This window comes from Dehalococcoidales bacterium (genome assembly GCA_028716225.1).
Lineage (GTDB): Bacteria > Chloroflexota > Dehalococcoidia > Dehalococcoidales > UBA5760 > UBA5760.
Map to the genome: position 1 here is coordinate 1 of JAQUQE010000006.1, position 97,528 is coordinate 97,528.

A 97,528-nucleotide genomic window follows, 5' to 3' on the forward strand; every position below is an offset into this window, starting at 1 on the left:
GTAGCCTTTACAATGGACGTCTATAGCCATATAATAAGCGGGATGCAAGAGGATGCTATGGCGCTGTTGGACGAAGTGCTGCCCGCGGGGGTAAATAGAAAATCCGTCGCCAATTTGTCGCCAACTTTGCAGAAATTAGCTTCAAGCCCCTGTAGCTCAGGTGGATAGAGCAGCGGTTTCCTAAACCGCGTGTCGCGCGTTCGAGTCGCGCCAGGGGCGCCACTTTTTGAAGCTGAACTGATATCCGGAACACTTTATACCAGAGGAAAGCGCCCTTGAATGGCAGTTGTGTTGTAGCGATATTCCTCTCTCTCCGCACCAGGAAGTACCTCAAGCTTTACGGGCAATAACAAGATACGATAAAAGAGTTCCCGAAATTAGGAGGGTTCCTCATGAAGTGTGACTTGCTATCGGTCTTTATACGTTATAGGCTATGATTTATGACTGATAGTGGAGGTAGCGTCATGCGTGACAAGACAGAAATTGCAGCAGTTCAGATGGAGCCCAAGATAATGAGGAACCCGGAGAATCTCGAAGAAATAACGGCTAGAATGAGGGTGGCTGCCGGTAGCGGCGCTGAGTTGATTGTGTTTCCCGAGTGTGCCTTAACCGGCTACGTTTTTGCCAGCCGCAAGGAAGCTCTACCTTACTTGGAGACGGTTCCCGGCCCAAGCACAATGAAGCTGGAAGAGTGCTGCCGTGAACTAGGCGTGTACGCAGTTGTTGGTCTTTTGGAAACGAAGGGAAACAAATACTTTAATACTGCCGCTCTTATTGGACCGGAAGGGCTTATCGGGAGATACAGAAAGGTACATCTCCCATATCTGGGCATTGACCGATTTCTCGACCCCGGCGACGAGCCTTTTAAAGTGTATCAGACCGATATAGGCAATATCGGCATATTCATCTGCTACGACTGTAATTTTCCAGAAAGCGCCCGTGTTATGGCATTAATGGGTGCAGATATTCTGGTACTACCGACAAACTGGCCTGAGGGCCGGGAAAGAATTCCCCAATATGTCGTTCCCACTCGAGCTCTTGAGAATAGGGTGCATCTTGTGGCAGTAAACCGTATTGGTAGTGAGCGCGGTACCGGATTTATCGGCCAGAGTAAGATTATCAATTCCCGGGGAGACACACTAGCACAGGCCGGCAATAAAGCCGAGATCCTGTACGGTAAAGTCAGTCTGGCCGAATCAAGAGAAAAACGCGTTATTTTCAAGCCCGGTGAGTTTGAGGTGGACTACATTAAAGACAGGCGGCCGGAGTTTTATGACCGGATTACCAGGACTTAGAATATCCGTAATGTCACTTTCCACCGGAAAGTGCACCAGGCCAACTCATTGATGAGAGCGACCCGGTGCCGTTAGTAGAAATTGTTCATGTGTGTTTGTTAAAATGTGACGGTAAATATGGAGAGCAGGAGACTAGTTGTTCAAGAAGATTCACGTATTCAGAGTGAAACCTGAGCAGGAGCTGCTCACCGAGATAGTCCGTTACTGTAATGACCACGGCCTATACTCAGGCCTGGTTCTCGGTATTATCGGGTCAGTACAAAGAGCCCGCCTCAACTTCCTGATGGAGTTGCCCGGTCAATACGACAGCGTGGAATACACCGGTCCGTTAGAGATCGTCTGCGCCCAGGGTTCGATAGCCCTGAAAAATAATGAGCCCGTTATCCACATACATATATTGCTCTCCGGGAAAGACATCTGCCGGGGAGGACATCTTGCTGAGGCAGAGGTTTTCTCCACTGCAGAAGTAAGCATCGGGGAAATTGACTACAAACTCCAGCGGCAATATGACAATTATACCGGACTTAATGAGTTACTCCACTAAGAAGTAATCGGGTTCTTTGCCATTTTCTTTAGAATAAATAACCTGAGTCTAGCCAAAACTAGAGGGGTCGGGCCAGAAGTATCGGACCGGAGATCCCGCTCACGACCTTCATAGCAACGCTACCCAATACCCAGCGACTAAGTCCGGAGCGGGCGTGGGTCGACATCACGACCAGACTAAAGGGAATGGCGCCGGCATAGTCGACAATCTGTTCCGCAGGCTCGCCGGTAAGCACCCGGGACTGCACACTAAGGCCGACTTTTCTAAGCCGTTCTTCTACTCTAGCCAGGTACTTCTCAATCGCCTCCCGCGTCTCAGGTATGTTGCTGAAGTAATGGTCAGACATAACCGGAGACTCAACAACCCTGAGCAGGACTACTTCCACCATCTCAACGCCGCTCTGCTCCGCCAGCGCTTTGACATGGGGAAGTACCGCCTCAGCCAACTCCGAGCCATCCAGCGGTACCACTACCGTCTTCTTGGGCCACATATCATAGGTAACATCCCCGGGCCCCCGCGCCGGAACCAGCCAAACGGGCACCTTGGAGGCATGGAGCACCTTATCCGCCACACTGCCGATAGCCCAGCGTTTGAAACCGGAGCGGCCGTGAGTCGCCATCAGAATCAGGTCGATACTATTTTCATCGGCATAACGGAGGATTTCTTCAGCAGGGTAACCGGAGGCAAGCTCTCCCCGCACCTCTACCTCTTCCTTCACCGGCTTAACTGCCGACTTTTTCCATACCTCTTTTGCCTGACCTTTGATGACCTCTGCCTTATGCTCAATATAATCCCGATGCAGAGGGACCAACTCTCTTTCCTCCGGCTTACAAACGTGAAGCAGTACTACATCCAGACCCAGACTGCCAACGAGCCCTTTGACATAAGGTAAAACTACCTCGGAAAGCTCCGAGCCATCCAGCGTGACCAGCATCCTGCGGTACACTCTTACACCTCCGACTAGAGCCGTTGCTATGATATGATATGTTACCCATCAGGGTATGTCAATAAAGGATGGCCGCTAACTGCTCCTACACAAAGGTAAGCCCGAAGTGTTAGAATAGCATAAGGCAGGTCGGTACCCGGCCAGAGTCTGCTACCGGCAGCGGCTAAGACAACCTCTGAGTCAAATGCTACCAGCCAGGAACTATTCCAGGGAGAAAGATGGGCGATTACATCATAGAAGTAAAAAACCTGGCCAAAAAATTCGACGATCTGGTGGCGGTAGACCATATCAACTTCCAGGTAGCACAGGGAGAGCTATTCGGCTTCCTGGGTCCAAACGGAGCCGGCAAGACCACTACCATCAACATCCTGTGCACACTATCCAAACCAACCTCGGGGCAGGCTATCGTTAACGGCTTCGACGTGGTACGGCAGCAGAGTCAGGTGCGCCAGTCAATCGGTCTGGTCTTTCAGGATCCCAGTCTTGATGAGCGGCTCAGCGGACTACAGAACCTGCGCTTTCACGCCATGGTCTATAACGTACCTGCCTCAATCCGCGAGAAACGGATTGAAGAAGTGCTTAAGATCATGGAGCTCTGGGACAAGCGCCACCACGACGTACGCACCTACTCGGGAGGTATGAAGCGCCGCCTTGAACTGGCCAGGGGGCTACTCCATTACCCCAAGGTGCTGTTCCTTGATGAGCCCACCATAGGGCTTGACCCTCAGACACGTAACCGCCTCTGGGAATATATCCTGGAGCTAAAGCAGCGGGAAGGAACCACCATCTTCCTGACCACACACTACATGGACGAAGCGGATAAAGCGGATCGCATTGCCGTTATGGACTACGGGAAAATCGTGGCTATGGACACTCCCGAGGAGCTAAAGCGCAAGGTAGGCAGGGACGTCATCACCGTGAAAACGGACGACAACACGAAGGCCGCCGAAGAAATCGAGACCCGCTACCAGATTGAGGTGAGACAGGATAATGATGAACTGGTCTTTGCCGTAGAGCACGGCGAGAAGTTTCTGCCCAAATTTATTAGAGAATTCGGCACCAAGATACTAAGCGTCAGCCTGCGCCACCCGAGCCTGGACGATGTCTTCCTCAAGCTCACCGGCCGGGAAATTCGCGAGGAGGAAGTGAGTGACACATTCAAGGCTATGGTCCGCCAGCACGGCCGCCACATGCGGCACTAGAGGAAGCAATGAATAATCTACGGGGAATCTATACCATCTGGTACCGCGATATACTGCGCTTCTGGCACGATAGGATACGCCTGGTGGGAGCTATCTTTTTACCACTTCTCTTTCTCTTTGTCTTCGGCAGCGGTTTCGGCGGCATGATGGGCAACCTCGGCTCAGGGGTAAACTTTGCCCAGTTCATCTTCCCCGGCATCATCGGTATGACGGTAATGATGAGTTCCTTTATGGCCGGCGTTTCGGTAGTCTGGGACCGGGAGTTCGGCTTCTTAAAAGAGGTACTGGTGGCCCCGATTAACCGCGCCTCGGTAGCGATGGGGAAAACACTGGGCGCCGCCACGGTAGCGATGATACAGGGTTCAATTATTATGCTGTTTGCTCCGCTAATCGGGGTCGCACTCACTACGGCGACTGCAGCCGCCATGCTGCCCATGATGTTCCTGCTGGCAATTACCATGGGTGCCTTCGGCGTCCTGCTGGCAACCCGCATCAGGTCGATGGAGGCGTTTCAGGTAGTAACACAGATGCTGCTGTTTCCTATGATATTCCTCTCCGGGGTATTCGTACCGCTGGACAAAGCACCGGCCTGGCTGAGTGTCCTGACCAAGATTAACCCGGCCACCTACGGAATCACCGGTATCCGCCAGGTAGCCCTGGGGGAGACATCGGGAACCGCCTTCGGGGTCAACCTGTTCGGAAAGACGCTGTCTCTCTGGAATAATGTCGGCATACTGGCAGCCATCGGAGCCGTTATGATTCTGCTGGCGATGTGGTCTTTCCGCAATCAGGAATAATCCGCAGGACAGGAAAGGAAATAGACAGGTGCACAAAGATAGTACCGAATCCGATAGAAAGCACCTCTACCTACTTTCTACCGGTGATCCTATCATCTCCCTGGCTCCCTTTCCCTCCCCGCTGGAAGAATACCGCGCCGCCTTTATCGAGCGGGAGTACCCTTTCCTTAACTACTACACCTTTGAGAAAGGGGGCATAGGGAAACTGAGCCTCTCCAGAGGAGAGTTCTGGGATCTCGCCCGATCAGCAGCCTACTGCCTAAGCCGGCTGGGCATAGAAAAAGGCGACCGGGTGGTCCACTGCTTCTCTGCCAACAGCCTCCATGATCTTGCCTTCAGGCTGGCCGCAGTACTGGTGGGGAGCGTACCGGTTACCATCAACTGGCAGGCTGATGATAACGAACGCATCTGTTATAAAGCAAATGTAACCGGGGCAAAGCTGCTGGTATACGATCATGGTTTCAATAAACGGGTAGCAGAATTCAGGCCGGAACTACCCGGGGTATCCTTCCTGCCGACCACACAGATCGAGCGCTCCGAACCTGTCTCCGGCTGGAGCTCGCCAACACTCGACTACGAAGATGAACGGATAATCGTCTTTACATCAGGTACCACCGCCAGACCCAAGGGGGTCAGCCTGCCCCACCGGAGCTACCTAGCCAACCGGCTTACCTTCGAGAAGTGGCTCGGCATGTCGGAAGATACTGACCTGGACCTGCTGCTGGTCAACCCCTTACACCATGCCAACTCAACCGCTCTATCGGACTGGGGTATGCGCCGCCCCCGGGCCATCATACACCTAGTGGAACGCTACTCGACACAGTACTGGAGGATACTGACGGAAGCCGCCGAAAGGAAGCGGGGCATACTATTTGCCGCCCTGGTCTCCCGTCACATAGACTTCCTGGAGTCCCTGGTCAGTACAGCAAGGCTGCCGGTCGCGGAAGACAGACTAAAAGAGGCGCTAGCTCAAACCGATATTATGATCGGCTCGGCACCGGTGGGGCCGAAAACGGTAAAGCAGGTACTCAACTTCAGCGGATACCTGCCGCGTGTCCGCTTCGGTTCAACGGAGACCTGCCTCGAGGTAGTGGCGACCCCCATGACGCTAGCGCCGGAGGCGTTACTGGAGTCATTTGAGGCAGGCTGGTCACACCGGTACCGGGGTGAAGCAATCACCGGCTACTACATCGGGAGGGAACATTACCCCTTTACCAGGGTCAAGGTGGTGAAGTCTATCGATACGGAGGCGGAGGACTACATGCGGCAGTGTGAAACCGGCGAACCGGGCTATCTGATCACACAGGGAGCAAATACCATGAACGGATATGTAGCTGATGCTGAAGCCACGGAGTCCGTATTACGGGAAGGGTGGTATGTCGGCCTGAAAGATATCGCCTTTGCCTTAAGGAATAAAAGTGATGGTGAACCGGACTACTACTGGATGTCACGTGATTCCGAGCTGCTTATCCGTGGCGGCGTCAATTATGCCTATGACCAGGTAGCCGCCGAACTGAACCGATTTCTGACCGCTAACTTCCAGATGCCGGCCGGGGAATTCCAGCTGGCGGTAGTTGGGCTCAGGCTGGAGAGCGAGCATGAGGACAGCTGCTGCGTAACGATAGAACTGGGCGAAGAGGTAGTTCACCGCGAAGCAGAGCTGAAGGCTGACTTTCTCGAAAAGGCCTACCAGACGGTCAGCAAGGGCAGCCGCCCCGACTACCTGCGCTTCGCCCCGATCCCCCGTAACTTTAAGGGATCTATCCTCTATCCCCTCTTAAAGCAGGATTTCTTAAAATCAGTAAAACAGGACGCCGTTTTCCACCGCCGGTAATATCAAAGAACTTCAAATGCCAGACAGGCCGACATTGTAAAATTGATTTCCCCAGTTAATCTCTGCTTAAATAGAGGGTACAGAAGGAGGTAATAATGGAGGGTATCGCACTAAAGGCTGCCACCAGAGATATATCGGGTAAGAAGACCAGGTTCCTGCGCCGCGAGGGCATCACCCCGACCCACCTCTTTGGTCATAATCTTAAATCACTGGCTCTGCAGTGTAACACCAATGAACTCAAGCGAGTTATCGGTCAGGTCGGGACGACCACACTCTTTAACCTGGGCATTGACGGCGAAAAACGCACCAGAAAGGTACTCATTCGGGAGATCCAAACCGACCCGTTGGGTAGACAAATCCTGCATGTTGACTTCTATCAGATAAAAATGACGGAGAAGCTGAAGGTTGAGGTCCCCCTCGCTCTTAGTGGAGAAGCACCGGCGATGAAGATAAAGGGCCGCTCGCTGCAACATGCCCTTAACATCCTGAACATCGAGTGCCTTCCTGACAAGCTCCCCCACGAAATAGAGGTTGACCTAAGCCTCCTCACCGAATTGGGACAGAGCATCCACGTCAAAGACCTGAAACTGAGTGCGGATATCACCGTCAGCAACGACCCCGAACAGTTGATCGTCAAGGTCATTGAAACAGCAGCGGCGAGGGCAGAAGAAGGGGAAGAAGAGGAAGTTCCTGCGGCTGGAGAAACCACACCTCCGGAAGCAGGGCCGGAAGAGAACACGGCTGAGTAAGCTGGCAACTCCAAACGTCCCTCAAGATCGGCGGCTAACGCCCTTGATTGTGTTATGTTAATATGTTATGTTAAAGAGACCTATATTATAGAGACTTTAGAGCCTGATATGCGGGAGGTGTCATGAAAGAGGCTATCAGCAGTTTTCTTGCCTATCTCACCGTAGAGAAGGGCTTCTCCTCAAACACGATAGCTGCCTATAGAAATGACCTGGAGCAACTGGCCGAATTTGCCAGTGAGGAGGCGGCTAAGAGCAGTTCTCTGCCATCGTGGGCCAGCTTCGGCCGAGAGGGCATGCTCAGGTACCTGCTAAACCTCAAGGAGAGGAACTATGCCGCCACTACCATCGCCCGCAAGGTGGCCGCACTAAGGTCTTTCTTTAACTTCATGAAGGCGGAAGGCACCGTCAAAGACAACCCCTCACAGAACGTCGGTTCACCCAAGGTGGGACGGTCGCTACCCAAGCCTATCTCCATCAGCGAGGTCCACCGCCTGCTGGAACAACCGGCCAAACAATCCAGACCGGAAGCGAAAAGGGACATAGCAATACTGCAGCTACTTTATGCCAGCGGGATGAGGGTAAGCGAGCTGGTATCACTAGACCTGGATAACATTGATGTCGAGGAGGGTTCTGTGCGCTGTCTGGGCAAGGGGCACAAAGAGCGCATCATCCCTATCCACCAGCGGGCCGCCCAGGCGATTAAGGAATACGTAAAAGAGGCCCGCCCTAACCTGGTACATCGAGAGGAGACGGCCCTGTTTGTTAACGCCCGCGGCGAGAGGCTGACCAGACAGGGGCTCTGGCAGATACTCAAAGAATACGCCAGAGCAGCCGGACTGGCAAACATCACTCCTCATACCCTGAGGCACAGCTTTGCCACTCATATGCTGAGCGGGGGAGCTGACCTGAGGTCGGTCCAGGAACTTCTCGGTCATGCTAATATTTCAACAACACAGGTCTACACCCACCTGACTACCGAGCATATCCGCCGCACCTATGAAAAATCACATCCAAGGGCTAAATAGAGGGGGAGGTTATCGATGCCCAGTAAATCACGGCACAACCGGGGGAAGCATTCTTTTCAGAGTAAAAAAAATAAGGGCAAGCGAATTACCCCCGTTGCGGTAGCTCAAGAGCAGACAACCTCGCCAGCCGAGCCGACGGCTACCCCTACGCGGATAACGACACCTCGGCCGACTGCGCCCACCACAGCAACGACCAGCCACCCCCATATTACCGCCGAGCTACGCCGGATTGGTATCCTGGCCGGCATCATGCTGGCGGTTCTGGTGGTATTAGCTTTTACCCTACCCTAAAACCCTGCCACGGTAGGTATCGGCATGGACTTTACCCAAGCCAGAGCCAGACTAATCGCTCACCTCGGCAGTGAAATCAGTGACCGGCGGGTACTAGCGGCCATGGCCCGCGTTCCGCGGGAGCTTTTTGTACCCCCGGAGGAACGCCTCTCCGCCTACGGAGACATGCCGCTGCCAATCGGTCTGGATCAGACGATATCGCAGCCGCTGATCATTGCCGTGATGACGGAGGCCCTGGAACTTAAGGGTAAGGAAAAGGTGCTGGAAGTAGGCACCGGCAGCGGTTATCAGGCGGCCATTCTCGCCGAACTAGCTCATCTCGTAATTACTGTAGAGCGCCTCCCTTCGCTGGCAGAAACGGCCCGGAAGACCCTGAACAGTCTGGGCTACAAAAATATTGAGATCCACCTGGCCGAAGAGACCCTGGGTTACCAGGACAAGGCTCCCTATGACGCCATTATGGTCACCGCAGCCGCTCCCGAGATACCCGATGATCTTCTCTCACAGCTGAACGTCGGAGGGCGGATGGTAATCCCGGTAGGCTCGCGCTACATGCAGGAGCTCTATAAGATTACCCGGCGGAAGAAGGGTGACCTGGTTCAAAACCTGGGCGGTTGTCGATTCGTACCCCTCATCGGCAAGAACGCCTGGGAGAAAGAATAACCCGGTAGCTCAAGCTTCATTCCGACCGGAAAGATTATAATGGTATAATGCCATTCAAGGTACAAAGAAGATAGGGGGAAGGCATGGAAACTCAGGAAGCAATAAGGTCCCGCAGAAGCATCCGTAGCTACCAGGTTACCGAGGTGGATGACAAGACTCTGGAGTTTGTTCTGGAAGCAGCCCGCCAGGCCCCATCCTGGGACAATACTCAGTGCTGGCAGTTTATTGTAGTGAGGGATACTGACAGCCGGAACAAGCTGGCCGATATGCTGCCCCGGAACAACTCCGCCGCCAGAGGCATCAGAGAAGCACCAGTGGTAATCGTAGCCTGCGCCGAGCTGGGTAAAGCCGGCTATTTGGGCGGAAGGCTGTCTTCCGATAAGGATGACTGGTATATGTTTGACGTGGCACTGGCAATGCAGAACCTGGTACTGACGGCCCAATCACTCGGGCTGGGTACGGTTTATATCGGCTGGTTTGATGAAGAAAAGGCAACCAGATTCCTTGGCATCCCCGAGGGCTATTCTATAGTGGCGATGACCCCGCTGGGTTACCCCGCCCAGCATCCCAGGCCAAGACCGAGGAAAAAGCTTACCGAGATCGTCTCCTACGAAAAATTCGGCCACAGATAATAGGGTATGGTTCCGGGCAAGCTATGGTGCCCCGGGACTAATCCTGAAACCACCCTGAACCAATTAGGAGGGCGCAATATGTATCAATTAGGTCTAGCTACTCCCTACTGGCTGATAGTTTTGATGTGGGTGGGTAGAATTGTGGTGTTAGTCGCCATCTGCTCCCTGCTCGCCTGGCTCGGTATCAGGGCCCTGGATGCCCTGACCCCCGAGATCAAGGAGCGTGAACACATCGGAGAAAGCCCGCTGGCCACCGGGTTGTTCATCGCCGGCTTCTTTATCCTGGTCGGACTGGTTATCCACGGCGCGGCTACCGCATACACCGCTGTCGGTATTTCCCCGCTGGGTTTTATCTTCGACTTCAGGACCTGGGGGTTGGTCGCCATCAGCTTCGCCATCAGCCTGCTAATCGGACTGGCGCTGCTACGTATTGTGGATAAACTGACCCCAAAGATACCATTTCTGAACATCACTAAAAACCCGAACGCAGTGGGCATCTACGTCTTCGGCTACCTCATATTCTTCGGACTGATACTCCACGCCGCTCTGACAACACCACTATGAAAAAGACCGGGATTGCTATCATTGCGGCATCGCTACTACTGGTCGGGTTAGCCACCTCGCAACAGGTGTGGGCAATGCCCTCGGCCGACTTCAACGAGACGAGCGGCGATGTCTTTGACGAATGGGGGATATACCGGACCAGGGCCTTCGGTAAAGACGGCTTCTACCAGCTGTCGGAGACTACCTTCCGCCCTGTGATAGCCTTTGAGAGCCTGGGCAAGGAATTAGACCGGGCCTACCGTCTGGGCGAGCATATGGCCGCCGAGTACCCGGACCGGATAGAGCGGGCAGAAGCGATATTTCATTTCGTCCGCGACCAGGTAGTTTATACTCCGGATATCGACCAGTTCCAATACGATGAGTTCGCCCAGAACGCCGACGAGCTCGCCATTACCATCGACCAGTACGGGGTTGCTTACGGCGACTGCGAGGACAGTGCCGTGCTGCTGGCTGTGATGTACCGTGGCGCCGGCCTACGCTCGGCAATAGCCCTCGGCGAGGGGCATACCGCCGCCCTGGTCTATCTGCCCGATTATAAAAAGGCAACCGCGGTTTTCGAACTGGACGGCGAAGTGGGGTGGCTCTGGGCAGAAGCGACCGGAAAGAACAACCCGCTGGGCTGGGTGCCCAAGGAATTCACCGGCACCGGCTTAGCCGCCTACGAAATAGGCGAGGAGGAAGTTTACTCGCAGGAACCGACCGTACCGTCAACCGCAGTCGCTCCTATGACTGAGCCTGAACCTTCCTCATTCCGCCCTCCCCTCTTCCTCATCGTCTTAGGGATTCTCTTGCTGGCCTCACTGCTCCGGCGGAGAAGGCAGCGGGGCCGCTAGCGAAGTTAAGGCATATAATGCCGGCAAAATGGCTTTGTATCACTAAGCGTACGTCCCGTACGCAGACCTATGACACTGTTTTTCGCCAGCAGTCTACTCCGTAATCGAGCCAACCTTAAAAACACTGCGACAATCTCTTGATATTCAACAGGTGAGTATAAGTAACGTTATCGGTTGTCGAGGTATGACCAAAGGTGCCGCAACCGAGAGTAAAGGAAGGGGTCAGTCCGGAACCTATACCGACACACCCGTATGACGCAGGCACGTTTACCAAAAGACGGCTGGCATCGATCTCTTGCCCGAACTTCTTCATCAATTCACGGTTCTGCGTGTATATCACGGCCGTATGACCAAGCCCCTGATTCTCCAGTATCCGTTTGCACAGCTGCAGACCAGCTTCTTCATCCTCAACGGTAAATAGAGAAAGAATAGGAGCCAGCTTTTCATGAGCATAGGGACCTTTAAGCTCATCGGTTCTGACCGGCACGACAATCAAACGGATATCCTTATCCTTGCCAATCCCGGCCCGGTCAGCTATGTACTGGGCAGATTTGCCGACCAACTCTCTTTTCAGGGTTCCGGTATCAACATCAAAAGTCACCGGCGTGAAGCGGGTCTTTTCGTCTGCCGTTAATACGGCCGCACCATTTGCCTCCAGGTGATGAATAAATTCATCCCGAACTTTGGCAACCACCACCAGATTGTTCTCGGAACCGCATATTACGCCGTTATCGAATGATTTACTCTTAATGACATTTTGAGCAGATTTAGCGACATCGGCATCGGCACAAATCAACACCGGAGCGTTACCTGAGCCGACTCCTATCGCCGGGGTGCCGGAGCTATAGGCAGCTTTGACCATGCTGGAGCCGCCGGTAGCGAGAATCATAGAAACACCGGGGTGATTCATAAACATGACAGTTTTTTGCCGGCTGCTCCTTTTTAAGACAGGCTGTACCAGATCCACGGGTGCACCGTGCTTTTCCAGAACGCCACGAATGATATCGCAGGTCTTCTTACCTACACCCAGCGCATCACGATGACAGCTTAAGATAAGTGAATTTCGTCCTTTTAGACAAATCAATGTTTTGAAAACAATTGTCGATACGGGATTGGTTACCGGAATCAGACCGAAGACAACCCCTACCGGACAGGCAATATCATGAACCCGGGCCTCTTTATCACTGAGATAGCCGGCGGCAGGACGACCCGATATCGCCTGACATACATCCAGGCTGGCAAAACGGATCTTGGTAACTTTGTCAGCGACAATACCCATTTTGGTCTCAGCGACTGTATCCGTGGCTAATTGCTCGGCATTGTCAGCGACAGCCCGTGCAATTTCACCTAGTAAAGCATCCACCCTGTCCTGCGTCCACGAAGCAAACTGCTTCAGTGCCTTGGTGGCACGAGCCACGATCTCGTTAGTGTCCTGGTCTACGTCTCCTGCGAAAATGTAGCCCGCCACTTTATCATTGGCTACCCTGAGTTTCTCAATCAGGTTCTGGCCCATAGTAGTGGCTATGGTTAAAGCTATTCTGGGGTATTGCCTACATATCTCATCATAGCTCTGTTTAGAGAAATAACGGGCTTTGACATCGGTATGGGCATAGGCAGTAGCCTCGCGCGGCTTATTATCAATCAGACTGAACTCGCCCACGAAAACGATGGGCTCCAAGAAGCCTATCACGCTGTCGGTATCTGTCTCGGTATTCCTTACTTCAAGACGAACCGTACCCTCGTCAATGATGTAACAACCTTCGCCCTTGTCTCCCTGATGCATAATGCAGGTATTCTTGGGAAATTGCACCGGCTCGAGATACTTTTCCAAGACGCCGCCAAGCTCATCGGCCTTAAGTATGTTCAGAAATGACATTATTAATATACTCCCTAAGTATTTATTACACGCCTGTTCGAGTGATACTTTTTCTCATAGTGAGGCAGTTCCCGGCTGCGCTGTCAAAGCTATAGCTAACCTCATCCATCAGCTTCTTCATAAAATATATCCCCAGACCGCCAATCCTCCTTTTATCAAGGTCAGCCTCTAAATCCGGCGGCGGGATCGTATCCGGGTCGAAGGGTTTTCCATTATCATTCACACTGACAACCAGACTATCTCCAATCAACTCCATTTCCAGCCTGATAAGGCCGGTTTTCTGCCCGTAGGCATACTTTATTACATTGGTGCAGGCTTCGTCCACCGCAAGCTGAACTCTATAGACACTGGCGGGATCAGCAGCAAACCTTTCCAGTACTTCGTCGACAAAATTTGCAATGACAGGCAGGTTCTCCAACTTACTGTCAATCTCAAGCTCAAATCGTGCTTTTTTCATCTTAAGGCCCTTTATATTTATGCTGTTCTTTGAGCCTCTATTTTTCTTGCTTGTAGCTGTTGATAGCTTCCTCCGCCTTATCAAACATCTTGAAGAGCTGGGTAAATCCTGATATTTCAAATATCTCCTTGACGTAGGGCTGGAGGCCTGTCAATATGATATCCCCCTGCTGCTCCCTGGCCTTCTTTAATGACCCGAGTAATACTCTTAATCCGGAACTGCTGATGTAATCCAGCTGGCCGAGGTCAACCACCAGACGCACCTTTTCTGCAGCAACCAACGAGTCCAATTTTCGCTCAATATCACTGGCCGCATACGCATCAAGCCGACCGCCCAAAGCGATTACATTTACCCCCCCGGCAGTTCTTTCTGAAACCTCCATTATCAATGTCCCCCTTACATATAGATTACTCTGCTGATGTGCCTGATTATATTCTTTTCGCCACCGTCCAATCAATACTCCGGCCGTCTTTCCGTCGGCTCAGCCGATTTACAGCGCCTTTAATACCACTAAAGTTAAGTCGTCAAACTGGGGCTGACCAATCGAAAAGTCGACAACCTCACTCTTTACCTTATCGACCAGACTGCTGGCAGATAAATTGCTGTTCTCTACAACCAAATTGATTAACCTTTCCTGTCCGAACTGTTCCTCTTTTGCGTCGATGGCCTCCGTTACGCCATCGGTATAGAAGACCACGGTATCGTTACTGCCCAAGTCCAGCTGTATTTCTTCCAAATTGATATCATCAAGAACGCCTAAAGCTATTCCTTTGGCTCCGAGGAGGATAACGCCACCGGTATTACCCCTGAACAACAAAGGGGGATTATGGCCGGCATTGACATAGGTGATTCGCCTCTGTTTCAAGTCCAGTAAAGCGTAGAAGAGGGTAACAAACATTCCGGATTTAGCGTCATGGTAAATCAACTTATTAGCTATCCGTATAGCTTCGGAGGCTGTGGACACACCCATTGCATTAGCACGGACGCACATGCGGGATAGGGCCATAAACAAAGCCGCCGGAAACCCTTTCCCGGAGACATCAGCAATTACCAACCCCCACTTATCCCGGTCGATGGGTATAAAATCATAGAAATCGCCCCCTACCTCCAGTGCAGGCAGGCTGAATGCTCCCAGTTCAAATCCGTCTAAGCGGGGCGTAGATTCCGGCAAAAAACCCTGCTGTATCCGGCGGGCTGTCTCTATTTCAAACTCTTTACGCTCTAAATCACGGCGGTATTTTTCTTTTTCCGCCGCAGTACGCCTCTCTATGACCAGATTGTGTATAATAAGGGCGAAGATAGCTACTCCCGCCGCATTAGCCCCGGTCATCGGCACAATCACTTCCTGGACTACTGCCAGAGCCTGATCATACGGCCTGGCCAGCAACAGGGTTAGACCCATATGAAACAACTCCATCCCGGCAGCAAATATTATCGCCTGCCAAACCCTGGGAAACTCCTTTTTACGCAGCAGGTAAATCACGCCACCCAGCAAGCCGGCAATAATGGTGGCCAGGGAACAGGGAAGCGCGACAAACCCACCCAGGAAGTAACGGTGTAATCCTCCGATCAGACCTGCCCCCAGCCCGACCAGCGGTCCACAGAACAACCCCGCAACTATCGGCCCCAGGTCTCTAATGTTGGCAATAGCGCCCGAGGGAAGGGTTATGCCGCCATAGGTACCGAATATGGACAGGCCGCCGAATAGTAGAATAGCGATTACCTGGCTTCTAATGTTGAATTGCTTATTCAGTATGTCGCTAAAGAACCTGGTGCGGGTTACGATATAGGCAAAAACAACTACTACACTCGCAGTCTTAACCAGGTCTATTAATATATCGGAAACCGAAATGCTCATGTCTGACCCTGTTAATACGGAAGTTATTGATAATGAAAAGCCAGCCAATTTTGTTAGTAAGAACTTAATATCTTAGCCTTACACGCTTGGCCAACGCTGGATTCAGCAGAGGCAAAAAACCGGCTCAGTGCAAAGGCCCCCAAAACAAAAGACAGGGCAGAGAGGGCGGAAAGACCCCCCTGCCCCGTTATCACAAAGCACGTTTGCCGCTCCCTACTTCACCACTACGGTCAGGCTGAAGGTCTGGGCTGCCTTGGTGCCACCCTCCCAGGGCTGGCTGTACTCCATGGACAGGCTGCTGGTACCCGCCTTGAGCGCCTTGAAGGTCCATACCTCCTCACCGCCGGCGCCGACCATCCCGGTGTCTTCGGGAGCATTATAGGTGCCACCCTGCGACTGCAATACGGACGGGTCACCAACGGACTTAAGCTCCCACTGGAAACCGGTGGTGGCATTGGACTCCAGGGTTACCGTCAGCGTACCTCCGGCAGCGATTTCAACCTGTTTCCCCGAAGACGACTCGTCGACAGATACCGCACCGGGAGCGGATGAACCGGCCGGGGAACATCCGGACAGGACCAGCGACGCCATCGCCGCCACAGCAATGAGCACCATAAACCTTTTTCCCATTGTTAGCTATTCTCCTTTACAACGCTTTTATCGAAAATACTGCATCTTTCTTAATCTACTGCAACAGTCCGGTGAAGTTCAGGGTAAAGACTATCGTACCGCCGGCATACAACTGCTGATTCGGCGAGGGTGTGATATCTTCCAGTATCCCGGGACCACCGGACCTGTAGTTCAGGGTATAGCTGCCCGCCGGACAGTTGTCGAAGGTATAGGGCACCGAGCCGTGGGAATCGACGTAAGGCCCGTTCAGAGTGTAGCTGACACTGCCTGCCCAGTCTTCACCGTTAACAGTGGCATTGACTATCACGGTACCCCTGGCCTCGGAGTGGAAGTTCAGGGTGTAGGTTATCGTCTCCCCGGCAGCAAGGTTCTGAGTGGGCTGCGGTGAGATGCTGACCAGGGTCGCCCCGATGGGACCGCCGTCATGGTAGGTGAGAGTGTAGCTACCCGCAGGTAAGCCATCAAAGCTATCCGGCATTGAGGTACTGGAGTCCGTAACCGGTCCGCCGATGCCGTATCTTATTGTCCCTGAACCCACTGCGGTCTGCCAGGTCTTGCCATCAAGGAGAGCATTGACCTCGATGGTACCGCTGGCCTCGGAATGGAAGTTCAGGGTGAAGGTTATGGTATGACCGGACGATACCGTCTGGGTAGGTGAGGGAGAGATATCGGACAGGGTCGCTCCGGAAGGACCGCCCGAACGATAGGAAATGGTATAGGTACCATCGGGCAGGTTGGTCAGCGTCTGCGGCACCGAAGTATCGGCATCCGAGTACGGCCCGCTGATGTTATAGCGGACAGCCCCGCTCCACGACTCACCGTCAAGGGTCGCCTTGATCTTTATTGTGCTAGCTGCCTGCGAGACGAAGTTCATAGTGAAGGTGGTCGTACTATCAGCCGAGGTAGTCTGGGTCGGCTGCGGGGTGATACTGATCAGGGTTGCCTCGGAAGGACCGCCGTGGTTGTAGACCAGGGTATAGGTCCCCGCCGGCAGGTTGTTAAAGGTCTCGGATACCGAGTTATTCGAGTCGGAAACCGGTCCGTTCAGGGTGTAGTCTACATTCCCCGTCCAGCTCGAGCCGTCAAGGGTCGCCTTGACCTTGATGGTACTGGTGCTTTCGGAGTGGAAGTTGAGGGTGAAGGTGGTGGTATGTCCCGCAACCACGGACTGGGTCGGCTGCGGGGTGATGCTGGACAGGGTCGCTCCGGAAGGACCGCCTGCATTGTAGCCTACCGTATAGCTGCCGGCAGCGATATTGCTGAAAGTCTGGGCCACCGAGGACCCGGAATATCCCTGGGGCCCGGTGATGGTATAGTTGACCTTTCCCGCCCAGGAGGCACCGTCAAGAGTAGCATTTACCACCAGCGTCGTGACGGCCTCGGTCTCAAAATTGAGGGTGAAGGTTACCGTACCGCCATCGGACAGCGTCTGCACCGAGACCGGCGTAACATCGGAGAAGGTCGCCCCGGACGGACCACCCGAGCTGTAGCCCAGAGTATAGCTCCCAACAGGTGCGTTGCTGAACGTCTGGGTCGCCGAGGACCCGGAATAGGTCTGCGGGCCGCTTAAGGTATAGTTGACTCCCCCCGTCCAGGTGGCACCGTCAAGAGTAGCATTGACCACTATCGTGCCAACACCGGGCTCCGGCGGCGTCGGCGAAGCCCCCGGCGTCTGGAAGGCCCAGGCCTCCGTCCATGCCGAGGTCCGGCCGCCCTTGCTGGCATTTACCTTCCAGTAGTAGGTCTGGCCTTCGGCCAGCTTTCCGCTGGCTACGGTGTAGCTGGGACCGGCCAGATTCGATTCATCGATAATCAAGTCCTGGAAGTTGCCGTGCTGCGATACCTGGAGTCGATAGGTAGCATCGGAATAATTACAGTTCCAGGCCAGTATCGGCGTCAGTGATGAGACCGTACTACCGTTAGTCGGCGTCTCCAGGGTAACCGTTAACGCAACCCCCTCGCTGCAGCCGGAAAGGCCGAGCAGCCCCACCAGCAACACCAGCAAAAAGGCGGCGTACTTCCTGTACTTTTTAAACATTCTCACTTCTCCCTCCCGCAGCCATTTTCTCTCTCCTACGCTTATCCGCAACCAACTCAAAAGAAAATGGACCAGTTTATTTTGACATTTATTATATCACGGACTGTCAATGCTATTTCCGGAGAAAGCCTCCGGGAGCTCCCTGATATTTTACAACAGGGAGGCTAAACATTTTCTAAACATCTTCGCTGGCAGCACCCGAAACGAGGGACTGTTGATACGGTAAGGTCGATGCAGTATAATGGTGAATTGACAGTCAGACAGTAAAACCCCGGTTCATAAGGAGACGAGATGGAAATCAGGAAGACCTACCAGAGCGTAAACCCCGAGTTGCTCTATGATGAGATAAGGGACTTCGCCCTTAAGCAGGGGGTAGTATTATCGGAGACCAAACTGGAAACATACCCTATCGCCGGTGACTCATCGTCATTCATCTCCCGGGGTAACCTGGCCTTCAAGACGTCGAACAAAGCCGATGAGAAAGGAAGGGAGTGTCTCAGGGTCCATATCGTGGGCTCAGCCAAGGGCGAGACCAGAGTAATAATAAATGTCGACGAGGAGCTTTTCCCGCTGGAAAAACTCTCCACTCTACAGAAAGACCTTGATTTTGTTTTCACTTCATATGAAGTGACCCACCCTGATTCCTGAGTAGTGCGGAATAAACGGGGCTGCGGCAGGATAGAGCAAACTGAAGGAGAACCGTGAACCAGATGAAGCAGTATACGCCAGGAAATATTCGTAACCTTTCCCTGCTGTCCCATTGCGGCGCCGGCAAGACGTCGCTGTCAGAGGCAATTTTGTTCACGATCGGCATCACTAACCGACTGGGTAAGGTTGATGATGGGACGACTACGTCAGACTATGACCCGGATGAGGTGAAACGTAAGATAAGCCTTAACCTGACCCTGCTCCCCTGCGAGTGGCAGGCTGCCAAGATCAACCTCATCGATACCCCCGGTTACACCGATTTTGTCGGCGAGGTCAAAGCAGCCGTCCGGGTCAGCGAGGGAGCGGTAATCGTGGTCTGTGCCGCCTCCGGCGTCGAGGTCGGTACAGAACAGGTCTGGGGCTATAGCGAGGAAGCCGGCTTAACCCGGCTGATCTTCGTTAATAAGATGGACCGGGAGAACGCTGACTTCTACCAGACTGTGGAACAGATTCAGGCAAAGTTCGGCGCCAGGTGTGTCCCGATACGCTTGCCGATAGGCGCCCAGAGTGATTTTCAGGGAACGGTCGATCTGCTGACAATGAAAGCCTACCTCGGTTCTAAAGGGGAGGAGGGAGAGATACCCTCCTCGGTAAAGGCGCAAGCGGCCTCCTTCCGTGAGAAACTAATCGAGGCCGTAGCCGAAGTCGACGACCGTCTTATTGAGAAGTACCTCGGCGGTGAAGAGCTCAGCCTGGAAGAGCTAACCGATAGCCTGTGCAAGGCGACCAGGACCGGGCAGGTTGTACCCATTCTGGTCGGCTCCGCTCTACAAAACATTGGTACTGCCCCCCTGCTCGACGCCATATATCACTATCTGCCCTCACCCGAAGAGCGGGAAGTAGCTATCGTCGATGAATCCGGTGCCGAGGTGGAGAAGATTAAGCCCGGTCAGGATGCCCCGCTGGCTGCCCTGGTGTTTAAGACCAGCGCCGACCCCTACGTGGGTAAGCTTACCTACTTCCGGGTCTATCACGGCGCCATCGACAGCAACTCCCAGGTATGGAACGTAAAACGTGGCGAGATAGAGCGCATCGGCCAGTTGTTTATCCTAAGAGGCAAGAGCCAGGAGGCGGTACCTCGGATCGGTGCCGGAGACATCGGCGGGGTAGCCAAATTGAGTATCACCGGTACCGGTGATACCCTGGGCAGCCGGGACAAGCCACTAAGAATCGCTCATGTGCCCTTCCCGAAACCTATCTTCAGCGAGGCGGTACACCCCAAAACCAAGGCCGATGTCGATAAGCTGGGGACAGCCCTCGCCAGGCTTACCGAAGAAGACCCCACTCTACGCGTAAGCAGGGATAACGACACCAACGAGACTATCCTCTCCGGCCTCGGGGAGACGCAGCTGGCCGTAGCTGCTGATAGGATGCTGCGTAAATTCGGGGTCGGCGTGGAGATGGCGACACCAAAGGTTCCTTATAAGGAGACCATTACGGTAACGGCTAAAGCCGAGTACAAACACAAAAAACAGACCGGTGGACACGGACAGTACGGACATGTTCTGCTCGAGCTGGAGCCCCTGCCCCGCGGCAGCGGTTGTGAGTTTGTCGACAGAGTAGTCGGCGGTACTATCCCCAAAAACTACATCCCCTCGGTAGAGAAAGGGGTCCACGAAGCGATAATGGAAGGCGGGCTAGCCCGTTATCCGGTGGTGGACGTAAGAACGATACTATATGACGGCAGCTTTCACCCGGTTGACTCCTCAGACATATGCTTCAAAATTGCCGGAGCGCAAGCACTGAAGAAGGGCCTGACCCAGGGACAACCCATTCTCCTCGAACCGATAGTAAACGTCAAGGTGAGGGTACCTGAGGAATTCACCGGCGACATTATCAGCGACCTTAACGGCAAACGGGCACGGGTGCTGGGTATGAACCCGGAGGCAGGAACGAATACTATTGAGGCTCAGGCACCACTGGCCGAGATTCTGCGCTATGCCATAGACCTGAAGTCGATAACTCAGGGCCGGGGCAGCTACACTGTGGAGTTCAGCCACTACGAAGAGGCACCGGCTCAGATTACCCAGAGGATAGTTGCTGCGAGGCAAGCAGAGAAGAGCTAGGAATACCTCCCGCCTGTTGCCCGCTTAAGAGGGTGCCTTAATCCCCGGCGGGACACCATCAAAACACCATCAAATTTACAGGAGGCCACCACCTCTATCTGGCAAGCTTCCTCACGTGCTTGATGTACCTGAGACAACCGGCATCAGTACCCACTATCGCCTCCGCAGCACGCATAGTATTAATCATCGCGACATCCCTGGGGTCAATCAGGGCCATATCCAGTCCCGCCTCAAGAAGCATCGCTAGGAAAGCCTGGTTAATCAAGCTGCGATGAGGTAAGCCGAAGGAGATATTGGACAGCCCTACCGAGGTCTTTACCCCCCGGCTTCCGTAGCGCTTCTTGATTTCCCGGACACTCTCAATCACAATACGCCCCTGCTCCTGATTGCTGCCGATAGTCATCACTATCGAGTCAATATACAAACGGGAGGGATCCACACCGGCATCATCCAGAGTGGAGAGCATTATGTCTACTTCATCGAGACGCTCCTCAACCGTCCTGGGCATGCCAACCTTTCCTCCCATAGGCAGTCCGATAATGTCACCGTCAAAACGCTTAACGATATCAATGAAGGCCCGCCCTCTGGGATCATTATTAATGGAGTTGATCAGAGGGCGTTCCTGGCAAAGCGCTAACCCGGATGCCATTGCCTCGGCACTGGGGCTGTCAATAGATAGGCGTACTTTACCCACCTCATCATGGATCAGCCCGATGACCCATTTCATATCATCAATCTCATGCTCCATACTGGTAGCAGTATTAACATCAAGAATATCCGCGCCTGCCTCTACCTGCTCCCGGGCAAGACGCCTGATGACAGCTCCGTCCTTAGATTCAAGCGCTGCCTTAACCGCCTTCCGTGTCGAGTTAATCAATTCTCCGACGACTAGTATTTCAGTCACCCCCTTTCCATACCCTCAAAGCCAGCCTGCCATACTGCCGGCACAATCTGTCTGCCCGCTTATTAAGCCAAACCGGTTAGTGCCTTTATCTTATTCAGCCCGTCGACAGCGCTTTCCGCATAAGCATCGGCCCCTATCCGCCTCGCCCATTGCTCGCTACAGGGTGCCCCGCCGACAATAGTCTTGACCTTATCCCGAATACCGGCCTTTTTCAGCTCTTCCTCAAGCACCATCTGTTTTTGCATGGTAGTGGTCAGCAGCGCGCTGCTACCAACTACATCGGCCCCCACCTCCCGGGCTTTCTGAACAAAGTCGGCGATGGGCACATCCCTACCCATATCATATACCTCAAAGCCATTGGCCAATAAGAAGGAAACCACTATCGATTTCCCGATGTCATGGATATCCCCTTCTACCGTTCCGATGACTACCTTCTTGGCTACCTTAACCTCCGTCGCCGGTAGCGCCTCAACGCATATTGCCGAAGCCGCCTTCATCGCCTCAGCCGCCAGCATCAACTCAGGCAGGAACAACTGCCCCCGGTCAAAGAGATCACCGACCTCAGTTATCCCGGGGACAAATCCCTCCGTTAGCACATCGTTGGGATTCATCCCGGCCGCCAGTGCCTTACGGGCAATTTCCTCAGCCCTGTCCTTATCGTAGTCAATAATTGACTGCTTTGCCTCCGCCAACAATGCCTCGTTCACCATGGTTTCACACTCCTCAGGCTGCTCTCTGCATCTCCCTGCTAATACTCTCCACCGGGGCAAGAGACAATACCACCATCCGGTCGATACCAGCCAGGTCCGGGAATACCTCTATCCTGGCGGAGGGGAAAAGGCGGCGTAGCAGAGCGGTCACTGCCCCGCCCTGTTCCTGTCCTATCTCCAGAAGCAGGAAGCCCCCGGGACGGAGCCTATCACCTATCTTACTACACAACCGGCCTATCTTTTCCAACCCATCCCGGCCTCCGTCGAGCGCCAGCAACGGCTCGAAATCCGCCAACCCCAGCCGGTAGGCCTCCCGTTGCGGAACATAGGGAAGATTAGCCACGACAAGGTCGACGGGCCCGGGTAAAGGATCAAGCATATCACCGGCCAGAAGACGTATTCTATCCGCTACCCCATGGCTCTGGCAATTAAGCCGGGCCACCCTGAGAGCAGGAGCCGATATATCAGTAGCATATATTCTGACTTCGGGCAGGCTCAGCGCAAGCACGACGGCGATAGCGCCACAACCGGTGCCGATTTCAGCCACGCTCATAACCGGACATCGGCGCGCAATCTCGAGAGCCGTATCTACCAGCAACTCGGTTTCCGGGCGGGGAATCAAGACACTGCTATCAACAGAGAAGCTCAACCCGTAAAACTCGCGGCGCCCCGTAATATAGGCGGTAGGCTCACCGCCAAGACGGCGCTCAACCAGTCGCCAGAAACCGGCTGCCTCACGGGGAGCCAATCTACGCTCCGGCTCCTGATATAACTGAACCCGGTCTATTCTTAAAGCATGCCTCAACAGCAACTCGGATTCTAAGCGGGCATCCTCGACGTTGCCAATGGCAAAGGCTTTTCGGGCACGAGTGAGAGCCTCTTTTACCGTCATATCACCTACTCTTCCAACAGCTTCGCCTGATCATCGGCAGCCAAGGTATCGACAAGTTTGTCCAGATCTCCTTCCATAATCCGGGGTAGATTACGGAGGGTTAAACCGATACGATGGTCGGAAACACGATCTTGAGGGAAGTTATAGGTCCTTATCTTTTCTGCCCGGCCGCCGGTGCCTACCTGGGAGCGGCGCTGCTCGGTTATCTCATCTTCCTGCTTCTGCTGCTCGATATCCAGCAGGCGGGCACGAAGTACCGCCATTGCCCTATTTCTGTTCTGCAGCTGCGAACGCTCGTCCTGACAGATGATCACCATACCGGACTGCAGGTGGGTAAGGCGTACGGCAGTAGACACCTTATTCACATTCTGACCACCGGCTCCCCCGCTGCGGTAGAAGTCAACCTTCAGATCATTGGGATTGATTGATACCTCTACCTCGCTCGCCTCGGGCAGTACCGCCACGGTAACTGTCGAGGTATGAATTCGCCCTGACGATTCGGTGACAGGCACCCGCTGCACCCGATGCACCCCCCGCTCGAATTTAAGCCGGCTGAAAGCACCGACGCCCTTTACCTCGAATATGATTTCCTTGAAGCCACCCCGTCCACTCTCACTACTATTAATAATGTCTATCGTCCATCCCTTAGATTGAGCATACCGGCTGTACATACGGAAAAGATCAGCAACAAACAGGGCGGCTTCATCACCACCAGCCCCCGCCCGAATTTCCATAATAACATTCTTTTCACCACTGACATCCCGGGGGACAAGGGCCGTCTTCAGCCCGGCCAGGATACGCTCCAGGTTCGCTTCAAGGCTCCCTATCTCCTGCTTGACCAGAGCCTTCATCTCCTCATCAAGTTCGCCATTCAGCATTGCCCTGGTCTCCGCCAGGGAACCGGCAGTTGCCTTATAATCCCGATACTTAGCCACCAGTTCCTCAAAACCAGCCCTCTCCTGGGCCAGCGTCTGCAACCGCTTTACATTAGAGGCTATTTGCGGCTCAGCCATCTGCTCGGTCAACTCCTGGTAACGATGCTCTATCTGCTCCAAACGCTCCAGCATAATTCGAATTACCTCGTCCAATATTATAGCACAGCCCCGGTTAGCGCTTTAAACAGGTAAGAAAGCCAGCCCGGTCTCGATTGACGGGTGCCGGCCGCTGTTGTATGATGCAGAAAATTAGAGACAGGGCGAAACCATCGGCACAAATCTGATGTCTTATGTTCATGAGTAAAGCGTCTCGCTACCCACTGATAGAAGAAGTAGACCTGAAATCATCAATGCCTGATACCTTCGATCTCTTCAGGAATGAGCAGTTCAGCTTCTTTCTGGACAGCGGGATGGATCCGCATAAGCTGGGGCGCTATTCCTTTATCGGCTCAAACCCTTTTCTAGTAATCAGAAGCCGTGGTACTGAGACTACGCTCCGCCGGGGAACCGAAAAGAGCAGACTGGGCGGCAGTCCCTTAGACACACTGAGTAATCTACTGGAAGTCTATCGGCTGGACTCCGGCCCCTCGCCGGTACCATTCATCGGCGGCGCCGTCGGCTACTTAAGCTATGACCTCTGTCACTTTATTGAGCGGCTACCCGAGACCGCCGTCGATGACCTCAAGCTACCCGAGTGTTACTTCGGCTTCTACGACCTGATCCTGTCATTTGATAACCTGCGGAGTAAGGCTTATATCATCTCAACCGGCTTTCCTGAACTAATAGAGGAAAAAAGAAGAAAAAGAGCCGTCGAACGCCTCAGTGAAGTAAAGGCCAAGCTGGCTAAGGCACCGGGCCCCGGACAAGAGCCGCCTCCGATAACTACACCCCCATCTACCGAGACGGTGAAACTCAAGGGCGGATTCACTCATTCTGAATACATCAAGGCGGTTGAGAAAGCCCGGCAGTATATCATCGCCGGTGATATCTTCGAGGTAAACCTCTCCCAGCGCTTCGAGGCCGAACTCCGCGTTGCCCCGTATGAGTTATACAAACGGCTACGGCGGATAAACCCGGCACCCTTTGCCTGTTATCTCGGCTTCAATGAGATCACCGTGGTAAGCGCCTCTCCGGAGAGGTTTCTTCGCCTGAGAGGAGACCGGGCAGAGACACGTCCCATCAAAGGCACCCGCCCGAGAGGAAAGACCCCCGAGGAAGACAAGGCGTTAGCCATAGAGCTTCTCAACAGCACAAAAGAGCGAGCCGAGAACATTATGATTGTCGACTTAGAGAGAAACGACCTGGGCCGCGTATGCCGTTTCGGCACCGTCAAGGTGACCGAACTGGTGATACTGGAGATGTTCCCTACCGTATTTCACCTTACTTCCACCGTGGAAGGCAGGCTCAGGGAGGGCAAGAACGGCATCGACCTGATTAAAGCTACCTTCCCCGGCGGTTCCATAACAGGAGCCCCCAAGATACGCTCAATGGAGATTATCGACGAACTGGAACCGACCAGAAGAGGCCCCTATACCGGTAATATCGGCTATCTAAGCTTTAACGGCGACCTTGACCTCAATATAGTTATTCGCACCTTTCTGGTCAAAGGCAGTAAATCCTACTTCCAGGTGGGCGGCGCCATTGTCTATGACTCGGACCCCGAGGCCGAGTACCAGGAAACGCTGGATAAGGCAAGCGCACTGATTGACGCCTTAAACAAGACCACAACTGAGGGAACTGAAGACGGATACGGTTATAGTAATCGATAACTACGATTCATTTGTTTATAATCTCGCCCAGTACCTGGGGGAACTGGGATGGGAACCGCTGGTCTACCGGAATGACCGGGTAACCCTGGAACAAATCGAGAGCCTTGGCCCCTCCCACATTATCATCTCCCCAGGACCCGGTACCCCGCTCGATGCGGGAGTCTCCAACGATGTTATACGCCGCTTCGCCGGCGCCATTCCCATCCTCGGTGTCTGCCTGGGCCACCAGTGTATCGGGTATGCCTATGGTGCCCGGGTCGTCCGTGCCCCTATTCCCACACACGGGAAGCGTTCCCTGATCTACCACGACGGCAGGACGATATACCGGGGCCTGCCCAGGCCATTCGAGGCAGGCCGTTACCACTCCCTGGTAATAAAGGAGTCTACACTCCCTGCGGCGCTGGAACTGACCGCAATGACCGGCGACGGAGTAGTAATGGGAATCCGCCATAAAGAATACGTCGTTGAAGGAGTACAGTTTCACCCGGAGTCAATAATGACCGATGTCGGCCACGATATACTAAAGAACTTTCTCAGCTTTTCACAGCCGAGTTGGACCAGGGAGCAGACCGGTGAGTAATGTCGTCTACCTGAATGGTGCTCTGATACCCCGCAGCCGGGCTAAGGTATCCGCTCTGGACTACGGTTTTCTCTACGGACTCGGCCTCTTCGAGACCATGCGCGCCTACGAAGGACAGGTGTTTCGTCTGGAAAGCCACTTAAGCCGTCTGAGCCGTTCCGCCGAATTACTGGGGATACCGGTCATAATATCAGAGTTGAGAGATGCGATAAGAGAAACTCTCGAGGCTAACCGTCTCCGCAATGCCCGCATCCGCGTCACTATCTCCGCCGGCGAGGGGAAAATGCCCCCCAATCCCAAGACATGCCGGAAGCCCACGGTGCTGGTGCTGGCGGAACGCTATCAGCCCTACCCCCAGGAGGTCTACCGGAGAGGCTTCCGGGCAGTTATCTCATCTATCCGCCGCAACAGCCAGTCCCCTCTGTCCGGACTGAAATCATCCAGTTACATGGAGAGCCTCCTCGCCAGACAGCAAGCCGGAGAAAGGGGGGGTGACGAAGCCATCTGTCTCAATGAAAAGGGATTTCTTGCCGAGGCCAGCATGAGCAACATCTTTCTGGTAAGCGAGGGTATACTGAGAACGCCGGGGGAAGAAAGTGGCATTCTGCCCGGAATTACCCGGAGCGTGATCATAGAGCTGGCCCTTAAGCTGGGTATCAATGTGCTTGAAGAGGACATCAGACCGATTGAGCTTTTCCAGGCCCAGGAAGCCTTCCTGACCAACTCACTGATCGAGGTAATGCCCCTTACCGAGATAGAAGGTAAGCCCGTTGCCTCGGGGAGACCGGGGGCTCTCAGCGAGAGGCTGCTTACGGAATACCGGGAGCAGGTTCTCAACGGTTGAATTTGATCTAGCTATAAAAATGGTGCACCCGGTGCTTTTATCTCTACCGTTACTGTGCTTTAATCTATGGTGTGGAAAGGCAAGGGGGCAATATCGACTCCGCTGCTAACAGCAGAGACTTTCGTCCGCCTGACTGTGTCAGGATCACCATCTTCGGCTTTGCCACGACGGCCCTCTGGAGCAGCCTGCACATTATCATCCTGCCACTCAGGATAATGGAATTCGTCCCCGAATCACAAAAGGCGACCTGGCTCGGGCTGCTTACTTTTACCGGCCTGCTCCTGGCAATAGCCGTCCAACCGATAGCCGGAATGGCCAGTGACCACTCCGGGTCCGGGTGGGGACGGAGGCGGCCTTTCATCCTTGCCGGCGGTATACTGACGCTGTCGTTCCTGCCCGGAATAGGCCTCGCCGGCAGCTTAGCCGCCCTCTTTGCCATCTATTACCTGATGCAGGTTAGTGCCAATACCGCACTGGGCCCGTATCAAGCCTTTATTCCCGACCTGGTGCCGGCAGATAGAAGAGGGCTTGCTTCAGGAGTAAAAAACCTGATCGATGTAGTGGGTGGGTTCACCTTCGTCTGGTTGGTAGGCCAGCTAATGGACCGCTACTCTCCCGGACCGGGCAGCCAGTGGCTATGGTTTAGCCTGGGCGCACTGGCCGCCGTCTTCCTGGGTACCATGGTCTTTACCATCATGAAGGTCAAGGAGCCGCCCGGAGCCGGCGGCCCCAGGTTACCTTTCCTGACCACACTGACGAGAAGTTTCCGGATCGATACCAGAGCAAACCCCGACTATATCCGTTTCCTGCTGGCCCGCCTCTTGTTTGTTATCCCCCTGACCACCTTCCAGGTGTTCGGTTTATATTTTTTCCGTGATGTCGCCGGTGTTCCTAATCCTGCTGCGGTAATGGGTAACTTTATCCTGGTCTCCGGTGGTTGTATGCTGGCAACAACCTACCTCGCCGGCCGTCTCTCGGACAGGTTGGGAAGGAGGCCGGTCGCCCTTATATCGGGAATCATCGGTACGGTAGGGATCGGGCTCCTGTTCTTCTTTCACAGCTACCACCTGATGCTGCTTGCCTCCGTCCTGATGGGGATTGGCTTCGGCGGCCTGATGAGCAGCAACTGGGCTCTGGCAGTAGACCTGGTACCCAAGGAGAAAGCCGGGCAATACATCGGCCTGACTAACCTGGCTACTGCCGGCGGCTCGGCACTGGCCCGCCTCAACGGACCGATGATCGACTTCTTTAACATCCGCAGCCCCGGCTCGGGCTACTCGGCCATGCTGCTAGCCGCAGTCCTATCTCTTATTGCCAGCTCAACCCTGTTATGGGGGATTAAGAAAAGATAGGGGTGGTATCCATCCCTGAGCACCGGCAAAGGCTATCGCTCCGTAGGCCAGTGTCCTCCCCGCCAAGCAGGCCAGGTAGAATTTCCACAGGGGAAAGCGCAGGGCACCAGCCGCTATCCCAAAGAGATCAAAGGGAAAGACGGGCACCAGGTTAAAGCCGAAGATAACCCAAAAGCCCCACTTCTTTATCCACCTCTGTACCCGTTCGTAGGCCTTTCTCTTGTCCAGCTTCAGAATTGCCCGACCGCTATACCCTGCCATGTAGCTGGTCAGCTCACCAACGGCAGCACCGCTACCACCGGCCAGTCCGATAAGGGCCGGATGAAGACAAGGAATGGTACCGAGACCGAAATAGATCCAGAAGCTGGGGATAGGGACCAGAACAGTGGCGTTCCAGAGCATACTGCCCAAGAAAATACCGGGGTAGCTTAAAGCACCGAGTTCGGTAATGCTGTCTCGATACCGGATGATGACAACCGTAATGAAAACCACCGTGGCGATACCCAGAATGGGAAGGACTTTCCCTCTCATCAATGCTCCCAGCCAGTCCCTCTTCTCACCGGGCTGCCTATCACGGCTAAACATACTGCGCATTTGGTCTCTATATTAGCATATTCGAGAGGGTAGAACGTAAAAATGGAATAGTCGCATCAAAGAAAATAACATGAACTTCATGCGCCATACCGAATCAGGCCACTAAATAGTTTGCAGCGACGTGTAGCCAGGGTATTCTCACGGAATATGGCCCCTTCACTCCCGTTTTCCAAATCTAAACATTTCCTAAATACCGGTAAAACGGCTTGTAATACGTCCGGGATGTATTATAATAGTGACTGAAGGCCGGTGTGCTTGTCCCATCGATAATGACAGATATAAGGAGGGCTACATATTATGAATAGGACATGGAAGTCAAAGACGGCGAGCATCTTGATGATAATAGGAGGTTTCCTGGGCGTTATCTTCGGCATCATAGTGGCGGCTATCAGTATCCCCGTCGGGGCAGTGACCGCCGAGATGCTCCCTGTATTCGGGATATTCCTGGAAGGTATCGGCCCGGGGTTAATCGCTCTAGGTATAGTAGCCATAGTAGCCGGTATAGTCACGCGGAGAAGAAGCAATTGGGGGCTTGCGCTAGCAGGGGCAATCTGTGCCATGTTTCCCATTCTACCCCTGGGAATAGTCGCTATTATATTTGTCGCTATGGGCAAGAAGGAGTACGCCTAGATTCAAATCACGAACTGTGCTCCTAAGGATATCACCCCGGCAATCTGTTTTTCCCAGCATATAATAGAGGTATCCACTACAAACACCGCTCAAAGGTATTTAGGGAATACCTGAGTGATATCTATTGGCGGTTATAGCAAGGTATTCAGAACATTAGGACAATACCATTATGCATCGTTGCTCTAGTTGTGGCTTGCGCTCAGGTTGAAATGAAAGACAAAGACAGCGACAAAACTAAAAGACAGTTGATACAGGAACTTGAGGCTATGCGCCGGCGCATAGCCGGATTAGAGGCATCAGCGGCTGAGAGCCAGTTCATGGAAAGAGACCGGGCTGGGGAGGTAAAGAAGCTGTTCGTGCAAGGGCCGGTAGTTGTCTTCCGGTGGCGGGCCGAAGAAGGCTGGCCGGTCGAGTATGTTTCTTCGAACCTCGAGAGTCAATTCGGCTACAGGCCGGCTGATTTTACCGACGGCGGGATATCATACCGCGACATAATCCATCCGGAGGACATACCGCATATATTAGAGGAATTGGAGCGATGCGATGAAAATAGCAAAGAATATCTCAGGCAGGAATACCGCATCAGAAGCAAGGACGGCGGTTACAGATGGGTCTATGATTATACTCTGTTAATAAGGGGCAGTACCGGAACAGCGACACACTATCTCGGCTATATTACAGACATCACCGAGAGCAAGCAGGCGGGAGAGGCAGTTCGGGAATCCGAAGCCAAATACCGGTTCCTCACCGAGAACATGACCGACATAGTCTTTACTATCGACCTGAATATGAAGACCACATATGTGAGCCCATCCGTGGAAAGAATCCTGGGCTTTACTCCCGAAGAGAGGATGAGACAGCAACCGCAAGACCAACTCACCCCGACATCGTATAAATTAGTCGCGGAGACACTGCAACGAGAATTGGAAAGAGAAAGGGCTACCGGGATAGTTGCCGATAAACTATTTACTCTTGAGCTGGAATACTATCACAAAAACGGCTCGGTAATAATCACGGAGGTAACCGCCCATGCCATTCGAGATGAGCAGGGTAAGCCGATCGGCGTCTACGGGCTGTGCCGCGATATCACCGAGCGGAAGAAGGCAGGGGAACAACTACGGGAGAGTGAGGGAAAATACCGTCTACTCGCTAACAATGCGGCGGATGTTATTTGGACCATGGATATCGATAACCCCACCCAGCTGATCTATATCAGCCCTTCCGTAAAGCAACTGCTAGGTTACAGTATTGAAGAAGCTAAGAGCAAGAAGATGGAGGAGATTTTTACCGATACCTCGTTTAAGCGTGCCATGCTGGTTTATGCGGAAGAAATGGCCAAAAAAGACGATTTTACAACAGGAGGAGCAGTAGGATCGAAAACGATCGAGTTTGAGTTGAAGCGTGCTGACGGATCTACAGTCCCTGTGGATATTAATTACAGCCTAATACGAGGCCCCGACGATCAACCCGTTCAGATGTTGGCGGTAGCCCGTGATATTACCGAGCGTAAGAGGATGGAGGAGGAGTTGGAGCAGGAGCGTGCGCTGTTTGTCAGCGGCCCCACCATCGTCTTCCGATGGCTTGCCGCCGATGGCTGGCCTATCGATTACGTCTCTCCCAACGTATACGATCTGCTGGGCTATACCGCCAAAGAGCTGATGGATGGTAAGCACCTATTCGGGGATATGTTACATCTCGATGACGTTCGTCGAATAGCCGAAGCAAACGAAAAGGCCGAACAGCGGAAGGGGCAGAGGATATTGATGGGTGAGTACCGCATCCTGACCAAGAATGGTGAAATCAAGTGGGTGCATGAGCACACGATGCTGGTCAAGGATGACCAAGGAGCGGTCAAGTACCATCACGGCTACGTTACCGACATCACCGAACAGAAAAAGACAGAGGCAGAGAAGCGGGAGATGGAGAGGAAGGCACAGGTGACCAGCCGTCTAGCATCGGTGGGCGAGATGGTCTCCGGCATCGCCCACGAGATAAACAACCCACTAACCAGCGTGGTCGGCTTCTCCGAGCTGCTGATGGAAAAAGACCTGCCCGAAGACTTGAGGAAGGACGTGGAGATTATCCACGGTGGTTCACAGCGGGCCGCCGACATCGTGAAGAGGCTGCTTACCTTCGCCCGCCAGCACAAGCCGGAGCGGACCTGTACCGGAATCAACGAGATCCTCGAAAGCACCCTGGCCCTGCGTAAGTACGCCCTGGAGACCTCCAACATCGAGGTGATTACTCTGCTCGATACCGAACTACCCTGGACAGTGGCCGATGCCGGACAGCTCCAGCAGGTGTTCCTCAACATCATCGTCAACGCCGAGACGGCGATGAAGAAGGCCCACGGCAGGGGCAGGCTTACCATCAGGACGGAGCAGGCCGGCGATAGGATACGGATATCGTTTGCCGATGACGGGCCCGGCATAGCCGGGGAGAACCTGGAGAGGATATTCGACCCCTTCTTCACCACCAGGGAGGTGGGTGAAGGAACCGGCCTGGGCTTGAGCCTGGCCCACGGCATCGTCGTCGAGCATAATGGCGCGCTGTATGCCGAGAGCGAGGAGGGCAAGGGGGCCACCTTCTTCGTCGAGCTGCCCGTAGTGATGGAGGAGGAGAAGAAGATAGAGCGGGTCGAGGAGGTCGAGACAGCCGGGAAGACCGTCGGGGGCCGGATACTGGTGGTGGATGATGAGCCGGCCATAATGGCGTTCCTGAAGAAATTACTCGGCGGCGAGGGTTATGATGTGGCGACGGCAGGCAGCGGCAGAGAAGCCCTTGAGATGACTAAGGAGCAGAGGTACAACCTTATCATCTGTGATATTAAGATGCCCGGCTTAAGCGGCGCCGAGCTGTACGACGAGCTGGGGGGAATAGCCCCTTCCCTGCAGAAGAGGGTCATCTTTATCACCGGAGACGTGATTGGCCCTGCCACCAATAAGTTCCTCAAAGCGACCGGAGTCCCTCACATAAACAAGCCCTTTGATATCGCCGAGCTGAAGAAAGAGATAAACCGGGTGATTGTTAGTGCCGGGTGAAACGGGGGCGTTCCGGCGATAACAAAGACCAACCGACATTGCCCCCCGGCCACAACCTCTGCTATACTTTGAACAGCATGCCCCCATCGTCTAGAGGCCTAGGACATCGGCCTTTCAAGCCGGTAACAGGGATTCGAATTCCCTTGGGGGCACCAGCGAATCACCTCAATCGGACGGAATACTCCCTCAACTATCCCATCGGAGATTGTAGCGCGATTTCCACTACCTCACCATCACCAAGGTAATAAATGCGGTTAATTTCAGAGCGGCTGTCCGGGCTAATCCGGGTCAGCTCTTCCGTTACCGCCACAGAGTCTATCGACCGGTTACCTTCTTCGATAAGCACCAGCCACTTGTGCCTTGCCCCAACCGTCCTGAGCTGCTCATTAGCCTGTGAAACCAAGTGCTTGAACTTCTCTATTCCAGCGGTACCATGCTCCGGAGCCGGGTAGCCGATCTGACCGAGACTAATAGTAAGAATGCTACCATCATAGCCAGTCTTCTTCAGCCGGCAGCGGAAGCTCTCCGGTAAGGAGAAGGATAATTTATTGGTTATCTGAGTGGTCAGGTCTCGCTGCTCTTCAAGTCGTAAAGTCGGGGCTTTATCATAGATAACGGAAGCCAGCCGCCTGCGAAATTCGTGTGCCTTATTCCACTGTATTTTGTCATTCTTCCCGGGAAAGCAGTAGTCATCCGGAATCTCTACCTCAAGGTTAAAGGTACCCGTCAGCTTACCGGCCAGGCTGTCCTCCAGTTCCCCCCAGACTACCCTGATGATATCTCCCGTCTCCTCCGAATTTTCTCCGCTAAGCCTTTTTACCACCAGGGCAATTTCATCACCTGTCCTGGCATCACAGCAGACCCAGTCCCAGCCGGGCTGTTCTCCCGGTTGCGGGTAGATAACAGCGGCTCTGTCCTTAATATGGACTCCGTACTTCGAGTTGTGATGGTCAAGAATATCCTGCACCTGATTTCTTTCCCGGTCATCCATTTTTGCCCTCCCCGATTTTAGCGGAACTCACCAATAACTATAACACAAACCGCCGGTATTCCAACCACCAAAATAAGACTGCTCAAAGCGGAAAAATGATTCTCAAGCTAACCTTTGGGGATACTTTGCGTTATAAATAATAACTTATAACTAACAGGGAGAAGAGGGGGTTATGATGGGGACAAGAGTAATAGATTACAGCGAAAAAATAGCGGATGGTATAGAACCCATGGTACAATCGCTAAGGTATGCCTTTGGTGTGGATAGGCGTGACAATACTCCCTTTAGTACCACTGCTCGTCCTGAGAAATCAACCGCTGCTCCGGCTAAGATTAAGCCGAGACCATCCGGTCTGTTTGGTTATGTCGACCTGGATTGAGAGTATGTAATAGCACCAGATCAGACCATCTGCCATGATCCGGGTCACAACAGCAACCCCGGAGCCAAACCGACATCAAACAGGCTTGTCCCCGAGCCCTACTTCCAGGATAGAGAGGAACCAGCGTCCTTCACGCAGCACTCTTCTTGAGCGGAGTATCTTGAGCCGCTTTCGAAACAGGGGGCCATCGATCACCAGGGTATGATACTCCCCGGCTTCACCGCAGGGGGTCACCTCTTTGGTATCATTAAGTACCTCCAGGTGGTCAAGGAAGTCCCGGTCTACTGTCTGCCCCAGCCACTCCCGGCCAAACAGCTCAGCCTTAGCGGCAACTACGACGGCGGTAAAGCCCAGGCCGATCAATTCCTCAAGCAGCTTGCCTTGCTCTTCCCCCCAGAGGGGGAGGTGAGGGGTAATCGCCACATCAGCGCAGACCCGCTCAATCCACCGGCGGTGCTCATCGAGGTCGATATCGCCGAAGACGCCGCCGCTAACCCCCTTATCCTTCAAGGATAGCAGCACCCTCTTAAACTCGGCCTCGTAGTTTTCCCGTTTCGCCTGCTGCTGGATGAGGGGAATGCCGATCGCCTGAGACTGCGCTTCGAGAACCCGTGGGGACAAGCCATGGCTGTAGGAACGCTTGCCACCTTCACTAACCATGTTAAGCAGACAGCGAACCTTATGTCCCCCTGCTATCGCCCGGTAGCAGGCCAGGCAGCAGTCCTTGCCACCGCTCCAGGAAGTAAAGACCGTCTCCATATCAACTCCGTCCGGGCCTAATAGACCAGTAAAATCACCTCAACAGCATAGCATACCAGCATCCAGAAAGCCGCCGCCACCCCCACCAGCTTTACCGCCCCACCGATGGTGCCGGGAACCAGCGGATTATCCATCCTGCCCAGCTGGTACTGACCTACCTTATCCAGTTGCACTCCGAGGGCACCGGCGGCAGCCGCCATCGGCCAGCCGGCATTAGGGCTTTCCGTCCGGCCATGGTCGGCAAGCGCCACCTGCCACACCCGACGGCCACCCCGTCCGGAGAAGAAGGCAGCCAGGACGATCAGCAGCGCCGTCAGCCGGGCCGGTATGTAGTTCAGTCCGTCGTCCAGCCGGCTGGGAAACTTACCCAGGTACTCGTACTCGCCGTGATATCCGATCATACTGTCCAGGGTATTCACGCAGCGGTAGGCAAGCGCCCCGGGGACACCGAAGAGGAGAAAGAAAAAGAGCGGCGCCACAAAGCTGTCACAGGCGCTCTCGGCGGTCGACTCCACCGCCGCCGAAACCAGAAGCGGCTTTGAGAGGGTGGTAGTATCACGACTGACCAGGGCCCGCAGCCCGGAGCGCGCCTCATCCAGTTTCCCATTCTCGAGGAGACCCTTGATGCCAAGTGTCACCCGGCACAGCTCCCTCAGGGAAAAGGTAGACTTAAGAAGCAGCGCTCCAACAATAACATAGGCGACCGGGCTGGTATTTCCCAGGAAGGAAAGCAGAAAATAGGCAGGTACGGCAAAGGCCGCTACCGTGAGCAGGGTTACGCCGCACCCACAGGCAAACCGGACCCGAGAGGAGCAAGCGGAGACCCGTCCGACCAGACAGGAAATAAGCCTGCCCATCCACACCACCGGGTGTATTAGGCGCGGCGGTTCCCCCACCGCAAAATCGATAACTAAAGAGATCGCCAGTACCAGCAGAGCCGCCATTACCGACTAATCCTTTCCCCTTTCTATTCTATTACGTAAGTCCGGCGCTCCGGCCGCCGCCCGCCCGGGGTAGAACCACCGGGGCACCACCGGCGGGGTGGGGATAGACACAGTCCTCAGCGCCGTAGACTTCCTTAATATTGCGGGGATTAATGACCTCATCCGGTGTCCCCTGGGCGTGGAGCCGGCCCTCCTTCATCAGGATGAGGCGATCACAATACTGCGCGGCAAGGTTCAGATCGTGAAGGACGATGACCACCGTCAGTCTGTACTCCCGGCAGAGGCCCTTAATCAAGTCCAGGATTGCAACCTGATGGCTGATATCCAGGCTCGCCGTCGGCTCATCGAGGAGGACCGACTTCGGCTCCTGGGCCAGGACACGGGCAATCACGACACGCTGGATCTCCCCGCCGGAGAGCTCGTTTATCCTGCGCTGGGCAAAGGCCTGTGTCCCGGTCATCTCCATCGCCCGCCAGGCAACCTCCATATCCCGGATGCCCTCATGCTGAAGAAAGCCGAGATGGGGATTCCTCCCCATCAGCACTATCTCAAAGGCGGTAAAGGTACCGGGCAGGATTGCTATCTGGGGCACCACGCCGAGCAGGCAGGCCAGCTCCCCGCGGGATATTTCCTGAACGTCTCTACCCCCCACCAGTACCCGCCCCGACACCGGCGAAATAACCCGGCTGAGCGCCCGGACAACAGTCGACTTTCCCGAGCCGTTCGGTCCGATAAGCCCAACCATCTCCCCGGGCACCACCCGAAAGGCCAGGTCTCTCACCACCACATTCCGGCCGTAGGCCAGGGTCAGATTATCCAATTCCAGTTCTATCATCCCAGATATCCTTTAGAAAAAGACCGCCTTCCTCTTGCGCCTCAGGATATAGAGGAAGAAGGGAGCTCCGCAGATGGCGGTGATGACCCCCACCGGTATCTCCATCGGCGCCAGAGCAGTACGCGCCACCAGATCAGCCAGGATTAAAAAGACGGCCCCGCTCAGGAGGGACAGGGGCAGGAGAAACCGGTAATCAGGGCCCCAGATGAGGCGCACGGTATGGGGAATGATAATACCGACAAAGCCGATGGTGCCGACGAAGGAAACAGCGGCGGCCGTAATCAGGGTGGCCGCGGCAAGCAGAATACGTTTTACCTTCTCCACATCAACCCCCAGTTGCTGCGCCTGCTCTTCATCAAGCTGCATCACGTTAAGGGAACGGGCATAGAGCAGAATAACAACTACCCCGGTTATGACATAGGGGAGAACAAACCTTACCTCCGACCAGTCACTCAGTGAGAAACTGCCCATCAGCCAGAACACAATACCGTGCATCTTGTCACCGCTGGTGATGATCAGGTAGGAGACAATCGAAGAGCAAAGGGCACCCAGGGCAACCCCGGCCAGGATAAGAGTGGTGGTGGGGATGGTCTTGCCAACCCGGGCCAGATTATAGACAACAAACACCGTAACCAGCGCCCCGGCAAAAGCGAGCATGGGAATAACCCCGAACCCCATTCCCTGCCACTGGAAGGGAAGTGAGAAGCCGATGACGGCACCCAGTGCCGCTCCCTGTGTCACACCGATAAGGTAAGGGTCGGCCAGCGGGTTACGGAACAGCCCCTGATAGGTCGCCCCGGCGATGGAGAGGGCAGCGCCGACGATACCGGCCAGGACTACCCGGGGCAGGCGCATCGAGAGGATTATCGTCTCGGTAGTGCTCTGCCAGGTGGAGGCGATATCTATCCCCGGCAGCTGGTCAAGGAGAATACGGAAGGTAGTGGTAAAGGGAATTCTAACGCTGCCCAGGAGAGTGGCAAACACTATCACCCCCCCCAGCGCTGCCAGAAGCCCGATTATGGCATATATCCGGCGGCGGCGCCGGGGAAGCCCGGGCACAGGCCGTCCGGTAAGAGACGATCCCGTCCGATACGGAGCCACTTAAAAAACCTCCGCCGCCCGGGACTCCGGGCATACTTTCCTTAAATCAGACAGACCCGCCGATCCACTTCAGCCTCCGGCAAATAGTTCCGGGTGGATGAAGCGAGCAAACGCCTCCAGCGCATCGACTATGCGCGGCCCGGGACGGCCCTCCAGGTCGGTATCTATCTCATATATCCGTCCGTTACGGCGGGCGTCGGTATTCCCCAGCCTCGGCTCCGTGCTAATGAACTGAGCGGGCAGGGCCTCACCGTCCCCCATGCCGACGCCGGCAATCATCACTTCCGGGTTCGCCTCGATTACCGCCTCCAGACTGATATCGGCATAGCCGATAAGGTCGCGGGCGATGTTTATTCCGCCCGCCATTTGAATCAGCTCGTCGTGACGAGTCTCCAAGCCGGGCGTCATCAGGGGATCATGCCATGTAATGAAGAAGACCCGCGGCCTCTGCTCCGGGGAGAGCCCTTCCGTCTTTGCCGTCACCGCGGAAATCCGCCTCTTCATATCGTTAACCAGCCCGGCTGCCTCCTCTACCTTCCCGGTAACCTCACCGACCAGGATAATCGACTCCAGCACCTCATCAAGCGTAGCCGGGGCAAGCGCAAAAACAGTCAGCCCACTGTTTTCCAGCGCCGGAAGGACATCTGCTTCATGCATGCTGGTGGCCAGTATCAGATCGGGAGACAGGGCAACCACCCTCTCCAAATCAACGGTACTGAAACCGCCGATTACTGCCTTTTCCTTAGCCGATGCTGGGTAATCGCAGTACTCGGTTACCCCGACCACTCTATCGCCCAGACCCAGAGCAAACAGTATCTCGGTATTGCTGGGAGCAAGCGATACAATCCGCTGCGGAACGCCATCAAACTCGACCGTCCGGCCCAACTGGTCGGTCATTCCACCCGAGGACACCGTCTCCCCGGCGGTCGGAGTACAGGCGGACAGCAGACCGAGCAGGGCAAGGGAAACGGCAGCATAGCAAAATTTTTTCCTCACCGGCGACACCACTCCTATTTACAACTACTCTGCAAGAGAGGAATACTCATGACAAGAACTGCCTCAGAGCCTTCAATAATTAATGCTTTTCGTTGCTCTTTAGGGTATAATACTACCAAAAGTAAATACAAGTCCACTTTTCTATGGGAAAGTTTGCTTGAGTTGTTACAAGCCCGGAGCAAGAGTTTGACAAAGACGCCCGGTCTGCATAATGTGTTGAATTACCCCGAAGCAGGTAATAATTTGGAAGACATTCTCAAAGAGCTACGGTCGCGCTTGAAAGAGGCGGCAGAGAGAAATACGGCCCGGGGCATACTGCTCTCCGGAGGCCTGGATACCAGCATCCTGGCCCTGCTTTCCCCGGGGGCAATCGGGCTGAACGTAAGGCTCAACGGGTACGGAGAAGACCTGAAGTATGCCGAGATGCTGGCCGTTAAGCTCGGCCTGGAGCTCCACCCAAAGAGCATCAGCATCGATGAGGCCCTGGCGATGGTACCCGAGGTGATCAAGATTCTGGGTAGCTTCGACCCCGCCCTACCCAACGACCTGGCGGTATACCTGGGGCTACGGTTAGCCCGGGAGAAGGGCCTTAAAAGCGTCATCACCGGGGACGGGGCCGATGAGCTATTTGCCGGCTACGGCTATATGTTAGACTTAGACCTGAAAGAGTACCTGCCCCGGCTCGCCGAAAAGATGAGTTTCTCGTCCAGCCGCCTCGGCGCCCACCTGGGGGTCGAGGTAAAACAACCCTTCCTGGACAGGGACATCATCGACCTCGCCCTATCCATCAGTCCCGAACTAAAGATCAGGGAGCACCACGGCGTAAGGCATGGCAAATGGATCCTGCGAGAGGCCTTTGCGCCCTGGCTGCCCGGGGAAATCGTCTGGCAGGCCAAGCGTCCCATCGAGGTAGGCTCCGGCTTCAGTCGGCTGCATGAGATAATCGGTGCCGGGATCTCCGACGAGGAACTGGCGGAGGCAGAGGCAACCCTTTCCCTGAAGTTCTTGAGCCGGGACCACCTCTTCTACTACCGGACCTACCGCCAAGTGGTCGGCGAGATTCCGCCGCCTCAGCCGGGAGAAGCAGGCTGCCCGGGCTGCGGTACGGGGATAGCACCGCAGAGCTGCCACTGCCGGGTCTGCGGTTGGAGCAGGGGACTATAAAGCGATGAAGACGAAGGAGCGCCTGGCCAGGGGATATATCCAGGTCTATACCGGGGAGGGCAAGGGGAAGACCACCGCCGCCCTCGGGCTGGCCTTAAGGGCAGCAGGGCGGGGGATGCGGGTAGTCTTCATCCAGTTTCTCAAGGGAGAGACCTCGGGCGAACAGATCCTTGCCGCCGGATACCACCTCTTCGAAATCATCCGGCCGAACCAGGGCATCTGCCTCCGGCATGGTAACGAAGAACTCCGTCCGGTAACCGAGCAAACGCTCTCTCTCGCCGAAGAGAAGCTCACTAAAGGGAAGTACGATATCATCGTCCTGGACGAGATTTTCACGGCGGTGAACAGAGGGCTGATCACCACCGCCCGGGTCATCGACCTGCTGGATAAGAAGCCGGTTAACGTCGAGCTGGTGCTGACCGGGCGTAAGGCGCCCCCGGAGATAATCGAGCGGGCCGACCTGGTCACTAATATGACTGCAGTGAAGCACTATTTCAGTAAAGGGATCAGGGGGCGCAAGGGCATTGAGTACTGATTTCCACAAACAAGATTTAAGACTTAGATGAGAGCGTAAATGACGGAATCATTAACAGAGATAATCGGAAAGATAGGGGCGCCGGACCAAGCGGCAATGGCTGAGGCAAAAGCCAGGCAGAATACCCTGACCAAGCCCGCGGGCAGCCTGGGTCGGCTCGAGGACCTCTCCGTTCAACTGGCCGGCATTCAGGGCAGGCGCCTGCCCCGGATAAAGGAGAAGGCCATTATCGTCATGGCGGCCGACCACGGCGTGGTCGCAGAAGGGATAAGCGCCTATCCCCGGGAGGTAACCCCGCAGATGGTCTATAACTTCCTCGAGGGCGGGGCCGGGGTAAACGTCATCGCCCGCCAGGTGGGCGCCCGGCTGGTTATAGTGGACATCGGGATAGCCGCTACGCTCAAGCCCACCCCCCGGCTCCTGTCAAGGAAGATCGCCCCGGGCACCCGCAACATGGCAGCCGGCCCGGCGATGAACGATGATGAGGCGAAGCGGGCGATAGAGACCGGCATCGAGGTAACGCTGGCTGAGGTAAGCAAGGGGCTTGATATCATCGGCACCGGAGACATGGGCATCGGCAACACCACCTCAAGCAGCGCTATCTGCGCCGTTATGACGGGAAAGCCGGTAACCGAGGTAACCGGCAGAGGCACCGGCATTACCGATAAGCAGCTGGAGCATAAGGTAGCGGTAATAACCAGAGCAATCAAAGTAAATGAACCCGACCCGGCCAAACCGATTGAGGTACTGGCCAAAGTAGGCGGCCTTGAGATTGGCGGGATTACCGGGGTAATACTAGCCGCCGCCGCTCACCGCATCCCGGTAGTAATCGACGGCTTCATCTCGGGGGCGGCCGCCCTGATTGCCGCAGCGCTGGCACCGGGAGTGAAGGACTTCCTGATTGCCGCCCATGTCTCCGCCGAGCCGGGCCATCGACTGCTGCTCAAACACCTGGGACTTAAGCCACTGCTCGACCTCGGTATGCGCCTGGGCGAAGGCACCGGGGCTGCCCTGGGCATCTCCCTGGCCGAGACCTCAGCCAGGATCCTGGCTGAGATGGCCACCTTTATCGATGCCGGAGTATCGGGCAGGAGCGAGGCGGAGAATTGAGCTTTCTAGCCGCACTAAGGTTTCTTACCACACTCCGGGTCCCCCGACGCGACGGGGGCGGCCCCGAAGACCTGTCACACTCGGCAGCCTTTTTCCCCGTCGTAGGTATTATCATCGGGCTTATCCTGGCCGGAGCCTACTGGCTCCTCATCCGTATCCTGCCTCTGGGCATGGCCAGCGGGATACTCATCGTGGCCGGTGTGGTCTTAAGCGGCGGTCTTCACCTGGACGGCTTTGTTGATACCTGCGACGGTCTCGGCGGCCACAAGGATGCTGCCACGCGGTGGCAGGTGATGCACGACAGCCGCTCCGGCGCCTTCGGCATCATCGGGGTATTCTGCCTGCTGCTGGTAAAATACGGAGCGCTGAACAGCGTGCCGGATAACCTGATGATGGCCGCCCTCATGATTATGCCGGTGGTAAGCCGCTGGACAATGGTCTATGCCATCTTCGCCTATCCCTACGCCCAGCCCTCCGGACTGGGCAAGGTCATCAAGCAGGGACTGGGCCGGGGCCGGTTTGCCCTGGCTACGGCGGTAACCTTGGCAGCGGTAACCGGGCTGGCCGGCTGGGGGGGCATCCCACTTTTTTATCTGGCTGGCCCGCTGATAATGCTTGCGGTCTGGCTGATTACCCTGGCGATGGCAGCCTATCTCAAGGGCAAGTTCGACGGCCTCACCGGCGATACCTACGGGGCGATAAATGAGGTCGCCGAGGTCTCGACGCTTATTCTGGTCTGTCTGCTGGCCTGCAACCACTGGCCGGGGCTAAGCTGAAGGTCAAGATAGTGGAGGTATAGAATGAACAAAGGGTGTACCCTGATAGTCGGCGGCGCCCGCAGTGGCAAGAGCCGTTTCGCCCAGGATCTCGCCGAAAAGACGGGAAAAGCGGTGCTCTTTGTGGCTACCGCCGAGGCCAGTGATGAAGAGATGAGCCGCCGCATCGAGAAGCACCGCAAGTCCCGGCCGGCTTCCTGGCGGACTCTAGAGGCTACCGGCAATTTATCCGGCCGGATTAGCCGGGAAATCAGCGGGGAAGGGGTGGTGATTATCGACTGCATCACCCTGCTGGTGAACAACATCACCGGGAGCTACGGCAACCGGGGCAGCGAGGACCTTGTCGAGGAGAAGGTTACCGCTGAGATCAGGGAGCTAATCGAGTGTATCGACCAAACCGATGCCAGATTTATTATCGTTAGTAACGAGGTCGGTCTGGGGTTGGTACCGGCAAACAAGCTAGGCCGCCTCTACCGCGACATCCTGGGCCGGGCGAACCAGCTCCTTGCCCGGCGTGCCGATGAGGTCTACCTGATGGTCTGCGGGCTGCCGGTAGTGATAAAAACTCCTGCCCGAAGCTAATCACCTGCGCCGGCTATATACAAACCTCCGGCTATCAAGTTATAATTATAATACTCAGGGTAATATCATTCTGCCAGCTTGAAGGACGGAAGATTCAATGTACTGCACCTGGAACTGCTTTCAACGCCATCGTTTTAGAAGCGGGATGCTTCACCGATACCGGCATATCCGGTAAAGATACGGTTCCGTCTTCAACATCGCAGTCATCATCAGCCGCCGAGACAAGAGACCCTAATTCCATTCTCCATCACTGTTGAAGCGTGCATCACCATAATCCCCCTGATATCTGCCGTATTTCCAGTACCTTATTACGCGCGCCAGGCTGCCGATAATATTTTGTTAACGTACATAAAAGGATAGAGGAGAAATCAAGCAACCATATGGAATGCCGTCACGACATAAGAAATATCGCTATCATAGCCCATGTTGACCACGGCAAGACCACCCTGGTGGACGCTATGCTCAAACAGAGCAGGATATTCCGGGATAACCAGACAATAGGTGAGCTGATCATGGACAGCAATACCCTGGAACGGGAAAAAGGTATTACTATCATGTCCAAAAATACGGCCGTGGTCTACCGGGGCATCAAGATTAATATCATAGATACGCCGGGTCACGCCGATTTCAGTGGCGAGGTAGAGCGGGTCATCAGCATGGCCGACGGTTGTCTGCTTCTCGTGGATTCGGTGGACGGCCCGATGCCCCAGACCAGATTCGTCCTCCGTCACGCCCTCAAGTACGGCCTTAAGCCAATCGTGGTCATCAATAAGATAGACCGGAAGACCTCCCGGATAAAAGAGGTTCTCCGATTCACCCAGGACCTCTTTCTGGAACTGGCTACCAGCCCGGAGCAGCTTGATTTCCCGGTCCTGTACGCCAGCGCCAAGGAAGGAACCGCCGTGACCGAGCCCGGCCTGACGGGCAGGGACATCAGTCCTCTTTTCGATTGCATTTTGGAGAACGTGCCGCCGCCCCGGATCGAAAGCGGTCCCTTTCAAATGCTGGTCTCTAATCTGGACTATGACAGTCACAAAGGGAAAATAGCCATCGGCCGGGTCTGGCGCGGCAAGGTCTGTCCTCATGACCCGGTGGTCGGCATCGATGCCGACGGAAGCCTGAGCTACAGCGAGGTTAACCAGGTATTCACCTATTTTGGCTTGAAACGCCTGGAGGTAAGCGAAGCCTGCGCGGGCGATATTGTCGCGATAACCGGAGTCAGGGATGTCGTTATCGGAGACACCATTGCCAGCCGGGAGCGTCCGGAGGCCCTGCCCCGCATCGAGATCGGCGAGCCCACGGTAGAGATGACCTTCAGCATCAATACCTCACCGTTCGCCGGTCGTGAAGGCCGCTTCGTGACAACGCGCCAGCTCCGGGAACGACTTTACCGGGAACTGAGCACCAACCTGAGCCTGAGAGTCCAGGATACCGCTAACCCCGACAGCTTTCTGGTCAAAGGCAGGGGGGAGCTGCACCTTGCCATCCTGATCGAGACCATGCGCCGTGAAGGCTATGAGTTTGAAGTCTCTAAACCGGAGGCAATCACCAAGCTGGTCGACGGCCGGCTAATGGAACCCGTAGAAGCCCTGACTATTGACACTCGAGAGGGATACATCGGTATCCTGACCGAGATGCTCAGCGAGCGGCAGGCTCAAATGACAAATATGCATCATGACGGCGCAGGGAATGTACGCCTGGAGTTCCGGATACCGACCAAGGGGATAATAGGTTTCCGCAGCGGCTTTCTGACCGCTACCCGGGGGGAGGGCATCATGAACACGGTCTTTCTCGGCTACGAACCCTGGCACGGGGCGATAGTCTCCAGCCGCAACGGTGCCCTGGTGGCTGCCGAAGAAGGCACCGCGGTTACCTATGGAATCAATAATGCCCAGGGCAGGGGCATGACCTTCATCGACCCGGGCACCCCGGTATACCGGGGGATGATAATCGGGCTCAGTTCACGCCCCAAGGATATTCCAATCAATGTCTGCAAGGAGAAAAAGAAGACCAACGTCCGCTCATCGACCTCCGATATCGCCATAAAGCTGATCCCGCCCGTCAAGATGAGTTTGGAGCAGGCCATCGATTTCATCACCGGGGATGAGCTTGTGGAAATCACGCCGAAGAATATCAGAATGCGGAAGAGGCCGCAGCCGGTCCATCGCCGCGGTGAATTATCAAACACCGGGTAGGGCAGGAAGGTCCAAACGGGTTAGAGTTTTTCTCCAGGCAGTGATACGAATTACCGTAATCGGAATGACATGACAGTCCAACCATATTCAAACCCTAGGTCAGCGCTCGATACCATCCCGGGCGGTAACCCCTGCCTCACTGTAGTGCTTCACCTCTCTCATCTCGGTGACCAGATCGGCGGCGGCGATAAGCTCGGGGGGCGCATAGCGACCGGTGAAGACCACCTCTACCCCCTCCGGTCTGGAACGGATTACTTCCAGCATCTCGTCAAGCGATACCAGGTGAAAATAGTGGCTGGTAATAATCTCATCGAAGATGATGATGTCATATTGCCCGGAGCACATCACCCCCATGGCCAATGACAAGCCCTTCTGAGCCATCCGGACGTCCTCTTCCCGGGGCGGGTCCTGGACATGAATGAAGGTGTCCTTACCGTACTGCTCGATGGTGATAAAGGGCCGCAGCTTTTTCACCCCATCCAGCTCGCCGTAGTGCTGTCCCTTCATAAACTGCCCGATATACGTCTTTAAACCCCAGCCGGCCGCCCTCAGGGCAAGCCCCAGGGCAGCGGTAGTCTTCCCTTTACCGTTCCCGGTATAGACCTGAACATAACCTTTACCGAGAGAAGCCATTATCAGCCTTTTTCGATATTGATCAGCTCGTAGCCGATGTTTTCCTCTTCCAACCTCTTAACCAGGCGGGATATCTCATCCTCAACACAGAGGAGCAACGGCCTGAGCCCACTCTGGGCAGCCTCGACGGCTGCCTCGGCAGCACCGTAGAGAGAGAACCTGACACCAGCCTTTCTCAGGATGACCTGAGCCTCAATACCGAGCGTCCCGATGAAGACCCTATCCTTAAGCTCGCTATCCAGCAGCTTGAGGTCGACCTTCCGGGAGCCGCCCTTCTGAATACCGGGCATACTGAGGATGGTGACCCGGCCCGTCGCTACCGGTACTATCCCCTCGATGTCGGTAATGCCGGCATCCTCCCCCTGCTTGACATCGGCAACTACCCTGCCCCGGGCTCCCCGGCCGATGCGCCTGGTAGCGAAGAGCAGGCCGTCCTTCATCTCCAAGCCCACCGGCTGCCCACCGCTCAAATCACAGTCTGCCAGCGCCGCACACACCGAGCTGCCCATAATCGCACTGCGGGCAAAGGAACTATAGGCCCTGAGCTCACGGAGCACCTTTATTATCCAGTTGACACCCTCATTACTGACCCGATAGCGGGAACGCCCGTCGGAGGTAAGCAGTCCGTCAGCCAACATTCTTTTAACATAATCCGATACCGCCTGGGGAGTAATGTTAAGCTTCTTAGCGATATGTCTCTGCTGGATATTGGGCTGCATCGCCGCTATCTCCACCAGTATCTGAAACCGAGTCGCCAAGTTCTTGTTCTGCAGTACCTCTACCATAGCAGGGGCTCCGCTTCAGAGAGCCGGCCCACCATTTCATCAGCCAGCTTCTCGGCATCACTGCCGTATTCCTCGAGTAGGCTCTCCTTAACCCATATCGTAAACAGGTAGCGGATGCAGCGGGCGTCCTCCCGCTGTGAGAGGAGAAACTCCGAGTGCTCCCGGTTAACACAGATGCAGCCGCTATTCCGGTCGAACCAGCTCCGGGACTGGGCCTTCTCCTCGGGAGGAGAATATAGCCTTAGATTAAGGCTGTGGACTCCGGCCGGGCCACGCCGGGCGGTAAGCCGACCGGCTGAGTGAGTTGATTCCTCCTTATCACCGGCAGCCGCTGCCACCTTCCTGAGCCGCCGGGAACGGTAGGGCAAATCGGCCAGAAGTCCCCGCTCCCGGTAACGCAGGAACCTATCCACCAGCCGCCCTGTCTTACCCAACACCACCTCAAAGCGACGCTCCAGAGAGCTGGCGCTGATCCTATCTATCATCTCCCTCACTTCCGGTTCGATGCGATACAATTCGGCAACAAACGCCTGGTAGACCTGGTCCGGCACCACCGCCGTCTTGTCCGCAGTACGCTTCAGGTTATCGCAGCGAATATAACCCTCAAGGCGCTTATCGATCCAGGGCAGCGCCCTGAAATCTTCGAGATCAGTAAGCAGGCAGACACGCGTACCACCCCGACCGTAAAGGCTCACGGTAGCATCCGCCATATCCCAGGGCAGAACATGAAGGTCAACCGTCACCGAGCCGAACTTACCCAGCGACATCACAGTTGACATCGCCCTGATACCACGGTATCTCTTGGGCGGCACCGGCTCGAATTCGTGATTATCGGAGATGGACATCGCGTAGAAGCCCTGCATCAAATCGTTGGCAAACTCCCTCCCCAAGTACTCCTTCAAGCGTTCCTTGGTGAGCTTGTCGGCCACCTCAGGCAGAATATCCTCCAGGTAAACGACCGTACCGCGCCGGTAGTGGGTATGGCGAGAACAACGCTCGACAACCTCGGCCTTTCCTATCTTGAGCCAGGGACGCTTCAGCACCAGACAGCTCGAGGGCGTGCCGTCGGTATCTGTTGAGGCGATATGCAACTCCTCGGCTACCATAGAAAAGGCAAGGATACCGATACCTTTCTCCCCTTTAAGCGCCATCTGCACCTTCTCCGAGTTACCGATATGACCCAAAATATACTTCATCTTATCGCTGTTCATCCCGATGCCGTTATCGGCAACGACGATATTTTTTAGTCTCCTCACCGCTCCGTCGATATCCGAAGCGTACTGGAGGTGGATAGAGATATGCTTCTCATCGCCAGCAGCCTGCTGTACGGCATCGGCCGAGTTTTCCACGAACTGTTTTACCGCCTCCTGGTGGCTGCGGCAGACATTAGCCAGAACCTCGAAGACTCCGGGACCGGTTTGCAGCGTTACCCTGCTCAAGATACACCTCCTTAAACACCTTCTCCGGCGTGGCAGGTTTATCTGGCTAAATAATAATGCAGCGGAGAGAGAAAGGCAATAGTCTGTTCTCTACAAGACCACCTTCGTAAATGGAGAGGCCAAAAGAAGCCCCGGAAATAAGGGCACCGGGGCGGGTCTGAAAATGATGTCTGCCGCATCGGATCGGCATCCTGCTTATCCGGGTAGCATCTTCCTGGGGAACTCAGCCCCGACCGTAGTCATTAACCGGCCCAGCCCGCTACAGACCTGGTAGATATTGATCCTGAAATCAGGGCAGATGCTACAGAGCATATAGACCTCACGCTTACTCATACCGTAGTCCTCTCCCAGCCACAGCACCAGGTCCTTCAGCGCCTGTTTGATCGCCTCTTCAACCGGCCGGTAGCAGTAGACGGATATCAGAGACTCCGCAGTCTCCAGACGGACGTTATTCAGCTTCTTATTCTTGATAACATCGCACCTCAGGGTCACCTCGCCGGCCACCTCGTTAGCTATGCCGGTAACCTCGCCATCCCCCTGAGAAGCGTGCATATCGCCGAAGTACAGCAGCCCGCCCTTATTGAAGGACTGCAGGTACACCCTGGTCCCCTCCCTGACATCCCGGCAGTCCAGGTTTCCCCCACCGGCCAGGGCGGAACCGAAACTGGTGGCCAGGCTGGATAGAACCTCCCACTCCGGAGCAGTGGCAAAGGTGCCCAGGAACGGCTTGAGCTCCCAGGTGTAGCTGTGCCCTCCATAGCGCCAGGTCCCCCTGCCACCGTCATGCTCTATTAAACCGGTATACATCTCATCGCACTCTTCCCAGCCGGAGAGCCCGGTAAAGTGGTGCGCCCCCGGAATGGTGCAGGTTACTCCGTTAAGCAGGCTGTCGATCTTCTCTATGGTTACCACCAGGACATCCCCTGCTTCGACACCGCTAACGTACACCGGGCCGCAGAGCGGGTTCAGGCAGGCCGGCACCCTTTCCGAATAGGGCGCCATATCCCGGGGATATAACCGGCCCGGTTTATCCCTTAGAACGCCCCGGAAGCAGTCCTCGGTCTCGGCAACGAAAGACTCGCCAAGCTCCACTTTAAGGGCGGGCGGTGTGTTCCGGTCCAGGGTAAAGTGCTTGATTTCATCGAAGTTCCTGGCCCGGGGAATGCGTTTAAGTTTTGACATATCCCTTCCTCATCTAAGGCTATCTGGTCAGTTTCACGATCAGCGCCCGGTGCATATGCGGTATCGCCAGTATCTCCCGGTAGCACTCACCGGGGACAGGGTCATCCAGACAAAGCACCATCATCGCCCTGCCGCCACGGCGGATGCCCCGGCTCACCTGCATCTGGCTGATATTAACGTCAGCGTTGCCGACAACGGTGCCCATCGCCCCGATCATCCCGGGACGGTCTTCATGCTCGGTGAATAGCATATAGTCACCCGAGGGCTCTATCTCCAGCCAGTAGTCGTTCACCCGGGTCAGGTGAGTCCTGCCTCGTATTGATGAACCGGCAACCAGAGTGCTGCCCGATTTGGTCTCCACCTCCACCGTCACCATATTAGCGTAGTTCTCGCAAGTAGTGTCCTTTTCTTCACTAACCCGCAGCCCACGGCTGCTGGCAATAATATCAGCGTTAACCATATTAACACGCTCCTCGGTCACTGCCTCCAGGAGACCGGCCAGTACGGCCACTTTTATGGGCTGGGTGTCCTCTCTGGCGATATCCCCCTGGTAGCGGATGGTCAGCGATTTAAAGGAGCCTTCTATCAGCTGGACGGCAATCCTGCCGATTGTAATCCCTACCTGGAGATAGGGGCCGAGCACCGACATAGCCTCGCTGGAAATCACCGGCGCATTCACCGGTGAACGGGCCGGATGGCCGTTCAGAATTGCCGCTACCTGCTCAGCGATATCGGTACTGGCGCTCTCCTCCGCCTCAACAGCGGATGCCGCCAGGTGAGGAGTCGTAACTACCTTTTCACACTTCAAAAGGATGTTATCCCGGGCCGGTTCCTCACTGAAAACATCAACCGCCGCCCCGGCCAGACAACCGGATTCGAGTGCCTCGTAGAGCGCCTCTTCATCCACGATGCCGCCCCGGGCGCAGTTGATCACCATTGCACTGGGCTTCAGCAGTTTGAGCTGCTCACTGCCGATCAACCCTTTCGTCGCCGGGTTTAAGGGAACATGTAACGTGACGAAGTCCGCCGCTTTCAGCAGGGGCTCCATCTCGACCAGCTTCACCCCCAGCCGCTCAGCCCGGCTCTCCGCAACCATCGGGTCACAGGCAATAACGTTCATCTTAATTCCCCTGGCCATCTCAGCTACCTCAACGCCAACTCTACCCAGCCCGATAATGCCCAGAGTCTTATTACGAACCTCAACCCCCTTTAAGCTACGATCCCAGATGCCGGAATGGAGCATGCCGTGTGCACGGGGAATCTGGCGCGTCAGGGCAAGCAGCATCGCCATGGTATGCTCGGCGGTAGAGACGATATTCCCCTCCGGGGAGTTGACTACCAGTATGCCGCGGCGGGTTGCCGCCTCGACATCGATATTGTCCACTCCCACCCCGGCCCGGCCGATGACCTGCAGTCTGCAGGCAGCATCAATAATACCAGCGGTCACTCTGGTCTGACTGCGCACTATCAGCGCGTCATAGTCAGCGATAATCGATCGCAGTTCTTCGGCACCAAGCCCCGGCCGCTCGTCAACCTCAGAATGCTGACGCAGAATGCCGGTGCCAGCCGGCGCTATCGGGTCGGTAACCAGTACCCTCATCAGAACCCCCCTTTAAGCTTCTCAAAGGTCTCCGCCAGGGCCTCCGGAACCACCCGAACGTCGGATATCACGGGCATAAAGTTAACATCCCCCTGCCAGCGGGGCACGACGTGGGTATGAACATGACTATCGATACCGGCCCCGGCTACCTTGCCCATATTGATGCCGACGTTGAAACCATCGGGATGAAACTTCTCCCGCAACAACTCCAGGCACCGACAGACTAGGACGAAGTGTTCATTACGCTCTTCATCATTGAGCTCTTCCAGACCGCCCAGGTGCCGGTAGGGGGCTACCAGCAGGTGGCCGGGATTATAGGGATAGGTATTCATCATAACGAAGTTCTTGCTGCCGCGGTGGAGGACATAGTTTGCCACATCACAGTCCTGGGCCGGTTTTTCACACAAAATACAGCCCTTTGGTTTCGCCATCCTGATGTACTCCATACGCCATGGCGCCCAAATCTGCTCCATCCGTCTCTCCTCACCGCATAACTGATGCTATTTTAATCGACCAGACTTGAGCCGTCAAAGTCCCGCCGCCGACTCAGGACATAAGTCTCGACCACCGAGAGTAAGCTCCGGCCCGACAACTTAAGCGCCATCATTATATCACAATATCACACCGTCACCTGGACTATGCCGGAGGCACTAACACCGTGGTGGCAGCGAATTAGTGGATTACTTCCCTCTCTTTTAACTATAATTAGCCATGGGGAAGAAACGTTTTGACCAAACTCGATAGCATACTGCACCAGGTAAGCCGCCCGGCCCGCTACAGCGGGGGCGAGTGGAACAGTATCATCAAGGAATGGGATAAGACCGTCATCAGGGTCGCCCTCTCCTACCCGGACCTGTACGAAATAGGCATGTCTGCCCTAGCGCTGCCCATCCTCTACGAGCTTATCAACAGCCGGGCCGACGTCCTTGCGGAAAGAGTCTATGCTCCGTGGCCGGATATGGAGGCGGCAATGCGCAAGCAGGGCATCCCCCTCTTCAGCCTCGAGTCCAAGCGCCCGCTCAGAGATTTCGATATTATCGGCTTTTCCTTAGGCTACGAGCTGACCTATACCAATGTGCTGAATATGCTGCACCTAGCCGGAATACCGGTACTCGCCGCGGAGAGAGACAGCAGCTACCCGTTAGTAATCGCCGGCGGCTGCTGCGCCCTCAATCCGGAGCCGATGTCAGACTTCATTGATCTATTCGTAATCGGGGAAGGAGAAGAGGTGGTCCCGGAGATGCTTGACAGCCTGCGGGAGGGAAAATTGAACGGGGCCAGCAAAGAAAGCTTGCTGCGCCGGCTGGCCGCCATACCCGGCATCTATGTACCCGGGCTGTACCAGGTACAATACGATGTCAGCGGGCTGTTTAAAGAGATCTCCCCTACTACCGCCGAGGCCAGCCCCCGCGTCGAACGGCGGATAGTAGGCAAGCTTCCCCCGCCACCTACCCACCCGGTGGTCCCCTACCTTGAGGCGATCCATGACCGCGGCGCAATAGAGATACAGCGGGGCTGCAGCCGCGGCTGCCGCTTCTGCCAGGCAGGGATTTTCTACCGCCCGGTACGCGAACGCTCTCAGCAAGAGGTGATATGGGCACTGGGAGAGCTTATTTCTAATTGCGGATATAGCGAGGTCTCCTTGGTCTCGCTAAGCTCGAGTGACTACCCGCACATTGACGAGCTGGTAGAAAGACTCTTCCGCCGCTATCAGGCGGACAATCTTGTCCTGTCGCTACCCAGCCTGCGTATTGACAACTTCTCGGTAAGACTGCTCGACTCCCTGGCTGCCCATAAGAAGACGGGGCTCACCTTTGCTCCTGAAGCAGGCAGCGAGAGACTGCGCCAGACCATCAACAAGAATACCAGTGATGATACCATCCTGGAAACGGCCGCCGAAGCCTTTGCCCGCGGCTGGAGCGGCCTCAAGCTCTACTTTATGCTCGGCCTGCCCACCGAAACCACCACTGACATCGAAGCAATAATTAAGCTGGTGGAACGCATCAGCATTTTGGGTAGAACGGTAAAGGGGAGAAGACCCCAGATCAGAATCAGTCTGTCTACCTTCGTCCCCAAGCCCCACACGCCCTTCCAGTGGGTCGCCCAGGAAAGCGAACAGCAGCTATGCACCAAGCACGAATTGCTCAAACAGGGCCTGCGCCGTAAGGATGTCCACCTCTCATGGCAGGAACCTAAGGTCAGCTTGCTCGAGGCAGCACTTTCCCGGGGGGACCGCCGTCTGGGTAGTGTTATCTACCGCGCCTGGCAGAAGGGCTCGGTTTTTGACGGCTGGGGAGAACACTTCAAGTACCAGAACTGGCTTAGCGCCTTTGCCGAAGCCGGGCTTGAGCCTGCTTTCTATGCCCAACGGCAGCGCCCCCTGAATGAGCCCCTGCCCTGGTCACACATTGATGTCGGTGTCAGGGAAGCCTTCCTCAAGCAGGAATATCACTACGCCCTGGAAAGCAGGTTAACCACTGACTGCCGTTACCAGGAGTGTAATGCCTGTGGGCTGGAGCGCCGGCAAGACTCATGCCAGCAGAAGTACCGCAACGTCAGTCAAAAGAGGCGATAGCCGCCACGGTATCGTCTTCCCTCATCCGCATCAGGGTCACTCCCTGCGTACTCCTGCCCTGAATGGAAATGCCGCCCTTATCGGGGTCCTTCTCCCTGACCATAGTACGGGTGATAATGCCGTCAGCCGATATGATCATCAGCTGCTGCGAGCGGGAGACCAGCTTGGCATCAACAACCTGCCCGGTTTTTTCAACAACCTTAAAGGTCCTTACCCCGCTGCCGGCGCGGTGCTGCCGGGGGTAGTCCCCGATGGGGGTAAGCTTACCGAAGCCTCTGGTGGTGACTATCAGCAGATAAGCCTCAGTAAAAACGACACCCATACTGACAACACGGTCATCTCCCAGTAGACGGATGCCACGCACCCCCCCGCTGGTCCGGGAGCTGGCCCGGAGTTCGGAGGTGGGGAACCTGATTGACTGGCCCTTTCTGGTGACCAGAACGATATCATCCTGGGCACTGGCCAGATGTGCCGATACCAGCTCGTCTCCTTCTTCCAGATCCATAGCGATAAGCCCGCTGCTGCGCACCTGGGCAAACCTTTCCACTGCCGTCTTTTTCACTTCGCCACAACAGGTGGCCATCAGCAGGTAGTCGCCCCGTTTAAAATCAGTCACCGCCACCATCGCGGTCACCCTCTCTCTTTCAACAACGGGAAAGAGGTTCACCACCGCGGTCCCCTTGCCGGTACGGGAGCTGTCAGGAATCTCGTGGCACTTGAGACTGAAGACCTTACCCCGGTTGGTGAAGAAGAAGAGCCTGTCATGGGTATCCGCTACCACGAGCAGCCTGACGGCATCTTCCTCCCGGGTCGGGTGAGCCTGAACACCGTGTCCGCCACGGTGCTGCGCCCGGTAGGATTGAGCGGGCACCCTCTTGACAAACCCCCGTTTACTCAGGGTTACCACCATGCTCTGGTGAGGGATAAGGTCCTCTTCACTGAATTCGATGACCTCCTGCTCCTTAATCTCGGTGCGGCGCGGGTCGGCATATTTAGCCTTTAATTCACCCACATCATCCTTAACCAGCATCAGTATCCGCCTTGGATTAGCCAGTAGTTCTTCCAGGTAAGCGATATTCTTCAACACCTCAGCATACTCATCGAGTATCTTCTGCCGCTCCAGACTGGCCAGGCGGCGCAGCGGCATATCAAGAATAGCCTGTGCCTGCACCTGGGATAGGCCGAAGTTGGTGATAAGATTCTGGCGAGCCTCTTCAGCCGTCCCCGACTTCCGGATAGTGGCAATCACCGCATCGATATTATCCAGGGCAATCTTAAGCCCTTCCAGGATATGGGCCTTCGCCTTAGCCTCCTTCAGTTCAAACCGGGAGCGCCGGGTGATAACCTGACTGCGAAAGTCGATGTAGTATTGAAGCGCTTCCTTAAGGCTGAGTACCCGAGGCTGACCATCAACCAGTGCCAGCATGTTAATGAAGAAAGCCGACTGCATCGCGGTATGCTTGTAGAGGGCATTAAGTACCGGCTGCGGCTGGGTATCCCTTCTCAACTCAATAACCAGCCGCATGCCCTGACGGTCTGATTCATCACGGATTTCACTGATACCCTTGACCTTTTTATCCTTGACCAGTTGCGCTATCCTTTCCACCAGGGTAGCCTTATATATCTGGTAAGGGAGCTCGGTAACCACTATCTGGCGGTGCCCGGGCTCCTTAGCATCTTCCACCAGATGGGCCTTTGCCCGAACCATCACCTTACCGTGCCCGGTGGCATAGGCACTCTGAATACCGTCCCGCCCCAGTATGATGCCGGCGGTGGGGAAATCCGGCCCCTGGACAAACTGAATCAGTTCGTTAACCGTAGCCTCCGGGTTATCAATGAGGTAGGCAATGGCATCACAGACCTCACCCAGATTATGAGGCGGAATGTTAGTCGCCATCCCGACTGCAATACCCGAGCTACCGTTAAGCAGCAGGTTGGGCAGCCGCGCCGGCAGTACCACCGGCTCCTTGAGGCTGTTATCAAAGTTGGGCATAAAGTCCACGGTATCTTTATCAATGTCGACCAGCATCTGCTCGGAGATAGCAGCCAGACGCACCTCGGTATAACGCATCGCCGCCGGCGGGTCATTATCCACGCTACCAAAATTCCCCTGCCCATCAACAAGAGTGCTCCGCATCGAGAAGTCCTGCGCCATACGTACCATAGCATCGTAAACAGAGGAATCACCATGGGGATGATACTTACCCAGGACATCACCGACGACACGAGCGCTCTTCTTATAAGGACCGGAATGCTTTAGTCCCAGACCGTCCATAGCGTAGAGGATACGCCGGTGCACCGGCTTCAGCCCATCCCTCACGTCGGGTAAGGCACGGGAAACGATAACACTCATCGCATAGTCAAGATAGGCGCTCTTTATCTCTTCTTCTATGTTTATTGCCCTTACTTTACCTACTACCATACTCAGCAAAACCCCTTATTCTTCATTATCCTTATCATCAAGCTCGGGGGCACTCTCGGGCGGTAGTTCTATTCCCCCCATCGCGATTATACCGTAATAAGACTCTTCATCCGCCTCCTCAGAATCCAGCTCGTGCTTAACTCTCTCGCTGACATAAGGTCGAGGGCTCTTAAAACCTTTTAGCGGGAAGGAAGGACGATTGGCCTGAGAAGGGTCCTGATATGTCTCCCTGATGATGACGGTTACCCGATCCGCCGCCGCGCTGACGATGGCGGCAATATACCGGTTACCCCCTTCGAGCAGCCGGTTAAGCCTCTGCCCATCTTTGGACCTGACCTGCCCCAGGTACTCACCGCGACTGTTCTCCACCGCCAAACCGGCGCCGTCTATCTTCAGGTAGACCTTATCCCCGGCCACCATCTTCGCCAGAACCTGAGGCGGCCCCAGGCGGGAAAGGCTGACCACTCCGGCCTTGCCGGTTTCCTCAATAAAGTGATACGGCTCGACATAGGGACCATCATTCGGGGTGCCGTCGACCTCGTCCAAATTGGATAACCGGTTAAGGTTCTTCTGGGCAATGGTATTATAAGGATCAAGCTCAATAGCCCGGCTGTAGGCCTCCCGGGCGTGAGAAAACTCCCCCAGCTCCGTATAGGCCCTGCCCAGCCGATTATAAGCGCTGACATCACCGGGGAAACCCTCTATCAGGTTCCGGTTCGCCGTCACCGCCTCCCGCCACCGGCCCTGCATCGCCAGATCGATCGCCTGTTTACTATACTGCTGTCTTAGTCCGGCTGATTCTTCTCCCATACAATACCATCTCCGCAGCCATTACCGATTCTATCCGCTCCGGCCTAGTCCTGAACCTCCAGCTCAAACGCCCGGTGTAAGGCACACACTGCCTTTTTGACCTCAGCCTCATCGACAATACAGGTTATCCTTATCTCCGAAGTAGTAATCATATGAATATTAATGCCTTCCTCACTGAGCACCTGAAACATCTTCGCCGCGTAGCCCGGCGTATTCTGCATCCCGGTACCGACGATGCTTACCTTACCCAGGCTGGTCTTACTGATACACTGCTTGGCCTCAATCGATCCGGCTACGGGCTCTATAACACGCATTGCCTCCGCCAGATCACCCTTAGCAACGGTGAAGGTCAAATCGGTGATATTATCAATGCTGGCGTTCTGCACAATGGTATCAACGCTGATACCAGCCTCGGCTAACGGACGGAAGATAGACGAGGCGATACCCGGCCGATCCGAAACTCCGACAACAGTTATTTTCGCCACATCAAGATCGTGTGCGACTCCCCTCACCTTATTTCGAACTTCCATAGACGCTCCTCCATGAATTAATGTTCCCGGCTCTCGCGAGAAGCTGGAGGCCACCAGAATAGGGATACCGTATAGCTCCCCCAGCTCAACCGCCCTGGGATGCATGACCCTGCTTCCGTAGGTCGCCAACTCCAGCATTTCATCATAGCCAATCTCAGCCAGCGGACGGGCCTGGGGGACCAGCCGCGGGTCGGCAGTATAGACGCCGTCAACATCGGTGTATATCTGGCACCCTCCCGCCCCCAGACTGGCCGCCAGGGCTACCGCAGTGGTATCGGAGCCGCCCCTGCCCAGAGTAGTCACATCCATCTCATCGGTAACGCCCTGAAACCCGGCCACGATAACGATATTCCCCTTCTCCAGTTCGCTGACCACTCTCCGCGCCTCAATCTTAAGGATTCGCGCCCGGCTATAAACAGAGTCGGTTCTTATCCCGGCCTGAGCGCCGCTCAAGCTGATCGCCTGGTACCCAATCTCCTTCAAGGCCATCGCCAGCAGTGTGCTGGAAACAAGCTCACCGGTGGAGAGCAAGGTATCAAACTCCCTCACATCAGGACGGGTGGCAACCTGATAGGCCAGCTCGATGAGGTCATCAGTAGTATCTCCCATTGCCGAGACGACTACTACCACCTGGTTGCCCTCATCCCTGGTGGTAGCTATACGCCGGGCAACGTTCTTAATCCGCCCGGCATCGGCTACCGACGAACCACCATACTTCTGCACAACTAATGCCATCTGGTCTTTAACCTCTATCAAATTTATCCGGCCGGCTGATAGTTACGACACACCGGACTGAATACCTATTAACCTGCCCATAATATTATAACCGGGGTCAAGAAACAAGCCCGTTTTTGCTGCCTCAACCTCGGTAAGACGCCCGGCCCCGCCGGCACTCAACCCCATACCCCAGAGAATAAAGGGGACCGGCTCCGGGGTATGAGTGCGTAACTCGACAGGGGTGGGGTGGTCGGGCGTAACCAACACCCGGAGCGGTTCTCCCCGCCAGGAGCGTAGTTGAGCGGCCACCTCTGCGTCCACTCGCTGTATAGCGGCCACCTTATCATCAACTGAACCGGTATGACCAGCCTCATCCGGGGCCTCAATATGAACAACCACCAAGTCATATTGGTCAAGGGCGGCCAGGGCACCGGCCCCCTGAGCACCAAAATCGGTATCCATACCGTCGGTCACCCCGGCGATATCGAGTACTCCCATGCCCATCACCCGTGCCATCCCCTGAATAACGTCGACCCCCGATGTTACCGCGGCGCTTAAGCCGTAGACCTGCCGGAAAGCAGGAATATCGGGAACCCTGCGGCTGCCCCAGAAGAGCCATATCATACTGGCCGGAAGGCTGCCCCGAGACCTCCGCTTGACATTCACCGGGTGGTCACGGAGTATTGCCTCCGAACGCTGCATCAGATCCCGCAATAGCCAGCTCCCCGGACCTTTGGGCAGAAACTCTTTAATCAACCTGTCCGGGATATTGTGTGGCGGTGTACAGGAGGCCTCCAGGGTATCCTCCCGCCCCTTAACCCTGCAGATATGCCGGTAGCCAATTCCAGGATAGAAGTGAACACCCCCGCTACCGAGTTCTTCCTCCAGGGTAGCGATAAGCTCCCCGGCCTCGCTGCTGCTGATATGACCGGCGCTGTAGTCCCGCATCCTGCCGTCGTGTACCGCCACGAGATTACACCGGAAGACGACCTCGTCCTCATCGATAGTAACGCCCATATTCCTCGCCTCAATGGCGGCCCTGCCAATCCGGTACCGTCCCGGGTCATAGCCGAGCAGCGACATACAGGCACAGGCACTGTCAGGCTCCATCCCCGCCGGAACGGTACGGACAAGCCCCACGGTACCCTCCTGCGCCATCGCATCCAGATTTGGCGTATGCGCCAGCTCCAGAGAGGTCTTACCTCCCCGCTCCGCAAGCGGCCAGCCAGCCGCACCATCAATTATCAGAACGCAGTATTTCAAAATCGCCCCCGGTGAGGACACATTATATTCCAAAAGTCCGAGACAGCCCAAATCACACTCCGGCACTCTTCCGGAAAGGTTATTGTTGCCGAAACCGGTCGATTCTGTCTATAATACCAGTGCCGGGGTGTAGCGCAGATGGCAGCGCGCAGCGTTCGGGACGCTGAGGTCGGAGGTTCAAGTCCTCTCACCCCGACCATCACCCGAACCGGCTACCCCCTTTTTGGCTTTTCTTTTCCACTAAATAAGAACTGCCCCTCTGAAAGTCAGATGTTTCCAGGGCAGCTCCTACAGTTATTATACCGCAAAGTCAATACTGGGTACAGCTATGAATGCTGCTTTTTTCTCCGCTCAACTCATCGACGACATTCGGCAACTGCGTGGCGCCGCCATAAGCACGGGGGTAATGGAGTGGCGTAGAACTCTATCGGCTACACTACCGAGGGCCCAACGGGTGATCCCCGACCTTCCGTGTGTGCTCATGATAATCAGGTCCACCCCGTTTTTCTCGGCATAGCTCACTATCTCTTCGGCGGGCATTCCGTGGACCACGGCAGTCTTGACAATCAGGCCATCCTGCTTCATTTTCTCGGCCACCTTGGTCAGATAGTCCTTGCCATAGGCCTCTTCTTTCACCTCTCCCTGGTGGAGTTCTTCTTCCGTAAGACCGACGTGCCGGTAGTGCATTTCGCCTTTATGGTAGGGCTCGACGACATACAGCAAGACGACTTCGGGGTTTTGACACCCCTTAGCCACTGCCCTCAGGTGCCCCAGAGTGCACTCTGAGAATTCTGAACCATCCAACGGGGCTAGTATTTTTCTGTACATTTTCCCTCCTTGATATTCCTAATTTTAGTATGTTTAGAGCGTCACCGCCGACCTGCCCCCGGTAGTGATACTAATTCTTAGGTCATTGCCGCGCCGGAATAGTTTCAGGAGATATAACCAGCGGGACCTCAATCATATTTATAATGCCAATCAAACATAGATGTCAATACACAAGGCTAACCTGCCCTTTTTTGCGAGATTATTACTCTTATTAACCCCTGCATTATGTTTAGGGCAGGTACTTGCTGCCGATACTCAAGGTAATCGTCGCCAAACTTCTTAATGAGCGCCTCCTCCTCTTTCCTTTGTACGACTGTATAGAGAAGTATTACCACAACGTAGGCAACTATACACGCAATGGACAGCCTCCAGAGCATAAGCCCGAAACAAAGCATGAATACCGCTAGTGCCATCGGGTGTCTTATGTATCGGTATATCCCCGAGGTCACCATGCGGTCAATCTCTAGATGACGGCCTTTTTCTGGAGCTCCTCTTGCCCTCAGTGCAGTCAATGCGAATAAGTAGGTGGAGACGCTGACCAAAACAATACTAAGCCCGGCTATCTGCAGCACTCCCGTGTTAGCAAGCATTCTATGAAATACTCCACCGAAGATCACTTCGGAAACTGGGAGGAAACTAAAGAGTAATGTGCCGAAAAAGACGGACAGGCTCAGGTGACCGTAGAGTTCAGAAGCTTTTTCCCTCTCTCGGATTGTCATTACAATATTCCATACCGTCAGTGAACCAAAGACGATAAGCCCTGATAAGTCAGTCAGAATATCTCTATACCCCTCTTCCAGGGCAACCCCCTGCCCCCTGTATCTGTCTCAAGGAATGATATGTGCTACCCAAATTATAACAAAATAATAGCCTGCCCTTTTTCTAACTCAGCAAGTAGGGGCATATCTCTACAGTATCGTCGGGTTGCGTTGCCTTCGTATTTAGGTAGGGTAGAGTGTTGACAAAGTGTTACTCGCAAATTAAAATCTATCCCTAACAACGTCCAGAGTCGTGCGATTTCCCACCCGGAGGACATTCTTGGAAGAGAACTGTACAGTAAACAGAAAAAGAGACCTACGGAAATGGGAACTTATCGGTATTGCTGTTGTTGCGAGCCTGGGTGCGATGTTTCATTTTGTTTTCGAATGGTCTGGTGGACTACCGCCTGTCGGTGCCATTGCCCCCGTTAATGAGAGTGTATTTGAGCACCTTAAGATGACTTACTGGCCAGCCTTGTTTTATGCCGCGATTGAATATCGGCATATCAAAGAATACACAAAGAATTTCGTGGCTGCCAAAACCGCCAGTCTCTATATAATGCCACTGACTATCATTGCTGGTTTCTATGCATACACAACCATTACTGGTACCGAAAGCCTGATAGCTGACATCTCACTATTCATTGGGGCAGTAGCCCTCGGCCAATTCGCAAGCTACAAGATAATGATTAAAAAGCCCTTATCGTCAGCACTTTACAGAGCAGCTATGGTAGGCTTAATCTCACTGGGCATAATCTATGCGGTTTTCACTTTCTATCCGCCTCATTTACCTATGTTTATGGACTCGACAACCGGGACATATGGCATACATTAATAAATAGCAAATAAAGACCGAAGCAAACGGCAGTTCGTCTCTAAATTGACAGGCGTTAATTCCGGGAGTATACTCCACCCATATAGAATGTCGGGGCAGATTGGTACGTTGGCGCGGGCGTTTACCGCCGCCTTTAAGTAGGCACTCGGATTACGGACAGCCAGTGAAACCGCTCTCGAATGGTCGGTTTTATGCTTATATAAGGAGTAGGAGAACTTTGAGTAATATAACAACATCTTCTGAATATGCAGGTCAGAATACTTCTGGAACGGGTAAGTCCGCGATATTACCCCCTGAACTCAAAGGGTGGAACTGGGGTGCATTTTGGCTAACCTGGATTTGGGGAATAAGAAATAAGACTTGGATTGCTTTTCTCGCATTCATACCCTTCTTTGGTTTTGTCTGGGCATTTTTCCTAGGAGCAAAGGGCAACAAGTGGGCATGGCAAAATGAGAAATGGGAAACCATTGAAGAGTATAAGCAGTCACAGCACAGATGGGCAAAATGGGGCTTAATAATATTCATTATCTCTATATCCATATCTATAGGTGTAGGGGCTTGGGCCTTCTTCATGCCATACCTATGGCTTAGTTCATTCTAGTGCCAGGGCTTCTCAGTTAATGTCAGGCTGACTACGTAAAAGCTAGTTGCATTGGCAAACACAAATATCAAAGGTGATATGTTCTTAAATAAATAGGCATAATTTTCTTTGTGAGCTGTTGACAGGCTGGAGCACTGTAAGCCAGATTCTGAAAACTTGGTGCTACCTTGATTGGGTCATGTACCTACGGACTTCTCTTGTTAAGAAATCCGCTGAGGTCGGAGGTTCAAGTCCGTTCATCCCGACCATCACCCGAACCGGCTATCCCCTTCTTCACTTCCTCCCACAGGGCATCTTTTTCGGCAAGGGATAACTTGATCAGGTTAAGGCCGCGCTGGTGGCAGAGTTTCTCCATGCAAGCAAAGCGCCGGTAGAAACGCTCGTTCGTCTCCCTGAGTGCCGACTCCAGGTCAATCCCCAGCCGACGGGCAATATTAGCCAGTGTAAACACCAGGTCGCCGAACTCCGCCGCCTTCTCTCCCTGGCTGGCCGCCTGCCTGAACTCCCCGACCTCCTCGGCCAGCTTATCGATCACTCCGTCATCGCTCTCCCAGTCAAAGCCGACCCGCGCCACACGCCGCTGCACTGACTGAGCATAGCTTAGCGCCGGCATCCGTCTGGGTATACCGTCAAGCATAGAGACATCACTGTCCCTCTCCATCTTCTTGAGCATCTCCCAGTTGACCAGCACCTCATCGACACTTGCCGCCTCCGACGAACCAAAGACGTGGGGATGGCGATGAATCAGCTTAGCGTTTATCCTCCTGACAATATCACCAAGTTCAAAATCACCGGCTTCGGCAGAAATCTGAGCGTGGAGCACAATCTGCAGGAGCAGGTCACCCAGCTCCTCGCAAAGCTGCTCCGGATCCCCCCCATCCAGTGCCTCCAGCACTTCGTAAGACTCCTCAAGCAGGTGTTCCCGCAGCGAAGTATGGGTCTGCTTTCTATCCCAGGGACAGCCATCGGGAGCACGCAACCTGGCGACAATACTGACTAACGTCTCAAACCGGTCGAGATTCTGCGGCAAAGACAAAACTCTCTCCTTACAAATACATCCTTATGGAATCTACTTCACTAACCGTAACACCTGGGACAACCCTAACCGTGTCCATGCCCTAATTTAACGGTAGCCGCGCCCCCACCAACTCCCGCTGCCCCTTCAAAAACTCGGCGGCCGATATCGCCCGTCTCCCCTCCATCTGAACCCGGAGCACACCTAGAACCGCATCCCCGGTGCCGACGCCAAAGGCCGGCTCTCCACCCGCCTCGCCAGCCGACGGTAGTGCCACTACCAGCCCGGCGGCGACGTCGCTAACATCATATACCGGTGCCGCCTCAATAATCCTCATCCGCCGCCCTCTCCATCTAGTATAACACCCCGGCCAGGGGTGGAAGGCGCGCACCCGCCGCCAGATATCTACTGCGGACAGGCGCCAGTCAATCTCACCATCATTTTTTGAAATCGGACGGCAGTAGCTCGCTCCAACCGCATCCTGAGGCTGTGGGGAGAGCGTCCCCTTTACCCAAGACGGTAAAACGGAAAGGAGCAACTGAGCAGAAATCCTGGACAGCTTCGCCGTCAGCGAGCCGGTAGTGTCCCGCCCCGAAATGGGAATCTGCGCCCGGGCCAGTATCGGGCCGGTATCCACACCCTCATCCATCAGCATAATACTGACCCCGGTAAACTCTGCACCGGCCAGAATAGCCGATGCCACCGGCGACGCCCCCCTGAACCCTGGCAAAAGAGAGGGGTGCAAATTGATACAGCCCCAGTGCGGGATATCCAGTACCGACCGGGGCAGAATTTGACCGAAGGCTGCCACGACGATGATATCAGGCCGTAAGGAAGCCAGACCCGAGACCACCTCCATCTTCTGCAAGCTGTCCGGCTGTACCACCAGAAGATTCAAACGCTCGGCCGCTCTCTTCACCGGCGAAGGGGACAGGGCACGCCCCCTACCCGCCGGTCGGTCCGGCTGGGCATAGACAGCCGGGATACGATACCCATTTAGAACCAGGTACTCAAGGGGCAGTACGGCAAACTCCGGGCTACCCATAAATACAACCCGCAAACCTAAACCTCTCTAGCTGGACATAAATAACAGGGGAAATTTTTCACCGACCCGGATTTCTTCAAGCTATCAGGCAAATATCAAACAAAAAGGCAAGTCTGGAAGACCTTCTACAGGGGAAAGAGGAGCCAAAAACGCCCCAAAATTAGTCCCAGAAAACTTGCCATCCCGCTGAAAAGGTGTTCTCCAGCACACCCTGTTTCTGAAACTCCCTGTAGATACAAACCCACCGGTTAATACTGCTACCGAGTAAATATTATCACCAAAAGAAATTTTTCGCCAATCAGGATTTCTTCAAGCTATCAGGCAAATATCAAACAAAAAGGCAAGTCTGGAAGACCTTCTACAGGGGAAAGAGGAGCCAAAAACGCCCCAAAATTAGCGCTAAACATCTTGCTACTCCTTCAAGGGCACCTGCTATCATTAATACTGTCGTCCCAAATCCCATCCCCTAACCAACACGGGCTATACCAAACCAGTCTAATAAGGCTATAGAGTGCACAGTGCTAGGAACTAGAGGAAAGGGGTTCTATGGAAACAGACTCGGCTCAGAGAACCTGGGAGGCCGCCTTAGGCGAGTTACAGCTCCAGGTCAGCAAGCATAACTTCCAGACCTGGTTTGGGAAAACATCAGGTTTGAGCTGCGAAGGGAATCAATTTACCATCGGGGTACCCAATACCTTCGTCACTGAATACCTGGTCCGGAACCAGCGCTCCCTGATTGAGAAAACCCTGATCGGAATTACCCGCCGTAATATTACTGTTATCTTCAAGATAATCAGCCCGGACCAAAATACGGACCCTACCGGCGACGATACAAAAGAGCCACCGCCGACGGCAAACCCCGTCTCCACCATGTTCAACCCTAAATACACCCTTGACTCCTTTGTTGTCGGCGGCTCCAACCGGCTTGCGTATGCTGCCGCCCTGGGAGTAGCCGATAATCCCGGACATAGCTATAATCCCCTCTTCGTATGCGGAGGAGTCGGCCTTGGTAAGACCCATCTGCTACATGGCATCGGTCATCTCGTCCTAGCCAAGAACCTCCGGGTACACTACGCCAGCTGCGAGCAGTTCACCAACGAATTTATCAGCGCCATTCAGGAAAGACAGACCAAGGAGTTCCGCAATAAGTACAGAAATGCCGACGTCCTGATGATTGACGACATCCAGTTTATCAGCGGCAAGGAGCAGACCGAGGAGTGTTTCTTCCACACTTTCAACGAGCTGCATAATGCCAACCGCCAGATTATCGTTACCAGTGACCGACCGCCAAAATCACTACCGCGTCTGGCTGACAGGCTGCGATCACGTTTCGAGTGGGGACTTATTGTCGACATCCAGCCCCCTGATTTTGAAACACGTCTTGCCATCCTCCAAGCCAAGGCAAAGCAGAGGGGAGAAAGCATTGCTCCGGACACACTGGAACTCATTGCCCGCAAGATCCAGCAGAACATAAGGGAACTGGAAGGCAATCTCAACCGGGTTATTGCCTACGCCCAGCTTCTGAAAACCAAGGCTACTCCGGATCTGGCTGCCAAGGCACTGGAGAATATCGCTGATAAGGCACTATCCAGTGCTACAATAACTCCCGCCCTGCTGGTAGAAGCTGTGGCCAGCAGCTTCCAGCTTTCGCTTTCCGACCTAAAGGGATCAAAGAGGGATAAAGAGACTTCCCTAGCCAGACAGATTGCCATGTACCTTATACGCAACGAAACCAACTGCCCGCTGGCCCAGATCGGCAAAGAGCTGGGCGACCGAAACCCTTCCACCGTCAGCCACTCCTGTGAAAAAATTGCCGCCGAAATAAGCTTAAGCCCCTATCTTAAGCGCAAGGTCGCCGCCATCCGTGACCAGATCTTTTCCGGATAAAAGAACAGCGGACATCACCAATCCCTCCGGAAACCTCCTTTACTCCTCTCCCTTATGCCCTTAGGGTACACCGAGATATCAGAGATTTTGCAGAGAAATAGACTTTTTTTCGATAAGTCTGCAAAATCATTGAAAAGTCCTCGGAAGTCGACGCCCAGTCCGCCCTAAAATTAAAGTATCAAAAATTCAGTTGTGCCTATCTTCCTATAGTGACCTGTCGTAATCTCCTATTACTGTTATAATTAGAACTAACATCCAGAACTATGTTTGGGGTAAGATTATAAGAACTACAATGTTGATAACTTATGGTTGAGTGGCGTATATGTTTGATACCGCGGAGATAATGGTGAGAGCAGGGAAAGGTGGTAGCGGGGCAATAAGCTTCCGGCGTGAGAAGTTTGTGCCTTTTGGCGGGCCCGACGGGGGGGATGGCGGAGCTGGAGGGAGCGTACTTCTGGAGGCTTCCTCCAGCGTCAGCAATCTGCGCAGGTATAATCAGACCAGGTCCTATCGGGCAGGCGACGGTGGGGATGGCATGGGGAAGAAGATGCACGGAAAGAAGGGGGGAGACCTGATATTAACCGTTCCGCTGGGTACAGTGGTAGCGTACAGAGGGCAGGATGGCAACGCTGTTCCGGTTGCTGATCTGGAGCAGCCGGGGCAGCAGGTGGTGATTGCTCGGGGGGGGGAGGGGGGAATGGGTAACGTTCACTTCGCTTCCTCCACGAACCAGGCTCCGAGGATTGCTCAGGAGGGAGAAGCGGGGGAGGAAAAGGAGATATTGCTGGAACTGAGGCTTATTGCTGATGTCGGCATTATCGGTTATCCTAACTGCGGCAAGTCTACTCTGCTGGCGGCCTCGTCAGCGGCGAGGCCCAAAATAGCTGACTATCCCTTTACGACTCTGGAACCTGTCCTGGGGGTTGTCGAGGTCGGCGGGCGGCCCCTGGTGCTGGCGGAGATTCCGGGTCTAATTGAGGGCGCTCATCTCGGGCGTGGCCTGGGTCACGATTTCCTGCGTCATATTGCCCGTACCCGGGTGCTGATTCACCTGGTTGACGGTAGCTCTGCTGCTCCGGCGGAAGACGTGGCTCAGGTGAATGCAGAGCTCGGCCTGTTTGATGCGACTCTCGCCAGAAAGCCACAGCTGGTAGTGGTGAATAAGATTGATCAGCCCCAGGTTAGGTCGCGGATAGCCGATATTATCAGCAGCTTTGGTGTTGGAGGAACCTCGCCGCTCTTTATATCTGCCGTAACCGGCGAGGGGGTTGCTGAGCTTATGGCGGAGACGCTGAAGATACTGGATAGGGCTGAGGTTAATTCGGGGGTAGATGAGAAGGTCAGCGAGAAGGTTTTTCGCCCTCTGCCGCGGGGTTCTGATTCATGTGTACATAAAGACGGGGACACCTTTGTCATAACAGCCCCCAAGCTGGAGCGTATCATAGCCAGGAAGGGTACGGCTGAGGCTGAGGCCTACCGGTATGTCATAAGATATCTTGAGCGGCGGGGCATCAGCCGGGACTTAAGGAGAATGGGTATACGTCCCGGTGACAAGGTACGCTGTGGCAGCTTGGAGTGGGACTGGAGCTAGGGTGGAGAATCTACCGGATTCTGGATAGGGGTAAGTTCGATATGAAGATAGGGGTGTTGGGGGGTACTTTCGACCCGGTCCATAACGGGCATCTGGCGGTGGCCGGTGAGGTAGAGGTCAAGCTGGGGCTGGATGAGGTTCTCTTCGTACCGGCCGCTCAGCCTCAGCTCAGGACAGGCGGCCCGGTTTCGGCGGGAGAACACCGTATCCGGATGGTACGCCTGGCTATTAACGGTAAACCCTGCTACCGGTTATCTTTAGTGGAGATAGAGCGGGCCGGACCCTCTTATACTGTCGATACCATCGCTCAACTGAGAAGTCAGATCGAAGAGGGAGATGAACTGTTTTTCATTCTGGGTTGGGACAACCTTGCCGAACTGCCCCGGTGGCGGGAGCCGACCCGGCTGATCAGTATGTGCCGTCTGGTGGCGGTTCCCAGACCGGGCGGTCCACTGCCCGACCTCAATTCTCTGGAGGTTTTTATCCCCGGGCTGACCCGGAACGTTATTCTGCTCCAGTCGCCGCGTGTTGATATCAGTGCTTCGGAAGTAAGGCGACGGGTCGCTCAGGGGCTATCTATTCGCCATCTTGTGCCCGGACCGGTGGCGGATTATATCCGGGATCTAGGCTTATATGCTACTATAGACCGGGTCGGCTGACCTCAGACAGGAGGACAATATATGGGAGTATATCCTAATCTGGAGTTGGGGCTTGATACTGAAGGTGCCAGAAGGCTCAGGGATATTGCCGGTGAGGTAGGGGCCTTCCTAAAGGGGGAGTTTATCCTTACCTCGGGGAAGAAGAGCAGCTACTACTTTGATGGGAAGAAGCTGACCCTATCTCCGGAGGGGGCCTACCGTGTGGGCCGGGTAATATATGATATGCTGTCCGGCACTGGTATTGATGCTATCGGCGGTGTTGCCACCGGTGCTTACTCCATGGTAACCGCAGCTGCGGTAATAAGCTATCTGGAGGGGAAGCCGATACCGATTTTTGTCGTCCGGGAGGTGGCCAAGGAACACGGCACGATGAGAAAGGTTGAAGGACACCTTGAAGAGGGCTCCCGGGTGGCTATAGTTGAGGACGTCCTGACCACCGCAGGCTCGGTATGTAAGGCTATTGAGACGGTAGAAGAGGCTGGCTGTCGGGTGGTCAAGGTGGTTGCCCTGGTTGACCGGCAAGAGGGTGGCAGCGCCCGGCTGAGAGAGGCGGGGTATGATTTCGCCGCTATCTTAAAGATCGTCCACTAGATATCCAGGTTCTTGACGCTCTTGGCATGGGCCTGGATAAAGGCTTTGCGAGGTGGTACTTCTTCTCCCATCAGCACGTGGAATATGTGGTCGGCCCTGGCGGCGTCCTCCAGGTTGACACTGAGCAGGGTGCGTGAGGTGGGATTCATCGTAGTCTCCCACAGCTGCTCGGCGCTCATCTCTCCCAGGCCCTTGTATCTCTGCACCTCAACCTTTCTCGCCCCTTTTAGCTGGTTCATACTCTCTTCTTTTTCTGCCTCTGAGTAGACCCACTGCTCTTGCTTGCCGTTCTTGATACGGTACAGCGGTGGTTGAGCAATAAACAGGTGTTCGTGGTTGATCAGGTCTACCATGTGCCGGAAGAAGAAGGTGAGGAGCAGGGTGCGTATGTGAGAACCGTCGACGTCGGCGTCGGTCATCAGTATAATCCGGTGATAGCGGAGCTTGACGGGATCGAAGTCTTCATCCAGTCCCGCTCCCAGGGCCGTAATAATGGCACGGATTTCGGCGTGGGCCAGCATCTTGTCCGGGGGGGCCTTTTCCACATTGATGATTTTGCCGCGCAGGGGCAGGATTGCCTGAAAGCGGCGGTTCCGTCCCTGCTTGGCAGAGCCGCCGGCGGAGTCACCTTCCACCAGATATAGTTCACAGAGAGAGGGGTCCTTCTCGGAGCAGTCAGCCAGCTTTCCCGGCAGAATGCCGGTATCGAGGCTGCTCTTTCTGATAATCAGGTCACGGGCCTTGCGAGCGGCTTCTCGGGCTCTGGCGGCGGTGAGGCACTTGTCGATGATCTGCTGGGCATCTTGGGGGTGTTCCTCGAGATGGAGGGATAGCCCCTCGCTTACGGCGCTCTCCACGATGCTCTTAATCTCGGCGTTGCCCAGTTTACCCTTTGTCTGTCCTTCAAACTGCGGCTCGGAGAGCTTAACACTGATGACGGCGGTAAGCCCTTCCCTGACGTCTTCACCGGTCAGGTTGGGGTCGTCCTCCTTGATCATCTTGTTCTTACGGGCGTAGTCATTGAGCACCCGGGTCAGCGCCGAGCGGAATCCGGTCAGGTGGGTACCGCCGTCCGCCGTATTGACGCAGTTGGCAAAGCTGAAGATGGCCTCGGAAAAGCCGTCGTTATACTGAAGAGCTGCCTCGACCATAGTGCTGTCAATCGTTTTAGAGATATAGATGGGGGAACGGTGGCGGACCTCCCGGTTCCGGTTAAGGTGACGGACGAGGCTGTTGATACCGCCCTCAAAATAGAAGGTCTTTTCCCTGTCCTTTTCTTTATCGTACAGGCACAGCTCCAGCTCCTTATTGAGATAGGCTACCTCCCGCAGGCGCTCGCAGAGGGTGTCAAAATCGTAGTCGATAGGGCCGAATATCTCTTCATCGGCAAGGAAGGTAGTCGTGGTGCCGGTGTCATCGGCTTCTCCGACTACGGATACCTCTCCCTGGGGTATTCCCTGGCAGTAGCGCTGTTCGTAGAGCCGTCCGTCACGCCTGACATTGACCGTAAGCCAGGCGGAGAGAGCATTTACTACCGAGGCGCCTACCCCGTGTAGGCCGCCGGATACCTGATATATCTTACCGCCGAATTTTGCACCTGCGTGGAGGGTGGTCATTACCGTCTGCAGGGCGGATATATTGGTGGTAGGGTGGATATCTACCGGGATGCCGCGCCCGTTGTCTTCAACCTTAACCGATTTGTCTCGTTCCAGTGTGACTACTATTCTGGAGCAGAAGCCGGACATGGCTTCGTCAACGCTGTTGTAGACAATCTCGTAGACGACATGGTGCAGACCGCGCTGGTCTGTGCTGCCGATATACATACCGGGCCGTTTGCGTACCGCCTCCCGACCGCCCAGCACCTGGATATCTTTGGCGGTGTATCCTCTTTGCGGCTCGGTTGACTCTAGTCCTTGCTCGGTCACAGCCGGTCTGACCTCCGTTTAGCAGTGTGTAAAGGGGAGAGGGAAGGTTGAACATAAGTGCAGATGGCAGTAGTAAAAAGAGGCTACCCGACAGGAAGTAATTCTATGTGATATCAAGGTAACCATCTTGCTTAATTATAACACAAGTGAGCTTGCCAAGGGAAGCCTTTTCAGGGGCAAACAGCCGGGGCGCCAAGGCCGGATGTTTCCTCAATCCCCAGCATCAGGTTCATGTTCTGGATTGCCTGTCCGGCAGCCCCCTTGACCAGATTGTCGATGCTGCTGACGGTAATTAGTCTCCCTGTCCTGATGTCGATGGTGGGATGAATAAAGCAGTAGTTGCTTCCCCAGGTATGCTTGGTGTGCGGGGGCTCCTCGATCACTCTGACGAAGGGCTCGTCCCGGTAGAAGTCGCGGTAGAGCTTAAGCAGCGCCTGTTGCCCCTTCCGGTCAACCGAGATCTTACCCGGGGCCAGGGGGGCGTAGGCGGTGGTCAGTATTCCCCGGGTCATCGGTATCAGGTGAGGGACGAAGCTTACCTGTGGTGGCGATCCGGGAGCAAGCTGGCCAAGCTCCTGAGCAATCTCGGGCAGGTGGCGGTGTCCGTCCAGAGCGTAGGCGGCCACATCTTCGTTGGCTTCGGGGAAGTGGGTCTTTAAGCTTAAGCTCCGGCCAGCCCCCGAGATGCCGGACTTGCTGTCGATAATGACGTCCGGACCGATTATCCCGGACTTGACTGCCGGGGCCAGTGCCAGAATGGCTCCGGTGGGGTAACAGCCGGGGTTAGCCACCAGGGTGGCCGATCTAATCTGAGCGCGGTGTAGCTCGGGCAGTCCGTAGATGGCATGGGCCAGTAGCTCGGGCCGGGGGTGACCGACCCCGTACCAGCTAAGGTATGCGGAGGCGTCCTTTAGCCTGAAATCAGCGCTTATGTCAATCACTCTAACGCCGCGGTCGAGAAGCGGGATCACCTCTTTGGCGCTCTCCTGGTGCGGCATAGCGGAGAATGCCAGCTCAACCTGGCCCAGCTTTGCTTCAATGCTAAGATTGATGCCGGACAGGTGCGGAAAGGCCTTGCCCAGGAGCTGCCCTGCCAGAGAGCGCCCGGTGACCGAAGTAAGCTCCACCGCCGGGTGCTGAGATAGTAAGCGGGCCAGCTCGATGCCGGCGTAACCGGTAACATTGATAATGCCTACCTTGACCTTATTCACTGGGATTACCTCCTTCACAAAGACACTCCAGGGCCGCCAGTTGATTCCTGGTACCGATGACGATCAGGAGGTCTCCCTCCTCGATGGCTATCTCACCGGGTGGATTGGGCAGGAGCCGGCCCGTTTTCTTGCCTATTGCCAGGATAATTGCCCTGCTCTGCCGGCGGATTTCCTCTACCGTTTTGCCGACCAGTGGGGAGGTTTTGCCGGCGACGATGTTTTCCATATCCATCTCTCTGCCGCGGCCGTAGGTTACCGTGTCGATGAAGTCTACCACCCCCGGACGTATGGCAAGCATAGCCATACGCCGGGCGCCGATTTTATTCGGCGACACGGTATGGTTGGCCCCGGCCATCTTTAGCTTTATCTCCGCCTCTTCATTGCTGGCCCGGGCTTCAATAAACAGGTCAGGCTGCATTCCCCGGGCGGAGAGAGTGATATAGGTATTGTCGACATCGCTGTCTACAGCGGCCACCAGCCCCCTGGCCCGTTCGATGCCGGCCTCAATCAACACCTTGTCGCTGGTGGCATCACCGAGCAGGTAGAGATGGCCTGCTTCCTCCGCCTTGGTAATGATGTCCGGGCGGTTGTCAACCACGATAAACGGGATCCCCTCCTCACTAAAGGTGCGGGCGATATCCTCTCCGACCCTCCCGTAGCCGCAGAGAATAAAGTGGTCTTTCAGTTTGGCTATTCTAGCTTTCATTTGCCGCCCCCCCCAGGGTGGTACGAAACTTTCCTTCGACGATGTATTCGATAAAGGCGCCTAAGACAAAGGCTGCCCCGCTGACACCCCCGGCGATGAGCACTATGGTAAAAATCCGTCCGGTGGCGCTTAAGGGGTGGACCTCACCGTAGCCAACCGTGGCTATGGTGATTACCGTCATATAAACGGCTTCGCCGAACGACCATCCCTCGATGTACATATAGCCGATAGTACCGGCGGCTACAATGCAGATCAGGATAATCAGTCCCTGGCGCAGCCTTTTGAAAGGATTCACTTTTTAACTACCCGTAATCAAGCTCTATTGTAGCATATTATAGCCTCTTGGCGGTTGGCAAACCAGGCCCGGGGGTTGAATTTCCCAAACGGTGATTTGTCAGGGGAGGCGGAGGGGTGTTACCATTTCTGCGGTGATTTTAAAATGGTCTTTGATCTAGCGGGAGCGGCCTTGAAGGCCATCGGGGTGGTCAGAAGCAGACCCGGGGGGATGGCACAGCCAGGCCAATCGGGGGCTGTTGCTGAGGTTGTGATTGACCGGAGCCTGGCCGTGGCCCTGGATGGCATCGATGATTTTTCCCACATTATAGTCTTATACTGGATGCATCAGGCTGATCCCGACAGGCTGTCACTGAAGGTACATCCCCAGGGTAGGTGTGATTATCCCCTGGTGGGGCTTTTTGCGACGCGCTCGCCATACCGGCCCAACCCGGTGGGGATAGCCATGGTGAGACTGATTGAGCGACGTAAGAATATACTGGTGGTTGAGGGTCTTGACGCTATTAACGGCACTCCGGTGATCGATATCAAACCCTATCTCCCGCAGGGCGACTCTGTGGCCGATGCGGTGGTGCCCCCGTGGATAGGTGAATATTACCGGGTGAACCGGAAACTCAGGGAGATCTACCGTCGGCTTGTCGACTGCTACGGCCCGCAGCATTGGTGGCCCGCTGATGGGCCGTTTGAGATGATGGCCGGCGCCATCCTGACGCAGTCGGCAGCCTGGCGAAATGTGGAAAAGGCGATTGCCAACCTGAGGGCCGGGCGGCTGCTGTTACCGCAGGCGCTGCGCCGGCTGCCCACCCCCGAGCTTGCCGGTCTTATCCGACCCTGCGGTTACTATAATGCCAAGGCGCTAAAGCTCAAGTACCTGGCCCGATGGCTCGGGGAGGTCTGTGGCGATGACCTTGAGAAGCTCTTTGCAGTTGATACCGCTGCCCTTCGCCGGGAGCTGCTTTCCGTCCATGGTGTTGGAGAAGAGACCGCCGACTCCATCCTGCTCTATGCGGCAAAGAAGCCGGTTTTTGTTATCGATGCCTATACCCGCCGCATTATCGACCGTCTCGGGATGACCCCTCGAGCCAGGGGCTACGCCGCCTACCAGTCCCTTTTTATGGATAACCTGCCTGCTGATGGCGGGATGTTTCAGGAATACCATGCTCTCCTGGTCCGTCTGGCCAAGGAAGTCTGTCGCCGCCGCCCGCTCTGCCGGAGTTGCTGCTTAAGCGATATCTGTCCTTTTGATTGTACAGGCTGAGGGTAGTATACTTTCGGTTGATGGCAGGAGGTTCGATATGGATTGTCAGTACATGGTGGATAGACTGGTCGTCTGGGTGAAAGAGCAGGTGCTTGCCGCCGGATGCAAGGGGGTTGTCCTGGGGATGAGCGGCGGGCTTGATTCCTCGGTGGCGGCGGTGCTGTGCCGGCGTGCTTTTCCCGAGAACATGTTGGGGGTCATCATGCCGTGCTATAGCTGCGGGGAGGATGCCGAGCATGCCCTGGCCGTAGCCGGCCGGTTTTCTATCCCGACCAGGCTGGTTGCTCTGGATTCCGTCTTTGACACCCTGCTTGAGGTCTTAGCCGGTGACGATGTAGATCCGGCTCTTGGCAAGATGGCCAGGTCTAACCTTAAGGTCAGGCTAAGGATGCTGCCTCTCTATTACTTCGCCAACCGGCTTGGCTACGCCGTGGTCGGGTCGAGCAATCGCTGTGAGCTTGCCATCGGATACTTTACCAAGTACGGAGATGGTGGGGTGGATATTATGCCCCTGGGTGACCTGGTTAAGGAGCAGGTAAGGGAGCTGGCCAGTTTCCTGGGTATCCCGCAGCCGATTATTGATAAACCCCCCTCGGCCGGTCTGTGGCCGGGACAGACCGATGAATGCGAAATGGGTATTAGCTATCAGGCGCTCGACCGCTATCTAATTACCGGCGAGGCTCCGGAAGGGTTGAGGGAGAAGATTGAGACGAAGATAGCGGCTAATGCGCACAAGCGTCTGCCGCCGCCGATCGCTGTTTTTTAACGAAGGATGGCTTAAGGATGGGAACCGGCAAGGTTAAGATTGTCACTGATAGTACTGCTTCCCTGTCAGCGGAGGAGATTGCCCGTTACGATGTCCGCGTTGTGCCGCTTAAGGTTATCTTAGGGACGGAGGTCTTCAATGAGGGAGTGGACATTACCAATGAGGAATTCTATCGCCGTCTGTCCAGGGACGGTATTCTGCCGACCACTTCGCAGCCTTCGGTAGAGGATTTTACCCGCCTGTACCGCGAGCTTGCTGAAGCGGGACAACCTATCCTTTCTCTTCATATCTCCAGCCTGCTGAGTGGAACGGTCAATTCTGCCAGAGCGGCCAGGAAGAAACTGCCCCAGGCACAGATTGAGATAGTGGACTGCCTTACGGTAGCCTTACGTATGTTGATTGCTCCTGCCGTCAGGGCTGCGGAAGACGGGCAGAGCCTGCCTCAGCTCAAGACTTCTATTGAAAGACTAAATTCCTGCATGAATGCTTTCGGTGCGTTCGGCACGCTGGAGTACCTTGCCAGGGGTGGACGTATCGGGGCAGCCAAGGCTTTGCTCGGTACCCTGCTCCGGATTAAGCCGATCCTGGCTTTTGAGGGCGGTGAGCTCAAGGTGCTCTCCCGGGCGAGAACCAGTGCTAAGGCGATAGAGTATATCATAGAACTGATGAAGCTGCGGCAGGGAGGACGGACTCCGGACCATGTCGGTGTGGTCCATACGGCAAATATGGAATCGGCCCTGCTGCTTAAAAAGGAGGTCGAGGCGTGTTTCGACTGTGCCGACCTGGAGCTTCTTGAGCTGGGTCCGGTGTTGGCCAGTCACCTGGGGCCGGGGTTTTTCGGCATCGGCTTCTATCGCGATGATGAATGGTAGCCGGAGCGAGCTTGTCCTGAATGAGCGAAGAATGGCTGCTGCCGGGAACTGCTTGTTTTGACAGAATCCCTGTGTTATTATTGGTTTTGAGGCGAAAATGACCACGGAGAAAGAGAAGGCACTAGAGCTAGCCATCAACCAGATAGAAAAGCGGTATGGTAAAGGGTCGGTGATGAAGTTGGGGGGAATAATGGCAGCTGCTTCGGTAGAGGCTATCCCCAGCGGTTCGCTGGCACTGGACCTGGTATTGGGTGTCGGGGGTATTCCCAGAGGTCGTATCACGGAAATTTTCGGTCCCGAGTCGTCAGGAAAGACCACCCTGGCGCAGCATATCATTGCCGAAGCGCAAAAGCAGGGGGGTACGGCTGCCTATATTGATGTGGAGCATGCCCTGGATCCTACCTATGCCGCCGCTTGTGGTGTTAATGTTGATGACTTGCTCATCTCCCAGCCTGATACCGGAGAGGAAGCCCTGGAGATTACTGAGGCGTTGGTCCGAAGCGGGGCGGTGGACGCGATAGTGATTGACAGCGTAGCGGCCCTGGTCCCCAGGATTGAAATCGAAGGGGATATGGGAGATGCCCATGTCGGGTTGCAGGCCCGCTTGATGTCACAGGCCTTGAGGAAGCTTGCTGCCGCTATTGGTAGGGCTGGTACAGCGGTGGTCTTCATTAACCAGCTCCGGGAAAAGGTCGGAGTCATCTTCGGCAATCCTGAAGTGACACCGGGTGGCCGGGCGCTCAAATTCTACAGCTCAGTCAGGATAGACCTTAGGCGTGTTGAGACTATTATGGATGGGACCAAGGCGATTGGTAATCGTGTTAAGGCTAAGGTAGTCAAGAATAAGGTTGCTCCCCCCTTTAGAAGCGCCGAGTTTGATATTATGTTTAGTCGTGGTATCAGTCGGGAGGGTAATCTTATTGACGTTGGTGTAGAGTTGGGGCTAGTGAAAAAGGCGGGTTCTTTTTTCTCCTACGGTGATGTTCGTCTGGGGCAAGGCAAGGAGAATGCCAAGCAGTACCTGAACCAGCACCCTGAGCAAGCTCAAGAGATTGAGCAGCAGATTAGAGCCTCAGCCGTAAACACTTATACTGCGATTCCTGAAGGGTAAAGATGCTCCACCCGACGGGTTAGTAGCAATATAGAATAGAATATCGAGGTAAAATGAGGCTGAGGCTTATTAAAGCTTTGGCCTTATTTTTTGGCGGGGGTTGTTAGTAAGATGAGCAGGGTTACCGCTCTTCGCCTGGGGAAGGGACGGGGAAAGAGGGTAAACGTATATCTGGACGGAGCGTTTGCTTTTAGTCTTGGGGTTGAAGTGATGGCGAAAGAGGGGCTTAAGGTCGGCCAGGAGCTAACCCGGTCTCAGATTGAGGCGTTAGGTATCGTAGATGGCTCCCGGCGCTGTCTTGAAGCTGCGATGCGTTACCTTAGCTATCGCCCCCGCAGTGAATTTGAGCTTAGGGAGAGACTCACCCGGCGCGGTTTTGATAGTGATGGCATCGAGACGGTAATTACCCGCCTGAAGGAGCAGGGGCTGGTGGATGATACAGACTTTGCCCGGTTTTGGAAAGATAACCGACAGTCATTTAGCCCGCGCAGCCGCCGGTTGACCGGGCTTGAATTGAGGCGTAAAGGAGTTACCGAGGAGGTAATTGACCGGGTGGTTGGTGAAGTCAATGATGACGATAGCGCTTATCGCGCTGCCCTAAGCAGGGCGTATCGATTAACAGCGTCTGATTACCAGAGCTTTCGCCACCGCCTGGCCGAGTATCTCAGGCGGCGTGGCTTTGGCTATCGGGTGATAAATAACACTGTGGAGCAGTTGTGGCAGGAAATAAGGGACCAGCACTAAGGAGTCTTACCATGAATGCCGTTTCGGTATTGTGGCACTAGTTGGTGTGTTGTGGGTGGTCTTTTGTTATGTGCCGGGCTGTAACCAGAAAAGAGGTATGAAATGCTAACAAACGCAGGAGCAATAAACATCTTAACCGTTCTATTCAGTTTCATCATCGGGGCGGTAGCTGGGGCGGCCTTTGTTTTCTTCTTCAGGAGGTTCCGTCTGAGCCGAGAAATGCGTCTTGCCGAGAGGAAAGCGGCTAAGATACAGACTGATGCTGAACATAAGGCCAGGGACATGGTTAGCGAGGCTAAGGCGGAGGCGGCGAGACTAAAATCGACGGCTGAAGCGGAGTGTCGCGAGCGGCGCTCCGAACTGCAGCGTAATGAGAACCGTCTGGTGCAAAAGGAAGGGACGCTTGAGCGTAAATTGGAAGATCTTGAGCGCCGCTCGCGCGAGATGGCTAACAAGGAAGAGAAGATAGAGTCTATTCGTGAACAGCTTGAGGAGGCCAGAGGGAAGCAGTTGAAGCAGCTGGAGATTATATCAGGTATGTCTACCGATGAGGCGAAGAAGTCGCTGCTTGATTCTGTGGAGGTTGAGATTCGGGATGATACCTCACGGCGCCTCCGGGAGTGGGAGAGCGAACTTAGAGCGGATGAGAATAAAAAGGCCCAGGAGATTCTATCCCTGGCTATCCAGCGCTGTGCTTCTGACGTTGTCGCTGAGGCAACAGTGTCCATCGTCGCTATTCCCAGTGACGATATGAAGGGCCGGCTTATCGGGCGGGAAGGGCGCAACATCAGGGCTCTGGAGCAGGCGACCGGGGTTGATCTCATTATTGATGATACCCCTGAGGCGGTAACCCTATCCAGCTTTGACCCTGTGCGGCGTGAGGTAGCCCGTCTGGCTTTGACCAAGCTGATTCTTGACGGGCGTATCCACCCCGCTCGTATTGAAGAGGTGGTAGCCAAGTCCAAAGAAGAGGTGGAGGCTGCTATCTATAGTGCTGGTGATCAGGCTGCCTGTGAGGTGGGCGTTACCGGTTTGCGTCCCGAGTTGATCCGGTTACTTGGCCGCCTCAAGTTTCGTACCAGCTACGGGCAGAATGTCCTGGTTCACAGTATTGAGGTGGCCCACATATCCGGTATGATTGCCAGCGAGCTGGGAGCCAATGTGGCGATAGCTAAGAAAACAGGGCTGTTGCATGATATCGGCAAGGCGGTGGACCATGAGGTAGAAGGGACTCATGCCGCTATCGGCGCTGATCTGGTCAAGCAGTGGGATAAATCCTCCGAGGTGGTCCGGGGAATTGCTGAGCACCATGGCGAGACCGGGACCACCAGTGTCTGGGGCTTTATTGCCTCGGCGGCTGATGCTATCAGCAGCGCCAGGCCGGGAGCCCGGCGAGAGTCTTTGGAGGGCTATCTGCAGCGTTTAAAGGCGCTGGAGGATATTGCCACCGGCTTTAAGGGGGTAGAGAAGTCCTTTGCCATCCAGGCCGGCCGTGAGATACGTATTATGGTCAAGCCGGAAGAGATTGATGACCTGGGGGCGATGCGGCTCGCTCGGGATATCGTTAAGAAAATAGAGGAAGGGCTGCAATACCCGGGACAGATAAAGGTTATCGTATTAAGAGAGACTAGAGCGGTAGACTACGCTAAGTAAAGCAGATTAGATACGTTTACCGGTGAAGGCGTTCCGGAAAACCGGGCGGCTTGTCGCCGGTGAGGTAGGAGACGCTAATGATGGTACTGGTGATCGGTGATATCATTGGCCGGCCGGGGCGCCGGGCAGTAAGCCGTCTGCTGCCCGATATCAGCCGGGAGTACGGGGTGGACCTGGTCATCGCTAACGCTGAGAATGTGGCCGGTGGCATCGGGGTGACCGTAAATACGGCCAATGAGCTGCTTCGGGCCGGCATCCATGTGCTTACCTCGGGTAATCATATCTGGGCGGAGAAAGATATCATCCCTCACCTCGATGGTGAGATGCCTCTCCTGCGTCCGCTGAATTATCCTTGCGGCGTACCTGGTAGAGGCTATTTACTGACCGGTCACGTTATGGTGGTCAATCTGATCGGGAGGACCTTTATGGGTAATTTTGACTGTCCGTTCCGGGCTATGGACCAACTGCTTGCCGGGCTTCACCCCCTACCGCCGGTGATTATTGTTGATTTCCACGCTGAGGCAACCTCGGAGAAGGTAGCCCTGGGGCGCTACCTGGACGGGCGGGTCAGCGCCGTGCTCGGTACGCATACCCATGTCGGCACCACCGACACCAAGCTGCTGCCTCGGGGCACGGCCTATGTTACCGATATCGGTATGACCGGGCCGGTTGATTCGGTTATCGGTGATGATGTTGAAGCGGTCACCCGCCGTTTTCTGACCATGATTCCCCACCGTCTGTCCGTAGGCAGGGGGAAGGTAGCGCTTGATGCGGTACTGATCGGGATAGATGAGGGCAGTGGTCGGGCGGTAAGTATTGAGCGAATCTCGCGGGAGACGGAGTGATGGTATCCCGGGTGGATCTTCACATACACTCAACTGCTTCTGACGGCCGGCTCAGTCCGGCAGAGATTGTGGCGAAGGCCGCCGGGCTGGGGTTAACCGTTATTGCCCTTACTGATCATGATACTACCGATGGTATCGCACCGGCCCGGGCGGCGGCCGATGACTTCCCCGGACTGAGGGTTATCCCCGGCGTTGAGCTCAGTGCCGATTTCGCTCAGGGAGAGGTCCATATTCTGGGCTACTTTATCGACGGTACTCATCAGGAGCTGAGGGCCGGTCTGGAGGCGATGCGTAATTCCCGGAGCGAGAGGGCCCGGGAGATGATAGTCAAACTCGATAACCTCGGTGTTCATATCGAGTGGCCGCGGGTTCAGGAAATAGCCGGCAGCGGTTCGGTCGGTCGGCCCCACCTGGCCCTGGCGATGCTGGAAAAGGGCTATGTCGGCTCTTTTAGAGAGGCGTTTACCAACTACATCGGTCGGGGGGCTCCTGCCTATGCCGAACGCCGCAAGGTGACGCCGGTAGAGGCGGTGGAGCTTATCTTGCGGGCCGGCGGACTGCCAGTACTGGCACACCCGCTATTCATTAATGACTGGCGGGGAATGGTTGTTGAGCTAAAGGGGGCGGGTCTGGTCGGTATCGAGGCATACTACAATGGTTACACGGCCCAGGAGATAGATAGCCTGCGGGTGATGGCGGAGAAGCATGGTCTCATTACGACCGGCGGCAGTGATTTTCACGGTATCGATGCCGGAATTGAGACCGCACTCGGCGGCGTGGATGTACCGGTGGAGGTAGTAGGGCGCATGGCGGCACTGGCGGAGCAGCGGGCGCTCCGGGTCAGCCGTAGCAATAAATAGCGAAGCATCTCCCTGTAAATAAGGTAGATAGGGAGTATCATTAGGTAGCCTTACTCAAGGTGGGATCGGTGGGTTTTGAGTTTGGAACGATGATAGCGGCCGGCTATCTCCTGGGCTCGGTGCCGACCTCGTACCTGGCAGCCAGGTGGTCTCGCGGCATAGACATCAGGGAATACGGCAGCGGTAATGTAGGGGCAAGCAATCTTCTGAGTGCGACCTCCAAGAGGGTGGTTGCTCCGGTATTCCTCTTCGACTTGTTGAAGGGCTGGCTTACAGTGTGGATGGCCTGGCGGCTGGGTATGGGTATTACCGAGCAGGTGGTGGTGGGATTGGCTACGATTGGTGGGCACAACTGGCCCGTTTTCCTCCGTTTCAGGGGGGGCAGGGGGGTTGTCACCACCATGGGGGTCGCCCTGATCATTCCCTTGTTAAATAATCTGGTCTCCTGGGGCGCGGTAATTCTTATTACGGTTATTCTGAATGCGGTAGTCTGGGTCAGCTCTTTCTTTAAGCAGGGCTCGCTGGGGGTATTCATCGCGGCAGCCGGACTGCCTCTGGTGAGTTGGGTTTTTGCTGCATCGCTCCCCTTTACTCTGGGTTGCTTCGGGATGTTTCTGATGCTGGTCATCCGGCGCCTGACGGCTCCGCAGCCGGTTACCAGTTCTTCTCTGAGCCGGAGTCAGGTTTTAGTTAACCGTCTCTTGTTCGACCGTGACATAAGGGAGAGGAGCGTCTGGATGTCGCGGGTACAGGAGGAGGAGGAAAAGCAAAAAAGGCCGGCGGGTAATAACAAGAAGTGAAATGCGCAACTCATCCTGACGTCGAGACTAAGCTAAGGTGTGGCAAGTGCGGCAGGCCGATATGCCCCCAGTGTCTGGTGCAGACGCCGGTAGGTGCCCGGTGCGCCGAATGCGCCAGCCTGCAGAAGCTGCCCACCTTTAGCATGACTAACCGGTATTACCTGAGGGCTATCGCTGCGGCCACCGGCATGGCTTTCGCCTGTGGGGCAGCCTGGTGGGCGATTGGGCATCTCGCTTATTTTAACTTCCTGCTGGCGGCGGGTTTCGGCTACGGAATCGGGGAGGTGGTCGGCCTTTCCGTTAACCGCAAGCGCGGCCGGCGGCTGGGCCTTATTGCCGGCGCCAGCGTGGTTGCCGGCTATCTGATTAGCGTCTTCCCTCCCTGGGTGTTCGTTTTCCGGTGGTTCAGCATTCCGGGCCTGGTTGTCGACCTTCTGGCGGTGGCGCTCGGCGTCTGGATTGCCGTCAGCCGGGTCAAGTAGGGGTTTTTATCTCCTATGTCAGTCAGATGGGCCTGCGCCAGCGGAGCCACAGAGCCCAACCGGTTAGCGACAGTGCGTATGCTGTTATGTAGATCTCCAATTGTACTGTGGTAAATACCCCTGCTGTCAGAATGACGGCACCGTAGTTCAGGAAGCCGTGTAAGAATGAAGCCAGCAGGTAGTATTGCCACCCTTTGCCCCTAGCCAGGCCGTAGCCGGCCAGCGCGGAAAATGCCGTATGTGCTGCCACCACCGAGAATCTCTCCCAGAATCCGGTTAGTGCTGACAGACCGTAGGTCTGTAAGGCCCCCCATATGCTGACCGAGAATAGGATAGCATTATGTACCCACTGTGCCTCGAAGATTCCGAAGGCTGCTCCGGCTGTCGCTCCTATGGCCAGACCCAACCTGGGGTCGAGGTACCTGTTCTTGCGCCGCCAGTACAAAACCACCGGCAGCAGCTTGGCACCCTCCTGGACCAGTCCGCTTATCAGTACCTGCGGTATTCCGAAAAGCAACATCCGGCTTAGAATGACCTCTTGACTCCAGAATTTGCCCAGGGCCATTCCGGCCCAAAGCTGTAGTGGAACCTGAATAAAAGAGATGGCGGCCAGGGCCAGGAAGGCGCTACCGGCCATGACCGCCCACAGACGGCGGTCGCTAAAGAGGGGTGGCCAGTATGGTATCAGCCAGAAGGCGCCGAAGTATAGCGCCAGACCAATTCCAAACGGATTGGGATTGGCGAAAAAGGAGAGGAACATCCCGGTCATATATTCAGTCATAAAGTCACGTTGACTGGCCGTATAGTAATGTTATATCTAATATAGTGCCTGTCTACGCTGTCCTTGTCAACATTTCCTATCCCCAAGCATACCTAACCACATTGACATTTAATTCATTATTGATATAATCATCAGAGATATAGCCAACCACAAAGATGGAGTAATTAGAGATGGGGGAAAGGTATTATGCCCATTGCAAGCACGTTGAGGACGGGGATACCTTTAAGACAGCAAGGGAACACCGGATACGCCTAGCGAATGTCTGTACACCCGAGAAAGGGCAGGAAGAATATCTCGAAGCAAAGAAAGCCCTTGCCGACTTAATACTGGACAAAGATATTGTGTATGAACCGGTCGGGACATCCTGTAACAGAATAGTCGCAGAAGTGTGGGCTGGTGTAACCCACGTTAATCAATATATGCGTAATCAGGGTTACACTTGCCGTTAATCTTATCCGCTGCTCCCCTTAATTCACTATCAACAGGATAACCAACCTTTTCAAACTGCCGAATCAAACGCTTCATTTTACTATCAGACACTTTATGCTCTGGCACCCCCTCCCTCAACCGCTTGAGTTGATTCCAAAATGATACACTACCAAACCTTAAAATTACTTGACATCGCGACTGGCGTTGGTTAAATTAGCTTGATGCAGTTATTCGGTACCTCCGGAATAAGAAGGCTCTTCGATGAGGGCCTGACCCAGTTGGCCTTGAGAGTGGGAATGGCTCTCGGGAAGAGCTACGATAGCGTAGTGGTCGCCAGCGATACCCGGACCTCCGCCCCTGTCCTGAAGCATGCCCTTATCTCCGGCGTTTTGAGCGGCGGTGCTCGCTGCTCCGACGGCGGAGTCCTCTCTACGCCGACGCTCGCCTTCGCCGCCAGGAGCTTCCGGGCGGGGGTAATGATTACCGCCTCGCATAACCCCCCGGAGTATAACGGCATCAAGCTGATAAATCCCGATGGTTCTGCCTTCAGCCCGGATCAGTGCCGGCAGGTGGAGGAGCTGGTCCTCGGCGATCTGCCCCGGGCTGCCTCCTGGCAGGAGATCGGCTCAAGTAACGTACTTGGTGGTGCTGTTGAGGAACACACCGAACGCATCCTTAAAGACTTTCCCTCTGGACTCGGGCTCAAGGTGGTGGTAGACTGCGGCTGTGGTGCGGCTTCAGGGATCACGCCCTATCTGCTCCGCAGGTTGGGCTGCTGGGTGGTGGGCCTGAATTGCTATCCCAGCGGTTTCTTTCCCCGTAACCCCGAGCCGACCGAGGCAAATCTGGGCGAATTGATTAAGGCGACTAAAGATTTTGACGCCGATTTGGGTATTGCTCACGACGGAGATGCCGACCGGATGATGGCCGTGGATGATAAGGGGCGGTTCGTACCCGGAGATAAGCTCCTGGGGCTTTTTGCCCGTGAGGTCGGAGCGAAAGAGGTGGTTACCACCCTGGATGCCTCAATGGCTATCGAGGAGATGGGTTTTAAGGTTACCCGGACCAGGATAGGCGATACCGCTGTCTCCGAGGAGCTTAAGTCGGCCGGGGATTTCGGCGGCGAGCCCTCGGGAAGCTGGATTTTTCCTGGTATCTCGCTGTGTCCCGACGGCATCTATGCTGCCGGCCGGATAGCCGTAATCGCCAGCAGTAAGAAGCTGTCGGGATTGATTGATGAGATACCCGCTTATCCCATCTTAAGGGGTAGCGTTGGGGTAGGGGGGGTAGCCGTGTCGGAGCTGGAGTCGCGGCTGGCGGTGATGAAGCCTCTATCGCTAAACAAAAGTGACGGCATCAGACTCGGCTTTGCCGACGGCTGGCTGCTTATCAGGGCCTCCGGTACCGAGCCGAAGGTGAGGATAACTGCCGAGGCCAGGAGCCGGGCGCGAGCCGAGGAGCTTTATGATCGCGGTATCAGGATAATCAGGGCGTGCGGTAAGGCCAACAGGGAGGGGAGTCTTTGAAGGCGGTTATGTTAGCGGCTGGTGAGGGGAGCCGGATGCGTCCCCTGACTTACACCAGGCCCAAGGTGATGATACCCATCGCCAACAGGCCCATACTGGAGCATCTGGTCATCGAGGCTAAGAAGGCGGGTATCGCAGAGTTTGTCTTTGTGGTCGGCTATCACGATGAGCAGGTGCGTGACTACTTTGCCGACGGCAGCCGGTGGGGAGTAAGCATCGAATACTGCCGCCAGGGGCGTCAACTGGGGACTGCGGATGCCCTCCGTATGGTTGAGGGGCTGCTTGGCGGCGACTTTCTTCTCCTGAACGGGGATATTATCGTTAAGCACAAAGATATCAGGCTGGTAATGGAGAAGGGAGGTAACGCCTTAAGTGTCTTTCCTGTTGAGGATCCCCGGGGCGTGGGCGTCCTTGAGTTGAGTGAGGGCAGGGTGATCCGTATCTACGAAAAGACGGCCAGCCCTCCCTCCTGTATGGTAAATGCCGGCATCTACCGTCTTACCCCCGATATCTTCGGTGCCATATCCCGGACGGGAAAATCGCCGCGGGGAGAGTATGAGCTGACCGACTCCCTGCAGTTGATGATAGATAGCGGACAGGAGGTCTCTTATCAGGAGATTGGCTACTGGCTGAACCTGAGCTATCCCTGGGACCTGCTGGCGGCCAACCAGTCGTTACTGGCTGAGATTGAGTCGGATAACCATGGTGAAGTGGAAGAGAATGTGGTAATGAAGGGCCCGGTCTCTATCGGCAGGAATACGGTAGTAAGGTCGGGTTCATACATCCTGGGGCCGGTGATAATCGGGGAGGACTGTGACATCGGGCCCAACTGCTATATTCGTCCTCACACCGCAATCGGTGACGGCTGCCATATCGGCGGCGCTACCGAGGTCAAGGCTTCCATCGTCATGGCAGGGACCAGGATTCCCCACCACAATTACGTTGGTGACAGCGTTATCGGTGCCGGCTGTAACCTGGGTTCCGGAGCCAAGATTGCCAACCTGCGTCTGGACAAGAAGAATATAGTGGTGGACGGCATCGACAGCAAAAGGCGCAAGCTGGGGGCTATCATCGGGGACGGGGTTGAGGTCGGCATTAACGCCAGTATCAATACCGGCAGTGTTATTGGCAATAACGCTTATATTGCACCGGGAGCGGTGGTCAGCGGCGTCTTCTTACCGGGGGCAAGGATATCCTGAGAGGTGAATCATGAAACAGGCGATAATCCTGGCAGCGGGTGAGGGGTGGCGGCTCAGGCCGTTTACAGTTAACCGGCCGAAGGTAATGCTTCCCGTAGCAGGCAAGCCGATCCTCCGGTATCTGGTTGAGGCATTGGCACAGAACGGGATTCGCAACATTGTAATGGTGGTGGGCTATAAGCGTGAGCAGATATTCGACTATATGGTTTCGGGAGAGCACCTCGGCGTCGATATCACCTATGTCACCCAGAAGGAACGCCTGGGCACCGCTCATGCTCTGGATCAGGCCAGGGAAGCGGCCCAGGATGAGTTCCTGGTCCTCTCCGGGGATAAACTGATTGAAGCCGCTACCATTGCCCGTTTTGTTACCGTTAAGCCGGCAGCCGTCCTGGTGAAGAGGGTAGAGCACCCGGAAAGGTACGGCGTGGCGAATATTGTGGACGGCGTGGTCAGGGATATCGTAGAGCAGCCCAAAGAAGCCGGCAGTAATACGGTTATGACCCGGATTTATGCCTTCGGCAGGGAGGTTTTCGACTATATCGAGGCCGAGCTGTCTATCTCGGCTGTCCTTAACAAAATGATAGGCTGTGGCAAGACTATCTATGCCTGCGAGACGGATGGCCCCTGGCTTGAAGCTGTCTATCCCTGGGACATGCTGGGTCTTAACAGCGTGGTCATTCTTAAGGCCAGGGCTGAGATGGGTGGCACTGTTGAGAAGGGGGTTTCCCTGAAAGGGCAGGTCTCGGTGGGGCGGGATACCGTAATACGGGCAAACTCGTCTATAGTCGGTCCGGTGGTCATCGGAGATGGTTGTGATATCGGCCCCAATGCCTGTATTCTGCCGGCTACCAGTATCGGCGATAACGTTATCGTTTCTCCCTTCAGTGAAATAAAAAACAGCGTCATCGGCAGCGATGTTGCTATTGCTACCGGCGGTGTTATCCAGGACTCGGTGGTCGGTAACGGATGTGCGATCGGGGGGCATTTCACTGCCTTGAGCGGTGAGGCTGAGGTTAAGGTTAACGATTCATACCACTCGGTAAAGATGGGAGCGATGCTGGGTGAGGGCTGCAGTATCGGAAGCGGCGTGGTCGCTCAGCCCGGCACTATTTTAGGAAACTACAGTGAGGTGCAGGCGCTTAAGTTGATCAGGGGGCGGCTGCCCGATAAGAGCTTGGTGTTTTAACTATGTGCGGTATCGTTGGTTATATCGGCTACCGGCGGGCCCAGCCCATACTGTTTAACAATCTGTTCAAGCTGGAGTACCGGGGCTATGACTCCTGCGGCGTTGCGATAGCCGATAACGGCGTTACAGTGTATAAGGACGCCGGCAAGGTTGGAAATCTGAAGAAGAGAGTCCCCCGCCTTGAGGGGACGGCCGGCATCGGTCACACCAGATGGGCAACTCACGGCGAGCCGAATCAGATAAACGCCCATCCGCATTGTGATTGCTCGGGGCGGTTTGCCGTTGTGCACAACGGGATAATAGGCAATTACCGGTTGCTAAAAAAGCAGTTGATAGCCGAAGGGCACAGGTTCATCTCCGAGACGGATAGCGAGGTGATCCCGCATCTTATTGAGAAATACTACCGGGGCGACCTGGAGGGGGCGGTGGTGGCTGCTCTTAAGGATGTGGAGGGCTGCTATGCCATAATCGTATTGGCCGTCGGTGAGTCTGATTTAGTTGCTGCCAGGAAGGGCAACCCGTTGATTATCGGTATCGGTGATCGGGAAAACTTTGTCGCTTCGGATGTGCCGGCGGTGCTGGATGACACCAACCGGGTTGTCTATTTGGAGGATGGCGACCTCGGGGTGGTTAGCGCTGCGGGCATCAGGATTATGCGGGATGGCAGAGAGGTTGCCCGGGAAGAGAAGAAGATTCTATGGAGTGTCGAGGATGCCCAGAGGGCGGGCTATGAGCATTTTATGCTTAAAGAGATTCATGAGCAGCCCCGGGTGATACGGGATACCCTTATCGGGTGGTTGTCATCGGATGAGTCATCGGGCGAATCACTGGTTGATTTGACCAAAATGCAGGGTGATATCAGGCCGTTGATCCTCCTGGCCTGCGGCACCTCCTATCATGCGGCTCTGGTAGGCAGGTATATTATCGAGAAGGTACTCGGTATTCCGGTCAGGGTGGAGCTGGCCTCTGAGGTCAACTACTACGAGCGGCCTCCGGACGGAGCGGTCGCTATTGCTATTACTCAGTCCGGGGAAACGGCGGACACGCTCACGGCCATGAAAAGGGCAAAAGCGGCCGGATGCCTGTTGCTGGCCATTACCAACGTGATGGATAGCAGTGCCAGCCGGATTGCCGATGAGGTAGTCTATACCCGGGCCGGGCCTGAGATAGGGGTGGCGGCGACCAAGAGCTTCACCGTTCAGCTTATTATCCTGTACTCGCTGGCAATCTTAAGCTATAAGGTCGATGCCAGAAGACTGGCGGACCTGGTTATGGAGTTAAGACAGCTGCCGGAGAAGCTGGAGCGTTTGTTGAGCGATAAGGACAGCATTAAGGAATGTGCCCGATATCTTTCCGGGTACGAGAGTGTGTTCTTCATCGGTAGGGGGATAAACTACCCGATAGCTCTGGAGGGAGCGCTTAAGCTAAAGGAGATTTCCTATATTCATGCCGAAGGCTATGCCGCCGGAGAGCTGAAGCACGGCTCCTTTGCCCTGCTTGGTGAGAATACGCCGGTAGTCGCTATTCTGGCGCGTGATAATACCTATCAGGCGATGCTGTCCAATATCAAGGAAGTCAAGGCGAGAAAGGCGCCCGTGATAGCACTGGCCGAAGAGGGGGACGGTAATGTCGGCGAGTTTGCTGACATGGTTATCTCTGTGCCTGTGGTTGATCCCCTGTTTTCTCCGGTGGTGAATGTGGCGGCCCTGCAGCTGCTGGCCTACTATACCGCCCGCGAGAGGGGCTGCCCGATAGATACCCCGCGGAATCTGGCCAAGAGCGTAACCGTAGAGTGAACGCCGGGTCGGCGGAATAGTGAGATAATGTAAGTAATGATTAGTAATTTCAGGGAGGTTTCAGTTGGATATTAAGGTTATTGCGGGCAATATTGCCGGGATTAAAGCCGGCGCTATCGTGGCAGGGGTGTTTGATGGTACCGAGCACCCTGGCGGTGATATTGCTGCTATAGACAGTGCCCTGGGCGGGGCTGTCTTGAGGCTTACTACGCAGGGTGAGATTAAGGGTAAGCTGAACGAAATTACCCTGGTTCACAGCCTGGGCCGGCTGCCGGCAGACCGGGTGGCTGTGGTCGGCCTGGGTAAGCCATCGGAGCTGTCCCCGGATAAGATTCGCGGTGCTGTTGCTGAAGTCTGCCGTTTGCTCAGGCAGAAGGGTTGTGTTAGTGTCGCTACTCCCGCCCTGGGGGCAGGGGTGGCCGGTATTCCCCCGGAGACGGCAGCCCAGGCGGTCACCGAAGGTGCCCAGCTCGGTCTTTACTCGTTTCGCAGGCATATCACCAGGGAGGCCGAACATGGCGAGATCGGGGAGTTTACCATAGTGGCAGCCAGTGAAGCTGAGCGTGCCGATCTGGAGCGGGGCTGCATTAAGGGCAGGATTATGGCCGAGGCGGCCAGCCGGGCCCGTGACATGGCTAACGAACCGGCTAACTATATGACTCCTGCTATTATGGCGGAGACGGCGAGAGAACTGGCTGGGAAGTGCGGGTTGGAGATTAAGGTCCTTGAAGAGGAGCAGATGAAGGAGCTGGGGATGGGGGCACTGCTGGGTGTGGCACAGGGAAGCCGGGAGCCGGCCCGGTTTATCATCCTTAACTACCGGGGTAGTGATGCCGACGGTATTGATATCGCCCTGGTGGGTAAGGGGATAACCTTTGATTCCGGCGGTATCTCGATCAAGCCCTCGGAGAAGATGGAGGAGATGAAGGGGGATATGGCGGGGGGAGCTGCCGTTATTGCGGCGATGGGAGCACTCGCCCAGCTTAAGCCCGGTATTAATGTTATGGCGGTTATTCCGGCTACGGAAAACCTGCCCGGCGGCAGCGCCATCAAGCCGGGTGATGTGCTTACGGCGATGGGGGGCAAGACCATCGAGATTATCTCCACCGATGCCGAGGGGCGGCTCATCCTGTCTGACGCCTTGAGCTATGTTAAGAATGCCGGGGCTAAGCGTATCGTTGATGTCGCCACGCTCACCGGGGCTTGCCACGTCGCCCTGGGTGATTTCTGTAGCGGTGCTTTCGGAAATAGTCAGGAGCTTATCGATAGGGTAATTGCGGCCGGTCGCAAGGCGGGAGAGCTGATCTGGCCGATGCCGATGTATGAGCAGTATAAGGAGCAGAACAAGAGTGATGTCGCCGATATCAAGAATTGTGGGAGCAGGTACGGCGGTGCGATTACGGCCGCCCAGTTCCTCGCCGAGTTTGTCGGGGATACCCCCTGGGTACACCTGGATATCGCCGGTACTTTTATCAGCGACAAGGAGAAGGGCTACCTGACCAAGGGAGCTACCGGAGTCCCCGTGCGTACGCTGGTGAACCTCGTCCTCGACCTGGCTGATTAGCTTAAGAGATATCCGAAGGAGGGTTCGCTTATGAAGGTCAAATGGCTGGGACATGCTTCTTTTTTGATTACCTCGGATGATGGAATAAGGATAATCACCGACCCCTACACCACCTGCGGCGACCTGAGTTATGCCGGCATAACGGAGACTGCCGATATCGTCACGGTAAGCCATGACCACTTCGACCATAATAACGTCTCTTCCATCCGGGGGAACCCCGAGGTAGTCAGAGAGAGTACGGCAGAGGTCAGAGGTATAAGCTTCAAGGGGGTTTCTTCTTGCCATGATGAGAAGGGGGGCAGGCTGAGGGGTGGCAATACCATATTCTGCTTTACCGTCAACGGGGTGAGGGTCTGCCACCTCGGCGACCTGGGCCACCGGCTTAGTGACAAGCAGGCTGCCGAGATAGGCCCGGTCGATGTGCTGCTCATTCCGGTGGGCGGTAATTTTACCATCGACGCCGGGGATGCCACCCTGGTCTGTAATCGACTGAAGCCCCGGGTGGTGATACCGATGCACTACAGGAACCAGCGGTGTGCCTTTCCCGTCGCCGGAGTGGATGAGTTCCTCAGGGATAAGACAGATGTCAGCCGCCCGGATGCCAGCGAGGTTGAGTTCAAGGCCGGGGAGTTGCCGGCGAGCACCTGGATTATAGTCCTCAAGCCGGCGCTTTAGCGGAGTATGATGGCACCGGTCTACTTGATGCCCTGAGGTGTCCCTGTTGCTGTTAGTTTGTCTTAGAGTTCGACAGCGCTCAGCCGGCTATGGAGAAAGTGTCGCTACACTCCGGTATCGGTAGTCCTTTGCCGGGGGCTGTAGTATAATCATACCAGGTTTGAGGGTCAGGGGGCGGCTGAGTCCCGGTGGGCTTCGCGGACTTCAAATCCGTTGGGGGGCACTAGCCTGTCTCTGGTGGGTTCGACTCCCATGCGCCCCCGCCAGCTCTCTCGCTTAATACTGCTTAGCTTTTTCATTTTTCTACCCTCTTCTGGCTTGCTTTTCCTCTTTATAATCTTTATAATCCCGGCTGAGGAATATCAAAAAGAAGTATTGACATCTCTCCCGGGCGGGTTTACAATCACTTCGCTATTTGAAGGGGTTATCCAAAAAGGAGGTGTCAGATGTCCGCAGATCAGATCAAAAAAAGGATGAGAGAGTTTAAGGATGCCATGGAATCCAGGGATGTGGAGAGGATATTGTCTTTCTTTACCGAGGATGCTGAGTGGCAGGCGCCTGAAGGAACATTCAAGGGTAAGGAACAGATGAGGCGCTACATAACCTGGAACAAGCAGATGATACCGGACCTCAAGATGACCGAGTCGGGTGTCAAGATTGTGGTAGAGGGTGAGATAGGGGTTTACGATCACGTGCTGTCGGGTACTGTCGATGGCTCCAAATGGTCGACACTGGCACTGTGTGTCTATCAATTTGCCGGCGAGAAACTCAAGGGCATTAGAAGTGTCTATGACCGGCTGGCGATAGCCAAACAGGTATCTAAGGGTGCCATGGCGAAAATGGCCGTGAACGGTATCCTGAATAGTATGGAGAAAGGCCTGCACTAGCACCTTGCTGACATTTGTGCAGCATAACGGGCTAGTTGCAGCGGTTGCCCGGCCTGTTTCCGTGTAATGGATTTGTCCAACATACGGGATATAGTGTTTATGGCCGTTTTTTGGGCGCGGATTATCAGCCTCTCCAGACTATCCTGTCCGCACCCGACGGGCAATCTCCCTTTCTTAAATCCCCGGTCTAAGATTATACCTGTATTCCGGGCCCATTTCTGGGCCGCGGGTCATAGGTCAGGTGCTTGGTGATTCCAGCAGGTGTAATGTAGAATAAACTGCGGCCGATTTAATCCAGGGGTTGATTCTGTTAGGAGGATAAAGTTGAAGGTAGACGCAGCCTCTGATAGAGATGCAGCAAGAATTTTGATTGTTGGTGGCGTGGCCGGGGGAGCCTCGTGCGCAGCCCGGGCGAGAAGGCTGTCAGAAAAGGCCGAGATCATCATCTTCGAACGCGGTCCCTACGTATCGTTCGCTAATTGCGGCCTGCCCTATTACGTAGGTGACGTCATCACCGAAGAAGAAAAGCTGATAGTAGCCACCCCCGAGCTATTTAGAGAGAGGTTTAATATTCAGGTACGCACGCAAAGCAATGTCACCGCTATTGATCGCAATAAACGGGAAATCGAAGTAGAGGATCTGAGGACGTCGGCCAGATATCTTGAGAAATATGACGCACTGGTGCTTGCGCCCGGGGCCACACCGGTTCGGCCGCCGCTGCCCGGTATTAATCTGCCCGGGATACATTCTCTAAGGACAATACCGGACAGTCGTAATATCCGTGACTGGATTACCCGGAGTAATGCTAAAAGAGCCGTCATCGTTGGCGGTGGTTTTGTGGGATTGGAGATGGCGGAAAACCTGCTCAGACGGGGAATCTCGGTGACCATAATCGAAATGCAGGACCACGTCATGCCGGCTTTGGATTATGAGATGGCGACGCCGATCCATGACCATTTGATTATCAACGGGGTTTCCCTGCATCTGGAGGACGCAGTTACCGAGTTCGCGCAGAATGATGCCGGTGAGCTGACCGTGAAAACCAAATCAGGTGAGAACTTTGTTGCCGATCTGATTATACTGGCGATTGGGGTGCGTCCTGAGGTTGATCTGGCTAAAGGGGCGGGCCTTGAAATCGGAGAAAAAGGCGGCATTCGAGTCGATGACCGCATGCAGACCAGCGATCGTCATGTTTGGGCAGTCGGCGATGCTATCGAGGTCCGTGATTTTGTCTCCGGAGAATGGAAGGTGATTCCTTTAGCCGGGCCGGCCAATCGCCAGGGGAGAACTGCTGCCGGTAATATCCTGGGGCGTGAGTTTACCTTCAGGGGTGTACAGGCGACTTCGATCTGCGGAGTGCTGGGGATGACAATCGCCTCTACCGGGCTAACCGAGAACGAGCTGGTACGCTTGAAGCAAAGCGGGCGCAATATTGACTATGAAAAAGTCTACCTGTACCCCGGTCATCATGTCAGCTATTATCCGGGAGAGAGCCGCATTTCTATGAAGCTGATATTCTCTAAAGAAGATGGCAGAATACTCGGTGCTCAAGCGGTCGGTCAGCAGGGAGTGGACAGGCGGATCGATGTTATTGCGACGGCGATACAGAATAACGCGACGGTGTACGACCTTGAGGAGGCAGAGCTGTGCTACGCCCCGCAGTACGGGGCGGCCAAGGACCCGGTTAATATCGCCGGTATGATTGCTGCCAATGCTCTTCGGGGTGATGCCCCACTGGCTCACTGGGAGGACATCAAGAGTGCGGATGTTTTGATCCTTGACGTGCGCGACCCGTCTGAATATCAGTCCGGTCACGTGAAGGGAGCACTGAGTATCCCCCTTAACGAACTCCGTTCCCGCCTGCACGAACTCCGGCCCGGACAAGAAATCTGGACATACTGTGCTACGGGCCATAGGTCGTACTACGCGACACGTGTATTGAGGCTTAACGGCTTCAACGCCCGAAACTTACCCGGGGGGATGAATACTTTCAATGACCTGGCACGATAATGTTGACTAATAGAGAATACTCCCCTACAATATAACTCTAACTCGTTCCTGCTTGCCTGATAATTATTCGAGAAGTCGGTGGGAAAGGAGACAAAGTAATGGCTACCTATATGATGCTGTTCCATCTTACCGGACGAGGCGTACAGGATATGACGGATAGCCCTACCTACATCGACACTGCCAAGGGAGTCTTTCGGGACCTGGGGGCAAAGGTGAAGGATTTCTATATGCTGATGGGGCACTATGATATGGTCTTCATCATAGAGTCGCCGAACTACGAAATTGTTGCTAAGGCTGCACTTACTCTGGACTCGCTGGGCAGCATGCGTACCGAGACCATACGCGCCTTCACCGAGGATGAGTACCGCAAGATAATTGCTGACCTGAAGTAGATGCTGTTTCTTTGGCAGTTTGTAATCAGTAGACTATTTCCCCGTCCTTCCTCATTATAGCCTCAAAAAATGGCCTGAAGTCAGGTTTACCCGCCTTGACTTTTGCCTTCCGGTCAGTTATCCTGCAAATGGTTATTTAAGAAGATAACACCAGCGCGAGGACCGGGAGTGACGCCAGAGGATATCCATGTGTGTTTTGGATTCACAGAACGTAGTCCTTTCTTAGTGAGTTGGCTGCTTCTCTGTGAACAGAGGGCAAATCGTTTCTCTGTAGTCAAGAAAATCTCTCCGGGTTGATCGTAACCGTTAAATCACCAAAAAATTATGATGCGGGGGTCGGCGCATAAGGAGAAACTTCCAGAGAGCTACTTTGCTTCAGTGTGCTATCACAAAGGTCATCGTGTTACTGCTCGGGTAGCTTGTTGAAAGAAAGAAGAGGAGATATGAGGAATGGCTAAGCGTGGTGATATCAGGAAGGTGATGATAATCGGCTCCGGCCCAATTGTGATCGGGCAGGCCTGCGAGTTCGATTACTCGGGGACGCAGGCGTGTAAGGCCCTGCGCGGGCTGGGCTATGAAATCGTACTGGTGAACTCCAATCCGGCAACGATAATGACCGACCCCGGGATGGCCGACGTGACCTATATTGAGCCGCTTAATCTTGAGACAATGGCTCAGATTATCGAGAAAGAACGTCCTGATGCCCTGCTGCCTAACCTGGGCGGGCAGACCGGTCTTAACTTGAGCGCCGAGCTGGCGCGGGCCGGAGTCCTCGATAAGTACGGAGTAAAGGTAATCGGCATCGAAGTTGATGCTATCCGGCGCGGCGAGGACCGCATCGCCTTCAAGGAAACCATGGGTCGTCTCGGTATAGATATGCCGCGCAGCGAAGCGGTCTACAACATCCAGGATGCGGAGAGAGTGGCGGCCTCACTGGGCTACCCCATAGTGGTGCGTCCTGCCTATACCATGGGCGGGACCGGTGGCGGTCTGGTCTACAATGTAGAGGAGCTGGGCGTCGTTGTCAGCCGTGGTATTGCGGCTAGCCTTATCGGTCAGGTCTTGATAGAAGAATCGGTCCTGGGGTGGGAGGAGCTGGAGCTGGAGGTCGTGCGCGATGCTAAAAACCAGATGATTACGGTCTGTTTCATCGAGAATGTGGACGCCATGGGGGTGCATACCGGCGACTCCTTCTGTACGGCGCCCATGCTTACCATCGATAGCGAGCTTCAGAAGCGCCTGCAGGAATACTCCTACCGGATTGTGGAGGCAATCCGGGTAATCGGCGGCACCAACGTTCAGTTTGCTCATGATCCTGTCACCGGCCGGGTCGTCGTGATTGAAATCAACCCCAGGACCTCGCGTTCCTCGGCACTGGCGTCCAAAGCGACCGGATTTCCCATCGCCTTGATTTCCGCCAAACTGGCTGCCGGCCTCACCCTCGATGAGATCCCATACTGGCGGGAGGGGACCCTCGATAAATACACCCCCTCGGGCGACTATGTGGTGGTCAAGTTCGCCCGCTGGGCCTTTGAGAAATTCCGGGACGCCAAGGACAGGCTCGGTACGCAGATGCGTGCCGTAGGCGAGGTGATGAGCATCGGCAAGAACTACAAGGAAGCCCTGCAAAAGGCGATTCGTTCTCTGGAGAATGGTCGCTACGGGCTGGGCTTTGCCAAAGACTTTAACAAAAAGTCGCTGGACGAACTGATGGATATGCTCGGTGAACCGACCAGCGAGCGGCAGTTTATTATGTACGAAGCCCTGCGTAAGGGTGCCGGTGTTCAGGATCTCTATGAGAAAACCTACATTAAGCCCTGGTTCATCAATCAGATGAAGGAGCTGGTGGAGCTGGAGGGAAAAATTCTCCGGCACCGGGGTAAGAAGCTGCCTTCCGCACTGCTCGCCAGCGCCAAGAGGGACGGTTTTTCCGACAAATATCTTGCCAAGCTTCTCAATGTACCGGAAAAGGCTATCCGTAAGGAACGAATTTCGGCAGGTATCGTAGAGGGTTGGGAGCCTGTTCCGGTGAGCGGCGTCGAGGATGCCGTCTACTACTTTTCTACCTATAACGCTCCGGATCGGACGGTAAGCAGTAAGCGGCGGAAGGTTATGGTACTGGGCGGTGGGCCGAATCGCATCGGCCAGGGCATAGAGTTCGACT

At 55.0% G+C, this 97,528-nt stretch carries 93 protein-coding genes and 4 tRNA genes; 59 read left to right on the top strand and 38 right to left on the bottom strand.

Going from position 1 to position 97,528, the window contains the following annotated elements:
* Positions 1-145: 145 nt before the first annotated feature.
* From PHI12_05180 to PHI12_05190, 3 genes are all read left to right on the top strand, one after another.
* Positions 146-222: transfer RNA gene (locus PHI12_05180), tRNA-Arg, on the top strand.
* Positions 223-464: 242 nt separating this feature from the next.
* On the top strand, positions 465-1,295 hold the full coding sequence (locus PHI12_05185) for a carbon-nitrogen hydrolase family protein (GenBank protein MDD5510182.1): 831 nt from the start codon (positions 465-467) through the stop codon (positions 1,293-1,295).
* Between the two features lie 136 nt (positions 1,296-1,431).
* Entirely contained in the window at positions 1,432-1,839 is a 408-nt protein-coding gene (locus PHI12_05190) for a DNA-binding protein (GenBank protein ID MDD5510183.1), read from the top strand.
* A 58-nt stretch (positions 1,840-1,897) separates the two neighbouring features.
* Here the strand turns inward: PHI12_05190 and PHI12_05195 are convergent, their stop codons facing one another.
* Positions 1,898-2,785 carry a universal stress protein gene (locus tag PHI12_05195; GenBank protein ID MDD5510184.1) on the bottom strand — a complete coding sequence of 296 codons (888 nt, stop codon included), beginning with the start codon at positions 2,783-2,785 and terminating at the stop codon, positions 1,898-1,900.
* A gap of 218 nt (positions 2,786-3,003) precedes the next feature.
* Here PHI12_05195 and PHI12_05200 point away from each other — a divergent pair, with 218 nt between their 5' ends.
* From PHI12_05200 to PHI12_05245, 10 genes are all read left to right on the top strand, one after another.
* Positions 3,004-3,987 carry an ATP-binding cassette domain-containing protein gene (locus PHI12_05200; protein ID MDD5510185.1) on the top strand — a complete coding sequence of 328 codons (984 nt, stop codon included), beginning with the start codon at positions 3,004-3,006 and terminating at the stop codon, positions 3,985-3,987.
* Between the two features lie 8 nt (positions 3,988-3,995).
* Positions 3,996-4,784 (top strand): ABC transporter permease, encoded by a 789-nt coding sequence (locus tag PHI12_05205; GenBank protein MDD5510186.1) that lies wholly within the window; start codon positions 3,996-3,998, stop codon positions 4,782-4,784.
* Between the two features lie 28 nt (positions 4,785-4,812).
* Positions 4,813-6,618: a class I adenylate-forming enzyme family protein gene (locus tag PHI12_05210; protein MDD5510187.1), complete on the top strand. Its 1,806-nt coding sequence runs from the start codon at positions 4,813-4,815 to the stop codon at positions 6,616-6,618.
* 95 nt (positions 6,619-6,713) lie between these two features.
* Positions 6,714-7,367: a 50S ribosomal protein L25 gene (locus tag PHI12_05215; GenBank protein MDD5510188.1), complete on the top strand. Its 654-nt coding sequence runs from the start codon at positions 6,714-6,716 to the stop codon at positions 7,365-7,367.
* A 122-nt stretch (positions 7,368-7,489) separates the two neighbouring features.
* Complete coding sequence (xerD, locus tag PHI12_05220; GenBank protein ID MDD5510189.1) at positions 7,490-8,392, top strand: site-specific tyrosine recombinase XerD; 903 nt, start codon at positions 7,490-7,492, stop codon at positions 8,390-8,392.
* Positions 8,393-8,407: 15 nt separating this feature from the next.
* Positions 8,408-8,683 (top strand): hypothetical protein, encoded by a 276-nt coding sequence (locus PHI12_05225; protein ID MDD5510190.1) that lies wholly within the window; start codon positions 8,408-8,410, stop codon positions 8,681-8,683.
* A 24-nt stretch (positions 8,684-8,707) separates the two neighbouring features.
* Positions 8,708-9,346, top strand: coding sequence for a protein-L-isoaspartate(D-aspartate) O-methyltransferase (locus tag PHI12_05230; GenBank protein MDD5510191.1), 639 nt, complete (start codon positions 8,708-8,710; stop codon positions 9,344-9,346).
* 83 nt (positions 9,347-9,429) lie between these two features.
* Complete coding sequence (locus PHI12_05235; GenBank protein ID MDD5510192.1) at positions 9,430-9,978, top strand: nitroreductase family protein; 549 nt, start codon at positions 9,430-9,432, stop codon at positions 9,976-9,978.
* A 78-nt stretch (positions 9,979-10,056) separates the two neighbouring features.
* Positions 10,057-10,542, top strand: coding sequence for a hypothetical protein (locus PHI12_05240; GenBank protein ID MDD5510193.1), 486 nt, complete (start codon positions 10,057-10,059; stop codon positions 10,540-10,542).
* Positions 10,539-11,375 carry a transglutaminase domain-containing protein gene (locus tag PHI12_05245; protein ID MDD5510194.1) on the top strand — a complete coding sequence of 279 codons (837 nt, stop codon included), beginning with the start codon at positions 10,539-10,541 and terminating at the stop codon, positions 11,373-11,375. Before PHI12_05240 ends, PHI12_05245 begins: the two co-directional genes overlap by 4 nt.
* Before the next feature lie 115 nt (positions 11,376-11,490).
* Here PHI12_05245 and PHI12_05250 read toward each other — a convergent pair whose 3' ends face one another.
* The 6 genes from PHI12_05250 to PHI12_05275 all read right to left on the bottom strand — a co-directional run bounded on the left by PHI12_05250 (position 11,491) and on the right by PHI12_05275 (position 18,234).
* Positions 11,491-13,251: an aldehyde dehydrogenase family protein gene (locus tag PHI12_05250; GenBank protein ID MDD5510195.1), complete on the bottom strand. Its 1,761-nt coding sequence runs from the start codon at positions 13,249-13,251 to the stop codon at positions 11,491-11,493.
* A gap of 25 nt (positions 13,252-13,276) precedes the next feature.
* Positions 13,277-13,708: an ATP-binding protein gene (locus PHI12_05255; protein MDD5510196.1), complete on the bottom strand. Its 432-nt coding sequence runs from the start codon at positions 13,706-13,708 to the stop codon at positions 13,277-13,279.
* Between the two features lie 37 nt (positions 13,709-13,745).
* Positions 13,746-14,090, bottom strand: coding sequence for an STAS domain-containing protein (locus tag PHI12_05260; protein ID MDD5510197.1), 345 nt, complete (start codon positions 14,088-14,090; stop codon positions 13,746-13,748).
* Between the two features lie 108 nt (positions 14,091-14,198).
* The gene (locus PHI12_05265; GenBank protein ID MDD5510198.1) at positions 14,199-15,566 is read right to left on the bottom strand and encodes a LytS/YhcK type 5TM receptor domain-containing protein; all 1,368 of its coding nucleotides are present in this window, start codon (positions 15,564-15,566) and stop codon (positions 14,199-14,201) included.
* Positions 15,567-15,779: 213 nt separating this feature from the next.
* Positions 15,780-16,196 carry a protease inhibitor I42 family protein gene (locus tag PHI12_05270; protein ID MDD5510199.1) on the bottom strand — a complete coding sequence of 139 codons (417 nt, stop codon included), beginning with the start codon at positions 16,194-16,196 and terminating at the stop codon, positions 15,780-15,782.
* A gap of 55 nt (positions 16,197-16,251) precedes the next feature.
* Positions 16,252-18,234, bottom strand: a complete 1,983-nt coding sequence (locus PHI12_05275) for a hypothetical protein (GenBank protein ID MDD5510200.1) — start codon at positions 18,232-18,234, stop codon at positions 16,252-16,254.
* Between the two features lie 291 nt (positions 18,235-18,525).
* Between PHI12_05275 and PHI12_05280 the strand changes: the two genes are divergently transcribed.
* Both PHI12_05280 and fusA read left to right on the top strand, forming a co-directional pair.
* On the top strand, positions 18,526-18,882 hold the full coding sequence (locus tag PHI12_05280; protein ID MDD5510201.1) for a hypothetical protein: 357 nt from the start codon (positions 18,526-18,528) through the stop codon (positions 18,880-18,882).
* A gap of 62 nt (positions 18,883-18,944) precedes the next feature.
* On the top strand, positions 18,945-21,008 hold the full coding sequence (gene fusA, locus PHI12_05285) for an elongation factor G (GenBank protein ID MDD5510202.1): 2,064 nt from the start codon (positions 18,945-18,947) through the stop codon (positions 21,006-21,008).
* A 94-nt stretch (positions 21,009-21,102) separates the two neighbouring features.
* On the opposite strand, the gene PHI12_05290 is transcribed toward fusA, so the two are convergent.
* The 4 genes from PHI12_05290 to prfA all read right to left on the bottom strand — a co-directional run bounded on the left by PHI12_05290 (position 21,103) and on the right by prfA (position 24,581).
* A complete protein-coding gene (locus PHI12_05290; protein ID MDD5510203.1) occupies positions 21,103-21,912 on the bottom strand; it encodes a dihydropteroate synthase in 810 nt (269 codons plus the stop codon).
* 62 nt (positions 21,913-21,974) lie between these two features.
* Positions 21,975-22,622 (bottom strand): corrinoid protein, encoded by a 648-nt coding sequence (locus PHI12_05295; protein MDD5510204.1) that lies wholly within the window; start codon positions 22,620-22,622, stop codon positions 21,975-21,977.
* A 13-nt stretch (positions 22,623-22,635) separates the two neighbouring features.
* Positions 22,636-23,514: a peptide chain release factor N(5)-glutamine methyltransferase gene (gene prmC, locus PHI12_05300; protein ID MDD5510205.1), complete on the bottom strand. Its 879-nt coding sequence runs from the start codon at positions 23,512-23,514 to the stop codon at positions 22,636-22,638.
* Between the two features lie 5 nt (positions 23,515-23,519).
* Positions 23,520-24,581 carry a peptide chain release factor 1 gene (gene prfA, locus PHI12_05305; protein ID MDD5510206.1) on the bottom strand — a complete coding sequence of 354 codons (1,062 nt, stop codon included), beginning with the start codon at positions 24,579-24,581 and terminating at the stop codon, positions 23,520-23,522.
* Between the two features lie 164 nt (positions 24,582-24,745).
* Here prfA and pabB point away from each other — a divergent pair, with 164 nt between their 5' ends.
* From pabB to PHI12_05325, 4 genes are all read left to right on the top strand, one after another.
* Entirely contained in the window at positions 24,746-26,218 is a 1,473-nt protein-coding gene (gene pabB, locus PHI12_05310) for an aminodeoxychorismate synthase component I (GenBank protein ID MDD5510207.1), read from the top strand.
* Positions 26,219-26,261: 43 nt separating this feature from the next.
* Entirely contained in the window at positions 26,262-26,798 is a 537-nt protein-coding gene (locus PHI12_05315; protein ID MDD5510208.1) for an aminodeoxychorismate/anthranilate synthase component II, read from the top strand.
* Positions 26,791-27,642 carry an aminotransferase class IV gene (locus PHI12_05320; GenBank protein ID MDD5510209.1) on the top strand — a complete coding sequence of 284 codons (852 nt, stop codon included), beginning with the start codon at positions 26,791-26,793 and terminating at the stop codon, positions 27,640-27,642. The genes PHI12_05315 and PHI12_05320 overlap by 8 nt, the downstream gene beginning before the upstream one ends.
* Before the next feature lie 71 nt (positions 27,643-27,713).
* Positions 27,714-28,994: an MFS transporter gene (locus tag PHI12_05325; GenBank protein ID MDD5510210.1), complete on the top strand. Its 1,281-nt coding sequence runs from the start codon at positions 27,714-27,716 to the stop codon at positions 28,992-28,994.
* Here PHI12_05325 and PHI12_05330 read toward each other — a convergent pair.
* A complete protein-coding gene (locus tag PHI12_05330) occupies positions 28,971-29,579 on the bottom strand; it encodes a VTT domain-containing protein (protein MDD5510211.1) in 609 nt (202 codons plus the stop codon). The two genes, PHI12_05325 and PHI12_05330, sit on opposite strands and share 24 nt — an antisense overlap.
* Before the next feature lie 306 nt (positions 29,580-29,885).
* Here PHI12_05330 and PHI12_05335 point away from each other — a divergent pair, with 306 nt between their 5' ends.
* From PHI12_05335 to PHI12_05345, 3 genes are all read left to right on the top strand, one after another.
* Positions 29,886-30,218, top strand: a complete 333-nt coding sequence (locus PHI12_05335; protein ID MDD5510212.1) for a hypothetical protein — start codon at positions 29,886-29,888, stop codon at positions 30,216-30,218.
* 209 nt (positions 30,219-30,427) lie between these two features.
* Positions 30,428-33,259, top strand: a complete 2,832-nt coding sequence (locus tag PHI12_05340) for a PAS domain S-box protein (protein MDD5510213.1) — start codon at positions 30,428-30,430, stop codon at positions 33,257-33,259.
* A 79-nt stretch (positions 33,260-33,338) separates the two neighbouring features.
* Positions 33,339-33,414, top strand: a tRNA-Glu gene (locus PHI12_05345).
* Positions 33,415-33,449: 35 nt separating this feature from the next.
* Here the strand turns inward: PHI12_05345 and PHI12_05350 are convergent.
* On the bottom strand, positions 33,450-34,250 hold the full coding sequence (locus PHI12_05350; protein ID MDD5510214.1) for a hypothetical protein: 801 nt from the start codon (positions 34,248-34,250) through the stop codon (positions 33,450-33,452).
* 172 nt (positions 34,251-34,422) lie between these two features.
* Here PHI12_05350 and PHI12_05355 point away from each other — a divergent pair, with 172 nt between their 5' ends.
* The gene (locus PHI12_05355; protein ID MDD5510215.1) at positions 34,423-34,629 is read left to right on the top strand and encodes a hypothetical protein; all 207 of its coding nucleotides are present in this window, start codon (positions 34,423-34,425) and stop codon (positions 34,627-34,629) included.
* A 75-nt stretch (positions 34,630-34,704) separates the two neighbouring features.
* Here the strand turns inward: PHI12_05355 and PHI12_05360 are convergent, their stop codons facing one another.
* The 5 genes from PHI12_05360 to PHI12_05380 form a co-directional block, all read right to left on the bottom strand.
* A complete protein-coding gene (locus tag PHI12_05360; protein ID MDD5510216.1) occupies positions 34,705-35,388 on the bottom strand; it encodes a diphthine--ammonia ligase in 684 nt (227 codons plus the stop codon).
* A gap of 17 nt (positions 35,389-35,405) precedes the next feature.
* Positions 35,406-36,332, bottom strand: coding sequence for a cobalamin biosynthesis protein (locus PHI12_05365; GenBank protein MDD5510217.1), 927 nt, complete (start codon positions 36,330-36,332; stop codon positions 35,406-35,408).
* Between the two features lie 31 nt (positions 36,333-36,363).
* Positions 36,364-37,167, bottom strand: a complete 804-nt coding sequence (locus PHI12_05370; GenBank protein MDD5510218.1) for an ABC transporter ATP-binding protein — start codon at positions 37,165-37,167, stop codon at positions 36,364-36,366.
* Positions 37,168-37,179: 12 nt separating this feature from the next.
* The gene (locus tag PHI12_05375; protein MDD5510219.1) at positions 37,180-38,268 is read right to left on the bottom strand and encodes an iron chelate uptake ABC transporter family permease subunit; all 1,089 of its coding nucleotides are present in this window, start codon (positions 38,266-38,268) and stop codon (positions 37,180-37,182) included.
* A gap of 69 nt (positions 38,269-38,337) precedes the next feature.
* Positions 38,338-39,264 (bottom strand): cobalamin-binding protein, encoded by a 927-nt coding sequence (locus tag PHI12_05380; protein ID MDD5510220.1) that lies wholly within the window; start codon positions 39,262-39,264, stop codon positions 38,338-38,340.
* A 186-nt stretch (positions 39,265-39,450) separates the two neighbouring features.
* Between PHI12_05380 and PHI12_05385 the strand changes: the two genes are divergently transcribed.
* The 5 genes from PHI12_05385 to cobU are packed head-to-tail and all read left to right on the top strand — an operon-like array spanning position 39,451 to position 43,431.
* On the top strand, positions 39,451-40,428 hold the full coding sequence (locus tag PHI12_05385; GenBank protein ID MDD5510221.1) for an asparagine synthase-related protein: 978 nt from the start codon (positions 39,451-39,453) through the stop codon (positions 40,426-40,428).
* Positions 40,429-40,432: 4 nt separating this feature from the next.
* Positions 40,433-40,963, top strand: coding sequence for a cob(I)yrinic acid a,c-diamide adenosyltransferase (locus PHI12_05390; GenBank protein ID MDD5510222.1), 531 nt, complete (start codon positions 40,433-40,435; stop codon positions 40,961-40,963).
* 39 nt (positions 40,964-41,002) lie between these two features.
* A complete protein-coding gene (cobT, locus tag PHI12_05395; GenBank protein MDD5510223.1) occupies positions 41,003-42,073 on the top strand; it encodes a nicotinate-nucleotide--dimethylbenzimidazole phosphoribosyltransferase in 1,071 nt (356 codons plus the stop codon).
* Complete coding sequence (gene cobS / locus PHI12_05400; protein ID MDD5510224.1) at positions 42,070-42,849, top strand: adenosylcobinamide-GDP ribazoletransferase; 780 nt, start codon at positions 42,070-42,072, stop codon at positions 42,847-42,849. Before cobT ends, cobS begins: the two co-directional genes overlap by 4 nt.
* A 24-nt stretch (positions 42,850-42,873) precedes the next feature.
* The gene (cobU, locus tag PHI12_05405; GenBank protein ID MDD5510225.1) at positions 42,874-43,431 is read left to right on the top strand and encodes a bifunctional adenosylcobinamide kinase/adenosylcobinamide-phosphate guanylyltransferase; all 558 of its coding nucleotides are present in this window, start codon (positions 42,874-42,876) and stop codon (positions 43,429-43,431) included.
* A 94-nt stretch (positions 43,432-43,525) separates the two neighbouring features.
* Here cobU and PHI12_05410 read toward each other — a convergent pair whose 3' ends face one another.
* Complete coding sequence (locus PHI12_05410; protein ID MDD5510226.1) at positions 43,526-43,672, bottom strand: hypothetical protein; 147 nt, start codon at positions 43,670-43,672, stop codon at positions 43,526-43,528.
* 139 nt (positions 43,673-43,811) lie between these two features.
* Here PHI12_05410 and typA point away from each other — a divergent pair, with 139 nt between their 5' ends.
* The gene (gene typA, locus PHI12_05415; protein MDD5510227.1) at positions 43,812-45,626 is read left to right on the top strand and encodes a translational GTPase TypA; all 1,815 of its coding nucleotides are present in this window, start codon (positions 43,812-43,814) and stop codon (positions 45,624-45,626) included.
* Positions 45,627-45,725: 99 nt separating this feature from the next.
* On the opposite strand, the gene PHI12_05420 is transcribed toward typA, so the two are convergent.
* The 6 genes from PHI12_05420 to PHI12_05445 form a co-directional block, all read right to left on the bottom strand.
* Positions 45,726-46,259, bottom strand: coding sequence for a cob(I)yrinic acid a,c-diamide adenosyltransferase (locus tag PHI12_05420; GenBank protein MDD5510228.1), 534 nt, complete (start codon positions 46,257-46,259; stop codon positions 45,726-45,728).
* Between the two features lie 2 nt (positions 46,260-46,261).
* A complete protein-coding gene (locus tag PHI12_05425; protein MDD5510229.1) occupies positions 46,262-47,044 on the bottom strand; it encodes a winged helix-turn-helix transcriptional regulator in 783 nt (260 codons plus the stop codon).
* Entirely contained in the window at positions 47,038-48,483 is a 1,446-nt protein-coding gene (locus tag PHI12_05430) for an ATP-binding protein (protein ID MDD5510230.1), read from the bottom strand. The genes PHI12_05425 and PHI12_05430 overlap by 7 nt, the downstream gene beginning before the upstream one ends.
* A gap of 195 nt (positions 48,484-48,678) precedes the next feature.
* Positions 48,679-49,665, bottom strand: a complete 987-nt coding sequence (locus PHI12_05435; protein ID MDD5510231.1) for an acetamidase/formamidase family protein — start codon at positions 49,663-49,665, stop codon at positions 48,679-48,681.
* Between the two features lie 19 nt (positions 49,666-49,684).
* Positions 49,685-51,265, bottom strand: coding sequence for a phosphoglycerate dehydrogenase (gene serA / locus PHI12_05440; GenBank protein MDD5510232.1), 1,581 nt, complete (start codon positions 51,263-51,265; stop codon positions 49,685-49,687).
* The gene (locus PHI12_05445) at positions 51,265-51,738 is read right to left on the bottom strand and encodes an HIT domain-containing protein (protein MDD5510233.1); all 474 of its coding nucleotides are present in this window, start codon (positions 51,736-51,738) and stop codon (positions 51,265-51,267) included. The genes serA and PHI12_05445 overlap by 1 nt, the downstream gene beginning before the upstream one ends.
* Positions 51,739-51,992: 254 nt before the next feature.
* On the opposite strand from PHI12_05445, the gene PHI12_05450 reads away from it, so the two are divergent.
* Positions 51,993-53,840, top strand: a complete 1,848-nt coding sequence (locus PHI12_05450) for a TIGR03960 family B12-binding radical SAM protein (GenBank protein ID MDD5510234.1) — start codon at positions 51,993-51,995, stop codon at positions 53,838-53,840.
* On the opposite strand, the gene gyrA is transcribed toward PHI12_05450, so the two are convergent.
* Genes gyrA through PHI12_05470 form a run of 4 tightly spaced genes read right to left on the bottom strand, consistent with a single transcriptional unit; the run spans position 53,821 to position 59,582 of the window.
* On the bottom strand, positions 53,821-56,262 hold the full coding sequence (gene gyrA, locus PHI12_05455) for a DNA gyrase subunit A (protein MDD5510235.1): 2,442 nt from the start codon (positions 56,260-56,262) through the stop codon (positions 53,821-53,823). The two genes, PHI12_05450 and gyrA, sit on opposite strands and share 20 nt — an antisense overlap.
* A 15-nt stretch (positions 56,263-56,277) precedes the next feature.
* The gene (locus tag PHI12_05460; protein MDD5510236.1) at positions 56,278-57,072 is read right to left on the bottom strand and encodes a tetratricopeptide repeat protein; all 795 of its coding nucleotides are present in this window, start codon (positions 57,070-57,072) and stop codon (positions 56,278-56,280) included.
* 44 nt (positions 57,073-57,116) lie between these two features.
* Complete coding sequence (locus PHI12_05465; GenBank protein MDD5510237.1) at positions 57,117-58,337, bottom strand: aspartate kinase; 1,221 nt, start codon at positions 58,335-58,337, stop codon at positions 57,117-57,119.
* A gap of 42 nt (positions 58,338-58,379) precedes the next feature.
* The gene (locus tag PHI12_05470; protein MDD5510238.1) at positions 58,380-59,582 is read right to left on the bottom strand and encodes a cofactor-independent phosphoglycerate mutase; all 1,203 of its coding nucleotides are present in this window, start codon (positions 59,580-59,582) and stop codon (positions 58,380-58,382) included.
* A 123-nt stretch (positions 59,583-59,705) separates the two neighbouring features.
* On the opposite strand from PHI12_05470, the gene PHI12_05475 reads away from it, so the two are divergent.
* Positions 59,706-59,781: transfer RNA gene (locus tag PHI12_05475), tRNA-Pro, on the top strand.
* A 152-nt stretch (positions 59,782-59,933) separates the two neighbouring features.
* On the opposite strand, the gene PHI12_05480 is transcribed toward PHI12_05475, so the two are convergent.
* Both PHI12_05480 and PHI12_05485 read right to left on the bottom strand, forming a co-directional pair.
* Positions 59,934-60,410 carry a universal stress protein gene (locus PHI12_05480; GenBank protein MDD5510239.1) on the bottom strand — a complete coding sequence of 159 codons (477 nt, stop codon included), beginning with the start codon at positions 60,408-60,410 and terminating at the stop codon, positions 59,934-59,936.
* Between the two features lie 176 nt (positions 60,411-60,586).
* Entirely contained in the window at positions 60,587-61,129 is a 543-nt protein-coding gene (locus PHI12_05485; protein ID MDD5510240.1) for an isoprenylcysteine carboxylmethyltransferase family protein, read from the bottom strand.
* 319 nt (positions 61,130-61,448) lie between these two features.
* On the opposite strand from PHI12_05485, the gene PHI12_05490 reads away from it, so the two are divergent.
* Both PHI12_05490 and PHI12_05495 read left to right on the top strand, forming a co-directional pair.
* Positions 61,449-62,003, top strand: a complete 555-nt coding sequence (locus tag PHI12_05490; GenBank protein MDD5510241.1) for a DUF6512 family protein — start codon at positions 61,449-61,451, stop codon at positions 62,001-62,003.
* Positions 62,004-62,220: 217 nt separating this feature from the next.
* Positions 62,221-62,604 (top strand): hypothetical protein, encoded by a 384-nt coding sequence (locus PHI12_05495; protein MDD5510242.1) that lies wholly within the window; start codon positions 62,221-62,223, stop codon positions 62,602-62,604.
* 226 nt (positions 62,605-62,830) lie between these two features.
* Here PHI12_05495 and mazG read toward each other — a convergent pair whose 3' ends face one another.
* Entirely contained in the window at positions 62,831-63,640 is an 810-nt protein-coding gene (gene mazG / locus PHI12_05500) for a nucleoside triphosphate pyrophosphohydrolase (protein MDD5510243.1), read from the bottom strand.
* 82 nt (positions 63,641-63,722) lie between these two features.
* Positions 63,723-64,679: a methionyl-tRNA formyltransferase gene (gene fmt, locus PHI12_05505; protein MDD5510244.1), complete on the bottom strand. Its 957-nt coding sequence runs from the start codon at positions 64,677-64,679 to the stop codon at positions 63,723-63,725.
* Positions 64,680-65,210: 531 nt separating this feature from the next.
* Here fmt and dnaA point away from each other — a divergent pair.
* The 4 genes from dnaA (at position 65,211) to pyrE (ending at position 69,392) form a co-directional block, all read left to right on the top strand.
* The gene (gene dnaA / locus PHI12_05510) at positions 65,211-66,551 is read left to right on the top strand and encodes a chromosomal replication initiator protein DnaA (GenBank protein ID MDD5510245.1); all 1,341 of its coding nucleotides are present in this window, start codon (positions 65,211-65,213) and stop codon (positions 66,549-66,551) included.
* Positions 66,552-66,873: 322 nt separating this feature from the next.
* The gene (obgE, locus tag PHI12_05515) at positions 66,874-68,142 is read left to right on the top strand and encodes a GTPase ObgE (GenBank protein ID MDD5510246.1); all 1,269 of its coding nucleotides are present in this window, start codon (positions 66,874-66,876) and stop codon (positions 68,140-68,142) included.
* Entirely contained in the window at positions 68,127-68,801 is a 675-nt protein-coding gene (nadD, locus tag PHI12_05520) for a nicotinate-nucleotide adenylyltransferase (protein ID MDD5510247.1), read from the top strand. Before obgE ends, nadD begins: the two co-directional genes overlap by 16 nt.
* 21 nt (positions 68,802-68,822) lie before the next feature.
* The gene (gene pyrE, locus PHI12_05525; GenBank protein MDD5510248.1) at positions 68,823-69,392 is read left to right on the top strand and encodes an orotate phosphoribosyltransferase; all 570 of its coding nucleotides are present in this window, start codon (positions 68,823-68,825) and stop codon (positions 69,390-69,392) included.
* Here the strand turns inward: pyrE and gyrB are convergent.
* From gyrB to PHI12_05545, 4 genes are all read right to left on the bottom strand, one after another.
* Positions 69,389-71,317, bottom strand: coding sequence for a DNA topoisomerase (ATP-hydrolyzing) subunit B (gene gyrB / locus PHI12_05530; GenBank protein MDD5510249.1), 1,929 nt, complete (start codon positions 71,315-71,317; stop codon positions 69,389-69,391). The genes pyrE and gyrB overlap by 4 nt on opposite strands.
* Before the next feature lie 170 nt (positions 71,318-71,487).
* Positions 71,488-72,528, bottom strand: a complete 1,041-nt coding sequence (argC, locus tag PHI12_05535) for an N-acetyl-gamma-glutamyl-phosphate reductase (GenBank protein ID MDD5510250.1) — start codon at positions 72,526-72,528, stop codon at positions 71,488-71,490.
* Positions 72,521-73,234 (bottom strand): NAD-binding protein, encoded by a 714-nt coding sequence (locus PHI12_05540; GenBank protein ID MDD5510251.1) that lies wholly within the window; start codon positions 73,232-73,234, stop codon positions 72,521-72,523. Before PHI12_05540 ends, argC begins: the two co-directional genes overlap by 8 nt.
* Positions 73,224-73,529, bottom strand: coding sequence for a potassium channel family protein (locus tag PHI12_05545; protein ID MDD5510252.1), 306 nt, complete (start codon positions 73,527-73,529; stop codon positions 73,224-73,226). The genes PHI12_05540 and PHI12_05545 overlap by 11 nt, the downstream gene beginning before the upstream one ends.
* A gap of 144 nt (positions 73,530-73,673) precedes the next feature.
* On the opposite strand from PHI12_05545, the gene tsaA reads away from it, so the two are divergent.
* From tsaA to PHI12_05595, 10 genes are all read left to right on the top strand, one after another.
* A complete protein-coding gene (gene tsaA / locus PHI12_05550; GenBank protein MDD5510253.1) occupies positions 73,674-74,786 on the top strand; it encodes a tRNA (N6-threonylcarbamoyladenosine(37)-N6)-methyltransferase TrmO in 1,113 nt (370 codons plus the stop codon).
* Positions 74,787-74,823: 37 nt separating this feature from the next.
* Positions 74,824-75,552 carry an NAD(+) synthase gene (gene nadE, locus PHI12_05555; GenBank protein MDD5510254.1) on the top strand — a complete coding sequence of 243 codons (729 nt, stop codon included), beginning with the start codon at positions 74,824-74,826 and terminating at the stop codon, positions 75,550-75,552.
* 17 nt (positions 75,553-75,569) lie between these two features.
* Complete coding sequence (locus PHI12_05560) at positions 75,570-76,424, top strand: DegV family protein (protein MDD5510255.1); 855 nt, start codon at positions 75,570-75,572, stop codon at positions 76,422-76,424.
* Positions 76,425-76,521: 97 nt separating this feature from the next.
* Positions 76,522-77,535, top strand: a complete 1,014-nt coding sequence (gene recA, locus PHI12_05565) for a recombinase RecA (GenBank protein ID MDD5510256.1) — start codon at positions 76,522-76,524, stop codon at positions 77,533-77,535.
* A gap of 111 nt (positions 77,536-77,646) precedes the next feature.
* A complete protein-coding gene (locus PHI12_05570) occupies positions 77,647-78,279 on the top strand; it encodes a RecX family transcriptional regulator (protein MDD5510257.1) in 633 nt (210 codons plus the stop codon).
* A 102-nt stretch (positions 78,280-78,381) separates the two neighbouring features.
* Entirely contained in the window at positions 78,382-79,932 is a 1,551-nt protein-coding gene (rny, locus tag PHI12_05575) for a ribonuclease Y (GenBank protein MDD5510258.1), read from the top strand.
* Positions 79,933-80,009: 77 nt separating this feature from the next.
* Positions 80,010-80,777 (top strand): TIGR00282 family metallophosphoesterase, encoded by a 768-nt coding sequence (locus tag PHI12_05580; protein ID MDD5510259.1) that lies wholly within the window; start codon positions 80,010-80,012, stop codon positions 80,775-80,777.
* Positions 80,777-81,637 (top strand): PHP domain-containing protein, encoded by an 861-nt coding sequence (locus PHI12_05585; GenBank protein MDD5510260.1) that lies wholly within the window; start codon positions 80,777-80,779, stop codon positions 81,635-81,637. The genes PHI12_05580 and PHI12_05585 overlap by 1 nt, the downstream gene beginning before the upstream one ends.
* 68 nt (positions 81,638-81,705) lie before the next feature.
* Positions 81,706-82,437 carry a glycerol-3-phosphate acyltransferase gene (locus PHI12_05590; protein ID MDD5510261.1) on the top strand — a complete coding sequence of 244 codons (732 nt, stop codon included), beginning with the start codon at positions 81,706-81,708 and terminating at the stop codon, positions 82,435-82,437.
* Entirely contained in the window at positions 82,434-82,919 is a 486-nt protein-coding gene (locus PHI12_05595) for a B-box zinc finger protein (GenBank protein ID MDD5510262.1), read from the top strand. Before PHI12_05590 ends, PHI12_05595 begins: the two co-directional genes overlap by 4 nt.
* A 22-nt stretch (positions 82,920-82,941) precedes the next feature.
* On the opposite strand, the gene PHI12_05600 is transcribed toward PHI12_05595, so the two are convergent.
* Positions 82,942-83,700 (bottom strand): PrsW family glutamic-type intramembrane protease, encoded by a 759-nt coding sequence (locus tag PHI12_05600; GenBank protein ID MDD5510263.1) that lies wholly within the window; start codon positions 83,698-83,700, stop codon positions 82,942-82,944.
* A 170-nt stretch (positions 83,701-83,870) separates the two neighbouring features.
* On the opposite strand from PHI12_05600, the gene PHI12_05605 reads away from it, so the two are divergent.
* The 12 genes from PHI12_05605 to carB form a co-directional block, all read left to right on the top strand.
* Entirely contained in the window at positions 83,871-84,149 is a 279-nt protein-coding gene (locus PHI12_05605) for a thermonuclease family protein (GenBank protein MDD5510264.1), read from the top strand.
* Positions 84,150-84,350: 201 nt separating this feature from the next.
* Entirely contained in the window at positions 84,351-85,655 is a 1,305-nt protein-coding gene (gene glmM, locus PHI12_05610) for a phosphoglucosamine mutase (protein MDD5510265.1), read from the top strand.
* Complete coding sequence (locus PHI12_05615) at positions 85,652-86,854, top strand: sugar phosphate nucleotidyltransferase (GenBank protein MDD5510266.1); 1,203 nt, start codon at positions 85,652-85,654, stop codon at positions 86,852-86,854. The genes glmM and PHI12_05615 overlap by 4 nt, the downstream gene beginning before the upstream one ends.
* Before the next feature lie 10 nt (positions 86,855-86,864).
* Positions 86,865-88,040 carry a sugar phosphate nucleotidyltransferase gene (locus PHI12_05620; protein ID MDD5510267.1) on the top strand — a complete coding sequence of 392 codons (1,176 nt, stop codon included), beginning with the start codon at positions 86,865-86,867 and terminating at the stop codon, positions 88,038-88,040.
* A 2-nt stretch (positions 88,041-88,042) separates the two neighbouring features.
* Entirely contained in the window at positions 88,043-89,836 is a 1,794-nt protein-coding gene (gene glmS, locus PHI12_05625; GenBank protein MDD5510268.1) for a glutamine--fructose-6-phosphate transaminase (isomerizing), read from the top strand.
* A 64-nt stretch (positions 89,837-89,900) separates the two neighbouring features.
* Positions 89,901-91,400: a leucyl aminopeptidase gene (locus PHI12_05630; protein ID MDD5510269.1), complete on the top strand. Its 1,500-nt coding sequence runs from the start codon at positions 89,901-89,903 to the stop codon at positions 91,398-91,400.
* Positions 91,401-91,430: 30 nt separating this feature from the next.
* Positions 91,431-92,075 carry an MBL fold metallo-hydrolase gene (locus PHI12_05635; GenBank protein ID MDD5510270.1) on the top strand — a complete coding sequence of 215 codons (645 nt, stop codon included), beginning with the start codon at positions 91,431-91,433 and terminating at the stop codon, positions 92,073-92,075.
* Between the two features lie 170 nt (positions 92,076-92,245).
* Positions 92,246-92,341: transfer RNA gene (locus PHI12_05640), tRNA-Sec, on the top strand.
* Positions 92,342-92,521: 180 nt separating this feature from the next.
* Positions 92,522-92,962, top strand: a complete 441-nt coding sequence (locus PHI12_05645) for a nuclear transport factor 2 family protein (protein MDD5510271.1) — start codon at positions 92,522-92,524, stop codon at positions 92,960-92,962.
* A gap of 324 nt (positions 92,963-93,286) precedes the next feature.
* Positions 93,287-94,972 (top strand): FAD-dependent oxidoreductase, encoded by a 1,686-nt coding sequence (locus PHI12_05650; protein ID MDD5510272.1) that lies wholly within the window; start codon positions 93,287-93,289, stop codon positions 94,970-94,972.
* A 98-nt stretch (positions 94,973-95,070) separates the two neighbouring features.
* The gene (locus PHI12_05655; GenBank protein ID MDD5510273.1) at positions 95,071-95,364 is read left to right on the top strand and encodes a GYD domain-containing protein; all 294 of its coding nucleotides are present in this window, start codon (positions 95,071-95,073) and stop codon (positions 95,362-95,364) included.
* A gap of 450 nt (positions 95,365-95,814) precedes the next feature.
* On the top strand, positions 95,815-97,528 hold a 1,714-nt coding region (carB, locus tag PHI12_05660), incomplete at its 3' end, for a carbamoyl-phosphate synthase large subunit (GenBank protein ID MDD5510274.1).

Excerpts from the sequence above, each read along its gene's own strand:
- PHI12_05275 (MDD5510200.1), bottom strand. The coding sequence starts at position 18,234 with ATGTTTAAAAAGTACAGGAAGTACGCCGCCTTTTTGCTGGTGTTGCTG.
- PHI12_05260 (MDD5510197.1), bottom strand. The coding sequence starts at position 14,090 with ATGGAGGTTTCAGAAAGAACTGCCGGGGGGGTAAATGTAATCGCTTTG.
- pabB (MDD5510207.1), top strand. The coding sequence starts at position 24,746 with ATGAGTAAAGCGTCTCGCTACCCACTGATAGAAGAAGTAGACCTGAAA.
- pyrE (MDD5510248.1), top strand. The coding sequence starts at position 68,823 with ATGGGAGTATATCCTAATCTGGAGTTGGGGCTTGATACTGAAGGTGCC.
- PHI12_05435 (MDD5510231.1), bottom strand. The coding sequence starts at position 49,665 with ATGTCAAAACTTAAACGCATTCCCCGGGCCAGGAACTTCGATGAAATC.
- PHI12_05255 (MDD5510196.1), bottom strand. The coding sequence starts at position 13,708 with ATGAAAAAAGCACGATTTGAGCTTGAGATTGACAGTAAGTTGGAGAAC.
- PHI12_05240 (MDD5510193.1), top strand. The coding sequence starts at position 10,057 with ATGTATCAATTAGGTCTAGCTACTCCCTACTGGCTGATAGTTTTGATG.
- PHI12_05235 (MDD5510192.1), top strand. The coding sequence starts at position 9,430 with ATGGAAACTCAGGAAGCAATAAGGTCCCGCAGAAGCATCCGTAGCTAC.
- PHI12_05480 (MDD5510239.1), bottom strand. The coding sequence starts at position 60,410 with ATGTACAGAAAAATACTAGCCCCGTTGGATGGTTCAGAATTCTCAGAG.
- PHI12_05230 (MDD5510191.1), top strand. The coding sequence starts at position 8,708 with ATGGACTTTACCCAAGCCAGAGCCAGACTAATCGCTCACCTCGGCAGT.
- PHI12_05620 (MDD5510267.1), top strand. The coding sequence starts at position 86,865 with ATGAAACAGGCGATAATCCTGGCAGCGGGTGAGGGGTGGCGGCTCAGG.
- PHI12_05560 (MDD5510255.1), top strand. The coding sequence starts at position 75,570 with ATGGGAACCGGCAAGGTTAAGATTGTCACTGATAGTACTGCTTCCCTG.
- PHI12_05445 (MDD5510233.1), bottom strand. The coding sequence starts at position 51,738 with ATGGAGCAGATTTGGGCGCCATGGCGTATGGAGTACATCAGGATGGCG.
- cobT (MDD5510223.1), top strand. The coding sequence starts at position 41,003 with ATGACGGAATCATTAACAGAGATAATCGGAAAGATAGGGGCGCCGGAC.
- PHI12_05350 (MDD5510214.1), bottom strand. The coding sequence starts at position 34,250 with ATGGATGACCGGGAAAGAAATCAGGTGCAGGATATTCTTGACCATCAC.
- PHI12_05250 (MDD5510195.1), bottom strand. The coding sequence starts at position 13,251 with ATGTCATTTCTGAACATACTTAAGGCCGATGAGCTTGGCGGCGTCTTG.
- PHI12_05645 (MDD5510271.1), top strand. The coding sequence starts at position 92,522 with ATGTCCGCAGATCAGATCAAAAAAAGGATGAGAGAGTTTAAGGATGCC.
- PHI12_05370 (MDD5510218.1), bottom strand. The coding sequence starts at position 37,167 with ATGATAGAACTGGAATTGGATAATCTGACCCTGGCCTACGGCCGGAAT.
- PHI12_05185 (MDD5510182.1), top strand. The coding sequence starts at position 465 with ATGCGTGACAAGACAGAAATTGCAGCAGTTCAGATGGAGCCCAAGATA.
- PHI12_05215 (MDD5510188.1), top strand. The coding sequence starts at position 6,714 with ATGGAGGGTATCGCACTAAAGGCTGCCACCAGAGATATATCGGGTAAG.
- PHI12_05585 (MDD5510260.1), top strand. The coding sequence starts at position 80,777 with ATGGTATCCCGGGTGGATCTTCACATACACTCAACTGCTTCTGACGGC.
- tsaA (MDD5510253.1), top strand. The coding sequence starts at position 73,674 with ATGGTCTTTGATCTAGCGGGAGCGGCCTTGAAGGCCATCGGGGTGGTC.
- gyrA (MDD5510235.1), bottom strand. The coding sequence starts at position 56,262 with ATGGTAGTAGGTAAAGTAAGGGCAATAAACATAGAAGAAGAGATAAAG.
- PHI12_05465 (MDD5510237.1), bottom strand. The coding sequence starts at position 58,337 with ATGGCATTAGTTGTGCAGAAGTATGGTGGTTCGTCGGTAGCCGATGCC.
- PHI12_05335 (MDD5510212.1), top strand. The coding sequence starts at position 29,886 with ATGAATAGGACATGGAAGTCAAAGACGGCGAGCATCTTGATGATAATA.
- PHI12_05605 (MDD5510264.1), top strand. The coding sequence starts at position 83,871 with ATGGGGGAAAGGTATTATGCCCATTGCAAGCACGTTGAGGACGGGGAT.
- PHI12_05340 (MDD5510213.1), top strand. The coding sequence starts at position 30,428 with ATGAAAGACAAAGACAGCGACAAAACTAAAAGACAGTTGATACAGGAA.
- PHI12_05330 (MDD5510211.1), bottom strand. The coding sequence starts at position 29,579 with ATGTTTAGCCGTGATAGGCAGCCCGGTGAGAAGAGGGACTGGCTGGGA.
- glmS (MDD5510268.1), top strand. The coding sequence starts at position 88,043 with ATGTGCGGTATCGTTGGTTATATCGGCTACCGGCGGGCCCAGCCCATA.
- rny (MDD5510258.1), top strand. The coding sequence starts at position 78,382 with ATGCTAACAAACGCAGGAGCAATAAACATCTTAACCGTTCTATTCAGT.
- PHI12_05245 (MDD5510194.1), top strand. The coding sequence starts at position 10,539 with ATGAAAAAGACCGGGATTGCTATCATTGCGGCATCGCTACTACTGGTC.
- dnaA (MDD5510245.1), top strand. The coding sequence starts at position 65,211 with ATGGAAACAGACTCGGCTCAGAGAACCTGGGAGGCCGCCTTAGGCGAG.
- PHI12_05635 (MDD5510270.1), top strand. The coding sequence starts at position 91,431 with ATGAAGGTCAAATGGCTGGGACATGCTTCTTTTTTGATTACCTCGGAT.
- PHI12_05655 (MDD5510273.1), top strand. The coding sequence starts at position 95,071 with ATGGCTACCTATATGATGCTGTTCCATCTTACCGGACGAGGCGTACAG.
- fusA (MDD5510202.1), top strand. The coding sequence starts at position 18,945 with ATGAAGCAGTATACGCCAGGAAATATTCGTAACCTTTCCCTGCTGTCC.
- PHI12_05225 (MDD5510190.1), top strand. The coding sequence starts at position 8,408 with ATGCCCAGTAAATCACGGCACAACCGGGGGAAGCATTCTTTTCAGAGT.
- prfA (MDD5510206.1), bottom strand. The coding sequence starts at position 24,581 with ATGCTGGAGCGTTTGGAGCAGATAGAGCATCGTTACCAGGAGTTGACC.
- nadE (MDD5510254.1), top strand. The coding sequence starts at position 74,824 with ATGGATTGTCAGTACATGGTGGATAGACTGGTCGTCTGGGTGAAAGAG.
- PHI12_05425 (MDD5510229.1), bottom strand. The coding sequence starts at position 47,044 with ATGGTAGAGGTACTGCAGAACAAGAACTTGGCGACTCGGTTTCAGATA.
- glmM (MDD5510265.1), top strand. The coding sequence starts at position 84,351 with ATGCAGTTATTCGGTACCTCCGGAATAAGAAGGCTCTTCGATGAGGGC.
- PHI12_05540 (MDD5510251.1), bottom strand. The coding sequence starts at position 73,234 with ATGAAAGCTAGAATAGCCAAACTGAAAGACCACTTTATTCTCTGCGGC.
- PHI12_05355 (MDD5510215.1), top strand. The coding sequence starts at position 34,423 with ATGATGGGGACAAGAGTAATAGATTACAGCGAAAAAATAGCGGATGGT.
- PHI12_05295 (MDD5510204.1), bottom strand. The coding sequence starts at position 22,622 with ATGGTGAACGAGGCATTGTTGGCGGAGGCAAAGCAGTCAATTATTGAC.
- PHI12_05200 (MDD5510185.1), top strand. The coding sequence starts at position 3,004 with ATGGGCGATTACATCATAGAAGTAAAAAACCTGGCCAAAAAATTCGAC.
- PHI12_05580 (MDD5510259.1), top strand. The coding sequence starts at position 80,010 with ATGATGGTACTGGTGATCGGTGATATCATTGGCCGGCCGGGGCGCCGG.
- PHI12_05205 (MDD5510186.1), top strand. The coding sequence starts at position 3,996 with ATGAATAATCTACGGGGAATCTATACCATCTGGTACCGCGATATACTG.
- PHI12_05360 (MDD5510216.1), bottom strand. The coding sequence starts at position 35,388 with ATGGAGACGGTCTTTACTTCCTGGAGCGGTGGCAAGGACTGCTGCCTG.
- PHI12_05265 (MDD5510198.1), bottom strand. The coding sequence starts at position 15,566 with ATGAGCATTTCGGTTTCCGATATATTAATAGACCTGGTTAAGACTGCG.
- PHI12_05270 (MDD5510199.1), bottom strand. The coding sequence starts at position 16,196 with ATGGGAAAAAGGTTTATGGTGCTCATTGCTGTGGCGGCGATGGCGTCG.
- PHI12_05390 (MDD5510222.1), top strand. The coding sequence starts at position 40,433 with ATGAAGACGAAGGAGCGCCTGGCCAGGGGATATATCCAGGTCTATACC.
- PHI12_05460 (MDD5510236.1), bottom strand. The coding sequence starts at position 57,072 with ATGGGAGAAGAATCAGCCGGACTAAGACAGCAGTATAGTAAACAGGCG.
- PHI12_05410 (MDD5510226.1), bottom strand. The coding sequence starts at position 43,672 with ATGGAATTAGGGTCTCTTGTCTCGGCGGCTGATGATGACTGCGATGTT.
- xerD (MDD5510189.1), top strand. The coding sequence starts at position 7,490 with ATGAAAGAGGCTATCAGCAGTTTTCTTGCCTATCTCACCGTAGAGAAG.
- serA (MDD5510232.1), bottom strand. The coding sequence starts at position 51,265 with ATGAGGGTACTGGTTACCGACCCGATAGCGCCGGCTGGCACCGGCATT.
- recA (MDD5510256.1), top strand. The coding sequence starts at position 76,522 with ATGACCACGGAGAAAGAGAAGGCACTAGAGCTAGCCATCAACCAGATA.
- PHI12_05485 (MDD5510240.1), bottom strand. The coding sequence starts at position 61,129 with ATGACAATCCGAGAGAGGGAAAAAGCTTCTGAACTCTACGGTCACCTG.
- PHI12_05420 (MDD5510228.1), bottom strand. The coding sequence starts at position 46,259 with ATGGCTTCTCTCGGTAAAGGTTATGTTCAGGTCTATACCGGGAACGGT.
- PHI12_05365 (MDD5510217.1), bottom strand. The coding sequence starts at position 36,332 with ATGGCGGCTCTGCTGGTACTGGCGATCTCTTTAGTTATCGATTTTGCG.
- prmC (MDD5510205.1), bottom strand. The coding sequence starts at position 23,514 with ATGACGGTAAAAGAGGCTCTCACTCGTGCCCGAAAAGCCTTTGCCATT.
- obgE (MDD5510246.1), top strand. The coding sequence starts at position 66,874 with ATGTTTGATACCGCGGAGATAATGGTGAGAGCAGGGAAAGGTGGTAGC.
- cobU (MDD5510225.1), top strand. The coding sequence starts at position 42,874 with ATGAACAAAGGGTGTACCCTGATAGTCGGCGGCGCCCGCAGTGGCAAG.
- PHI12_05570 (MDD5510257.1), top strand. The coding sequence starts at position 77,647 with ATGAGCAGGGTTACCGCTCTTCGCCTGGGGAAGGGACGGGGAAAGAGG.
- PHI12_05600 (MDD5510263.1), bottom strand. The coding sequence starts at position 83,700 with ATGACTGAATATATGACCGGGATGTTCCTCTCCTTTTTCGCCAATCCC.
- PHI12_05280 (MDD5510201.1), top strand. The coding sequence starts at position 18,526 with ATGGAAATCAGGAAGACCTACCAGAGCGTAAACCCCGAGTTGCTCTAT.
- typA (MDD5510227.1), top strand. The coding sequence starts at position 43,812 with ATGGAATGCCGTCACGACATAAGAAATATCGCTATCATAGCCCATGTT.